Annotated in this window: 100 protein-coding genes, 2 tRNA genes and 1 other RNA gene (2 of these 103 cut by a window edge); 69 read left to right on the forward strand and 34 right to left on the reverse strand. The window is 70.0% G+C overall.

Annotated elements, in window-relative coordinates:
• Positions 1–768 carry the 5' portion of a beta-propeller fold lactonase family protein gene (locus tag ABQ271_RS03595; RefSeq protein WP_349310163.1) on the reverse strand. The gene continues 267 nt to the left of window position 1, outside the view, so 768 of the gene's 1035 nt are visible here — the first part of the coding sequence; it begins with the start codon at positions 766–768; its stop codon lies off the left edge, out of view.
• 88 nt (positions 769–856) lie between these two features.
• Between ABQ271_RS03595 and ABQ271_RS03600 the strand changes: the two genes are divergently transcribed.
• The 4 genes from ABQ271_RS03600 to ABQ271_RS03615 are packed head-to-tail and all read left to right on the forward strand — an operon-like array spanning position 857 to position 3678.
• Positions 857–1654, forward strand: coding sequence for a sulfite exporter TauE/SafE family protein (locus ABQ271_RS03600; RefSeq protein WP_349310164.1), 798 nt, complete (start codon positions 857–859; stop codon positions 1652–1654).
• Positions 1655–1691: 37 nt separating this feature from the next.
• The gene (locus tag ABQ271_RS03605; protein WP_349310165.1) at positions 1692–2138 is read left to right on the forward strand and encodes a MaoC family dehydratase N-terminal domain-containing protein; all 447 of its coding nucleotides are present in this window, start codon (positions 1692–1694) and stop codon (positions 2136–2138) included.
• The gene (locus ABQ271_RS03610) at positions 2135–2542 is read left to right on the forward strand and encodes a MaoC/PaaZ C-terminal domain-containing protein (RefSeq protein ID WP_349310166.1); all 408 of its coding nucleotides are present in this window, start codon (positions 2135–2137) and stop codon (positions 2540–2542) included. The genes ABQ271_RS03605 and ABQ271_RS03610 overlap by 4 nt, the downstream gene beginning before the upstream one ends.
• On the forward strand, positions 2542–3678 hold the full coding sequence (locus ABQ271_RS03615) for a UDP-N-acetylmuramate dehydrogenase (protein WP_349310167.1): 1137 nt from the start codon (positions 2542–2544) through the stop codon (positions 3676–3678). The genes ABQ271_RS03610 and ABQ271_RS03615 overlap by 1 nt, the downstream gene beginning before the upstream one ends.
• 98 nt (positions 3679–3776) lie before the next feature.
• Here ABQ271_RS03615 and ABQ271_RS03620 read toward each other — a convergent pair whose 3' ends face one another.
• Positions 3777–4976, reverse strand: coding sequence for a pyridoxal phosphate-dependent aminotransferase (locus ABQ271_RS03620; protein WP_349310168.1), 1200 nt, complete (start codon positions 4974–4976; stop codon positions 3777–3779).
• Positions 4977–5024: 48 nt separating this feature from the next.
• Positions 5025–5798: a type I methionyl aminopeptidase gene (gene map, locus ABQ271_RS03625; protein WP_349310169.1), complete on the reverse strand. Its 774-nt coding sequence runs from the start codon at positions 5796–5798 to the stop codon at positions 5025–5027.
• Positions 5799–5895: 97 nt separating this feature from the next.
• Here map and pnuC point away from each other — a divergent pair, with 97 nt between their 5' ends.
• Genes pnuC through ABQ271_RS03665 form a run of 8 tightly spaced genes read left to right on the forward strand, consistent with a single transcriptional unit; the run spans position 5896 to position 15427 of the window.
• A complete protein-coding gene (pnuC, locus tag ABQ271_RS03630) occupies positions 5896–6501 on the forward strand; it encodes a nicotinamide riboside transporter PnuC (RefSeq protein WP_349310170.1) in 606 nt (201 codons plus the stop codon).
• Positions 6494–7576, forward strand: a complete 1083-nt coding sequence (locus tag ABQ271_RS03635) for an AAA family ATPase (protein WP_349310171.1) — start codon at positions 6494–6496, stop codon at positions 7574–7576. The genes pnuC and ABQ271_RS03635 overlap by 8 nt, the downstream gene beginning before the upstream one ends.
• A gap of 9 nt (positions 7577–7585) precedes the next feature.
• Complete coding sequence (locus ABQ271_RS03640; RefSeq protein WP_349310172.1) at positions 7586–9157, forward strand: AAA family ATPase; 1572 nt, start codon at positions 7586–7588, stop codon at positions 9155–9157.
• Positions 9154–9792: a potassium transporter Kef gene (locus tag ABQ271_RS03645; protein WP_349310173.1), complete on the forward strand. Its 639-nt coding sequence runs from the start codon at positions 9154–9156 to the stop codon at positions 9790–9792. The genes ABQ271_RS03640 and ABQ271_RS03645 overlap by 4 nt, the downstream gene beginning before the upstream one ends.
• Complete coding sequence (locus ABQ271_RS03650) at positions 9789–11630, forward strand: VWA domain-containing protein (protein WP_349310174.1); 1842 nt, start codon at positions 9789–9791, stop codon at positions 11628–11630. The genes ABQ271_RS03645 and ABQ271_RS03650 overlap by 4 nt, the downstream gene beginning before the upstream one ends.
• Positions 11623–12234 (forward strand): phosphohydrolase, encoded by a 612-nt coding sequence (locus tag ABQ271_RS03655; protein WP_349310175.1) that lies wholly within the window; start codon positions 11623–11625, stop codon positions 12232–12234. The genes ABQ271_RS03650 and ABQ271_RS03655 overlap by 8 nt, the downstream gene beginning before the upstream one ends.
• On the forward strand, positions 12227–13576 hold the full coding sequence (locus ABQ271_RS03660) for an AMP-binding protein (RefSeq protein ID WP_349310176.1): 1350 nt from the start codon (positions 12227–12229) through the stop codon (positions 13574–13576). The genes ABQ271_RS03655 and ABQ271_RS03660 overlap by 8 nt, the downstream gene beginning before the upstream one ends.
• A 42-nt stretch (positions 13577–13618) precedes the next feature.
• The gene (locus ABQ271_RS03665; RefSeq protein WP_349310177.1) at positions 13619–15427 is read left to right on the forward strand and encodes a DEAD/DEAH box helicase; all 1809 of its coding nucleotides are present in this window, start codon (positions 13619–13621) and stop codon (positions 15425–15427) included.
• 278 nt (positions 15428–15705) lie between these two features.
• Here ABQ271_RS03665 and ABQ271_RS03670 read toward each other — a convergent pair whose 3' ends face one another.
• On the reverse strand, positions 15706–17505 hold the full coding sequence (locus ABQ271_RS03670) for a sugar-binding domain-containing protein (RefSeq protein WP_349310178.1): 1800 nt from the start codon (positions 17503–17505) through the stop codon (positions 15706–15708).
• Between the two features lie 46 nt (positions 17506–17551).
• Positions 17552–19081, reverse strand: a complete 1530-nt coding sequence (locus ABQ271_RS03675; protein WP_349310179.1) for a PucR family transcriptional regulator — start codon at positions 19079–19081, stop codon at positions 17552–17554.
• A 96-nt stretch (positions 19082–19177) separates the two neighbouring features.
• On the opposite strand from ABQ271_RS03675, the gene gabT reads away from it, so the two are divergent.
• Genes gabT through ABQ271_RS03710 form a run of 7 tightly spaced genes read left to right on the forward strand, consistent with a single transcriptional unit; the run spans position 19178 to position 28678 of the window.
• The gene (gene gabT / locus ABQ271_RS03680; protein WP_349310180.1) at positions 19178–20536 is read left to right on the forward strand and encodes a 4-aminobutyrate--2-oxoglutarate transaminase; all 1359 of its coding nucleotides are present in this window, start codon (positions 19178–19180) and stop codon (positions 20534–20536) included.
• A 2-nt stretch (positions 20537–20538) separates the two neighbouring features.
• Positions 20539–22020: an amino acid permease gene (locus ABQ271_RS03685; protein WP_349310181.1), complete on the forward strand. Its 1482-nt coding sequence runs from the start codon at positions 20539–20541 to the stop codon at positions 22018–22020.
• Positions 22013–23371, forward strand: a complete 1359-nt coding sequence (locus ABQ271_RS03690; RefSeq protein WP_349310182.1) for an NAD(P)/FAD-dependent oxidoreductase — start codon at positions 22013–22015, stop codon at positions 23369–23371. Before ABQ271_RS03685 ends, ABQ271_RS03690 begins: the two co-directional genes overlap by 8 nt.
• Positions 23368–24252 carry a universal stress protein gene (locus tag ABQ271_RS03695; protein WP_349310183.1) on the forward strand — a complete coding sequence of 295 codons (885 nt, stop codon included), beginning with the start codon at positions 23368–23370 and terminating at the stop codon, positions 24250–24252. The genes ABQ271_RS03690 and ABQ271_RS03695 overlap by 4 nt, the downstream gene beginning before the upstream one ends.
• A 17-nt stretch (positions 24253–24269) precedes the next feature.
• Positions 24270–25835 carry an APC family permease gene (locus ABQ271_RS03700; RefSeq protein WP_349310184.1) on the forward strand — a complete coding sequence of 522 codons (1566 nt, stop codon included), beginning with the start codon at positions 24270–24272 and terminating at the stop codon, positions 25833–25835.
• A complete protein-coding gene (locus ABQ271_RS03705) occupies positions 25832–27292 on the forward strand; it encodes an NAD-dependent succinate-semialdehyde dehydrogenase (protein ID WP_349310185.1) in 1461 nt (486 codons plus the stop codon). The genes ABQ271_RS03700 and ABQ271_RS03705 overlap by 4 nt, the downstream gene beginning before the upstream one ends.
• Positions 27293–27313: 21 nt before the next feature.
• Positions 27314–28678 carry an NAD-dependent succinate-semialdehyde dehydrogenase gene (locus tag ABQ271_RS03710; protein ID WP_349310186.1) on the forward strand — a complete coding sequence of 455 codons (1365 nt, stop codon included), beginning with the start codon at positions 27314–27316 and terminating at the stop codon, positions 28676–28678.
• 53 nt (positions 28679–28731) lie between these two features.
• On the opposite strand, the gene ABQ271_RS03715 is transcribed toward ABQ271_RS03710, so the two are convergent.
• On the reverse strand, positions 28732–31524 hold the full coding sequence (locus ABQ271_RS03715) for a hypothetical protein (protein WP_349310187.1): 2793 nt from the start codon (positions 31522–31524) through the stop codon (positions 28732–28734).
• The gene (locus ABQ271_RS03720; RefSeq protein WP_349310188.1) at positions 31521–33344 is read right to left on the reverse strand and encodes an HSP90 family protein; all 1824 of its coding nucleotides are present in this window, start codon (positions 33342–33344) and stop codon (positions 31521–31523) included. Before ABQ271_RS03720 ends, ABQ271_RS03715 begins: the two co-directional genes overlap by 4 nt.
• Before the next feature lie 219 nt (positions 33345–33563).
• Between ABQ271_RS03720 and ABQ271_RS03725 the strand changes: the two genes are divergently transcribed.
• From ABQ271_RS03725 to ABQ271_RS03765, 9 genes are all read left to right on the forward strand, one after another.
• Positions 33564–33636: transfer RNA gene (locus tag ABQ271_RS03725), tRNA-Trp, on the forward strand.
• A gap of 44 nt (positions 33637–33680) precedes the next feature.
• Positions 33681–33947, forward strand: a complete 267-nt coding sequence (gene secE / locus ABQ271_RS03730; RefSeq protein WP_349310189.1) for a preprotein translocase subunit SecE — start codon at positions 33681–33683, stop codon at positions 33945–33947.
• A 108-nt stretch (positions 33948–34055) separates the two neighbouring features.
• Positions 34056–35069, forward strand: a complete 1014-nt coding sequence (gene nusG, locus ABQ271_RS03735; RefSeq protein ID WP_349310190.1) for a transcription termination/antitermination protein NusG — start codon at positions 34056–34058, stop codon at positions 35067–35069.
• A 180-nt stretch (positions 35070–35249) separates the two neighbouring features.
• Positions 35250–35681 (forward strand): 50S ribosomal protein L11, encoded by a 432-nt coding sequence (rplK, locus tag ABQ271_RS03740; RefSeq protein WP_036310030.1) that lies wholly within the window; start codon positions 35250–35252, stop codon positions 35679–35681.
• A 13-nt stretch (positions 35682–35694) separates the two neighbouring features.
• Positions 35695–36384 (forward strand): 50S ribosomal protein L1, encoded by a 690-nt coding sequence (rplA, locus tag ABQ271_RS03745; protein ID WP_036310028.1) that lies wholly within the window; start codon positions 35695–35697, stop codon positions 36382–36384.
• 72 nt (positions 36385–36456) lie between these two features.
• On the forward strand, positions 36457–37509 hold the full coding sequence (locus ABQ271_RS03750; protein ID WP_349310191.1) for a DUF561 domain-containing protein: 1053 nt from the start codon (positions 36457–36459) through the stop codon (positions 37507–37509).
• A gap of 108 nt (positions 37510–37617) precedes the next feature.
• Positions 37618–38412 carry an amino acid ABC transporter substrate-binding protein gene (locus tag ABQ271_RS03755; RefSeq protein WP_349310192.1) on the forward strand — a complete coding sequence of 265 codons (795 nt, stop codon included), beginning with the start codon at positions 37618–37620 and terminating at the stop codon, positions 38410–38412.
• A gap of 70 nt (positions 38413–38482) precedes the next feature.
• Positions 38483–39157, forward strand: a complete 675-nt coding sequence (locus tag ABQ271_RS03760; protein WP_349310193.1) for an amino acid ABC transporter permease — start codon at positions 38483–38485, stop codon at positions 39155–39157.
• The gene (locus tag ABQ271_RS03765; RefSeq protein WP_349310194.1) at positions 39144–39929 is read left to right on the forward strand and encodes an amino acid ABC transporter ATP-binding protein; all 786 of its coding nucleotides are present in this window, start codon (positions 39144–39146) and stop codon (positions 39927–39929) included. The genes ABQ271_RS03760 and ABQ271_RS03765 overlap by 14 nt, the downstream gene beginning before the upstream one ends.
• Before the next feature lie 5 nt (positions 39930–39934).
• Here ABQ271_RS03765 and ABQ271_RS03770 read toward each other — a convergent pair whose 3' ends face one another.
• Together ABQ271_RS03770 and ABQ271_RS03775 are read right to left on the reverse strand one after the other, a co-directional pair.
• Positions 39935–40213 (reverse strand): acylphosphatase, encoded by a 279-nt coding sequence (locus ABQ271_RS03770; RefSeq protein ID WP_349310195.1) that lies wholly within the window; start codon positions 40211–40213, stop codon positions 39935–39937.
• Positions 40213–41244: an NADP-dependent oxidoreductase gene (locus tag ABQ271_RS03775; protein WP_349310196.1), complete on the reverse strand. Its 1032-nt coding sequence runs from the start codon at positions 41242–41244 to the stop codon at positions 40213–40215. The genes ABQ271_RS03770 and ABQ271_RS03775 overlap by 1 nt, the downstream gene beginning before the upstream one ends.
• Before the next feature lie 254 nt (positions 41245–41498).
• On the opposite strand from ABQ271_RS03775, the gene ABQ271_RS03780 reads away from it, so the two are divergent.
• The 8 genes from ABQ271_RS03780 to ABQ271_RS03815 all read left to right on the forward strand — a co-directional run bounded on the left by ABQ271_RS03780 (position 41499) and on the right by ABQ271_RS03815 (position 51489).
• Complete coding sequence (locus tag ABQ271_RS03780; protein ID WP_349310197.1) at positions 41499–43151, forward strand: ABC transporter substrate-binding protein; 1653 nt, start codon at positions 41499–41501, stop codon at positions 43149–43151.
• Positions 43148–44224, forward strand: coding sequence for an ABC transporter permease (locus ABQ271_RS03785; RefSeq protein ID WP_349310198.1), 1077 nt, complete (start codon positions 43148–43150; stop codon positions 44222–44224). Before ABQ271_RS03780 ends, ABQ271_RS03785 begins: the two co-directional genes overlap by 4 nt.
• Before the next feature lies 1 nt (position 44225).
• On the forward strand, positions 44226–45131 hold the full coding sequence (locus ABQ271_RS03790; RefSeq protein WP_349310199.1) for an ABC transporter permease: 906 nt from the start codon (positions 44226–44228) through the stop codon (positions 45129–45131).
• A 1-nt stretch (position 45132) separates the two neighbouring features.
• Positions 45133–46173, forward strand: a complete 1041-nt coding sequence (locus tag ABQ271_RS03795; RefSeq protein ID WP_349310200.1) for an ABC transporter ATP-binding protein — start codon at positions 45133–45135, stop codon at positions 46171–46173.
• Positions 46170–47231, forward strand: coding sequence for an ABC transporter ATP-binding protein (locus ABQ271_RS03800; RefSeq protein ID WP_349310201.1), 1062 nt, complete (start codon positions 46170–46172; stop codon positions 47229–47231). Before ABQ271_RS03795 ends, ABQ271_RS03800 begins: the two co-directional genes overlap by 4 nt.
• Complete coding sequence (locus ABQ271_RS03805; RefSeq protein ID WP_349310202.1) at positions 47228–48289, forward strand: LacI family DNA-binding transcriptional regulator; 1062 nt, start codon at positions 47228–47230, stop codon at positions 48287–48289. The genes ABQ271_RS03800 and ABQ271_RS03805 overlap by 4 nt, the downstream gene beginning before the upstream one ends.
• A complete protein-coding gene (locus tag ABQ271_RS03810) occupies positions 48286–49902 on the forward strand; it encodes an FAD-dependent oxidoreductase (RefSeq protein WP_349310203.1) in 1617 nt (538 codons plus the stop codon). Before ABQ271_RS03805 ends, ABQ271_RS03810 begins: the two co-directional genes overlap by 4 nt.
• 87 nt (positions 49903–49989) lie before the next feature.
• Positions 49990–51489: a cellulase family glycosylhydrolase gene (locus ABQ271_RS03815; RefSeq protein WP_349310204.1), complete on the forward strand. Its 1500-nt coding sequence runs from the start codon at positions 49990–49992 to the stop codon at positions 51487–51489.
• 25 nt (positions 51490–51514) lie between these two features.
• On the opposite strand, the gene ABQ271_RS03820 is transcribed toward ABQ271_RS03815, so the two are convergent.
• From ABQ271_RS03820 to ABQ271_RS03830, 3 genes are all read right to left on the reverse strand, one after another.
• Complete coding sequence (locus tag ABQ271_RS03820) at positions 51515–52000, reverse strand: MarR family transcriptional regulator (protein ID WP_349310205.1); 486 nt, start codon at positions 51998–52000, stop codon at positions 51515–51517.
• A 1-nt stretch (position 52001) separates the two neighbouring features.
• Complete coding sequence (locus ABQ271_RS03825) at positions 52002–53678, reverse strand: MDR family MFS transporter (protein WP_349310206.1); 1677 nt, start codon at positions 53676–53678, stop codon at positions 52002–52004.
• Positions 53679–53813: 135 nt separating this feature from the next.
• On the reverse strand, positions 53814–54491 hold the full coding sequence (locus tag ABQ271_RS03830) for a YqaJ viral recombinase family protein (RefSeq protein WP_349310207.1): 678 nt from the start codon (positions 54489–54491) through the stop codon (positions 53814–53816).
• 502 nt (positions 54492–54993) lie between these two features.
• Between ABQ271_RS03830 and ABQ271_RS03835 the strand changes: the two genes are divergently transcribed.
• From ABQ271_RS03835 to rplL, 3 genes are all read left to right on the forward strand, one after another.
• Positions 54994–55743 carry a hypothetical protein gene (locus tag ABQ271_RS03835; protein ID WP_349310208.1) on the forward strand — a complete coding sequence of 250 codons (750 nt, stop codon included), beginning with the start codon at positions 54994–54996 and terminating at the stop codon, positions 55741–55743.
• 394 nt (positions 55744–56137) lie between these two features.
• On the forward strand, positions 56138–56626 hold the full coding sequence (gene rplJ, locus ABQ271_RS03840) for a 50S ribosomal protein L10 (RefSeq protein WP_349310209.1): 489 nt from the start codon (positions 56138–56140) through the stop codon (positions 56624–56626).
• Positions 56627–56676: 50 nt separating this feature from the next.
• Complete coding sequence (gene rplL / locus ABQ271_RS03845; RefSeq protein ID WP_248171544.1) at positions 56677–57057, forward strand: 50S ribosomal protein L7/L12; 381 nt, start codon at positions 56677–56679, stop codon at positions 57055–57057.
• Between the two features lie 70 nt (positions 57058–57127).
• On the opposite strand, the gene ABQ271_RS03850 is transcribed toward rplL, so the two are convergent.
• Complete coding sequence (locus tag ABQ271_RS03850) at positions 57128–58186, reverse strand: LacI family DNA-binding transcriptional regulator (RefSeq protein WP_349310210.1); 1059 nt, start codon at positions 58184–58186, stop codon at positions 57128–57130.
• A 265-nt stretch (positions 58187–58451) separates the two neighbouring features.
• Here ABQ271_RS03850 and ABQ271_RS03855 point away from each other — a divergent pair, with 265 nt between their 5' ends.
• The 3 genes from ABQ271_RS03855 to ABQ271_RS03865 all read left to right on the forward strand — a co-directional run bounded on the left by ABQ271_RS03855 (position 58452) and on the right by ABQ271_RS03865 (position 62196).
• Positions 58452–59777, forward strand: coding sequence for a carbohydrate ABC transporter substrate-binding protein (locus ABQ271_RS03855; RefSeq protein WP_349310211.1), 1326 nt, complete (start codon positions 58452–58454; stop codon positions 59775–59777).
• A 110-nt stretch (positions 59778–59887) separates the two neighbouring features.
• A complete protein-coding gene (locus ABQ271_RS03860; RefSeq protein ID WP_349310212.1) occupies positions 59888–61225 on the forward strand; it encodes a sugar ABC transporter permease in 1338 nt (445 codons plus the stop codon).
• The gene (locus ABQ271_RS03865; RefSeq protein WP_036309995.1) at positions 61225–62196 is read left to right on the forward strand and encodes a carbohydrate ABC transporter permease; all 972 of its coding nucleotides are present in this window, start codon (positions 61225–61227) and stop codon (positions 62194–62196) included. The genes ABQ271_RS03860 and ABQ271_RS03865 overlap by 1 nt, the downstream gene beginning before the upstream one ends.
• Before the next feature lie 70 nt (positions 62197–62266).
• Here the strand turns inward: ABQ271_RS03865 and ABQ271_RS03870 are convergent, their stop codons facing one another.
• Together ABQ271_RS03870 and ABQ271_RS03875 are read right to left on the reverse strand one after the other, a co-directional pair.
• On the reverse strand, positions 62267–62950 hold the full coding sequence (locus ABQ271_RS03870; RefSeq protein ID WP_349310213.1) for a DUF305 domain-containing protein: 684 nt from the start codon (positions 62948–62950) through the stop codon (positions 62267–62269).
• On the reverse strand, positions 62947–63657 hold the full coding sequence (locus ABQ271_RS03875; protein ID WP_349310214.1) for a DUF3105 domain-containing protein: 711 nt from the start codon (positions 63655–63657) through the stop codon (positions 62947–62949). The genes ABQ271_RS03870 and ABQ271_RS03875 overlap by 4 nt, the downstream gene beginning before the upstream one ends.
• A gap of 186 nt (positions 63658–63843) precedes the next feature.
• On the opposite strand from ABQ271_RS03875, the gene ABQ271_RS03880 reads away from it, so the two are divergent.
• Genes ABQ271_RS03880 through ABQ271_RS03890 form a run of 3 tightly spaced genes read left to right on the forward strand, consistent with a single transcriptional unit; the run spans position 63844 to position 66949 of the window.
• The gene (locus ABQ271_RS03880; RefSeq protein ID WP_349310215.1) at positions 63844–64497 is read left to right on the forward strand and encodes a phosphatase PAP2 family protein; all 654 of its coding nucleotides are present in this window, start codon (positions 63844–63846) and stop codon (positions 64495–64497) included.
• Positions 64498–64502: 5 nt separating this feature from the next.
• Complete coding sequence (locus ABQ271_RS03885) at positions 64503–66350, forward strand: helicase HerA-like domain-containing protein (RefSeq protein ID WP_349310216.1); 1848 nt, start codon at positions 64503–64505, stop codon at positions 66348–66350.
• Positions 66347–66949: a GNAT family N-acetyltransferase gene (locus ABQ271_RS03890; protein ID WP_349310217.1), complete on the forward strand. Its 603-nt coding sequence runs from the start codon at positions 66347–66349 to the stop codon at positions 66947–66949. The genes ABQ271_RS03885 and ABQ271_RS03890 overlap by 4 nt, the downstream gene beginning before the upstream one ends.
• Here the strand turns inward: ABQ271_RS03890 and ABQ271_RS03895 are convergent.
• On the reverse strand, positions 66944–68419 hold the full coding sequence (locus tag ABQ271_RS03895) for an MFS transporter (RefSeq protein ID WP_349310218.1): 1476 nt from the start codon (positions 68417–68419) through the stop codon (positions 66944–66946). The genes ABQ271_RS03890 and ABQ271_RS03895 overlap by 6 nt on opposite strands.
• Before the next feature lie 158 nt (positions 68420–68577).
• Here ABQ271_RS03895 and ABQ271_RS03900 point away from each other — a divergent pair, with 158 nt between their 5' ends.
• Positions 68578–70116 carry an SDR family oxidoreductase gene (locus ABQ271_RS03900; RefSeq protein ID WP_349310219.1) on the forward strand — a complete coding sequence of 513 codons (1539 nt, stop codon included), beginning with the start codon at positions 68578–68580 and terminating at the stop codon, positions 70114–70116.
• A gap of 9 nt (positions 70117–70125) precedes the next feature.
• Here ABQ271_RS03900 and cydC read toward each other — a convergent pair whose 3' ends face one another.
• Genes cydC through ABQ271_RS03920 form a run of 4 tightly spaced genes read right to left on the reverse strand, consistent with a single transcriptional unit; the run spans position 70126 to position 75924 of the window.
• Positions 70126–71793 (reverse strand): thiol reductant ABC exporter subunit CydC, encoded by a 1668-nt coding sequence (cydC, locus tag ABQ271_RS03905; protein WP_349310220.1) that lies wholly within the window; start codon positions 71791–71793, stop codon positions 70126–70128.
• Positions 71790–73430: a thiol reductant ABC exporter subunit CydD gene (gene cydD / locus ABQ271_RS03910; protein ID WP_349310221.1), complete on the reverse strand. Its 1641-nt coding sequence runs from the start codon at positions 73428–73430 to the stop codon at positions 71790–71792. The genes cydC and cydD overlap by 4 nt, the downstream gene beginning before the upstream one ends.
• Positions 73431–73452: 22 nt before the next feature.
• On the reverse strand, positions 73453–74487 hold the full coding sequence (gene cydB / locus ABQ271_RS03915; protein WP_349310222.1) for a cytochrome d ubiquinol oxidase subunit II: 1035 nt from the start codon (positions 74485–74487) through the stop codon (positions 73453–73455).
• A gap of 9 nt (positions 74488–74496) precedes the next feature.
• The gene (locus tag ABQ271_RS03920; protein WP_349310223.1) at positions 74497–75924 is read right to left on the reverse strand and encodes a cytochrome ubiquinol oxidase subunit I; all 1428 of its coding nucleotides are present in this window, start codon (positions 75922–75924) and stop codon (positions 74497–74499) included.
• A 144-nt stretch (positions 75925–76068) separates the two neighbouring features.
• On the opposite strand from ABQ271_RS03920, the gene ABQ271_RS03925 reads away from it, so the two are divergent.
• Positions 76069–78291 carry a serine hydrolase gene (locus ABQ271_RS03925; RefSeq protein WP_349310224.1) on the forward strand — a complete coding sequence of 741 codons (2223 nt, stop codon included), beginning with the start codon at positions 76069–76071 and terminating at the stop codon, positions 78289–78291.
• A 2-nt stretch (positions 78292–78293) separates the two neighbouring features.
• On the opposite strand, the gene ABQ271_RS03930 is transcribed toward ABQ271_RS03925, so the two are convergent.
• Positions 78294–78917: an ArsR family transcriptional regulator gene (locus ABQ271_RS03930; protein ID WP_349310225.1), complete on the reverse strand. Its 624-nt coding sequence runs from the start codon at positions 78915–78917 to the stop codon at positions 78294–78296.
• A 72-nt stretch (positions 78918–78989) separates the two neighbouring features.
• Here ABQ271_RS03930 and ABQ271_RS03935 point away from each other — a divergent pair, with 72 nt between their 5' ends.
• From ABQ271_RS03935 to ABQ271_RS03965, 7 genes are all read left to right on the forward strand, one after another.
• Positions 78990–79487 carry a DUF427 domain-containing protein gene (locus ABQ271_RS03935; protein ID WP_349310226.1) on the forward strand — a complete coding sequence of 166 codons (498 nt, stop codon included), beginning with the start codon at positions 78990–78992 and terminating at the stop codon, positions 79485–79487.
• A 72-nt stretch (positions 79488–79559) separates the two neighbouring features.
• Positions 79560–80486, forward strand: coding sequence for an iron-siderophore ABC transporter substrate-binding protein (locus tag ABQ271_RS03940; protein ID WP_349310227.1), 927 nt, complete (start codon positions 79560–79562; stop codon positions 80484–80486).
• Positions 80483–81487 (forward strand): iron chelate uptake ABC transporter family permease subunit, encoded by a 1005-nt coding sequence (locus tag ABQ271_RS03945; protein WP_349310228.1) that lies wholly within the window; start codon positions 80483–80485, stop codon positions 81485–81487. Before ABQ271_RS03940 ends, ABQ271_RS03945 begins: the two co-directional genes overlap by 4 nt.
• A complete protein-coding gene (locus ABQ271_RS03950) occupies positions 81487–82527 on the forward strand; it encodes an iron chelate uptake ABC transporter family permease subunit (RefSeq protein WP_349310229.1) in 1041 nt (346 codons plus the stop codon). The genes ABQ271_RS03945 and ABQ271_RS03950 overlap by 1 nt, the downstream gene beginning before the upstream one ends.
• Complete coding sequence (locus ABQ271_RS03955) at positions 82520–83335, forward strand: ABC transporter ATP-binding protein (protein WP_349310230.1); 816 nt, start codon at positions 82520–82522, stop codon at positions 83333–83335. The genes ABQ271_RS03950 and ABQ271_RS03955 overlap by 8 nt, the downstream gene beginning before the upstream one ends.
• On the forward strand, positions 83332–84177 hold the full coding sequence (locus ABQ271_RS03960; RefSeq protein ID WP_349310231.1) for a siderophore-interacting protein: 846 nt from the start codon (positions 83332–83334) through the stop codon (positions 84175–84177). The genes ABQ271_RS03955 and ABQ271_RS03960 overlap by 4 nt, the downstream gene beginning before the upstream one ends.
• A 15-nt stretch (positions 84178–84192) precedes the next feature.
• Complete coding sequence (locus ABQ271_RS03965; protein ID WP_349310232.1) at positions 84193–84666, forward strand: ASCH domain-containing protein; 474 nt, start codon at positions 84193–84195, stop codon at positions 84664–84666.
• Positions 84667–84730: 64 nt separating this feature from the next.
• Here ABQ271_RS03965 and ABQ271_RS03970 read toward each other — a convergent pair whose 3' ends face one another.
• Positions 84731–85771: an LLM class flavin-dependent oxidoreductase gene (locus ABQ271_RS03970; protein ID WP_349310233.1), complete on the reverse strand. Its 1041-nt coding sequence runs from the start codon at positions 85769–85771 to the stop codon at positions 84731–84733.
• Between the two features lie 76 nt (positions 85772–85847).
• Complete coding sequence (locus ABQ271_RS03975) at positions 85848–86708, reverse strand: SDR family oxidoreductase (RefSeq protein WP_349310234.1); 861 nt, start codon at positions 86706–86708, stop codon at positions 85848–85850.
• A gap of 108 nt (positions 86709–86816) precedes the next feature.
• Here ABQ271_RS03975 and ABQ271_RS03980 point away from each other — a divergent pair, with 108 nt between their 5' ends.
• A complete protein-coding gene (locus ABQ271_RS03980) occupies positions 86817–87179 on the forward strand; it encodes a helix-turn-helix domain-containing protein (RefSeq protein ID WP_036309960.1) in 363 nt (120 codons plus the stop codon).
• Between the two features lie 54 nt (positions 87180–87233).
• Positions 87234–88172 (forward strand): aldo/keto reductase, encoded by a 939-nt coding sequence (locus ABQ271_RS03985; RefSeq protein WP_349310235.1) that lies wholly within the window; start codon positions 87234–87236, stop codon positions 88170–88172.
• 21 nt (positions 88173–88193) lie between these two features.
• On the opposite strand, the gene ABQ271_RS03990 is transcribed toward ABQ271_RS03985, so the two are convergent.
• Complete coding sequence (locus ABQ271_RS03990) at positions 88194–88844, reverse strand: TetR/AcrR family transcriptional regulator C-terminal domain-containing protein (protein WP_349310236.1); 651 nt, start codon at positions 88842–88844, stop codon at positions 88194–88196.
• A gap of 77 nt (positions 88845–88921) precedes the next feature.
• On the opposite strand from ABQ271_RS03990, the gene ABQ271_RS03995 reads away from it, so the two are divergent.
• Genes ABQ271_RS03995 through ABQ271_RS04005 form a run of 3 tightly spaced genes read left to right on the forward strand, consistent with a single transcriptional unit; the run spans position 88922 to position 91813 of the window.
• Positions 88922–89929 (forward strand): SDR family NAD(P)-dependent oxidoreductase, encoded by a 1008-nt coding sequence (locus ABQ271_RS03995; RefSeq protein ID WP_349310237.1) that lies wholly within the window; start codon positions 88922–88924, stop codon positions 89927–89929.
• Positions 89930–89965: 36 nt separating this feature from the next.
• Positions 89966–90697 carry a sulfurtransferase gene (locus ABQ271_RS04000; protein WP_349310238.1) on the forward strand — a complete coding sequence of 244 codons (732 nt, stop codon included), beginning with the start codon at positions 89966–89968 and terminating at the stop codon, positions 90695–90697.
• Positions 90698–90733: 36 nt separating this feature from the next.
• On the forward strand, positions 90734–91813 hold the full coding sequence (locus tag ABQ271_RS04005; RefSeq protein WP_349310239.1) for a DNA glycosylase AlkZ-like family protein: 1080 nt from the start codon (positions 90734–90736) through the stop codon (positions 91811–91813).
• A 10-nt stretch (positions 91814–91823) separates the two neighbouring features.
• Here the strand turns inward: ABQ271_RS04005 and ABQ271_RS04010 are convergent, their stop codons facing one another.
• The 5 genes from ABQ271_RS04010 to ABQ271_RS04030 all read right to left on the reverse strand — a co-directional run bounded on the left by ABQ271_RS04010 (position 91824) and on the right by ABQ271_RS04030 (position 99410).
• Positions 91824–94817, reverse strand: coding sequence for a glycoside hydrolase family 38 C-terminal domain-containing protein (locus ABQ271_RS04010; RefSeq protein WP_349310240.1), 2994 nt, complete (start codon positions 94815–94817; stop codon positions 91824–91826).
• A gap of 53 nt (positions 94818–94870) precedes the next feature.
• Positions 94871–95758: a carbohydrate ABC transporter permease gene (locus tag ABQ271_RS04015; RefSeq protein ID WP_349310241.1), complete on the reverse strand. Its 888-nt coding sequence runs from the start codon at positions 95756–95758 to the stop codon at positions 94871–94873.
• Positions 95755–96699 (reverse strand): sugar ABC transporter permease, encoded by a 945-nt coding sequence (locus ABQ271_RS04020; RefSeq protein ID WP_349310242.1) that lies wholly within the window; start codon positions 96697–96699, stop codon positions 95755–95757. Before ABQ271_RS04020 ends, ABQ271_RS04015 begins: the two co-directional genes overlap by 4 nt.
• Positions 96700–96703: 4 nt before the next feature.
• Positions 96704–98065 (reverse strand): extracellular solute-binding protein, encoded by a 1362-nt coding sequence (locus tag ABQ271_RS04025; RefSeq protein WP_349310243.1) that lies wholly within the window; start codon positions 98063–98065, stop codon positions 96704–96706.
• A gap of 112 nt (positions 98066–98177) precedes the next feature.
• Positions 98178–99410: an ROK family transcriptional regulator gene (locus tag ABQ271_RS04030; RefSeq protein ID WP_349310244.1), complete on the reverse strand. Its 1233-nt coding sequence runs from the start codon at positions 99408–99410 to the stop codon at positions 98178–98180.
• 84 nt (positions 99411–99494) lie between these two features.
• Here ABQ271_RS04030 and ABQ271_RS04035 point away from each other — a divergent pair, with 84 nt between their 5' ends.
• A complete protein-coding gene (locus ABQ271_RS04035) occupies positions 99495–100010 on the forward strand; it encodes a GNAT family N-acetyltransferase (protein WP_349310245.1) in 516 nt (171 codons plus the stop codon).
• Between the two features lie 15 nt (positions 100011–100025).
• Here the strand turns inward: ABQ271_RS04035 and ABQ271_RS04040 are convergent, their stop codons facing one another.
• Complete coding sequence (locus ABQ271_RS04040) at positions 100026–100829, reverse strand: hypothetical protein (protein ID WP_349310246.1); 804 nt, start codon at positions 100827–100829, stop codon at positions 100026–100028.
• A gap of 145 nt (positions 100830–100974) precedes the next feature.
• On the opposite strand from ABQ271_RS04040, the gene ABQ271_RS04045 reads away from it, so the two are divergent.
• From ABQ271_RS04045 to ABQ271_RS04055, 3 genes are all read left to right on the forward strand, one after another.
• The gene (locus tag ABQ271_RS04045) at positions 100975–101421 is read left to right on the forward strand and encodes an SRPBCC family protein (RefSeq protein WP_349310247.1); all 447 of its coding nucleotides are present in this window, start codon (positions 100975–100977) and stop codon (positions 101419–101421) included.
• 73 nt (positions 101422–101494) lie between these two features.
• Positions 101495–102271: an isocitrate lyase/phosphoenolpyruvate mutase family protein gene (locus tag ABQ271_RS04050; protein ID WP_349310248.1), complete on the forward strand. Its 777-nt coding sequence runs from the start codon at positions 101495–101497 to the stop codon at positions 102269–102271.
• Positions 102272–102345: 74 nt separating this feature from the next.
• Positions 102346–102437, forward strand: a tRNA-Ser gene (locus ABQ271_RS04055).
• 62 nt (positions 102438–102499) lie between these two features.
• Here the strand turns inward: ABQ271_RS04055 and ABQ271_RS04060 are convergent.
• From ABQ271_RS04060 to ABQ271_RS04070, 3 genes are read right to left on the reverse strand one after another with little or no spacing between them, the layout of a single operon-like run.
• Entirely contained in the window at positions 102500–104743 is a 2244-nt protein-coding gene (locus ABQ271_RS04060) for a DUF3488 and transglutaminase-like domain-containing protein (protein WP_349310249.1), read from the reverse strand.
• Complete coding sequence (locus ABQ271_RS04065) at positions 104733–105980, reverse strand: DUF58 domain-containing protein (RefSeq protein WP_349310250.1); 1248 nt, start codon at positions 105978–105980, stop codon at positions 104733–104735. Before ABQ271_RS04065 ends, ABQ271_RS04060 begins: the two co-directional genes overlap by 11 nt.
• An 11-nt stretch (positions 105981–105991) precedes the next feature.
• A complete protein-coding gene (locus ABQ271_RS04070) occupies positions 105992–107023 on the reverse strand; it encodes a MoxR family ATPase (protein WP_349310251.1) in 1032 nt (343 codons plus the stop codon).
• A gap of 91 nt (positions 107024–107114) precedes the next feature.
• Here ABQ271_RS04070 and ffs point away from each other — a divergent pair.
• From ffs to ABQ271_RS04095, 5 genes are all read left to right on the forward strand, one after another.
• Positions 107115–107211, forward strand: an RNA gene (gene ffs, locus ABQ271_RS04075) — signal recognition particle sRNA small type.
• A gap of 61 nt (positions 107212–107272) precedes the next feature.
• Entirely contained in the window at positions 107273–109411 is a 2139-nt protein-coding gene (gene pta / locus ABQ271_RS04080; RefSeq protein ID WP_349310252.1) for a phosphate acetyltransferase, read from the forward strand.
• Positions 109408–110631 carry an acetate kinase gene (locus tag ABQ271_RS04085; protein ID WP_349310253.1) on the forward strand — a complete coding sequence of 408 codons (1224 nt, stop codon included), beginning with the start codon at positions 109408–109410 and terminating at the stop codon, positions 110629–110631. Before pta ends, ABQ271_RS04085 begins: the two co-directional genes overlap by 4 nt.
• Before the next feature lie 31 nt (positions 110632–110662).
• Positions 110663–111385, forward strand: coding sequence for an HAD family phosphatase (locus ABQ271_RS04090; protein WP_036313820.1), 723 nt, complete (start codon positions 110663–110665; stop codon positions 111383–111385).
• A gap of 58 nt (positions 111386–111443) precedes the next feature.
• On the forward strand, positions 111444–114041 hold the full coding sequence (locus ABQ271_RS04095) for a glycoside hydrolase family 65 protein (protein ID WP_060915583.1): 2598 nt from the start codon (positions 111444–111446) through the stop codon (positions 114039–114041).
• A 2-nt stretch (positions 114042–114043) separates the two neighbouring features.
• Here the strand turns inward: ABQ271_RS04095 and ABQ271_RS04100 are convergent, their stop codons facing one another.
• Positions 114044–115150 carry an NAD(P)-binding domain-containing protein gene (locus ABQ271_RS04100; RefSeq protein WP_349310254.1) on the reverse strand — a complete coding sequence of 369 codons (1107 nt, stop codon included), beginning with the start codon at positions 115148–115150 and terminating at the stop codon, positions 114044–114046.
• A 113-nt stretch (positions 115151–115263) separates the two neighbouring features.
• Between ABQ271_RS04100 and ABQ271_RS04105 the strand changes: the two genes are divergently transcribed.
• Positions 115264–115343: the beginning of a FadR/GntR family transcriptional regulator gene (locus ABQ271_RS04105; RefSeq protein WP_349310255.1), read on the forward strand. 610 nt of this gene lie beyond the right edge of the window; the window shows 80 of its 690 coding nt (coding positions 1–80); the start codon lies at positions 115264–115266; its stop codon lies beyond the right edge, outside the window.

Here is a 115343-nt window from a genome sequence, read left to right on the forward strand (position 1 = left end):
GGTGAGGTGGATGTCGGCGCCCCACACGTAGTGGTTCTTCCGCGGGTCCTCGTCGATCACGCTGTGACGCAGCTTCTCGGACGGGTCGTGCGCGGGGGTCGAATCGACGAGGTCGAGCGTTCCGGTCGACGGGTCGCGGTGGTAGCGCAGCACCTCACCGGTGAACTCGGTGAGGACGTACACCGTCTGCTCGTCGTCGCTGAACGCGAGGTGGCGCGGACCGCTTCCGGCGGGAGCCGCGGCGGTCGGCGCGTCGAGCGGCGACAGGGCGAGGTCGTCCCCGAGCGCGAACTGCGCGACGAGGTCGGTCTCGAGCGACACGAAGTACGCGTGCCGTCCGTCCGCGCTGGCCAGCACGGAATGGAGCCGAGGGAAGCGGACCTCGGCCGAGGGGGTCGAGACCTCGCCGCCATCGCCGACCGCGCACACGATGCCGTAGCCGCCGGAATAGGCCGCCCCAAGGAGGGCCGACCCGTCCCGCGTCAGCGACAGGTAGTTCATCGCGCCGCCGGGCAGCGACACCCGCGACTGCGGCGTCAGCACGCCGGTCTCACGATCGAGCGAGAGGGTCAGGATGCCGGCATCCGAGTTGTCGTCGTCGGCTTTGACCGAGGCGTAGACGAGGCCGCGCTCGGCATCGACGGCGAAGTTCGAGCACCCGGTGGTCCCCGGGGTGACGGAGAGGCGATCGAGTCCGGCATCCGTCACACGGAACGTGCTGATCGAGGAGTCACCGGCATTGGCCACGAGGACGAGCGAAGAGGACATGATCCGATCGTATGCCGCAGCCCGCAGGCAGTGCCTCGTCCACCCGGGAGTAGGGTCGACGCATGCGTTTCGTGTCGGATCTTCTCTCGTGACCACGTCTCCGACCATCGACCGCACCCCCCGCTATTACCTCGGCGCGCTGTCGATCGGTCTGCTCGCGGGGCTCATGTCGGGCATGTTCGGTGTCGGCGGCGGCACGGTCATCGTGCCGCTTCTGCTCACCCTTCTCGTCTTCGACCAGCGGCGCGCGGCAGGAACGTCGCTCGCGGCGATCGTGCCCACCGCCGCAGTCGGCGTCATCTCGTACGCCGCGGTCGGCGCGGTGGCCTGGATCCCCGCGCTCATCCTCGCGGCCGGCGCCGTCATCGGCGCGCAGGTCGGCACGTGGCTGCTCGCGCGACTGCCGCAGAATGCGGTCCGGTGGGGGTTCATCGCCTTCCTCGCGCTCGTGATCGTCATGCTGTTCATCGTCATCCCCTCGCGCGACGCCGAGGTGGCGCTCACCTGGGGAACCGGCATCGGATTCGCGGTCCTCGGCGTCTTCACGGGAGTCATGGCAGGTCTCCTCGGCGTCGGCGGCGGCGTCATCGTCGTGCCGGCGCTCATGTTCCTCTTCGGCACGAGCGACCTCATCGCCAAGGGCACGTCGCTGCTGATGATGATCCCGACGGCGATCTCGGGGACGATCGGCAACCTCCGTCGCCACAACGTCGACCTTGTCGCCGCAGGTGTCATCGGTGTCGCCGCCTGCACCACCACCGCCCTGGGTGCCTGGCTCGCGACTCTCGTCGACCCGTTCACCGCGAACGTCCTGTTCGCCGTCTACCTCACTTTCATCGCCGTGCAGCTCTCGATCAAGGCCGTCCGCGCGCACCGCTCCCGCTGACCGGACCCGCCCAGGGCCCGGACGGTAGGATCGTCCGGTGCCTGTGAATCCCGAGTTGCTCGGTCGTGCGTTCCCGCCGACCACCCCGTACCTCGTCGGCCGCGAGAAGGTCCGCGAGTTCGCGCGCGCCGTCTTCGCGACCGACCCGCAGCACGACGACCCCGCCGCGGCCCAGGCTTTCGGCTACGCCGACGTCGTCGCGCCGCCGACGTTCGCGATGGTGGTCCAGGACATCACGCTGCAGCAGCTGTTGAGCGAGCCGGACTCCGGCATCGTGCTCGAGCGGGTCGTCCACGCCGAGCAGCGCTTCCGCTACACGCGGCCCATCGTCGCCGGCGACGAGCTGTCGGCCGTCTTGACGGTCACCGGCATCCGCTCCTTCGGCAAGGGCGCGATGGTGACGAGTGAGGCCGAGATCACGGATGCCGGTGGCGACCACGTCGTCACGGCGACATCCGTCCTGCTGGTGGGAGGCGACGAATGATCCCTCTCGAGATCGGCGCCGTCGTCGCCGAGCGCACTGTGCACCTGACGCGCGCGTCGCTCGTCCGTTACGCGGGAGCGTCGGGCGACTTCAACCCCATCCACTACAACGACGCCGTCGCCGAGCGCGTCGGACTCCCCGGCGTCCTCGCCCACGGCATGCTCACGATGGGCCTCGCGGTCGAGACGATCGTCGAGTGGCTCGGCGACTCGGGCCGCATCCTCGAATACGGCGTGCGCTTCACGCGCCCCGTCGTGGTCGACAGCGAGTCGGGCGCGGACGTCACCGTGGTCGCGAAGGTCGGCGCCGTCGACGACGACACCGTCCGCATCGATCTGACCGTCAGCCACGAGGGCACGACGGTCCTCGGCAAGGCGCAGGTGCGCGTGCGCGCGGCATCCTGATGCCCGAGATCACTCCCGTCCCGCTCTCGCAGCTGACAACCCTCCGCGTCGGGGGGACCCCGCAGCGGACCGTCGAGGCACGGACGACCGACGAGCTCGTCGACGCGCTCCGCGACGTCTGGTCGACGGGGGAGCGGTGGCTGGTGCTCGGCGGCGGCTCGAACCTGCTCTTCGGCGACGACGAGTTCGACGGCACCGTCATCCTGGTCCGGACGACCGGCATCGAGCGGCTCCCGTCGCCGACCCCCGGGCACGTGCGCCTCAAGGTGCAGGCCGGCCACTCCTGGGACGACCTCGTCGCGCAGACGGTCGCCGCGGGCCTCAGCGGGATCGAGGCGATGGCGGGCATTCCCGGCACCACCGGTGCCGCGCCCATCCAGAACGTCGGCGCCTACGGTCAGGAGATCGTCGAGACGCTCGTCGAGGTCGAGCTGATCGACGAGGCGACCGGGGACGTGTCGGTGGTGCCGGCATCCGATCTCGGTCTCGGTCTTCGCACCTCGGTCTTGAAGAAGCACTACGGCTCGGTGCCCGAGCGCTCTGCGGTCATCCTGTCGGTCACGCTCGAGCTCGCCCAGGTCGGCCACGGCGCTGTCCCCGTCCGCGGGGCGCAGTTGCGCTCGGCGCTGGGACTTGACGCGGATGCCGCGGTTCCGCTCGCGTGGATCCGCGAGACCGTCCTCGAGATCCGCGCCCGCAAGGGCATGGTCCTCGACGAGGACGATCACGACACGTGGAGCGCCGGCTCGTTCTTCCAGAACCCCGTCGTCTCGGCGCAGTTCGCGGCCACGCTTCCCGCGGAGGCGCCGCGCTGGTCGATGGCGCCGGAACCCGAAGCAGACCGCGTCATTCCGCTCGACCAGTTCACCGGGTTCGTCCCGCCTCGCGTGGGGGGACCTGCGCCCGTGAAGATCAGCGCCGCCTGGCTCATCGAGCAGGCCGGCATGCGCAAGGGGTTCCGCCTCCCCGGCTCGCAGGCGTCGCTCTCGACGAAGCACGCGCTCGCGCTCACCAACCGGGGCCGCGCGACGGCCGAAGAGGTCGCCGCACTCGCCCGGCTCATCCAGCAGCGCGTGCAGTCCGAGTTCGGCGTGCTGCTGCAGCCCGAGCCGGTGCTCTTCGACGTCGAGCTCTGAGGCGCGCGTTCGACGCCGAAGTCCCGATACGGCCGGAAATAGCGCGCCCATTCCCGGCCGTACCGGGACCTCGGCGATCGTCGCCGGGGTCCGGCGCGTCAGGCGAAGAGGCGCTGCAGGCGCTGGACGCCCTCGAGCAACTGGTCCTCGCCGAGCGCGTACGACAAGCGCAGGTAGCCCGACGGGCCGAACGCCTCGCCCGGGACGACCGCGACCTCGGCGCGCTCGAGGATGAAATCGGCGAGCTCGAGCGACGTGTCGATGCGGACGCCGTCCCACTCCCGGCCGAGGAGACCGGTGACGTCGGGGTAGACGTAGAACGCACCGTGCGGGTTCGGGACCGTCATGCCGGGGATCTTCGCGAGTTCCGCGACGATGAGCCCGCGGCGGCGGTCGAACGCCTGCCGCATGCTCTCCGCCTCGTCCTGCGGACCCGTGAGAGCGGCGAGGGCAGCGCGCTGCGCGATGTTGTTGACGTTCGAGCTGAGGTGCGACTGCAGGTTGGCGGCGATCTTGATGGCGTCGGCAGGCCCCACCATCCAGCCCACGCGCCATCCGGTCATCGCATAGGTCTTCGCGACGCCGTTGACGAGGATCGTCTGCCCGGCGAGGTCGGGCACCGCTTCGACGATCGACTGCGCCCGGGCGCCTTCGTAGACCAGGTTCTGGTAGATCTCGTCGCTGATCACCCAGATGCCGTGGGTGAGGGCCCATTCGCCGATGGCCTTCGTCTCGTCGGGCGTGTAGACCGCGCCGGTCGGGTTGGACGGCGAGACGAAGACGAGCACCGTGGTCTTGTCGGTGCGAGCGGCCTCGAGCTGGTCGACGGTGACCTTGTACTCCTGGTCGGCCCCGGCGAACACCTCGACGGGCACACCGTCGGCGAGGGCGATCGCCTCGGGGTACGTGGTCCAGTACGGCGCGGGAAGCAGGACCTCGTCGCCCGGGTTCACGACCGCCTGGAACGCCTGGTAGACGGACTGCTTGCCGCCGTTGGTGACGATGACCTGCGACGGCGCGACCTCGAGCCCCGAGTCGCGGAGGGTCTTGCCGGCGATCGCTTCACGCAGCACCGGCAGACCGGCAGCGGGCGTGTAGCGGAAGTTCGCGGGGTCGCGGAGGGCCTCGGCAGCGGCATCCACGACGAACTGCGGCGTCGCGAAGTCGGGCTCTCCGGCGGCGTAGGAGATGACCGGTCGGCCGGCGGCCTGCAGGGCCTTGGCCTTGGCATCGACCTTGAGGGTCGCGGACTCGGCGATGGCGGTCAATTTGCGGGAGAGCGGGGCGCGTTCGGTCACCCTCCGAGCGTAGCGTCGGGGACCGCCCCGGCGCGGGGTGTGTCGCGGTCAGCGCGTGGGTCGCGTGAGGATCTCGTTGCCGGACTCGAGGATCGCCACGGTGTGCTCGGTGTGCGCCGTGCGGCATCCCGTCGCGCTCCGGAGGGTCCAGCCGTCTTCATCGACCTTCAGCTCGTCGGTGTCGACCATCACCCAGGGCTCGATCGCGAGCATGAGGCCCGGACGCAGGCGGTAGCCGCGGCCGCCGCGGCCGATGTTCGATACATGGGGGTCCTGGTGCATCGTCGTGCCGATGCCGTGCCCGCCGAACTCCGTGTTCACGGGGTAGCCCGCCCCGGTGAGCACGTCGCCGATGGCAGCGGAGATGTCGCCGATACGGGCACCGGGCTGGGCGGCCTCGATGCCGGCGGCGAGGGCTTGCTGGGTCGCCGTGATGAGCGGGTCGTTCTCGGCGTGCGCGCCGCCGCCCACCGTGAAGCTGATCGCAGCGTCGGCGGCGACGCCGCTCGTCTTGATCGCGAGGTCGAGCGTCAACAGGTCGCCCGCGACGACGCGCTGGTCGCGCGGCCGGCCGTGGAGGACGGCGTCGTTGACGGCGGTGCAGATGTAGTGACCGAACGGGCCCCGGCCGAACGACGGTGCGTAGTCGACGTAGCAGGATTCGGCGCCCGCGCCGAGGATCATGTCCTTCGCCCACGCGTCGATCTCGAGGAGGTTGGTCCCCGGCTTCACCCGCTCCTTGATGCCGTGCAGGATGTCGCCGACAAGTCCACCCGTCACGCGGGCGCGGTCGATCTGGTCAGGGGTGAGGATCTCGATCACGAGGCAGTCCGTTCGGTCGGCAGGCGCAACCAGCAATCATACGTCCGCGGGCGCCCGCATGGTCGGGACCGCCCCGCGACGCACCTAGGCTCGTCGTGTGCTCGAGTGGATCCTGGCCGAATGGATGCAGATCGTCGGATTCGCGACGGGGGCCGCGTGCGTGCTCCTCGCCGCTCGCCGGAACATCTGGACCTACCCCCTCGGCATCGCGAACAACATCGTCTTCCTGGCCGTCTTCGTGCCCGCCGGCCTGTACGCCGCCGCCGCGCTGCAGGTCGTCTACCTCGTGCTGGGCGTCCACGGCTGGGTTCGCTGGGCGCGCGGCGTCGAGCAGGACAAGGGATACGTCGCGCGGACGCCGCGTCGCGTCATCCCGTGGCTCGTCGTCGCCGGGATCGGCGGGACGGCCGTCCTCGCCTGGTTCTTGGCGACGTTCACGGACTCGCAGGTTGCGCTGGCGGATGCCGCGACCACCGCGGCGAGCCTCGTCGCCCAGTACATGCTCAACCGCAAGTGGATCGAGAACTGGTTCGTCTGGATCGGGGTCGACATCGCCTTCGTCGCCCTGTCGATCGTGACGGGGCTCTGGATCGTCGCGGCGCTCTACGTCCTGTTCATCGGGCTCTGCGTCGGCGGGTACGTCGGCTGGCGGCGCGTCGAGCGGACGTCGGCTCCTGACGAGGTCGCGGCCACGCGTGTCTGACACGCGGTTCCGGCACGGCGTCGTGGTGGGGAAGTTCTACCCCCTCCACGCCGGTCACGCCCACCTCATCCGCTCCGCCGTCCGGCAGTGCGAGCGGGTGACCGTCGAGGTTATCGCCGCCTCGGTCGAATCGATCCCGCTCGCGGAGAGGGCCGCGTGGATCCGTGAGGAGCACCCGACGGCGCGGGTCGTCGACCTCCTCGACGACACCCCCGTGGACTTCGCATCCGAGACCGCGTGGGACGCGCACACCGCGACCATCGCCGGGCTCCTGGACGCACCCGCGGACGCGGTCTTCACCTCCGATCCGTACGGCGAGGAACTCGCTCGTCGCCTCGGCGCGACCTGGGTGCAGGTCGATCCGGGGCGCCGGCACAACTCGATCTCCGGAACCCAGATCCGCGCCGACGTCGCTGCGCATTGGCACGAACTCGCCCCGGCCGCCCGAGCGTCGCTCGCGGCGCGCATCGTCGTGCTCGGTGCCGAATCCACGGGCTCCACCACCCTGGCCGAGGCGCTCGCCGCGGAGCTCGGCACGATCTGGGTGCCCGAGTACGGCCGCGAGTACTCCGAGATCCGCGTCGGCGGCCTCGACGCCCCGTGGCGCAGCGACGAGTTCGATCTGGTCGTCGACCGGCAGATCGCGATGGAGGATGCCGCCCTCCGCCGCGTCCCGACGCCGGTGCTCGTCTGCGACACCGACGTGCTCGCCACCGCGCTGTGGCACGAGCGCTACGTGGGGTCTCCGGCCCCCGGCATCCGTCGTCGGGCGGACGGCCACCGGCCGGCGCTGTACGTGCTGACCGGCGACGAGATCCCGTTCGTACAGGACGGCATGCGCGACGGCGAGCACATCCGCCACGCGATGCAGCGCCGCTTCCGCGAGGTGCTCGCCGAGCAGCCGGTGCCGTGGCTGGAGGTGCGCGGCTCGGTCGCCGAGCGGGTCGCCGCGGCGCTTCCCGCCGTCCGCGACGCGACGGCGCGCGCGACGTCGTTCGCGGCGCCTCTCGAAGGGCGTCCGCTCGCCGAGCAGGAGGCCCTGCGTGGTCGCCGGGGGAGCGACGCGTCCCGTTAGGCTGGCGCGATGGCGGACCGCTGGCACAAGCTCTCGGAATCACCCACGACGACCGCAGCGGATGCCGGGGTGGCGCCTCTCACGGCCGACGACCTCTTCCGCGCACCGGGCCGCACCGACGCCCCGGCGCTCGACGAGAAGGCCCGCCGCGCGTACTACTGGATCGTCAACCGCGCGGTCATCTCGCCGTACTACGACATCGAGTTCTCCGACGGCGACCCGTTGCGCTTCGGCGTGGGGGATGCCGGGGCGGAGATCACGCTGCCCACGCAGCCGTCCTTCTCCTCGAACATCCTCCTCCCGCTCCTGTCGTTCGTCGTCGGCGGCAAGTGCCTGCTCATCGGCGGTCCCGGTCGCGGCAAGACGACGGTCGCGGTCCTTATGGGCGTGCTCGCCGGCTCCACCGCGGAGGAGGTCCGTCGCGGGGTGCAGCAGGGCCAGCCCCAGCTCACGATCAGCGACTTGGTCGGCATCCCGTTGCCCCGCGACCTCGTGCAGGCGGGGTCGCTCGCCGAGATCGGCATCGCCTGGCGGGACTGGCTCTCCCGGCCCGTGAAGATCGTCGACGAGTACAACCGCATCCCCACCAAGACGCAGTCGGCGCTTCTCACGATGGTCGCCGAGGGGTACGTCGAGAGTCACGACCAGATGCGCCGCACCGCGCCGGCCTCGGGTGTCGAGAGCTGGTTCTTCACCGCCAACGACGACGCCGGCGGCGGGACATTCCCGGTGATCCAGGCCCTCCGGGACCGCATGGACGTGACCGTCCCGGCGGCGGGGTTCAACAGCCGGTTCTTCGATGAGCTCGTCGCCCGCGTCGAGGCGGGGGAGAAGCCCGAGGAGCACGTTCCGGAGGAACTCATCTTCGACGGCGACGAGCAGACGCGGATGCGGGCTGCGGTCAGAGCCGTGCCTGTTCCGGATGCCGTGCGTCGCCGCCTCGAGTTCTTCTTCAGCCACTTCGAGTTCGTCCAGGGCGGCGGGCGCCGGTTCGAGTACCGGACGAAGGACACCGTGACGACGGCGGGCGGACGCGTACCCGAGGTCATCGAGTCCAACTCCGGAGCCGACCTCACCGCCGACCTCGGCGCCCAGACGACGAACGGTCTGTCGGTGCGGGCGCTGCAGACGCTCATCCTCTACGCCAAGGCGATGGCGTGGTTCCGCGGCCGGGCGGCGGTCGAGATCGCCGACGTCGCCGCGATCCTGCCGTTCGTCCTCCGCGGCAAGCTCCTGCCGAACCCGACGCATCCGCGGTTCGACGTGGGTGCGGAGCGGGAGCTCGCGACCGACGTGTCGAGCTGGCTCAGCGACATGTTCGCGGAGTCCTGCCGCCAGTTCGACGCCCTCGGCCGCGGGCAGCACGACCCCGTCCGCGACCTGCTCGCCGACCTCGACCGCGGTCTCGACGGGGTCAGCGCGATCGACGCCTCGCGCCGTCTCACCGAGATCGAGGCGCGGATCCGTGCGATCGCGGCCACCGGCAAGCTGTACGGGCGCGACTTCGATGACCTCGTGACGCTCAAGTACCTGCACCAGCGCTACACGGCCTACGTCCGGTGGGCGGAGCGGCGCGCGTGATCAAGCGACCCGGGCACCTCGCCGCCGCGCCGACAGCGCCCGCGTCGCCGCCGCGGGTGGAGGGAATCGACCTCGACCTCGCGGGCCGCAACGTCGACTCGGCGGGCGGTGACCCGCGCGTGTTCGCGGCGTCGTTCGCCGCGGGAGTCGCGGAGGCTCCCGACACGGACGCCGTCGACCTCGCCGGCATCGCCGCGTGGCGGGCGGGTGCCCTCGCCTTCCGCGACGACGCCCTCCGCCGCCTCGACGGCCTGTCGCAGACGCATCCGGATGCCGCGGCCGCCGCGCTCGGGCTGGATCGAGCGGACCTCGACGCGTTCCTCGAGGCGCAGCGCGGGGATCGGTTCTGGTGGCCGGGGCGGGCGGCATCCCGCGGGTACGTCTGCGCCGTCGGCGGATTCGTCGGCCTCGGCGGCGTGTGGGTCGCACCACCCGCGGAGTCGGTCGCGCTCGCCGATCCGGGCGCCTTCGGCATCCGGACGGGTGAGGAGTGGTGGCGGCTCGACGCCGACGTGTGGGGGGCGCGGATCCGCCCGCTCGACGAGCCTCCCGAGGCGGGACCCGGGGGAGCGGCATCCGTCATCTGCTTCCCGGACTCCTACCTGGCGTGGGTCCACGTGAGGGATGCCGCGTGAATGCTGTGGCGACGACGCCGCTCGAGGGTGAGACGCGGCACGCGTGGGAGAGCGCGCTCGAACTCTGGGGCGTGCACCTGCGCGATGTGCGCCTCGCTCCCGGCGAAGGGGCGGCGAAGGGCACCGCCGCCTGGTTCTCGTTCCCGCCATCGGTGACCGTCGACCCGCAGATGCTCCGCACCTGGGGCGTGGAGCGCGAGGCCGAGAGCATGTTCGCGCACGAGATCGGTCATCACGTCCTGGCACCGGCGACCCGGATCGATGCGCTGAAGATCCGGCATCAGCTCGCTCGCACGCTCGCCGCGGCCGGCGCGGACCCGGTTTCGAGCGACGACCTCGGTCTGCTGTCGAACCTCTGGACCGATCTGCTCGTCAACGCCCGCGTCGCTCTGCTGCAGCGGCGCCGGGGTGACGCGGAGCCGGTCGGGATCGTGCGTCTCGTGCAGGCGACGCTGTCTGCGCCCGAGAGCGCGGATCGCCTCTGGTGGGTGTACCTGCGCACCTTCGAACTGATCTGGGGTCTTCCCGCCGGACGCCTCTGCCCGACCAGTCCGCCCCCGCCTGCTCCGCCGGCGGCCCGCGGGGCCGAGTCGGAGCCGCCGCTCGACAGCATCCCCGAGAAGCACCGCGAGAAGGAGCGGGCCTTGCGCGATGCGCGCCGGGAGCGCGAACGCATCGCCGCGGAACTCGCGGGCGTCATCACGACCCGACCAGAAGTGGATGCCGACCAGATCGCCGCGGTCGTGCGCGCGTTCGCGGGCGACCCGGTGCTCGGGGCACTGCGGTTCGGCGTGCTGACGGCCCCGTACCTCGTCGAGCGGCAACGATCCGCTCGCCCGCAGAGCGGCAACGGAGCGGGCTGCGCCGCCGACGACGCGCCCGCGAGCGCGGAGGAGCTCGGCCGCATCCTCTCCGACCGAAGGCTCCACGAAGTGCTCCCCGCGCATCCCAGCTCGAGCGGGCCCGGGGCGGTCGCACCCGCGACCGGCAGCGGCGAGGGTCGCGGCCAGGCTCTGGGGCTCGCGCAGACGCTCGCGCTCTACGGCGCGAGCGATCCCGACGAGGTCATCGCCGCGTGGTACCGCGCCGAGGCGGCGCCCTGGGTGCGTCCGTTGACGCAGCTGATGCCCGCGGTCCCCGCGCCCGACCTGCCCGGCCCGCTGGAGCTGTGGGAGGCGGGCGACGACCTCGCCGACCTCGATTGGCCGGCGACCCTGCAGGCCGGTGCAACGGTTCTCCCCGGGGTCACGACGCGTCGACGCTCTTTTTTGCCTGACGAACCGATACCCCGCGAGGCCAGCATCACGCTCGACGTCTTCATCGACTCGTCCGGGTCGATGCCGCGCCCGGAGCGAGGGTCGTCCGCCGTGCTCGCCGGAATGATCGTGGCGCTGTCGGTGCTGCGAGGCGGTGGTCGAGTGCGGGTCACGAGCTTCTCGGGAGCGGGCCAGGTCGCCGGCTCCGAGGACTTCCAGCGCACCGTCCCTGGTGTCGTGCGCGATCTCGCCTGCTACTTCGGCGGCGGGACGACGTTCCCGCTCGACCTTCTCGAGCGGCGCTACGCCGACCTCCGCCCGCCGCTCCCCGACGAGCGACGGCACCTCCTCGTCCTCTCGGACGACGGCCTGGTGTCGATGTTCGGAGACGGCAACGATGCGTTCGCCGGTGTGGCGGCGCGGGTCCGTCCGCTGCTGACGACCGCGACGCTCCTGCTCTCGGTGCGCTCCGACCGTGTCGACGCCCAGGCTGCCGCCGCGGGATACGACGTCCTGCACGTGAAGACGATGGATGAGGCGCCCGCCGCGTGCGCCCGACTGGCGGAGGTCCTGCATGGCTGAATCCGACGCACTGCTGTCGGCGTGGTCGGCATCCGCTCCGCCCGAGGAACTCGCCTGGCGGGCGACCGTCCCCGGTCCGCCGCTCGCCGCCGTCGCGGCACGGCTGGCGAGCGTGCCTCGGTCCTTCCTCGACCCGCGCGTCTCGATCGCCGCGCTCGCCGGTGACGTCCTCCGTTCCCGGCTCCTCGCCGTCGACCACGAGGCCGACGATCGTGTCCGGCGCGGCGCTGCCGTGGGGCTGTGGGTCCTGGCGAGCGAGGACCTCGTCGAGGCGTTCTCCCCGTCGATCGCCGCGGCGGCGGGTGCGGGACGTGCGGTCGACGCGCTGGCGCTCCGGCTCGCGCCCGTCGTCGACCCGTGGGAATGGTTGTCGGACGACGAGCGCCGGGAGGAGGCCGTCCGCACGTTCCTCCTCTGGGCGGGGATGCGGCCCGCCGGCGAGGACGTCGACACCGCCCGCAGCCTCCTCGACGCGCGAGACTCGCTCCGCCGCAACGCCGCGCTCGCGCAGGCCTACGCCGCGCACCGGCACCGCGACGAGATCGCCCGCCGCCTCGCCGAGGCCCGCGCGAAGGAGGCCGCGGCGAGGTACTCGAGTGAGTGACCCCGACGACGGTCTCGCCCTCGCCGAGTACGCCCCGGGTTCGGCGGCGGTCCTGACGGACCCAGAACGCTGGCCGACGATGGATGCCGCCGGTGCCGCACGCCTCGACCGGTGGCGCCGGCATCCCACCGCCCCCGACTGGGTGCACGCGACCGGCGACCGGCTGACGGCCGAGATGATCGAACGCACCCGGGTGCCGCTGTCGACGGAAGATTGGCTCGAGGAGCACCTCGCCACGGCGCGGAACCTGCTCGCGTACCGAGAGCTCGGCGCCCTCCCGACTCTCTCGGACTTCCCGCCGATCACACGGCAGCACCTCGTCGACGACCTCGCCTCGTTCGTCCCCCTCGACGCCGACCTCGACCGGATGCTGCACGGCACGAGCTCCGGCTCGACCGGTGCTGCACTCCTCATCCCCGACGACGTCGAGGAGGTCGCCCGCGGGTTTCATCTGATGGTGTCGCTGGTGCGGGCGCAGGGGATCGACTGGGTTCCCGACGACGAGCGGTTCGCCGTGGCATCCGTCGTCTTCCAGCGTCAAGCGTTCACGTACGTCTCGCTGGTGAGCGGGTTCGCGCACCGAGCGATGGCGCGCCTCAACCTCGACACCGGGGCGTGGCGGACACCGTCGGACCGCGCCGCCTTCCTGCGGGATGCCGACCCCCAGGTCATCTCGGGCCACCCGACGAGCCTCGCCGAGCTGTTGAGCCCCGATCTTCGTGGGGCGGTGCGTCCGCTCGCGCTCTTCTCCAGCGCCATGGCGCTGTCGGCGCCCCTCCGGGCCGACCTCGAGGACGCGTTCGGATGCCCCGTCTTCGACGTCTACGGTCTGCACGAGACGCGCCAGATCGCCGTCCGCACCGACGACGGGCCGTTCCGCGTGCTCGATCGGCGGGTGCACGTCGAGATCCTCGACCCCGCCGGCGATGCCCTCCCGGAAGGTGAGGTGGGCGAGATCACCGTGACGGCGGGGGAGAACCCGCTGCTGCCGCTCGTCCGGTACCGCACGGGAGACATCGGCCGTCTCGTCCGGCTGGCGGACGACGGCCTCGGGATCGCCGACCTCGAAGGCCGGGAGAACACGGTGTTCCTCGCCGCGGACGGCCGGCGGGTGCCGTGCGTCGACCTCACGCAACAGCTCCAATCGCACGGCGCGCGGGGGTGGAGCGTCGCTCAGGCCGCCGACGGCAGCGTCGACGCGCAGGTCGTCGGCGGGGATGCCGAGGCCGTCGAGCGCGCGCTCCGGTCGCTGCTCGATCAGCCCACCGACGTGACGCGACACGAGCGGCTCATCGACCTCGGCGAGGGCAAGCCGCGACGCTACCGCAGCGCCGCCGGCTGAGCGGACCGGGTGCTTCCCAGCCCACTCCACTACGGTGGATAGGTGAGTGACCCCCAGACCCCGACCGAATCCGCTGAAACCCCCGCCCTCCCCGGCTTCGATGAACTCGGCTTGACCGGTCCCGTCCTCGCCGCCATCAAGGACCTCGGCTACGAGACGCCCTCCGCGATCCAGGCCGCGACGATCCCCGTCCTTCTCGGCGGCCGCGATGTCGTCGGCATGGCGCAGACCGGTACCGGCAAGACCGCCGCCTTCGCCCTGCCCATCATGGAGAACCTGGACCTGAGCCAGAAGACCCCGCAGGCCCTCGTGCTCGCCCCCACCCGTGAGCTCGCGCTCCAGGTGTGCGAGGCGTTCGAGTCCTACGCCGCCCGCATGAAGGGCGTCCACGTCCTCCCCGTCTACGGCGGCCAGGGCTACGGCGTGCAGCTGTCGGCCCTCCGTCGCGGCGTGCACATCGTCGTCGGCACGCCCGGCCGCATCATGGACCACCTCGAGAAGGGCACGCTCGACCTCTCGCAGCTCAAGAACCTCGTCCTCGACGAGGCCGACGAGATGCTGAAGATGGGCTTCGCCGAAGACGTCGAGCAGATCCTCGCGAAGACGCCCGCCGAGAAGCAGGTCGCCCTGTTCTCCGCGACCATGCCGCCCTCGATCCGCCGCCTCGCGCAGCAGTACCTGCGCGACCCGGAAGAGATCACCGTCAAGACCAAGACGTCGACGAACGTCAACATCACGCAGCGGTACCTGATCGTGTCGTACCAGCAGAAGGTCGACGCACTCACCCGCATCCTCGAAGTCGAAGACTTCGACGGGATGATCATCTTCGTCCGCACGAAGAACGAGACCGAGACGCTCGCCGAGAAGCTCCGCGCCCGCGGGTTCAGCGCGGCGCCGATCAACGGCGACATCCCGCAGCCCCAGCGAGAGCGGTCGATCTCGCAGCTCAAGGACGGCAAGCTCGACATCCTGGTTGCGACCGACGTCGCCGCCCGCGGTCTCGACGTGGAGCGCATCAGCCACGTCGTGAACTTCGACATCCCCACCGACACCGAGTCGTACGTGCACCGCATCGGCCGCACGGGTCGCGCCGGCCGCAAGGGCGACGCGATCAGCTTCGTGACGCCGCGCGAGCGCTACCTGCTCGCGCACATCGAGCGCGCCACCCGTCAGGCTCCCACGCAGATGCAGCTGCCGACGACCGAGGACATCAACTCGACCCGCCTCGCGCGCTTCGACGATGCGATCACCGCGGCCCTGGGCGAGACCGACCGGATCAACGGCTTCCGCGATGTCATCGCCCACTACGTGCGCAACCACGACGTGCCCGAGCAGGACGTCGCCGCAGCCCTCGCCGTCGTCGCGCAGGGCGAGACGCCGCTGCTGCTCGACCCCGCCAGCGACCAGCTCGCGAAGGCGCTCGCCGCCGACGCGCAGCGCGGTACCCGCAGCAACGACAAGGGCAGCAGCCGCCCCGAGCGCGCCGACGGCGGGTCGCGCGAGCGCCGCAGCCGCGGCGACTTCACGACCTACCGCATCGCCGTGGGCCGTCGTCACCGCGTCGAGCCGCGCCAGATCGTCGGTGCGCTGGCGAACGAGGGCGGCCTCGGCCGCGACGACTTCGGTGCCATCACGATCCGGCCCGACTTCTCGCTCGTCGAACTGCCGACGTCGATGGATGCCTCGGTCCTCGACCGCCTCAGCGGCACCCGCATCTCGGGTCAGCTGATCGAGATCCGTCCCGACCGCGGCCGTCCCGGTGGCGAGCGCCCGCAGCGCTCGTTCGACGACCGACCGAAGCGTTCGTTCGACGACCGTCCTGAGCGCAAGCCCCGCCACGGCCGCGACTGACCTCGAGCACGAGACCCCACGTCGATAAACGCGATCCGGGCCGAGACACGGTGCACATCACCGAGTCCCGGCCCGGATTCCGTTTCTCGGGGCGCACGGCGGACCGACGTCGCCACCCCCGACCGCGGCATCCGTGGCGGGCGGATGCCGCGGCTGACCGCGGGCGGATGCCGCGGCTGACCGCGCGCGGATGCAATGGATCCTGGCCGACACGCCGCGCGACGGACCGGTCCGGCGGCGTGTCGTCGCGGATCCCTTGCATCCGACGCCGCCGGCCGTCAGCTCGTATGGGTCCCCGTGATCGCCGCGCGGATGCGATCGACCGGGATCTTCGGCGTGCGGTCGGCTGTGACGAGGCCGTTCGTCTCCTGCAGGGTGTCGGCCAACTGCGTGTAGCAGAAGCCCGCGAGAGCATCGCTCGCGTGGACGGCCGCCATGAGCCCCTCGAAACGCTCGGCGAAATCCTCCGGAGAGGTCGCCGACGAGTACCCCCACGCTCCCTCGGCCGCCGACGTGTCGAACGAGATGCCGCCGAACTCGGTGAGCATCACCGGCGCATCCGAGACGTCGCCGCTGACGATGAGGGTTCGCCCGCCGGGGCCGACCGTGTCGATGAGGTGACGGATGCCGGCATCCGTCGCGTATCGCTCCTGCACGACATCGGGGCGCCACTCGTAGTCGTGGATCGCGACGATGTCGGTGTCGACCTGCTCCCACCCGTCGTTCGAGACCACCGGTCTCGTCGGGTCGAGGGCCTTCGTCAGCGAGACGAGCGCGCGGGCGAAATGCTGCATCCGCGGGTCGGTGGCGATGTGCTGCACGCCCCAGCTCTCGTTGATCGGCACCCACGTGACGATCGACGGATGCGACATATCGCGGCGGACGACCTCGAGCCACTCGCGCGTCGTGCGCTCGATGGCGGTCTGCGTGAACGTGTAGGTGCCGGGCGCTTCTCCCCAGACCAGCAGGCCGAGCTGGTCGGCAGCCAGGAGGAAGCGCGGATCCTCGAACTTCTGATGCACGCGGGTTGCGGTGAACCCCAGCGAACGGATGAGCTCGACCTCATCGCGGAGCGCCCCCGCCGACGGCGCGGCGAGGTGCGACTCGGGCCAGTAGCCCTGATTCAGCACGGAGCGCAGGTAGTAGGGGCGGTCGTTCAGCCAGAACCGCCCGCGGGCGACGTGGGCGGTGCGGAGGCCGAGGTAGGAATGCACGACGTCGTCACCCACTCGCACCTCGGCGTCGATGAGCCGCGGGCTCTCGGGCGACCAGAGGAGTTCCTCGTAGGACTGCCCGTTCGCGAGCTCCGCGACGGGGAGGACGATGGTCGACTCGCGCGAGCCCGCGGTCACCACGGCGTGGGCGAGTCGGGCACCCTCGTAGGCCAGGTCGACCTCGACCTCCGTCCCTGCTGACGGCGCGCCCGACAGTTCGAGGTCGAGGGTCACGGTTCCCCGTCGCGGGTCGGCCGTCCAGCGGATCGCGCTGACGTGCACATCGGGCACGCTCTCGAGCCACACGGGCTGCCAGATCCCGGACGTCCGGTGGTACCAGATGGCGTGCGGGTGATCCCGCCAGTCCTGCTTGCCACGGGGCTGCGAGATGTCGGTCGGGTCATCCTCCACGCGGACCACGACGGTGCGGTCGCCCGCGGCGACGGCCGAGGTGATGTCGAGCGCGAACGGTGTGTGACCGCCCTCGTGGCGCCCCACCGACCGGCCGCCGACCCACACCTCAGAGCGGTAGTCGACCGCGCCGAAGTGCAGGATCAGGCGTCGGCCGTTCGCGTGCCCCGCGGCGTCGAGGTCGTCGTCGGTGAGGTCGCGGGAGTACCAGAGCACGCGGTGCGGCGCGGTGTCGCCGATTCCCGACGCGGTCGACTCGGGTGGGAAGGGGACGACGATCCGATCCGAGCGGATGCCGGTGCGCTCCCAGCCGAGGCGAGCCCCGGCATCCTCGTCGTCGAATGCGAACCCCCACGTTCCGGAGAGATCCGCCCACGCGGGGCGGACGAGCTGCGGTCGAGGGTAGGAGCCGTCCTGCGTGCTCGCGCGGAAGGCGACGTCATCGTCGGTCATGCGCACCAGCATGCCCGACCTGACCGCATCCGCGAACACCCCCGACTCACTCGAGGCGGAACGCCGCCCAGAGTTCGGCCCGCGCGGCGAACGACCCGAGGTCGGTGCCGAGCGCCTTCTCGGCGGCGGCGAGCCGGGTCCGCACGGTGTGCCGGTGCACGCCGAGCGCCGCCGCTGCTCGCTCATTCGAGCCGTCCGCCTCGAGCCACGCCCGCAGCGTCTCTTCGAGGCGCCCGCCCGTCTCACGGTCGTGTGCCCGGAGCGGGGCGAGGTGCGCGGCGGCGACCATCGCGGCATCCCCCGACGACAGGGCCGACAGGATGCCGCCGGTCTGCACCTCCGCGAAGTGCGAGACCCCCGGCGCCGCAGCGCGGTCGCGCGCCGCGCGGGCCTGTCCGAGGGCGTGGGCGACGTCGGCGTAGCCCGCCGGCTCAGACACGCCGAGCCGCAGGGCGAACCGGGCCGGGATCTCGTCGAGCATCGTGGCGGCGGAGGCCGGCACCACGATCACGACGTCGTCGTCGAGCGTGCCGTAGACGAGGGCGCCGTGTCGCTCGTCGGCGCGGAGCTCGAGCACGTCGAGGAGAGCGCCCGTGCGGGGGCCACCGGCATCCGCCACCGCGACGACGATCGGCGCGGGAGGCAACGGACCCCACACGTCGCGGGAGATCTGCCGGGCGAGCGACGGGTCGCCGGTGAGGAGCGAGCGCACCATCCCCGAGCGGAGCACCGTGCGGGCGCGCGAGAGCCGCTGATGCTGTTCGAGCGCGAGGCCGGCCATCGCGATGACGGCGGTCACGACGTCGCGACCCGCCTGGTCGAGCTCGCCCGCGGCGATGGCGACGACGCCGTGGAGACTGCCGCCGCGCCCGAGGGTCTGCAGCGTGAACGCATCGGTGTCGGAGCGAAGAGACGATCCGGCCCGCGCGCCGCGGCGGAGGACCGCGTCCACTTCGGCGCGCAGCACGGCAGCCGCGTCGGCGGACAGGGTGCCGGAGGGGTGTTCGCGGACGAGCTCGCCGGCCGCGTCGTACATCCCCACCCACGTGTCGAGCTGTCGGGCGAGTTCGGCGATCGTGGCGTCCAGCCCGTCGGGGCGGAGGGCTGCGAGCGCGATCGCCCGCTGCGCCGACAGCGCCCAACTGCGCCGCGCGTAGGCCTGCGCGGCGACGGCTTCGGCGTTCGCGCGGGCGACGGCGATGAACGGCGTGCTGTACGGCACCTCGAACAGCGGCAGGTGCGCGCTGCGGCACGCTGCGGCCAGGCCCGGCGGGATGCCGTCGCGCACCACCTCGGTCCCGAAACCCAGGGCCGCGACCCCGCGGTCGACGAGCCGCTTCACGTAGGTCTCGAAGGGGTACCGCGCTCCCGCGGGGAACTGCGTCCCCGTCGTGAGGAGCACGAGGTCCTCGGCGAGGAACGGGGTGGGGTCATCGAGATCGGAACTGTGCACCCAGCGCGTCGGGCGGTCGAGCGCAGCCGGCGGCAGATCCGCTTCCTCGCCGTCGAGGCGCAGCTGCAGTTCGCGCCGGCCGAGGAGCGCGCGAAGGGTGGGGCCGGCATCCCGTGTGACCACACCCGCTCCTCTCTGTTGTACGCGCTGTACAGCGCTGAGCTGAGAATAGACGCCTCGGCGAGTGACCGCACGCCCGTGCGCCCCTACGCTCGCCGCATGACTACCTCGACCGCACCCGTGACCACGCCCCTCGGCGGACCGTCCCTCCCACAGGAGCGCCGCCTCGAGACCGCGATCCCCGGACCCCGATCGCAGGAGATCCTCGCACGCAAGGCCGACGCGGTCGCTGCGGGCGTCGGGCACACCGTGCCCATCGCGGCCGTCGCTGCCGGCGGCGGCGTCGTCGTCGACGCCGACGGCAACTCGCTCATCGATCTCGGCTCCGGCATCGCCGTCACGACGGTCGGCAACGCCCACCCGAAGGTCGTCGAGGCGATCGCCGCGCAGGCTGCGCAGCTCACCCACACCTGCTTCATGATCTCGCCGTACGAGTCGTACGTCGAGGTCGCCGAGACGCTCAACCGCCTCACCCCCGGCGACCACGCCAAGAAGAGCGCCCTCTTCAACTCGGGCGCCGAAGCAGTCGAAAACGCCGTCAAGATCGCCCGCAAGTTCACGGGCAAGCAGGCCGTCGTCGCCTTCGACCACGCCTACCACGGCCGCACCAACCTCACGATGGCCCTCACGGCCAAGTCGATGCCCTACAAGAGCGGCTTCGGACCCTTCGCCGCCGAGGTCTACCGCGTGCCCGCGTCCTACCCGTTCCGCGACGGCCTTTCCGGACAGGATGCCGCGGCCCGCGCCATCTCGATGATCGAGAAGCAGGTCGGTGCCGACAACCTGGCCGCCGTCATCATCGAACCCATCCAGGGCGAGGGCGGCTTCGTCGTCCCCGCCGACGGCTTCCTCCCCGCAGTCGTCGAGTGGTGCCGTGCCAACGACGTCGTCTTCATCGCCGACGAGGTGCAGTCCGGGTTCGCCCGCACCGGAGCCATGTTCGCGAGCGAGCACTTCGGGATCGTCCCCGACCTGATCACCACCGCCAAGGGCATCGCGGGAGGCATGCCCTTGGCCGCGGTCACGGGACGCGCCGACATCATGGACGCCACGCACACCGGTGGCCTCGGCGGCACGTACGGCGGCAACCCCGTCGCCTGCGCGGCGGCGCTCGCGGCGATGGACGCGTTCGAGAACGACGGCCTCATCGAGCGAGCTCAGGAGATCGAGGCCCTGCTGACAGCGCGTCTGCGGGAGATCGCGGCATCCGACCCCCGCATCGGCGAGGTGCGCGGTCGCGGCGCGATGATCGCGGCGGAGTTCGTCGACCCGACCACCGGAGCACCGGATGCGGCGCTCACGGGCGCGGTCGCGAAGGCGTGCATAGCGGCGGGCGTCATCGTCCTGACCTGCGGCACCTACGGCAACGTGATCCGTTTCCTGCCCCCGCTGTCGATCGGGGACGACCTGCTGAGGGAAGGCCTCGACGTGCTTGCAGAGGCGCTGGGGAAGGCCTGATCATGGCGGCGTCGAAGGATTGGTCCAACCCCGTCTCGCCCGAGACCTCGGCGGGGCTCGGTGCGGTCACGAAGGCGCGCTCGAACAAGCTCCGTTCGCGTCACGTGACGATGATCACGCTCGGCGGGATCATCGGTGCGAGCCTGTTCGTCGGGTCCGGCAACGTCATCCGCACCGTCGGCCCGGCCGCCGTCCTGTCCTATCTCGTGGGCGGACTGCTCGTCTTCCTCGCCATGCGCATGCTGGGCGAGATGGCGGCATCCCGTCCTGCGATCGGGTCGTTCATGGAGTACGCCCGCGTCGGGCTCGGCGACTGGGCGGCCTACCTCGTGGGCTGGCTGTACTGGTACTTCTGGGTCGGCGTGCTCGCCTACGAGGCGGTCCTCGGCGGCGAGACGATGCAGACCTGGTTCCCCGCGGTGCCGTCTTGGGCGTGGTCGCTCATCCTGATCGCGATCTTCGTCGGAACGAACCTCATTTCGGTCCGCACCTTCGGTGAGGTCGAGTTCTGGCTGGCGAGCATCAAGGTCATCGCCATCGTGGTGTTCCTCGGTGCCGGCCTGCTGTTCGCCCTCGGCCTCTGGCCGAACGCGACGTTCTCGGTGCCCAACCTGTGGGAGCACGGCGGGTTCGCGCCCAACGGCATCGGCGTCGCGTTCACGGGCGTCGCGCTCGTGATCTTCTCCTACTTCGGAACCGAGATCGCCGTCATGGCCGCGGCGGAGTCGGTCGACCCCGGCAAGGGCATCCGGCAGGCGACGAGCACGATCATCTGGCGCATCCTGCTCTTCTTCGTCGGATCGGTCCTCGTCATCGTGGCGGTCGTCCCGTGGGACGAGCTGCCGGTGCCGACCGACGTCGCCAACGCGCCCTTCACGATCGCGCTCGCTAAATTCGGCATCCCCGGCGCCGACGTCATCATGCAGCTGGTGATCTTCACCGCCGTGCTCTCGGTGCTCAACTCCGGCCTGTACTCGGCATCTCGCATGTTCGCCGCGCTCGCCGACAAGGGCTTCGCGCCGAAGGCCGTGACCACGCGGTCCAAGACCGGCGTCCCCGTCGTCGCCCTCCTCGCCTCGACGATCGGCGGGCTCATCGCCACGCTCGTCAACTTCCTCGCGCCGGCGTCGGGCATCTTCGACTTCATCATGAACTCGGCCGGCCTCGTCGCCCTCTTCGTCTACGTCTTCATCGCCCTCACGCAGATGCGACTGCGCCAGAAGATGACGCCCGAGGAGGTCGCGAAGCTGAAGCTGAAGGTGTGGTTCCACCCCTGGCTGAACATCCTCCTCGTCGCGGCGATCGCTGCCGTGGTGGTCGTGATGCTGACCTCCGAGTCGGGACGCTCCCAGGTGTGGACAAGCCTCATCGCGACCGGCGTCCTCCTCGTGTTCTGGCCGCTCGTGCGGCGCAACCTCCGCCGTCGGCCCGACCACGCGTCCGCCGACCGGCATCCCTCCAATGAAGGAGTACTGAATGAGTGAGATCACCCGCGACGTCGTCATCATCGGAGCCGGCGCCGCCGGACTCACCGCGGCGCACGAACTGCGCAAGGCCGGTCTCTCCGTCGCGGTCCTCGAGGCGCGCGAGCGCGTCGGCGGACGCCTCTGGACCGACGTGATCGACGGCGCCGTGCTCGAGCTCGGCGGACAGTGGGTCTCGCCCGATCAGGACGCCCTCATCGACACGGTCGCCGAGCTCGGCCTCGACACCTTCAGCCGCTACCGCGAAGGCGACAGCGTCTACGTCGGGCCCGACGGCACCGCCTCGCGCTTCACGGGGGAGATGTTCCCCGTCAGCCCCGAGACCGAGCGGACGATCGACGAGATCACCCGTCGCCTCGACGCGATGGTCGCCGAGATCGACCCCGACCGCCCCTACGCGCACCCGAAGGCCGAGGAGTGGGACACCGTCACGTGGGACGCGTGGCTGCGCCAGCAGACCGACGACGACGAGGCTGTCCGCAACCTCGCCTTCGCGACCGGGTCCGCCATGCTCACGAAGCCCACGCACGCCTTCTCGCTCCTGCAGTCGCTGCTCATGGCGGCGAGTGCCGGCAGCTACTCGAACCTGGTCGACGCGGACTTCATCCTCGACAAGCGCGTCGTCGGCGGACTCCAGCAGGTGCCGGTGCTGCTCGCCGAGCGCCTCGGCGACGACGTGTTGCTGAACCGGCCGGTCCGGACGCTCGAATGGTCGGATGCCGGTGTCGCGGCGCACGCGGAGGGCGTGACCGTCCGCGCGCGGAGCGCCATCCTCGCCCTCGCCCCCGTGCTCTACAACCGGATCTCCTTCGTCCCCCCGATGCCGCGGCTGCAGCACCAGATGCACCAGCACATCTCGATGGGGTTCGTGATCAAGGTGCACGCGGTCTACGAGACGCCGTTCTGGCGCGACAAGGGACTCTCGGGCACGGCGTTCAGCCCGTACGAGATCTGCCACGAGGCATACGACAACACGAACCACGACGACCCGCGCGGCACGCTGGTCGCCTTCGTCGCGGATCAGAACGCGGATGACATGTTCCGGCTGAGCGAGGCGGAGCGGAAGGACGCCATCCTCGAATCGCTCTCGCACTACTACGGTCCCGAGGCGAAGGACACGGTCGTCTACTACGAGAGCGACTGGGGCACCGAGGAGTGGACGCGCGGCGCCTACGCCGCGAGCTTCGACATGGGCGGGCTGCACCGGTACGGGGCGGACCTGCGCACCCCCGTCGGCCCGATCCACTTCGCGTGCAGCGACATCGCGGGCGCCGGCTACCAGCACGTCGACGGTGCGATCCGAATGGGACGCCTCGCGGCGCGGAACATCCTGGAAGACGGCCGGGTATGAGCGGGCGCATCGTCGTCGGGTACACGGCGACGACGTCGGGCCGCGACGCGGTGGCGGTCGCGAGCGGTCTGGCCGCGGCATCCGGAGCGGAACTCGACATCGTGCTGGTCCTTCCGGCCGAGGGGCGGAGCGTCATCACCCCGCCCGACGCGTCGTACGACCGCTACCTCCTGGGGCAGGCGGAAACCTGGCTCGCTGAGGCCGCCGCCAAGGTCCAGACGGGCGTCGTGCATCGTGAGCACGCCCGGTACGCCGAGTCGTTCGCCGAGGGCCTCGTCGACGCCGCCGACGAGTTCGGAGCGTCTCACCTGGTCGTGGGGGCAGCCGAAGGCGGCGCTCGCGGCCGGCACCGGCTCGGGTCGACGACGAGCCAGCTGCTGCACTCCTCCGACGTTCCCGTGATCCTCGTTCCGCGCGGTGCCCGCAAGAGGGTGACGGATGCCGGAGTTCCGCGCCTCACCGTCGCCGTCGGCACGCGTGCCGGCGCCGACGTCCTCCTCGAGGAGGCCGTCGCGCTCGCCTCGGCGACCGGCGCCTCGCTGCGGCTCGTCTCCCTCGTGACGGTGGATCTTCCCGCCTCGGTCGACACGGGCGTCATCCGCCTTGCGGGAGCCGCTCACGCCGACAAGGTGCTCGCCGATGTGCTCGCCGCGATCCCCGACGGGGTCCGCGCCGATATCGTGACCGCGAAGGGCGACAGCATCGAGGATGCCGTCGCGCACCTCGACTGGCTCCCGGGCGAGCTGATCCTCGTCGGCTCGAGCCGTCTCGCACAGCCGCGGCGTCTCTTCCTCGGTTCCCTCGCTGCGAAGCTCCTCAGCGAAATCCCGGTGCCGATGGTCGTCGTGCCTCGCACCCGCACCCCCGAACAGTCCCGCTGACCCGAAGGAGCTCGACGATGAGCCAGCACGCACCCGAGACGACACCCGTGAGTGACGGCGGCCTCTCGAAGAAGGGTCTCAGCGCGGGGACGATCGGTCTGATCGGCGCCGTCGTCATCGGCATCTCCTGCATCGCGCCCGCCTATACGTTCACCGCGGCGATCGGTCCGACGGCATCGGCGGTCGGAGCGCAGATCCCGGCCGTCATCCTGGTCGGATTCATTCCGATGCTGCTGGTGGCCTTCGGCTACCGCGAACTGAACAACCGGATGCCGGATGCCGGCACGTCGTTCACGTGGGCATCTCGCGCCTTCGGCCCGTGGATCGGATGGATGGCCGGGTGGGGGCTGATCGTCGCCACGGTGCTCGTCCTCTCGAACCTCGCGGGGGTCGCGGTCGACTTCCTCTTCCTGCTCGTTTCGCAGATCACCGGCGATGAGAGCATCGCGGAGCTCGCCGGCATCCCGTGGCTGAACATCCTCGTGTGCCTGGCGTTCATCGCCGGGGCGACCTTCATCTCGTACCGCGACATGCAGACCACGCAGAAGCTGCAGTACGTCCTCGTCGGCTTCCAGGTCATCGTCCTGGTGTTCTTCGCGATCGCTGCGATCTCGACCGCGGTGAGCGGCGGCGGGTTCGACTATCAGCCGTTCGACCTCGAATGGTTCAACCCGTTCGCGATCTCGTCGTTCAGTGCGCTCGCGGCGGGACTCTCGCTGTCGATCTTCATCTTCTGGGGATGGGACGTCACCCTGACGATGAACGAGGAGACGAAGGATCCCGAGCGCACGCCCGGCCGATCGGCGACGATCACGGTGATCGCGATCGTGACGATCTACCTGCTGCTGGCGATCGCCATGCTCATGTACTCGGGCGTCGGCGAGGGCGAGTTGGGGCTGGGCAACGCCGACATCCAGGACAACGTGTTCTTCTTCCTGTCGGGCCCGGTCCTCGGCCCGCTGGCATTCCTCGTCTCGCTGGCCGTCCTCACGAGCTCGGCGTCGTCGCTGCAGTCGACGTTCGTGAGCCCGGCGCGCACTCTGCTCGCCATGGGGCACTACGGCGCGCTGCCCCGGCGGTTCGCCCGAGTGAGCCCGCGGTTCTTCACCCCCGGGTATGCCACCATCGCCTCCGCGATCGTGGCGGCCGCCTTCTACGCCGTCATGCGGGCGGTGAGCGAGAACGCCCTCTGGGACACGATCCTCACCCTCGGTCTCATGATCTGCTTCTACTACGGCATCACCGCGTTCGCCTGCGTCTGGTACTTCCGCAAGCAGTGGTTCGACTCGGTGCGGAACGTGTTCTTCACCTTCCTGTTCCCGCTGATCGGCGGTGTCATCCTGGCCGTGCTCTTCGTCACCACGCTCATCGACTCCGCGAACCCGGAGTACTCCGAGAGCGGTGCCGACATCTTCGGCGTCGGTATCGTGTTCTTCCTCGGCCTCGCCATCATCGTCCTGGGGCTCGTGCTGATGCTCATCCAGGCCCGGGTCGCCCCGGCCTTCTTCCGCGGACAGACCTTGTCCGTCGACGCACCCCCGAGCGCGCGAACGCTGCGCGCAGAAAGCGAGAACATCCGATGACCTCCCGCGAGTCAGACCTCCTCGCCCAGATCCCGAACCAGCTCTTCATCGGAGGGGAATGGGCGGATGCCGAGGGCGGCGCAACCCTCGACGTGTTCGATCCCTCGACGGGCGAAGTCATCCGCCGCATCGCGGACGCCTCCCCGGCCGACGGCATCCGCGCCCTCGACGCCGCCGTCGCCGCGCAGGAGGCGTGGGCGGCGACCGCACCGCGCGAGCGGAGCGAGATCCTCCGCCGGGCGTTCGACCTCGTCCAGGCCCGCAAGGAGGACCTCGCCCTCCTCATGACGCTCGAGATGGGAAAGCCGCTCGCCGAGTCCCGCGGCGAGGTGGCCTACGGCGGCGAGTTCCTTCGCTGGTTCAGCGAGGAGGCGGTGCGGATCTCCGGCCGGTACGGCATGAACCCCGAAGGAACGGGGCGCATGATCGTCTCGCAGCGGCCCGTCGGTCCGTCCTTCTTCATCACGCCGTGGAACTTCCCGCTCGCGATGGCGACGCGGAAGATCGCCCCCGCGCTCGCCGCGGGGTGCACCGTCGTGGTCAAGCCCGCTGAACTCACGCCGCTGACGACGCTCTTCTTCGTCCAGCTGCTCACCGAGGCGGGTGTGCCCGCCGGCGTCGTGAACGTCATCACGACCGCGTCGTCGGCCGCCGTCTCCGGGCCGATCATCTCCGACCCGCGGCTCCGGAAGCTCTCCTTCACGGGCTCGACCCCCGTCGGGCAGAAGCTCATCGCGCAGGCCGCCGAGGGTGTCCTCCGTGTCTCGATGGAGCTCGGCGGCAACGCCCCCTTCGTCGTGTTCGACGATGCCGACCTCGACAAGGCGGTCGACGGCGCGATGCTCGCGAAGTTCCGCAACATCGGCCAGGCCTGCACGGCGGCGAACCGCTTCATCGTGCACGAGTCGGTGGCCGCCGAGTTCTCCCGCCGTGTCGCCGAACGGGTCCGCGACATGAACGTCGGTCGCGGCACCGAGGACGGTGTGCAGATCGGCCCGCTCATCGACGACCGCGCGGTGGCGAAGGCCCAGCAGCTCGTCGGCGACGCCGTCGAGCGCGGTGCCCGCATCCTCGTGGGCGGCAGCGCGCTCGAGGGCCCCGGCACGTTCTACGAGCCGACGGTCGTCGAGGGCGTCGTCCCCGGCAGCGCGATCCTCCGCGAGGAGATCTTCGGCCCCGTGCTCGCGATCAGCACCTTCACCGACGAGGACGAGGCCGTGCGTCTCGCGAACGACACCGAGTACGGTCTCGTGTCCTACGTGTTCACGCAGGACCTGGCCCGCGGGCACCGCATGATCGACCGTCTCGACACCGGGATGATGGGGCTGAACGTCGGAGTCGTCTCCAACGCGGCAGCGCCCTTCGGCGGTGTGAAGCAGTCGGGCATGGGTCGCGAAGGCGGCCTCGAAGGCATCCACGAGTACCTGAACGTGAAGTACACCCTGATCCCGGCCTGACCGGAACTTCTGAGGAGCATCATGAGCGACTACGCCGTCATCGACCCCGCCACAGGCGAGACCCACGCGACCTTCCCGACCGCCACCGCCGACGAGGTCGAACACGCCCTCGCCACGGCAGACGACGCCGCGCGCGGGTGGGGTCGGACCTCGACCCCCGCCGAGCGCGCCGACCTGCTGCGCCGTGTCGCGGCGCTGCACCGCGAGCGCCGCGAGGACCTCGCGAAGATCATCGTCCGAGAGATGGGCAAGCAGATCGACGGCGCCCTCGGCGAGGTCGACTTCGCGGCCGACATCACGGAGTACTACGCCGACCACATCGACGAGATCACGGCCGACGCGCCGATCCCGATCGAGGGGGAGGGGACCGCCGTCATCCGCAAGGCGCCCCTGGGCGTTCTTCTGGGTGTCATGCCGTGGAACTTCCCGTACTACCAGGTGGCGCGCTTCGCGGCGCCGAACATCGCGATCGGCAACACGATCCTGCTGAAGCACGCGCCGCAGTGCCCCGAGTCGGCCGCCGCCATCGAGGACCTCTACCGCGACGCGGGCTTCCCCGCGGGCGTCTACACGAACGTCTACCTGACGAACGACCAGGCCGCCGAGGTCATCGCCGACTCCCGGGTCCAGGGCGCGTCGGTGACCGGATCCGAGCGTGCCGGCGCGGCCGTCGCCGAGGTCGCCGGGCGCAACCTCAAGAAGGTCGCGCTCGAGCTCGGCGGCTCCGACCCGTTCATCGTCCTGTCGGTCGACGATCTCGATGCGGTCGCGCAGGCGGCAGTCGACGCGCGTCTCGACAACACGGGCCAGTCCTGCAACGGCGCCAAGCGGTTCATCGTCATCGACGGTCTCTACGACGCGTTCGTCGAGGCCTTCACGGCGAAGATGGCGGCGGCATCGGTCGGTGACCCGTGGAGCTCCGACACCGTCCTCGGTCCGCTGTCGTCGGTCGCTGCGGCAGAGCGTCTCGAGAAGCAGATCCAGGATGCCGCCGCCCAGGGCGCGACGATCGTCACCGGCGGGACCCGCGACGGCGCGTTCTTCGCCCCGACCGTCCTCACGGGCGTCACGCCCGAGATGGACGTGTACCGGGAGGAGCTCTTCGGCCCCGCTGGCGTCGTCTACCGCGTCGCGAGCGAGGAGGAGGCGATCCGCCTCGCCAACGACACCCCGTTCGGTCTCGGATCGTACGTGTACACGACCGACCCCGATCAGGCGATCCGTGTCGCCGACCAGATCGAGGCGGGCATGGTCTACGTCAACCTCGTCCTCGCCGACGAGGCGGGTCTGCCCTTCGGCGGCATCAAGCGCAGCGGTACGGGGCGCGAGATGGGCCTGCTGGCAGCCGACGAGTTCGTCAACAAGAAGCTCGTCCGCATCGGCTGAACGACACGGTGAGGGGCGGCATCCGACCGGATGCCGCCCCTCACCGTTTCCGCTCAGACCGGGAGCGTCGCGCGTACCTCCGCGGCCTCTCCGTGGCGCCCGAGGCCCTCGTACACGTCACCCAGCTCGAGGGCCGCCTGCTGGCGGATCTGCTCGTTCTCCGTCGCGTGGTCGAGCGCGGAGCGGTAGAGCGCGACCGCATCTGCCGGGCGCTCGGCGCCGACCAGCAGACGCGCCGCCAGGAGCTCCGACCCGGCGCCCGAGCCGACGTCGCCGGCCGACGCGAACCCGTCGGCGGCCTGGAGCGCTGTCGCCACCGCCTCCTCCGTGCGGCCGAGGGCGGCGAGCAGGCGGGCACGCGTGTCGAGCACATCCGAGACGTACCAGTGCGCGTCGTTCGCGCGTCCGAGCGCGAGCGCCTCGTCGATGACGTCGAAAGCGTCCTCGTCGCCGCGCTGCATCTTCGCCTGCGCGAGCAGGTGCAAAGCCTCGGCGAGCAGTCCCACCTGCTCCTCCTGCCCTCGGATGAGGCCGATCGCGGTCTCGACTGCGACCACGGCGTCGTCGTACTCGCCGAAATTGCCGAGGTGGCGCCCCTGCTGCACGAGCGCATGCGCCTGGCCGGCGGCCTCGCCCGCCTCCTCGTGCAGATCAGCGGTGAAGCCCCACGCGCCGACGGCGTTGCCGAAGTCCCTCGCGCCTTCGTAGGCGCGCGCGAGCAGTCCGACGGTGATCGCGCGCGATCCGGCCGGAACCTCGGCGGCGGTTTCCTCCTGCAGCACCTCGTGCAGGGCGTCCACGGCTTCCAGCGGCATCCCCGCCGTGACCATGGCGCGGCCGAGGCGATACCGGGCGTCGGCCGTCGGCGCTCCCGCGGATTCGAACCGTTCGACGGCGGACCGGTAGCGTCCCACGGCGAGCGAGGCCGACTCGGCGTCCTCGTGGAGCGCCCCCGCGAGCACGAACGCCTCCCCGATGCGCAGATCGTCGGCGCCGAGGGTGAGCAGCAGTCTGACCGTCTCGTCGGCGTCGGCTGCTCCGTCGGCGTATTCCTCGGCGGCGCCGTGCAGCCGTGCCCGTGCCGCCAACGCCCGGGCGCGGCGCCCGTCGCTGATCGGCTGCGCGAGGAGGTCCGCGGCGAGAGCGCGAGCGTCGTCGGCCTGCGACGCGGATGCCGCTGCTTCGATTTCGAACAGTCGGACGCCCTCCGAGCGGATCGCATCCCCCGCCTCGGCGAACAGGCGTGCCGCCTCGCGGGCGTCGTCCCGTGCCTCGGCGAACGACCCCTCGTACATCCGCGCGACGGCGAGCGTCGCGATCAGGTCGGCGCGCACCTCGGCGGGGAGGGACCCTGCCGCCGCGACCTCCGCGCGGAGGACGTCACCGGTGGTCGCGATGTCCTTGCCGAAGAGGATGAGGCCGAGCCTCTCCTCGAGCTCCGCCTGCTCCGCGTGTCCCGCGGCGCGGAGCGCGGCGAGGCGTTCGGGCAGGAACGCTTCGGCCTCGTCGATGCGCTCGATCGCGACGAGGGCGCCCAGCAGGTGCGAAGAGAGCGTCACGCGCTCGTCGGGTGCAGCATCCGTCAGCAGTTCCCGGATCGGCTCGATCGCGGCCACCGAACCCGCGTGGGCGAGCGCGACTGCGCGCTGGAGGCGTTCCTCCCGCGTCACGGCGGGGGTCGGGGCGACGACGGTCGAGAAGTCGTGCGACCGGATCGGCACGTCGTACCGTTCGGCGCCCGTCTCGCGCAGACGCCCGAGGTTTCGGGTGTGGGCGTCGGTTCCGTTGCGGCGGTCGAACGCGCTAGCGATCGATTCCGCGGCGCTCCAAGCCGCCGCGGCGAGCTCGTCGACCCGCCAGGGTCCGTCGTGGGCGCCGAAGACGGGGATCAGAGCTTCCGCGTCGGACCCGCGGACGGTCAGCTCGGGGTGTCCCGCTGCCGCGACGGAGTCGAGGGCGAGGGCGAACGCGCCGAGCGCCGTCGCGTGGGCGTCGGCGTTGAGGCCGTCGTGCACGAGCCACGGCAGGTGTCGCTCGACGAGCGCCAGCGCGCGCGCCTCGTTGCCGGTCACGACGCAGAACACCACGTTCTTGGCGACGATCGCCAGGTTGTCGGGGTTGTCCTTCGCGAGGCGGTAGCTCCGCTGGTGCGCGGTGCGGGCCTCGTCCAGCATGCCGGCGCGAAGGTAGGGCAGCAGGATCCGGGACAGGGCGTGCTCGGGCTCTTCGCCGCAGGAGAAGCCGTTCTCGATCATCTCGTCGACGAGGCGGATGGCGTCGTCCTCGCGCCCGGTCTCGATGAAGAACCCGGCGAACTGGCTGCGCACGCACGCGTCGCAGTGGCTGTACTCGTCACGCGGAGTAGCCTCGAGCGTGCGCTGCAGATCCGACGCCTCCTCGAGGCGGCCGGCGGACCAGGCGTCCTCGAAGCGAGCCATCAGCACCCCGCTGGGACCGACGCCCGCCTGCCGGTAGTGCGCCTCCATGTCGTCGAGCACGGCAGCGATCTGCTCGGAGGGGAATTCCGGTGACCCGCCGAGGGCGCTCGCCATCCACTTGTACTGCCAGAGGACGTCGCCGGCGCGTTCGATTTCGGCCGGGAAGCGCTCCGGGTCGGCGTCGTAGTGCGCGAGGCACCAGGCGAAGGACGTCAGCATGAGGTCGGTGTCGCCGCCCATGTTCGCGCTCGAGGTCTGCCGGAGGCGCGCCTCGTACTCGAGTCGCTCGTCGCCGCTCTCCTGCGCGAGCGCGACCGCCTGCGCGACGAGAGCCTGCTCCTGCGGGCCCCAGGGCGTGTTGTCTATCTCGTCGAAGAGAGTTCGGATGCGGGTCGCGTAGCCGGTCATGATGCTCCTTCTGCGGGGGGAGGGGTCTCGGTGTCGCTGTCGATTGCCCGGTCGACGAGTTCGGACAGCGCCGTCGACATGAGGGCGCGGTCATTCGGGCCGAGGGGATGGTGACCGGCGAGGAGCGACTGCACGTACAGCAGCTGCACACTGAGGTCGAACACGCGGCCGGGCGGTGTCGCCGCCAGCTTGCGGATCATCGGATTGGTCCAGTTCAGACACAGCCGCGCAGCGAGTTCCTCGGTCCCGCGCCCCGAGACGACGCTCGCGGCGCGATCGAGGACACCGCCCCAGAGGGCTCCGCCGGCGCTGCGCGCCCGACCCCGGTCGAGGGCGCGGAGCACCTCGGGGTCAGCGACGAACAGTCCCGGCAGTTCGGATCGCTCGAACGTGCGGACGGCGACGTCCACGTCCTCGAGAGCGGCCTTCGCGCGGCTTTCGAGCGACGTCGCCGCGGCGCGGTCGTCGAGGGGCGCGAGGTCGAGGCGATCGATCTCGCCGACCACGTCGACCCGCTCCACCTCGACGCCGGGGAACAGCTCCGGGATCCGGCGGACGAGGTCGGCGTCGTAGAGGTAGCCGCCGTTGACGAGGATGCCGCCGGCCGAGGCCATGCTCGCCACCTGACGGAACTCGTCCACCGTCTCGGCGTAGCGCACGAGCGGGAACCGGCGCGCCACCTCTTCGATGCGCAGACGCCCCGCCGTCGTGTCGACCGAGAGCCACCGCACGATGAAGCGGGCGAGCTCGTCGTCGTGGCGGACGAGGGATTTCAGGGCGACCTCGTGGATCGACACGAACTGCGACAGCCGCAGCGGATCCTGCAGCGCGAGGTCGAGGATCCAGCGCCGGATCGCCTCGCCGAGCTCCTGCCGCGTCTGTTCCAGCGCGTCGTCGTCGACGAGCGACTCGCGGCTCGCCGTCGGATGCAGCGACCCCGAGTCCACGACCGCGCGGGCGAAGAACGCCCAGGAGGGGAGGAGTTCGTCGGCGCGCTCGGTCAGCAGCATCCGTCGCAGATAGACACGTGTGCTCTGCCGAGCCCCCGGGGGAGGCGCGAACGGGAGCACGAACGCGACACCGCGCGTCTGGGTGCCGGGCACGGTGAGGGGGATGACGTCGAGGGGTTCCGCGCCGATGAGTTCGCGACCGTAGGCGAGCTGGCGTTCCAGATCTCCTTCGAGGAAGGGGGCCGGCTCGGTGACCGTCGTCTCGCCGCCGCCGGGCAGGTCGACGACGACCGTGTGCGGCAGGTAGCGGCCGAACGTCTCGGCGAGCTCCATGATCGTGCTCGTGCCGAGCAGAGTGCGCGTGTCGGAGCGCGGCGTGAGGTGGACGCTCGTGCCGATGGGGATGTCGTGCGGGTATGCAGCGACGGTGAAGGTTCCGTCGGAGTGGCCGGTCCATTCCACGGGTGCCGAGCCGGCGGCGCTCCGCGAGCGGATGACGATCGTGTCGCACACCATGAAGCACGACAGCATCCCGATGCCGAACTGTCCGAGGAAGTCTCCGCGCGGCAGATCGAAGATGTCGCGCTTGGAGCTGCGTCCCACCGTGGCCAGCAGATCGGCGACCTCGGTGTCGGTGAGCCCGACGCCGTCGTCACGCATGACGAACTCGGCGGAGCCATCGCTGACCGGGGTGATCCGGATGCGGCCGCCGCCGCCGTCCATCGCGCGTCGAGCGGCGATCGCATCGACGGCGTTCTGCAGAAGTTCGCGCAAGAACACGCGCGGGCTCGAGTAGATGTGTCGGCTCAGCAGGTCGATGACTCCGCGGAGGTCGACCTGGAACTGTTGGGCGGCAGTACTGTCGGTCACCGCGCTCCTCGGGATCGTCGTTCATCCGATGCCGCGCGCCCTCGTCGTAGCGAACGGGCACGGCCGGACAAGCCTAGCGACGCGAATCCAGACGGGGCAGGGATGACGCGCGTTCGCCACCCTCCGAGGCATGCCGTATGCTTGTCCACGCAGTTGTCTGCATTCTTTTGCCGTGCCCATGGGTCGGTGAGGATGTGGATTCCCGGGTCGGAAGACCTTAGGGCGGTAGCTCAATTGGCAGAGCAGCGGTCTCCAAAACCGCAGGTTGCAGGTTCGATTCCTGTCCGCCCTGCGTGTCAGCGTCAGCTGACTCGAACCGAGCAACAGGTGGGTTGAATGGTCCAGGATGAGCCGAACGGCGAGGTCGTCGCTGCGGGCAGCGGCGCCACCCGTGAGAAGAAGCTCAACTTCTTCCAGCGGATCGCCCTCTTCATCCGCCAGGTGATCGCAGAACTCCGCAAGGTCGTCACGCCGACCCGGCAGGAGCTGGTCAAGTTCACGCTCGTCGTCCTGGGATTCGTCGTCGTCGTGATGGCCATCGTGTACGGGCTCGACCTGTTCTTCACCTGGATCGTCAACATCGTCTTCGACGTGCCGAGCTGACGACCGGACGACCACCCGTCGCGATGACGGACGGCATCCCGGATCACCGGAACTGCCCGCCGCGTCGCCGCTGAACATCGAAGCCGAACCTGCAGGGAAGTGAATCACGTGACCGAAAGATATGTGGACGACGCCGACTGGTCGACCGCCGCGGAGCAGTCCAGCGAGGACGACGAGGCCCAGGAGGGCAACATCCTGGCTGATCAGGAGCGTTCCGCAGAGTCCGCCGAGCACGCTGCGCTGCACATCGAAGAGGACGAGCCCGTCGAGGACGAGCCGACCGGAGAGGATGCCGTCGTGATCGAGGACCCCGAAGCAGACCGCATCGTGAACGACGCGCTCGAGATCGACCAGGCCGACGAGGCCGAGGCCGCCGCCGAGGTGCTCACCGAGTCGCTCGCCGACGAAGAGGCCGAGCGCGCCGCTGCCGCCGCCGACGAGGTCGCTCCCTACGACGGTCCCGAGCTCGGTGACGATGACGACGAAGACGAGACCCCCGAAGACCCGTACGAGGCGTTCCGTCAGGAGCTGCGCTCGCTCGAGGGCAAGTGGTACGTCATCCACTCCTACGCCGGCTTCGAGCGCAAGGTGAAGGCCAACATCGAGCAGCGCAAGTCGACGCTCGAGGTCGAGGACGACATCTACCAGGTCGAGGTCCCCATGGAGGACGTCGTCGAGATCAAGAACGGCCAGCGCAAGATGGTCAACCGCGTACGGATCCCCGGCTACGTGCTGGTCCGCATGGAGCTCAACGAGGACACCTGGTCGGTCGTTCGCCACACGCCCGGTGTCACCGGCTTCGTCGGCAACGCCCACAACCCGACCCCGCTGCGTTTCGAAGAGGCCTTCACCATGCTGAAGCCCCTCGTCGAGGTCAAGGAGGTCGCACCCGCCAAGGGTGGCGCCGCCACGAAGGGCTCCGCGACGCAGGCACGCTCGATCGTCACCGAGGTCGACTTCGAGATCGGCGAGACGATCACGATCAAGGAAGGCTCGTTCGCCGGTCTCCCCGGATCGATCTCCGAGATCAAGCCCGAGAGCGGCAAGCTCACGGTCCTCGTCTCGCTGTTCGAGCGTGAGACCCCGGTCGAGCTCAGCTTCGACCAGGTCACCAAGCAGTAAGCACAGGATTTGCGAAGGCCCCGCTCCGGCGGGGCCTTCGTCATGCCGTGGGATGCCGCATGCGGTAGACTCATGTGGTTTGTGCGCCGTTTCGTCGTGCGCGCGAACACCACCACGACCCGGAACCGCCGGGACCGTGGGAGAACGGGGCATCCGTCCCGCTCGTGAAAGGAAGAGGAAATGGCACCGAAGAAGAAGGTGACCGGCCTGATCAAGCTTCAGATCAACGCCGGTGCAGCCAACCCGGCGCCGCCGATCGGGCCCGCGCTCGGTCAGCATGGCGTCAACATCATGGAGTTCTGCAAGGCGTACAACGCCGCGACCGAGTCGCAGCGCGGCAACGTCATCCCCGTGGAGATCACCGTCTACGAGGACCGCAGCTTCACCTTCGTCCTGAAGACCCCGCCCGCCGCGGAGCTCATCAAGAAGGCCGCCGGCGTCGCGAAGGGTTCTGCGACCCCGCACACCACCAAGGTCGCGAAGCTCACCAAGGATCAGGTTCGCCAGATCGCCGAGACGAAGATGCCCGACCTGAACGCCAACGACATCGAGGCCGCCTCGCTGATCATCGCCGGCACCGCCCGTTCCATGGGCATCACGGTCGAGAGCTGAGGGGAACAGAACAATGGCTAAGTCCAAGGCTTACGAAGCAGCAGCGGCGAAGATCGACCGCTCCACGTTCTACTCCTCCGAGCAGGCTGTCGCCCTCGCCAAGGAGACCGGTTCGGCGAAGTTCGACTCGACCGTCGAGGTCGCGCTGAAGCTCGCCGTCGACCCGCGCAAGGCAGACCAGATGGTCCGTGGCACGGTCATCCTGCCCCACGGCACCGGCAAGACCGCCCGCGTCATCGTGTTCGCGACCGGTCCCGCCGCTGAAGCTGCTCTCGCCGCTGGTGCGGACGAGGTCGGTGGCGCCGAGCTCATCGAGAAGGTCGCCGGTGGCTACACCGCGTTCGACTCGGCTGTCTCGACCCCCGAGCTCATGGGCCAGGTCGGGCGCCTCGGAAAGGTCCTCGGACCCCGCGGCCTCATGCCGAACCCGAAGACCGGCACCGTGACCCCCAACCCGGCCAAGGCCGTCGAGGAGATCAAGGGCGGAAAGATCGAGTTCCGCGTCGACAAGCACGCCAACGTGCACTTCGTCGTCGGCAAGGCGTCCTTCTCGGAGGACCAGCTGAACGAGAACTTCAACGCCGCTCTCGAAGAGATCGTGCGCCTGAAGCCCTCGAGCGCGAAGGGCCGTTACATCCAGAAGGGCGCCATCTCGACCACGTTCGGTCCTGGCATCCCGCTGGACGTCAACGCTCTCGTCTGAGTCGTTTCGACAGCAAGGGGGCTCCACCTTCGGGTGGGGCCCCTTCGTCGTTCCCCTTGGTAGCGTCATCGCGTGACCCGCGACCTCCAGACGCTGTTCGGCATCGACGCTCCTCTTGTGCTGGGACCGTTCGGCGGGATGTCCTCCGTCGCCCTGACCGCCAGCGTCAGCGGGGCCGGCGGCCTCGGCTCCTTCGGGCTGTACGGGTACTCGGGAGCGCGGATCCGCGAGACGGCTGCGGCCCTTCGGGCGGCGACGACTCGCCCGTTCGCGCTCAACCTCTGGCTGCCGACCGGCGACGAGGTCCAGCCCGGCGACGTGGACCTCGCTGCGGCACGCGCCGCGGTCGCGCCCCTGCTCGAGGCCGCGGGTGTCGATGTACCGTCACCGCTCCCGGAGGCGTTCCTGCCATCGCTCGAGGAACAGCTGGATGCGGTGTGGGATGCCGCGCCCGCCGTCCTCAGCGTCGTGTTCGGTGTGCCTCCCGTCGAGGTCGTCGCCGACGCGCATCGGCGCGGCATCCGGGTCGTGGGGACTGCCACCTCGGTCGCGGAGGCCGTCGCGCTGGCGGGAGGGGGAGTGGACGCGATCGTCGCGAGCGGCGCAGAGGCGGCCGGGCATCGCGTGAGCTTCCTGCGCCGTGCGGAGGACTCGCTCGTGGGGACGTTCGCGCTCGTGCCGCAGGTGGTCGACGCCGTCGACGTCCCGGTCATCGCCGCGGGCGGCGTCGCCGATCGGCGGGGTGTCGCGGCGGCGTTCGCGCTCGGAGCCGCAGGAGTCCAGGTCGGGAGCGCCTTCCTCCGCACCCGCCAGTCGGCGGCCTCCGATGCCCACCGTGCCGCCCTGCGGGCCGCGGCCGACACCGACACGGTCCTCACCCGGGCGATGAGCGGGCGGCTGGCCCGCGGCATCCCGAATCGAGCGGTCCGGACGATCGAGGCGGCGGGTGCCATGGCGCCGTTCCCGGCCCAGAACTGGCTGACGGCGAGCTTCCGTTCGGCAGCGGCGGAGGACGGCGATCTCGCGTCGTTGTGGGCAGGACAGGCAGCGGGGCTGTCGCGCTCCGACGATGCGGACGAGGTCTTCGCGGAGTTGGCCGCCGGGGTTCCCGCGGCATCCGACTGACACAGACCGTCACCGGCGGGAATCATTCGCGCGGATGCGTGTTGTATGGAGGGGCCCGCGTGGCCACAGCCTTCGCGCGCCCCCGTTGCCCCCTCACCAAGGAGATCCATGTCCCGTCGTACCGTTGCCCTCGGAGCCCTCGCCCTCAGCGCCGTTCTGGCGTTGACCGCCTGCTCCTCGAGCTCGAACGGGGCGGCCGCCGGCGGCGATGACCTCGGCCTCGCGAAGGGCGGCACCCTCACGGTCGCCACCGAAGGCACCTACCGGCCGTTCACGTACCACGACGAGAGCGGCAAGCTGGTCGGCTACGACGTCGAGATCATCGAAGCCGTCGCCAAGAAGCTCGACCTGAACATCGAGTTCCAGGAGACCCAGTGGGACGGCATCTTCGCCGGACTCGACGCGGGACGCGTCGACGTCATCGCGAACCAGGTCTCCATCAACCCCCAGCGCGAAGAGAAGTACCTCTTCAGCGAGCCGTACACGGTGTCGCCGAGCGTCGTCGTCGTGAAGGACAGCGACGACTCGATCTCGAGCTTCGCCGACCTCAAGGGCAAGAAGACCGCCCAGTCGCTCACGAGCAACTTCTTCACGCTCGCCGAAGAGGCCGGCGCGGACGTCACCCCGATCGAGGGCTGGGCGCAGGCCGTCGAGCTGCTGCGTCAGGACCGCGTCGAGGCGACCGTCAACGACAAGCTGACGTTCCTCGACTACGAGAAGACCGACGGCCCCACCGGCCTGAAGATCGCCGCCGAGACCGATCCCGCCAAGACCGCCGTCGTCACGACGAAGGACAAGAAGGCGCTCATCGAGAAGATCGACGGTGCGCTGGACGACCTGCGCGAAGATGGAACCCTCGCGAAGATCAGCGAGAAGTACTTCGGAGCCGACGTCACCGAGTGACACCAGTCCCGACGGGCTCGGCGCGGCGCGGTGACGCGACCGCCGAGCCCGTTGCCCGTTCTGCGAAAGGATGCCGGTGGACACCGATACATGGCAGCTGATCCTGACCTCGTTCTGGCCGATGTTCATCGCCGGGGTCACGGTCACGATCCCGCTCGCGCTCATCTCGTTCGCGATCGGGTTGATCCTTGCGATCACCGCCGCCCTCATGCGGATCTCCGGCAACCGGATCCTGTCGGGGATCGCGCGTGTCTACATCTCCGCCATCCGCGGCACGCCGCTGCTCGTCCAGATCTTCGTGATCTTCTACGGTCTGCCGCAGATCAACGTGCGGATCGATGCGTACCTCGCGGCGGTCATCGCCCTGTCGCTGAACGTGGGCGGATACGCCGCCGAGGTCGTCCGGGCGGCGATCCTGTCGGTGCCGAAGGGGCAGTGGGAAGCCGGCTTCACCGTCGGGCTCTCGCGGGCGACGGCGCTTCGGCGCATCATCCTCCCGCAGGCGGCCCGCGTCTCGGTGCCGCCGCTGTCGAACACGTTCATCTCGCTCGTGAAGGACACGTCGCTGGTCGCCCAGATCACCGTCGCGGAGCTTTTCCTCGCGGCGCAGCGCATTGCCGCGTTCAGTTCGGAGTTCCTCGTCGTCTACATCGAGGCGGCCTTCATCTACTGGCTCTTCTGCCTCGTCCTGTCCTTCGGGCAGGACCGCATCGAACGGAGGCTCGACCGCCGTGTCGCACACTGACGCACCCCTTCTCACCGTCACCGGGCTCCGCAAGTCGTTCGGCGACAACGTCGTCCTCGACGGCGTCGACTTCTCCGTCAGGCCCGGGCAGGTCGTCTGCCTGATCGGGCCGAGCGGGTCGGGCAAGACGACGGTCCTCCGCTGCCTCAACGGACTGGAGACCCCCGACGCCGGCGTCGTCGCGTTCTCCGACGGGCAGCGTCACGACTTCGCCGATCCGCTCAAGGGCAGGGCAGCCACGCTCGACCGCGCGGCACTCCGCGACCGGTCCGCCATGGTGTTCCAGCAGAACAACCTGTTCCCCCACCTCACCGTGCTCGAGAACGTGATCGAAGGTCCCGTGCACGCTCACGGGGTATCGAAGGATGCCGCGGTCGCCGAGGCAGAGCGGCTGCTGGCTCGCGTGGGCCTCTCCGAGAAGCGCGACGCCTACCCGCACGAACTCTCGGGCGGTCAGCAGCAGCGCGTGGGCATCGTCCGCGCGCTCGCCCTGACGCCCGATCTTCTGCTGTTCGACGAGCCGACGAGCGCCCTCGACCCCGAGCTGGTCGGGGAGGTGCTGCTCGTCCTCAAGGAGCTCGCCGACGAGGGGTGGACGATGGTCATCGTGACGCACGAGCTCGGGTTCGCGCGACAGGTCGCCGACGAGGTCGTCTTCTTCGACGGCGGCGTGATCGTCGAGCGGGGTCACCCGGCGACGATGTTCACCGCGCCGGAGAACGAGCGCACGCGCCGGTTCCTCGACCGGATCCTGCGGCCGCTCGAGGACTGACCGGGCTACGCGTCGCGGCGGATCTCGAATCCGCTCTCGTCCGGAGTCGTCGGCATCTCGGTCATCGACACCCCGTCGACGACACCGCCACGTGGCCCTTTCGCCGCCCAGTCGAGCACGGTCTCGACCGCGGCGGCATCCCCCTGCACCTCCGCCTCGACGGTTCCGTTCGTGACGTTGCGGACCCAGCCTGTGGCTCCCGCTCCCCGAGCAATGTGCTGCATCGAGTAGCGGAAGCCGACGCCCTGGACGACGCCGCGGATGACGAGACGGATGCGGCGCATCACGCCTCCGCCACCTGGAGGACGACCTTGCCCCGGACATGGCCCCGCTCGACCTCACGGTGCGCGTCGGCGGCATGGGCGAGGTCGAACACCCGGTCGATGTAGACCTGGATCGCCCCGGAGTCGAGCAGTCGGCTGATCGTCGCCAGAACCGACCCGTCGGGGACCACCTTGTACGTCGTCGCGCGGACGCCCGCCGACGCAGCGGCATCCGCGTACCCGTCCCACCCCCCGGTGGGGACCATGACGTACAGCCCGCCGGGCCGAAGGACGCCGAGGGAGCGACTGCCGGTGTCGTCGTGGACGTTGCCGACGAGGTCGATGACGACGTCCATCTCGCCGACGACGTCCTCGAACCGGGTGGTCGCGTAGTCGACCGCGACGGATGCCCCGAGTTCGCGGAGCCAGCCGAGGTTGCCCTCCGAGCCGGTCGCGGTGACGTGGGCACCGAAGTAGGCGGCGAGCTGGACGGCGAAGTGGCCGACGCCGCCGGAGCCGGCATGGATGAGGACGCGCTGCCCCTCGTGGGCGTGCGCCGTTTCGACGACCAGACCCCACGCGGTGAGCGCTGCGAGCGGGACGCCTGCGGCCTCGACGTGCGACAGTGCCGCGGGTTTGCGAGCCACCGACAGGCTCGGGACGACGACGTACTCGGCGTACGTGCCGCCCGACCGGGGGAACGGCACCATGCCGAAGACCTGGTCGCCCGGCTGCAGCGGGTGCGCTTCGAAAGGACTCGTCACGACGACGCCGCTGAAATCGAAGCCGAGTGTCGACGGGTAGGCGGGTATCTGCCCCGTGACGCCGCGGCCGGAGCGGGTCTTGGCGTCGATCGGGTTCGTGCCGGCGGCCACGACGCGGATCAGCAGCTCGCTGAGCGCCGGAGCGGGCACCGGTACGTCGGCTTCCCGCAGCACGTCCGCGCCGCCGGGGGCGTCGTAGACGACGGCGCGCATGGTCGAGGGAGGGGCGGTCACCTCGACGACCTCGTTCGCGGTGGGGGCTGCGGAACGCAGCGGCCGGAATCGCATCGGCTGCTCCTTCTCACCTGCGCTCGACGACGGGCGCGGGGGTGCTCGGTGGATGACCAGTCAACAGCGTCATTGTCTCGACGGTGTTACGTCGGCATCACCGGAGCGAGAAGCCCGTCGGCGGTGTCCGCGGATTGGGCGTTGACGTCCGACGGGCGTATCCCTACAGTGGTGCGCATACGTAGAACCACTTCTCCGCAACGCTGCGGATCGTTTGCTCATACGAATGCTCACCCCGTCGAAGGAGACAGGACATGCGCCCCCAGAGAACCCTCGTCGTTGCCGCCGTCGCGGCATCCGCTCTGCTCGCCTTCAGCGGGTGCACCGCGGGCACGACGACCACGCAGACCGGCAGCACCCGGGCCAACACGATCATCTTCGGCAAGTCCGACGGCGGCACGACGTACGTCCGCAACTACAACGTGCTCGGCCCCGCGACGGAGAAGGCTCCGAACGCCGAGCTCATCTACGAGCCCCTCGCCCGCATCGACTACTCCAACGGCGCGATCGTCGAGCCGTGGTTGGCGAAGTCGATGACGTTCGATGCCGCGGGAACCACGCTGACGGTCGACATCCGCGACGACGTCACCTTCTCCGACGGCGAGCGGATGACCGCTGACGATGTCGCGTACTCGCTGTCGCTGCCGCTCGAGAAGCCCGAGCTGAATCTTGCGGGCGTGACCTATACCGCAGTCGACAAGGTCGACGACGACACGGTCGACGTAACCTTCGACAGCCCGTCGTTCGCCGCACTGAACCAGTTCGCCTCCAGCTCTCTGCCCATGGTTCCCGAGCACATCTGGAAAGAGCAGGACCTCTCCACGTGGACCAACCCCGACCCGGTGGGCACCGGTCCGTTCACCCTCGATGCGTTCGCCGCCCAGCAGGTCACGCTCAAGGCTCGTGACGACTACTGGGGCGGCGACCTGCCGATGACGTACATGAAGATCCTCGCGACGAGCGGCGAGACGGTGAAGGCCCAGTTGCTCCGCGGCGATGTCGACTGGGCGCCGGCGGGATGGCCGAACGCCGAGGACGAGTTCGTGGCCAAGGACCCGGAGAAGAACCTCTATCAGCTGTACGCCACCGGCGGCGCCTACTCGATGATGTACAACACCGCACAGGCTCCCTTCGACGACGTGAACCTGCGCCGGGCGTTCGCACTGTCGATCCCGCGATCCGACATCACCGCGACGCTCAACCGGCCGGGAACCGAGGCGGGACCGACGGGCCTGGTCGACCAGATCTACAGCGACTGGATCGCTCCCGAGTACCGCGGGAAGGTGCAGGAGGTCGACGCGGATGCCGCAACCGCCGCGCTCGCCGCGAGCGGGTACGACGTCGTCGACGGTGCGCTCGTCAAAGACGGGAAGAGCTACACGCCCCGCATCTCCTTCAACCAGGACTTCGGCTGGAACGCATATGCCGACATCATGATCAACAGCTGGAAGAAGGTCCTGGGCGTGACGGTCGCCCCCGCAGGTGCCCCCGGCGCCACCCTCTACGACCAGCAGAAGACCGGTGACTTCGACCTCACGATCGCGACGACCGGTGGCGCCGGCGTCTACGGCGTCTACGGGTTCCTCGACAGCCGCTACGTCGAGCCGCTCGGCACCGCCGCCGCGACGAACATCGGGCGGTGGGACGACCCGGAGACCGACGCCATCCTCACGAAGATGACCGAAGCGTCCGACGAGGACACGGTGAAGGACCTCGGCATGCAGATGCAGAAGATCGTCGTCGACGAGGTGCCCTTCAGCCCCCTCTACAACTCCTACTGGTTCGTCGACGTCAACGCCACGAACTGGACGGGGTGGCCGACGCCCGACGACTTCGACGCGGTGCCGTTCCCGAGCCTCGGCCCCGACACGATCCGCACGCTCCTGTCGCTGAAGCCCGCATCATGAGCCTCGCCCCCGGCGCCGTCACCTCCGCCACGGTCAGCGTGGCGCAGGCGACGGCCAAGAAGAAGACCCGCAAGGGACGGGCAAGGTTCCTCCTCAGGCGGCTCGGCTTCTACCTGGCGGCCGCGTGGGCGGCGATCACGTTGAACTTCGTGATCCCGCGGCTCATGCCGGGCGACCCCTCGGCGGCCATCATCGACCAGCTCGAGCGGGTGAGCGGTCAGGCGCTCGCTCCCGCCACCCTGCAGTCGATCCAGGGACTGTTCGGCAACCCCCAGGAGAACCTGTTCCAGCAGTACCTCGCCTACCTGGGCCAGCTCGCGCGCTTCGATCTCGGCGTCTCGATCGTGAACTTCCCCGTCCCGGTCTCGGACCTCGTGGCCACCGGCCTGCCGTGGACGCTCCTGCTCGTGGGGACCACGACGATCGCGGCGTTCCTCATCGGAACGGCTCTGGGGGTCGCTGCCGGGTGGCGAGCGGGGTCCCGCTTCGACACGATCGTCACGCCTCTCGTGACATTCGTGTCGTCGGTGCCCTACTTCTGGATCGCGCTGCTGGCGGTGTGGTTCTTCGGCTTCATCCTGGGGTGGTTCCCCCTCAGCGGCGGATACGACCCCAACCTCCCCGTCGGAGTCAACATCCCGTTCATCCTGAGCACGCTGCACTTCGGGGCGCTCCCCGCGGCCACGATCGTCTTCTCGGCCTTCGGCGGGTGGATGCTCGGCATGCGGAACATGACGGTGACGACCGTCGGCGAGGACTACGTCCTGCTCGCGCAGGCGAAGGGCCTGTCGCCTGCGCGTGTCCGGTGGCGTTACGCGGCGCGCAATGCCATGCTCCCGCAGTTCACCGGCTTCGCGATGGCGCTCGGCGGTGTGGTCGGCGGTGCCCTCCTCACCGAGATCGTCTTCAGCTACCCGGGAATCGGCTACCTCCTCTTCTCCGCGCTTCAGAAGCGCGACTACCCGGTCATGCAGGGGGTCTTCCTGCTCGTCACGCTCGCCGTGCTCCTGGCGAACCTCATCGCCGACTCGGTCTACGCGACGCTCGATCCGCGGGTGCGGGAGGAGTCCTGACATGAAGTACCGCGTCTTCGGCAACGGCAAGGTCACCTTCGGGGTGGTCGTGCTCGCCTTCTTCGTCTTCCTCGCCGTCTTCGGCGGCGCCCTGCTCGATCTGGCCGGGCTCGATGCGCGCGCGAACGACATCTCCGCCATCTCGCAGCCGCCGACGGCGGAGCACCTGCTCGGAACCACTCAGTTCGGTCAGGACGTCCTCGCCCAGGTGGTCGAAGGCGCCCGCGGATCCATGTTCGTCGGATTCCTCTCCGCCGTGATCGGCACACTCCTCGCGATCGTCGTCGGCGTGCCGTCGGGGTACTTCCGCGGTGTCGCCGGGCAGTCGCTCAACTTCCTCACGAACCTGTTCCTCGTCATGCCGGTGCTGCCGCTCATCTTCGTCGTCGCCGGGTACCTCCAGGGGACGGGGCTCGTGATGATCGCCGTCATCATCGGCGTCTTCGGGTGGGCGGGCGGCGCCCGCACCCTGCGCGCGCAGGCGATGAGCGTCGCCAGTCGCGACTTCGTGCAGGCGATGCGGATGCTGGGGGAGTCGCACACCCGGCTGATCTTCACCGAGGTGCTGCCGCACCTCTACGGCTGGATCGCGTCCATGTTCCTCGGCGGCCTGATCGGCGGCGTGATGGCGGAGGCCGGTCTCGCCTTCCTGGGCGTCTCGGACTCCTCGGCCGTCAGCTGGGGCACCATGATCCAGGCCGCTCAGCAGCAGAGCGCCGTGCTCCGCGGGCTCTGGTGGTGGCTCGTGCCGCCCGGGCTCTGCATCGCGCTCGTCGGAACGGCGGCCGCGCTCATCAACTTCGGTGTCGACGAGCTCGCGAACCCGAAGCTGCGTGCCGCGTCGCGCGCCGTTGCCAAGCGAACCGCGCGGGTGCGCCGTGCCGCCCTCGTCAGCGAAGGAGTCTGAGATGAGCCTCACCGATGTCCGTGCCCCCGGCATCCGTCCCGTCGATGGCGCGGGGGACGTCCTGCTGGAGGTCGACGACCTGACGGTCGAGTACGCCTCCGAGGGGGCTCCCACCCGCGCGTGCTCCGAGATCTCGTTCACCCTCGGGCGCGGCGAGATCCTCGGGGTCGTCGGCGAGTCGGGCTCCGGCAAATCGACGCTCATCACGGCGCTCACCCGCCTGCAGCGGCCGCCTGCCGTCACGACGGCCGGCAGCATCCGCTTCCACCCGCGCGACGGGGCACCTCCCATCGACTTGGTCACCCTCTCGCCGCGCGAGCTGCGCGCCCTGCGGTGGACGCGGATGTCGATCGTGCTGCAGAGCGCGATGGATGCGCTCAACCCCGTCATGCGCCTCGGTGCGCAGTTCGTCGACGTGCTCCGCACGCACGACCGACGGATGTCGCGCGCCGCCGCGTGGGATGAGGCCCGCCGCCTTCTCGGACTCGTGGGGATCTCCGCCGACCGGGTGCGCAGCTTCCCCCACGAGCTGTCCGGCGGGATGCGGCAACGCGCGACCATCGCGCTCGCCCTCGCGTGCCGTCCCGAGCTCATCGTGATGGACGAGCCGACGACGGCCGTCGACGTCGTCATGCAACGGCAGATCCTGGCGCAGGTGCTCCGCCTGCGCCGCGAGTTCGACTTCGCCGTCGTCTTCGTCACCCACGACCTCTCGCTGCTGCTGGAACTCGCCGACAGGATCGCGGTCATGTACGGCGGGCGGATCGTGGAACTCGCACCCGCGCAGGACGTCTACCACTCGCCGCGCCACCCTTACACGACGGGCCTCCGGGATTCATTCCCGCCCCTGCATGCGACCGCGACGCGGCTCGAGGGCATCCCGGGCACCCCGCCCGACCTGCGGGCGCTGCCCCCCGGGTGCGCCTTCGCCGAGCGGTGCCCCGCAGTGATGGACCGCTGCCGCACCGAACTGCCCGTCCTCCGTCCCGTCGGCGACACCGTCGTCGCCTGCCATCTTCACGACGAGGAGGTCCCCTCATGAACGAGCCGGTCCTCGAGGCGATCGACGTCTCGAAGCACTTCACGGTCGCCGGATCCGTGGGGTCCTCCCAGGTGGTCCGCGCCGTCGAGGGAGCCAACATCCGGTTGCGTCCGGGGCGCATCACGGCGGTCGTGGGCGAGAGCGGCAGCGGCAAGACGACGCTCGCCCGCATGCTGGCGCGCTTCTACGAGCCCACGTCGGGCGAGATCGCCCTCGACGGCACGCCGGTCCGATCGGGCGGCGACGTCGAGAAGGCCTACCGCAAGGACGTGCAGCTGATCTTCCAAGACCCGTTCGGCTCGCTGAACCCGCTCCACCGGGTACGCCACAACCTGGATCGTGCCCTGCGTCTGCATCACCGTTCCGGGTCGAAGGCTGAGCACGAAGAGCGGATGCTGGCTCTCCTCGAGCGTGTGAGCCTGAGCCCGGCGCGCGACTACATCGACAAGTTCCCGCACGAGCTCTCGGGCGGCCAGCGGCAGCGCGTCGTCATCGCTCGGGCACTGGCCGTCGAGCCGCGCGTCCTGCTCGGCGACGAACCGATCTCGATGCTCGACGTGTCGATCCGTCTCGAGATGCTGAACCTCCTCGACCGGCTGTGCCGCGAGGACGGACTGGCGATGCTCTACATCACGCACGACATCGCCAGCGCCCGGTACCTCTGCGACGACATCGTCGTCATGTACGCAGGGCAGATGGTCGAGGCCGGACCGAAGGATGAGGTCATCTCGAACCCGCAGCATCCGTACACGAAGCTGCTCGTCGAGTCGTCCCCGGATCCGCACCGCGGGGTCGTGACGAACCGGGACGAGATCTTCGGAACCGCCGACGACCTCGGCGAGCCGCCGAGTCTCATCGACCCGCCCGCCGGCTGCCGCTTCCATCCCCGCTGCCCCTTCGCGATGGAGCAGTGCCGTACCGAGGCGCCGCCGCGCATGCAGCGCGAGGACGGCCACTGGGCGGACTGCTGGCTGCACGCTGCCGGTCGCGCCGACCTCCTCGACACCCCGTCGATGACCTCGCTCATCTCCCGCCGTACCGCAGAGGACCCCTCATGACAGACCTCCCCGACCGTCCCGCACGCAGCCGTCCGGCGCGGCAGTCCGACGTCGCGCGCCTCGCGGGCGTCTCGCAGTCCGCTGTCTCGCGTGTCATCAGCGGCGACGTCTCGGCGGCCCGCATCCCCGAGGAGACCCGCCAGCGGGTCCGCGAGGCGATCGCGACCCTCGGATACGTTCCGAACCCCGTCGCACGGAACCTCCGCGGCAAGCGCACGCAGCTGCTGGGCGTGCACACGTTCGAGGCGCTCTTCCCGAACGCGCGGGAGTCGTTCTACTTCGAGTTCCTGCTCGGCATCGAAGAACGCGCCGAGGAGAGCCGCCACGACCTCGTCCTGTTCAGCTCGACCGGCGACGGCGCCGGCGGACGGCGCATCTACCGCGACGAGACCAACCGGCTCACCATCGCGGACGGCAGCATCCTCCTCGGCATGGCGTCCGACCGGGACGAGCTCGCCCGCCTCTGGCGCGACGGCTACCCGTTCGTCCACATCGGTCGGCGCGAAGTGCCCGGGGCGCCCTTCCCGTGCATCGTGCCCGACTATTGGGCCGCGGCATCCGCGATCGTGGAACGACTGCACGGCCTCGGACATCGCCGACTCGTCTACGTCCGCGATTCGATCGGCGGCGAACCCTACGACGACCGCCGGTCCGGGTACCGCGAAGCCGTCGAGCGGCTGCAGATCGTCGATGACTCTCCCGGTTACACGGCGGAGCAGGCGGGTCTCTCCGACGACGTCGTCGACGCGCTCGCCGCGGGGCGTGCCACCGCCGCTGTGGTCGAATCCGAGCGCATCGCCGCGACGCTGCGCCGCCGCCTCTCCGAGCGCGGGGTCTCCATCCCGGCAGACGTCTCGGTCGCCGTCCTCGAGGACACCGCGGCGTCGGAGGTGACCTGGAGCGATCTCCGCATCCCGCGCAAGGAGATCGGCCGCATCGCCGTGGACCGCCTCATCGCGATGATCTCGGACCCCGACGCGCCTCGTGAGAGCGTGCTCGTCGCCTGCACGCACGTGGCCGGTGCGACCGTCGCCGAGGTTCGGGGAGACGCCGCGTGAACGCCAGCCCCGACCTGCTCATCATCGGCGGCGGCACGAGCGGTGTCGCCGCCGCCCTCACGGCGCTCCGCCTCGGCCTCCGCGTCGTGATGACCGAGGAGACCGACTGGCTCGGCGGCCAGCTGACGGCGCAAGCCGTGCCCCCGGACGAGAACTCCTGGATCGAGACGGCCGACGCGCCGCCCGGCTACGCCGAGTTCCGCGGCCGTGTCCGTGACTATTACCGGCGCAACTATCCCCTGACCGCCGCAGCCGCGTCGAACCCCCGCCTCGATCCCGGCATCGGCATCGTCAGCCGCATGTGCCACGAGCCCCGAGTCGCCGCCGCGGTCATCGACGAGATGGTCGCGCCCTGGCTCACCTCCGGTCGACTCGAGGTTCTGCGCGAGCATCGTCCCGTCCACGTGGAGGTCGAGGGAGACCGTATCCGATCGGTCACCGTGCGCGGACCGCGCGGAGACCGCGAACTGAGCGCTCCGTTCGTCGTCGACGCGACGGAGCTCGGTGAGATCGTCGGGTGGGAAGACATCGAACACACCATCGGCGCCGAAGGCCAGCGCGACACCGGGGAGCTCCACGCCCCGGCCGAGGCGAACCCGCTCGACCAGCAGGCCGTGTCGTGGTGCTTCGCGCTCGAACACCGGCCGGGCGAAGATCACACGGGCGACAAACCGGCCCGGTACGACCACTGGCGCTCGCACGTCGACCCGTTCTGGCCCGGGCCGCAGCTGTCGTGGGTCGACGTCGAGCCCATCGGACTCCGGGTGCGCACCCGTCCGATCTTCCAGGTGCAGCCGACGCCGGACGCCCCGTTCGACCTGTGGCGCTTCCGCCGAGTCGTCGCCGCAGAGAACTTCCGCGAGGGCACGATCGACTCCGACGTGTCGCTGGTCAACTGGCCGCAGATCGACTACTGGGAGGCGCCGATCCTCGGTGTGACGGCGGATGCCGCGGCTCAGGCGCTCCGAGCGAGCAAAGAGCTCTCGGCATCCTTCCTCTACTGGATGCAGACCGAGGCGCCCCGGGAAGACGGCGGCCACGGGTACCCGGGACTGCGCCTCCGGGGCGACGTCACGGGCACCGACGACGGATATGCCAAATCGGTCTACGTCCGGGAGTCCCGACGCGCGTTGACCGAGTTCCGCGTGCTCGAGCAGCATGTCGGCGTCGAGGCGCGCGGAGCGGGCGTGGGCAGCGAACTCTTCCGCGACAGCGTCGGCCTCGGGCACTACCGCATCGATCTGCACCCGAGCACAGCAGGGCGCACCTACGTGGACATCGAGTCCTACCCGTTCCAGATCCCGCTCGGAGCGCTCCTGCCGGTCCGAATCGACAACCTCTTGCCGGCGGGCAAGAACATCGGCACGACGCACATCACCAACGGCTGCTACCGGCTGCACCCCGTCGAGTGGAGCATCGGCGAAGCGGTGGGAGCCCTCGCGGCGTTCGCCTCCGAGCGGCGGATCCCGCCGCGTGCCGTGCGTGCGGATGCGACGCTCCTCGAGGACTACCAGCGTCTGCTCGGCACCACCCTCGGGATCAGCCTCCGCTGGCCGGAGGAGGTGCGTACGCACCATTGGGTGCCCGAGCCTCCGAAGGCTCGGGTGTCCTGAGCCGCACAGACGCGGCGCGACCTCCCGGCAACGGTGCCGGGATGCCGGCGGCGACGAGGCCGTCGACGGATCGGAAAGGGAACCACCATGACACGATCTCCGTTGCTCATCCGCCGCGCGCGGGCCACGGCCGGCGCCATCGCCGCAGCGCTGCTCCTCGCGCTCGGCGCGCCTGCCGTCGCTTCCGCGACCGCACCGCCCCCGGGAGGCGGGGGAGAGGCATCCGCCGCAGCCGCGCCGCTTCCCGCGCTGCAGGTGCAGGGCAATCAGGTGCTCGACGCGACGGGGGCACCCGCGGACCTCCGCGGCGTCTCGGTGCTCGCGCCCGAGCAGAACGACCTCTGCGAGTACTGCAACATCAAGCCGACGTCGGAGCTCATCGACATCGCGAAGGCGTGGAACACGCGTGCGCTGCGACTGCCCGCGACCGAGATCGGCGCGACGACGGACCTCGCCGCGTACGACGCCGAGTACATCGCTCCGTACGTCGCCCAGGCCACCGACCTCGGGATGTACGTGATCGTCGATCTGCACCTCGTGCGCAACTACGGGGATGCCGCCGGGGCCGTCCCGCGCTCGACGGTCGAACGCTTCTGGGACTACATCGCGCCCCGGTACGGTGCGAACCCGAACGTGATCTTCGAGGTCTTCAACGAGCCGATCAACCCGGCGAACTGGAACACGTGGAAGGACTACATCCAGCCCGTCGTGGATGGCATCCGCGAAACCGCTCCCGACACGCTGCTGCTCATGGGGTCGCCGCAGTGGAGCACGATGCTGAACGGCGCCCTGACCAATCCGATCGACGACGACAACACGGCGTACGTCTACCACCTGTACCCGAACCAGGGCGCGCCGACGGCGGCGCTCCTCGACGGCAAGTTCGGCGACGCCGCCGAGCAACTTCCGGTCGTGATCACGGAGTTCGGCTGGAATCCGCCCGGCGAGTTCTCCGACTCGATCACCGCGGGCACGACGACGAACTGGGGCGTTCCGTTCCGCGCATACATGGACGCGCGACCGTGGATCAACTGGCAGGCCTGGATCCTCGACAACTTCTGGAAGCCGCAGATGTTCGACTACGACTGGAACGTCCTCGGCGGCGAGCACCAGGGGCAGTTCATCAAGGATTGGCTCGCGGGGGAGCCGAGCGTCTCACCGTGCGCGACGCACGAGGCGGTCGGCGCGGGCGTGACGGTCTCGTCCACCTACAGCGCGGCCTACGACGGGGGCAACCTCGTGGACGGCGACTGCTCCGACGCCGGCCGCTGGCTGTCGGCCGTCGGCGACGCGACGCCGACGGCGAGCGTGACCCTCGCGGCACCGGTCGACGTGACCTCCGTCGGGGTCTACAGCGGCTTCGGCGCCGGCACCGGCACGGTTCTCGTGGACTTCACCCTCGAGGTGCACACGGATGCCGGGTGGCAGCAGGCGGCATCCATCACCGGCAACACGCAGGCGGCCCGCGAGGTGCCGGTCGGGGTAGCGGGAGTCGACCAGGTGAGGCTGGTCGTCACGAACCCGTCGGCCTCGACGACCGAACCGAAGATCGCGCGCGTGTACGAACTCGCCGTCCACTCCGGCTGAGCGGGGGAAGCGCCCCGGCGGCGACCTATGTGGTGAGGTCGCCGTCGGGTCGTGACCCGGCGACGAGGGCGTGCAGCAGGTGCGCGAGGTTCTCGATGTCCTCGACGCGCCAGTCGCTGAGTGCGTCAAGGAGGGCGCCCTCCTGCGGGCCGCGGGCGTCCGCGAGACGTTCGCGGCCGTGCTCGGTCGCGGTCAGCAGGCTCGAACGGCCGTCGTGCGGATCGGGTGTCCGCTCGATGAGACCCATGTCGGTGAGCTCGCGGACGGTGCGGCTCAGCTGCCCCTTGTCGAGGATGAGCATCTCCGCCAGCGCGGACTGCGTGACCGGCTCGTGCCGCACGATCGTCGTGAACACCTTGTAGGCGCCGGGCAGCATGCCGGGACTCACCCGGTTGGCGTTCTCGGTGATCCGCCGCCGGAAGAGTGCGATCAGGTCGCTGAACTCGCCCTCGAGGGCGCGCACCGCAGCGGTGCGCGCCTCTCGATCGGACTGTGTCGACATCTCAGCCATGTTATCGGCGCGCCGGCGCCTCAGCCTCGACGTCGGACGTGCCGGAGGTGACGACCGGCACGGTTCCGGTGGCGGTCAGGGAATCCATGCCTGCGGGAACCGACACGGTGGCGAGGTCCGCCTCCGACGCGTTGCGACGCTCGGTGGTCGTCATCGTGCTCAGCGAACGGTTCGGCAGGAAGATGACCGCGATGATGCTGAGGATGCCGAAGGGCACCGCGATGAGGAATGCGGACGAGATGCCCTGCGCGTAGATGTCCTCGACGATCACGCGGAGCGGCTCGGGCATCGCCGACACCTTCGGCAGGGTGCCCGAGGTCAGCTGCTTCGCCCACGAGGCGCCTTCTGCGCCGAGTGAGCCGAGGACGGTCCCGATGCGTGCCTGCGCGTCGCCGAACAGGTCCGCGACTCGCGTGCCGAGGGCGGCGCCCATGAGCGAGACGCCGACGGTGCCGCCGAGGCTCCGGAAGAACGTGACACCCGAGCTGGCGACGCCGATCTCGCTCGGCTTGGCGCTGTTCTGGACCGCCAGCACGAGGTTCTGCATCGTCATCCCGACGCCTGCTCCGAGCAGGAACATGTAGACCGAGACGAGGAAGAAGTCGGTGTCGTAGTGGATCGTCGACAGGAGTGCTGCGCCCGCGGTGAGCAGCAGGCTTCCGACGACGAGGTACGGCTTCCAGTGCCCGTAGCGGGTGATGAGAGCGCCGACGCCGACGGACGAGAGCAGCAGGCCCGCGATCATCGGGATCGTCATCAGGCCGGCTTCGGTCGGGGTCGCGCCTCGCGCCATCTGCATGTACTGACCGAGGAAGACGGAAGCCCCGAACATGGCGATACCGGTGGCGATCGAGGCGATCACCGCGAGGGTGAACGTGCGGTCCCGGAAGAGGGTCAGCGGCACGAGGGGCTCCGCGGTGCGGAACTCGACGACGACGAAGAGCAGAGCGGCGAGGATCGCGCCGCCCACCATGAGCATGGTCTCCGTGCCCCACCAGTCGAAGCTGCGACCGGCGTTGGTGACCCAGATCAGCAGGAGCGACACCGCGGTCGAGAGGAGCACGATGCCGAGGTAGTCGATCTTCGCGCGACGTGTCGACGGGGCGGATGCCGGGATCGTCCGCTGCACCATGACCAGGGCGAGCACGGCGACGGGGAGCGAGACGAAGAAGTTCCAGCGCCATCCGAATCCGTCGGTGATGACACCACCGAGGAGCGGGCCGCCGACGGTGGCGACGGCCATGACGGCGCCGAACAGGCCCATGTAGCGCCCGCGCTCGCGGGGGCTGATGATGTCGGCCATGAGCACCTGGCTCAGTGCGGCGAGACCGCCGGCGCCGATGCCCTGCACGGCACGGAAGGCGATGAGGGTGGTCGTGTCCTGTGCGAAGCCGGCGGCGGCGGTGGCGAGGACGAAGATCACGAGGGCGATCTGGTACAGCGTCTTGCGACCCATCAGATCGGACAGCTTGCCCCAGATCGGGGTGGAGATCGCGGTGGTGAGGAGGGTGGCGGTGACGACCCAGGTGTACGCGCCCTGGTCGCCCTTCAGGTCGTGGATGATCACCGGGAGCGAGGTCGACACGACGGTCGAGGCGATCATCGACACGAACATGCCGAGGAGGAGGCCCGAGAGGGGGGCCAGCACCCGATTTCGGGTCGGAGCGGTGGTGGTCATGTACTTCTCCAGATGGTTGACGCACGTCAAATATTGAGTGAGGTCAACTATATGCAGATGTTTGATGCGTGTCAACTATCGGTGCTTCCGGCACGCGGGTGAACCCGGGCGCGACCCGGGGCGACGATGCGCGATTCAGTCGGCGAGAGCGAGCGCGCGGAAGATGTCGCGCTCGCGCAGCTGCTCGCGACGGCTGACCGGCGCGGCTTCTTCGCGCCGCGGAGGCGGGTTGCCGGTCGTCCGGTGGTAGAGCTCGTCGATCAGCGAGGTCGCGAGGCGGACCAGCGAGCCGATCTCGGTTTCGTCGCGGTCGATCCAGGCGCAGCGTGGTTCGTCGCGGAGCGGAACGAAGTCCTGGTGCTCTTCCCAGACGACGAGCGTCCGTTCGGCGCCGAGGACGTGCTGCTGCCACCACACCTGGCGCATGTAGGTCCGGGGGATCGACTTCCAGGTCTTGTTGGTCGTCTTGATCTCGGCGAGGATCACTCGGCCCGCGGCATCCACCATGATCCCGTCGGGGGTCGCGAGGTGACGCTTCTCGACCTCGGCATGGAACAGGGCCGACGACGGAAGGATGCCGTGGGTCGCCGCAACCCACGCGGCGATCTCGGGCTCGCGACGCCGGCCGTGGTCGGTGTAGGCGTTGCCGCTGAAGCCCGACCCGTTGAGCTTGGCTTCGGCCGCCCGGGCGATGGCCCGCTCGCTCGTGAGCGACGCGACATCCGTGGCGGTGATCCCCCGCGACCGCGCCCGCATCCACGCGACCCGGTCGCGGGAGTCCGCGACGATCCGGGCAGCGAGTTCGGGGGTCACCCGACGATCCTAAGTCGCCCCTCCCGCACGCCCGCCCCGACCCGCCGCGCGGCCACACCCCCGGTCTAAGCGCCCTGTCTCTCTTCCGGTCGTGATCATGTCCTCTCGTCGAGATCACCCGCTGCGCACGTGCGCGGGATGTGATCTCGACGAGAGGACATGATGTGGGCGGGCAGACGATTCCTCCCCAGCGTCGTCAACGGACCGCGAGGGCACGGGGTGTCGGCATCCCCTCATCAGAGCGGATGCCACCGGTGACCCTCGTGGCATGGAACGCCACATTTCGTACCCGCAGGCAGCTGCGCTCGTTGACTCGCGTTCGACTCTGCTGGACGCGGGGTGGACGTCTCGAGGCATCACGGAAGCGGTCGCGCACGGACATTTGATCCGGATCCAGCGCAACCGCTATGTCGCGGCCGTGGATACGTCGGACCTCTGGCCCGAGAGTCATCATCGTGTCGAAGTCGCCGCCGCTGTCGCAGAGATGCGAGGAGGTTCAGGCGTGGTCTCCTACGAGTCCGCCGCGGTCCTGTGGGACTTGCCGCTCTATCAGCGCCGGCCGGACGCGGTCCACATCAGCATGCCGGGCGATGCGCGAATGTCGAGTCGGTTGCGGGTGAGACGTCACGCCGACCGGCTGGTGGAGGCAGACATCGACGAGCTGCACGGCGTCCCCTGCACGAGCCTCGAACGCACGATCTGGGACGTCGCGCGTTCGCTTCCTCCTGAGGCGGCCGTCGCCGCGGTGGATGCTGCGCTCCGACAGATCGCGCTGAGTCCGAGACGCGGCGCGGCGCATGCTGAGCAGACGCGCCAGCGGGTGCTCGACCGATGCGCCACGGCTCGGGGCGTCCGTGGCATCCGGCAGGCCGCTCGTGTCGTCGCGTTCGCGGATCACCGAGCGGAGCTGCCGGGCGAGAGCGTCAGTCGGTTCAGGCTGCGTCAGCTCGGATTCGAGCGGGTTGATCTGCAGGTGCCCGTGCCGGGATCGGACGGCCGCGAGTTCCGCATCGATCTGGAGCTCGAGGATGTCGGCGTGTTCGTCGAGTTCGACGGCTCCGCGAAGTATCGCGACGAGGCGATGCGAAGCGGGCGCTCGCTCGATGACGTCCTTCTCGCTGAGAAGCATCGCGAAGACTGGATCAGAGGCGTCACCGGCAAGCGGCTCGTGCGCGTCGCCTCGGAGCACATCTCATCTCCCGCCGCGCTCCGTGCACGTCTCAGCGCCTTTGGCATCCCGATGCCTCGCTGACGATGCTCGTTACGCCGCGCGCAATCGCATGACGGCTGTCCACATCATGGCCTCTCGCCGACATCACACGTCCCGCGCGCCGAAAGCATGTGCATTCGGCGAGAGCACATGATGTGGACAAGCAGCCCCGGCGACCCCGCGGATGCCGGGATTTGGCGCGCCGGGCGGCGGCACGTACACTGGGGCACAAGCCAAAGACCGTCGGTTATCGGCGTGCGTCCGCGCACACGATCGAAGCTCTGCATCGCAGGGGCCCACGCAGGTGTACGACAGACTTCCGGGAAACCGGGCCCAAAGCTCCGTGCGCTTGCGCCGGAGCTTTTTTCATGCAGCCCGACCGTCGAGGTCGATGTCCCGCTGCCGCGGGACGTCTCGTACACATCAAGGAGTGACCATGGCGCAGAAGGATGCATCGGTCGCCGAGCTCACGAAGCACTTCGAGGACTCGAACGCCGTCTTGCTGACCGAGTACCGCGGTCTGACGGTTGCCCAGCTCAAGCAGCTGCGCAACGACATCCGTCAGGACGCGCAGTACGCCGTGGTGAAGAACACGCTGACCAAGATCGCCGCGAACAACGCGGGGATCACGGCTCTGGACGAGGACCTCAAGGGTCCCTCGGCCGTTGCTTTCGTGCACGGTGACTTCGTCGCCACTGCCAAGGCTCTTCGTGACTTCGCCAAGGCCAACCCGCTTCTGGTGATCAAGGGCGGCATCTTCGAGGGCAACGCCCTCACTGCCGACGAGGTCAACAAGTACGCCTCGCTCGAGAGCCGTGAGGTTCTGCTGGCGAAGGCTGCGGGCATGATGAAGGCGACGATGGGCAAGGCTGCCGCCACCATCGACGCGCTTCGCGAAAAGCTGGAGACCGCTGACGCCGCGTAAGCGACGAGCGAGCTCTTTTACACAAACCCCATCTATCTAGGAGATACATCATGGCGAAGCTTTCCACCGAGGAGCTGCTCGAGCAGTTCGCCGGCCTCACCCTCGTCGAGCTCAGCGAGTTCGTGAAGGCGTTCGAGGAGAAGTTCGACGTCACCGCTGCTGCCCCCGTCGCCGTTGCCGGTGCCGGCGGTGGCGCTGCTGCTGAAGAGGTTGAGGAGAAGGACTCCTTCGACGTCATCCTCGAGGCTGCCGGCGACAAGAAGATCCAGGTCATCAAGGTCGTCCGCGAGCTCACCTCGCTCGGCCTCGGCGAGGCCAAGGCCGTCGTCGACGGTGCTCCCAAGGCCGTGCTCGAGGGCGCGAACAAGGAAGCTGCCGACAAGGCCAAGGAGGCCCTCGAGGCCGCCGGCGCGACGGTCACCGTCAAGTAAGGCGAATCCCTTCACTGGAAGGCTCCGGATGCCGCGGCATCCGGAGCCTTCCGGCGTTAACGGCGGCGGCTCACACGTCGGAGGCGACGCGGGAGAGCCCGAAGTCCCGCACCGCCGCGGGGGTCGAACCCGAGGGCGCGGCGGTGGAGTTGCGGACCACGAGCCGCGGTCGGATCGAGACGGTGATCGGTTCCAGCGTCGGGTCCTCGAGGTGGCGTGTCAGCAGTTCGACGGCTGTCGCGCCCTGCTCTCGGGGAACCTGTCGGAGGGTCGTGAGCGCGAACATCTCGGCGTTCACGTGATCGTCGATGCCGACGACGCTGAGATCCGACGGGACGAGGATGCCGAGGCGACGCGCGGCGATGATGGCACCGATCGCGACCTCGTCGCACGCCCCGACGATCGCCGTGGGGCGGTTCGACGGGTCGCTGAGCAGATCGACGGCGGCCTCGTACCCCGCGGGCATAGACAGTTCGGCGGGCGTGCGCGTGATGTGCGGGGCGAGGCCCGACTCGCGCATCTCGCGCGCGTACCCCTCATAGCGCGCTGACTCCACGTGGGGCCAGTGCGACGCCGACGTGCCGCCGAGGAAGGCGATGCGGCGGTGTCCGAGCGAGACGAGATGGGATGTCGCCAGTGCTGACGCGTGGCTGTCGTCGAGGGCGACGAGACTCGTCCGGTCCTCGGTCCCGATGACGCTGACGACGGGGCGTCCGAGCGACAGCAAGGCTTCGAGTTCGCTGGCGGCGGGTTCGAGGCCGACGGCGATGACACCGTCGAAACGTTTACGCGCCAGGAACTCCGTGAACACCCGTTCGCGGCCCGCGCTCCCGGGTGTCGCGTCGTACAGCGTCAAGTCGAGCCCGCGGTCGAGGAGCGCGGTCTGAATGCCCTCCAGCACCTCGGCGAAGAACCATCGGTTCACGTGGGGGAGTACCACTCCCACGTTGCGGGTGCGGCCGGTGGCGAGGCTGACGGCGCTCGTCGAGGGGACGTATCCGAGACGCTGGGCGGCTTCGTGCACGCGCTGGCGGGTGTCGGAGGAGACCTGGGGGCTTCCGGTCAGGGCACGGCTCGCCGTGGCTTTGGAGACGCCCGCTTCGCGCGCAACGTCGGCGATGGTGCTCATCGGTCCTCCTCGACCTGTTCTCGCCGTCCCCATCGGTCGAGGACTGAGCGTAGTCGCTCGAGCGGCCGAAGGGAACCGGTTCCATCGTTGAAAAATGGTACCGCTCCCATGCGAATCCTAACCCACACACCAATGGTTGTAGAACCTTGATATTTCGCAGTTGTGCGGAGGGTCGATCGGACAGTAGGTTGTCCTGGAATCGGTTCCCCAAGGATGCGGCCAAGGCTCCTCTGGGTGGACGATGATCCCGAAAGAGGAGAAGTACATGGCATTGTCACAGCGATACCGCCTTCTTGCCCCCGTCGCGCTTCTCGGCGCCGCAGCATTGATGCTGGCAGGGTGTGCGGAAGGTGGCACCGGAAACGGCGGCGGAGAGGCCAAGAAGACCGTCCGCATCTCCGGAGGCATCACGGGCGGCGAGGCAGACGCCCTCAATGGATCCTTCGATCAGTTCACGAAGGACACCGGCATCGAGGTCGAGTACGTCGGCGACAAGGGGTTCGAGGGCAACATCGTCACCAAGGTGACCGGTGGCGACGCCCCCGACATCGCGGTCGTCCCGCAGCCGGGTCTGCTGAAGACCCTCGTCGACACGGGCAAGGTCCTCAAGGCCCCCGAGGCCGTCGAGACCGCGGTCGACGAGAACTGGTCGCCGGACTGGAAGAAGTACGGCACGTTCGACGACACCTTCTACGCGGCACCCATGCTCGCGAACCTGAAGGGTTACGTCTGGTACTCGCCGAAGCAGTTCGCCGAGTGGGGCGTCGAAGCCCCCAAGACGTGGGACGACATGATCGCCCTGACCGACAAGATCGTCCAGACCACGGGCAAGCCCGCATGGTGCGCCGGTTTCGCCTCCGAGGCGGCGTCCGGGTGGCCCGGAACGGACTGGGTCGAGGACCTCGTCCTTCGCCAGTCCGGTGCCGACGTCTACGACAAGTGGGTCGCCGGTGACGTGAAGTTCACCGACCCCGAGATCAAGAAGGCGTTCGACGCGGTCGGCGACATCCTCCTGAACCCCGACTACGTCAACGCCGGTTACGGCGACGTGAAGAGCATCAACGCGACGGCGTTCGGTGACGTGGCGGCGGCTGTGGCGAGCGGCGACTGCGCCCTGACCCACCAGGCGTCGTTCCTGTCGGCGAACTTCCTCGACGTGAAGACCGCGGACGGCAAGACCCCCGAGGTCGCGCCCGACGGCGACGTCTACGCGTTCATCATGCCCGGCTACACCGAGGGCGAGCTCCAGATCGAGGGTGGCGGCGAGTTCGTCGCCGGCTTCTCGGACGACGAGTCGACCCAGAAGGTGCTCGCCTACATGGCATCGCCCGAGTTCGCTGACGCCCGCGTCAAGCTCGGCGGCGTCATCTCGGCCAACAAGAAGGCCGACCCCAGCCTCGCCTCGAGCGAGTTCCTTCAGGAAGCGATGACGACGCTGCAGGATGACTCCACGGTCCTCCGCTTCGACGCATCCGACCTGATGCCCGCCACGGTGGGTCAGGGCTCGTTCTGGAAGGGCATGGTCGACTGGATCGACGGCAAGGACACCGCCACGGTGCTCTCCGACATCCAGGCCGGTTACGAGAACTGATCGTCGCCTGACGATCGGCTGAGCCGAGCGGGGTCGGGCTGACACAGCCCGACCCCGCTTCTCCCGTCCGTACCGCTTGGGTACGCCGCTGTACCCAGAAGGGAACCCGCATGTCCCAGACGACCGTCGACAGGCCTGTCGACACCGAACTCGCCGTCACCACCCATGCTCAAGATCCCAAGGGACGATCGATCACGAAGATCGTCGTCGCCGTGGGCTTCATCCTCATCGCCGTCGTCGCGCTGCTGCTCGTCTTCACCGTCTCGAGCGAAGAGTCCGCGCGCGTCACCATCGGCTTCTCGCTCAACAGCTTCTTCCTGTGGCTGGGCGCGATGAACCCCCTCATCCAGATCCCCGTCATCCTCGTGGTGTTCGCCCTCGTGGTGGGGATCATCCTGGTGCTCATCGAGTTCGCCCCCCGCCCCGGGCGCGGATACTTCATCATGCGGCTCGTCGCCTGCCTGGTGATCCCGGTGCTCGCCTTCATGCTGCTGCGCCCGTACGCCAATGCTGTCGTCTACGTCGTGGCCATCGCGCTTCTCGTCGGAGCGCTGCTCTTCTTCGCGGACTTCCGCTCCCGTCAGGGCGCGGGATACCTGTTCCAGCTCATCCTCTTCATGGCCCCGGCGAGCATCATGCTCATCCTCGGCCTGGTCTACCCGGCGATCGCGACGATCTTCAAGTCGTTCTTCAACAAGGCGGGCGACGAGTTCGTCGGCATGGAGAACTACATCTGGGTCTTCACGAACCCCACCGGTACGGCCTCGATCATCAACACGATCCTGTGGGCACTTCTGGCGCCCACCATCTCGGTCGTCATCGGTCTCGCGTACGCGGTCTTCATCGACCGAGCCCGCGGGGAGAAGCTCCTGAAGGTCCTCGTGTTCATGCCCGTCGCGATCTCGTTCGTCGGCGCCGGCATCATCTGGAAGTTCATGTACGACGCGCGTCAGGGCGACCAGATCGGTCTCCTCAATGCGATCCTCACGGCGTTCGGCGGTGACCCGGTGCAGTGGCTCGCCATCAAGCCGATCCTCAACACGCTGATGCTCCTCGTCGTCTTCATCTGGACCCAGACCGGTTTCGCCATGGTGATCCTGTCCGCGGCGATCAAGGCGGTTCCGACCGAGCAGATGGAGGCCGCCGAGCTCGACGGCACGAACGCGTGGCAGCGCTTCCGCAATGTCACGGTGCCCGGCATCCGTTCATCGCTGATCGTGGTGCTGACCACAGTGACGATCGCCTCGCTGAAGGTCTACGACATCGTCGCCGTCATGACCGGTGGTCGCGATGAGACGACCGTCCTCGGATTCGAGATGGTCAACCAGCAGCAGCGGTTCCAGAGCTTCGGGCACTCGTCCGCACTCGCCGTCGTGCTGTTCCTGTTCGTCTTGCCGCTGATCGTCTACAACGCCCGATCGATGGCCAAGCAGAAGGAAATCCGCTGATGACCGTTGCAGCACCGGCACGGCCGGTCGACACCCGCACCGCGCGCCAGGTCGCTCGCGACACCCGACGCAACGAAGCGATCGCCCACAAGAAGCTGACGTCGAAGGGCGCGACCATCGCGGCCGTCATCATCGCCATCTTCTGGACGATCCCGACGTTCGGCTTGTTCGTCACCTCCCTCCGACCCGGCGCGGAGACGCAGTCGAGTGGATGGTGGACCGCGTTCACCGATCCGAAGTTCACCCTCGACAACTACATGCAGGCGCTCAACGCCGGCGGTACCTCGACGACGCTGGCTTCGGCCTTCGTCAACTCGCTGGCGATCACGATCCCCGCGACGGTCTTCCCGATCGTCATGGCGGCTCTTGCGGCCTACGCCTTCGCGTGGATCGACTTCAAGGGCCGCAGTGCGCTGTTCGTGTTCGTGTTCGCGCTGCAGATCGTGCCGCTGCAGATGGCGCTCGTGCCGCTGCTCAGCCTGTTCTCGGATGGTCTGAGCATCAACGACGTGCCGATCTTCCCCGGCTTCGGACTGAACGAAGTGGACTACAGCTTCGCTCGAGTGTGGATCGCGCACGCGATCTTCGCGCTGCCGCTGGCGACGTTCATGCTGCACAACTTCATCGCCGAGATCCCGGGCGAGATCATCGAAGCGGCGCGCGTCGACGGGGCCGGACACGGCCAGGTGTTCTTCCGGATCATCCTGCCGCTGGCCGCTCCCGCGATCGCCTCGTTCGGCATCTTCCAGTTCCTCTGGGTCTGGAACGACCTGCTCGTGGCGACGATCTTCGCGTCGCCGGGTGCCCTGCCGATCACGCAGGCGCTCAACTCGCTGTCCGGTACGTGGGGCAACAAGTGGTTCCTGCAGTCCGCGGGAACGTTCATCTCGATCCTCGTCCCGCTGATCGTGTTCTTCGCGCTGCAGCGCTTCTTCGTCCGCGGCCTCCTGGCCGGGGCGACGAAGGGCTGATCGCCAAGAACGACAGAAGAGAGGGGGATGCCGGTGGCCACCGGCATCCCCCTCTTCTCGTTCGTGCGTGTCAGCTGCAGCCGAGCCGCTGCTGCATCGAGGTCATCGCCTGGATCTCGAAGGTCTGACCCTTCTTCATGTTCTCGGCCACCGTCTTCACGCGCTCGTCGGTGCCGAGCTCGAGGACGGCGTCGGCCATGGGGATCGCCCCCTCGTGGTGACGGATCATGAGCGAGAGGAACTGGCAGTCCGCCGCGGTGCCGGTCGCAGCGCGCAGCTCAGTCAACTCCTCCTCGGAGGCCATGCCCATCGCCTCGCGGATCTGCTCATCCGTCTGCGGCTGGCCGGCAGTGCCCCCGTGGGCGTGACCGGAGTCGGATGCCGCCATCCATGCCATCGGGCTGTCCGAGTACGGCGGCAGCCCCCACTTGAGGAGCCAGTCGTACATTTCGCCGCGCTGCGACGACTGTCCCGTTGCGATGTCGTAGGAGAGGGCGCGGAGCTGGTCGTCGTCTGTCTCGGCGTAGATCGTCATCGCCATGTCGACCGCCTGCGCGTGGTGCACCTGCATGTCCCGGGCGAAGCCGGCGTCAGCAGAGCCTTCGCCGGGCGTCGACCCGGCGATCCCGAACGTCGAGAAGCGGCCGATCGAGAAGGCGACCGCGGCGACGGCGAGCCCGACGAGCAGCACGACCCACCACGGGGGAAGGGTGCGCTCGGTGCCCGGCTCGTCGCCGACGGTCTCAGTGGTCACTTCTTGCCGGGGGCGTCCAGGGCACCCGAGCATGCAGCCAGGGGCTCGGGGCCGTTCTGATTGCGCCAGTAGGCCTTGATGAACTGACCGATGCGCGGGTCGTCCACGGAATCGACCTTGAGCTGCGCGTTCCAGGCGGTCACGGCGATCGGGGTGTCCATGTCCTCGTACGGGGAGAGCACGGTGTAGTCGGAGGGCAGCTGACGGTCGAGTGCGTCGACCCCCGCCGAGTCGACCTTCGCGGGGTCGTAGGTGATCCAGATGGCACCGTGCTCGAGGGCGTGAACGGCGTTCTCGTTCGGGACGGGCTGGGTGTAGACGCCGCAGTTGAGCCAGACGGCGTTGTGGTCGCCGCCGGCCGGTGGGGTCTGCTCGTAGTCGACGACGCCCTCGACGTGATTCGCGGTGTGCTCGAAAGTCTGCACACCCGAGATGCCGGAACCGTCGCCGTTGCCGCGCGCGATCGAGACAGGGCGGGGCGTCAGGATGACCGAGGCGACGACGAGCCCGATGACGAGGACGGCGGCGGTCGAGCCGACGATCCACCAGGTGGCTTTCGTGCGCCGGCGCTTGGCCAACTGGCGCTGGTACTCGGCGAGCTTCTTCTGCTTCTGCTGCTCGCGCTGCTGCTTGACGGTGAGGTTCAGCTGAGCCTGCGTCGCGGGGTTACCGCTCGTCCGCTTTCCGGCATCATCGTTCGGGGTCATGGGTGGCCTCGTCGGTCGGGTGGGGAGGGCGCGGGCGCGCTCCGTCGATTCTATTCGGCCGCATCTTGAGGCGGTCTGGATGCCGCCCGGGGAGAGGTTGTTCATAGGCAGTCGTGATGAGAGACGGTCGCGGGCGCACCGCGCAAGGGGGATGTCGTCGGGGGACGCGTCGGACAGGATGAACCCATGACGGTGCCCTCCCATGAACACGAGATCGGCATCGGGCTGCGGTTGGCGGTCATCGGCGCGATCCTCCTCATCGTCGCCGTCGCGACGGGGATCGCCGTGGAGTCGACGGACTCGGAGCTCATCGACCTCGACGCGTGGTGGAACACCTACGTGACGACGTTCCTGCCCGGCATCCGTCCCGTCTCGCTGTTCATGAACGTCGCGGGTGCGGGCGTCGTCGGCACGTACATCGTGCCGCTCGCCGGTGCGGCTCTCCTGGCTCTGGCCCGCCGGCCATGGGGGGCGGTCTTCTTCCTCGCCGCATCCATCGCCGGTGCACTCGTCGTGCAGCTGCTCAAGGGCCTCTTCGGACGCGTGCGGCCGGAGGAGATCCTGGTCATCTCGGACCATGGGTCCTTCCCGTCCGGGCATACGGCCAACGCCGCGGTGATGGCGACCGTCGCGGTCATCCTCTTCCCTCGCCTGTGGGTGGCCGTCGTCGGGCTCGCGTGGACGCTGCTCATGGCGTTCAGCCGCACGCAGGTGCACGCTCACTGGCTCACCGACACGCTCGGTGCACTGGTCCTCGGCATCGCGACGACACTGCTGGTCGCAGCCGCGATGACGATCCCCGTCGTCCGGGAACGCGAGCGACGCCGCTCGCTAGGCTGAGCGGCATGAGCGCCGACGAAGCCGCTGCCGAACTCGCCCGCCTCGAAGCAGAGGCCGCCGCCGCCGAGGCCGAGCTGAAGCTCGCGCGGGCGCAGGCGGCCCTCGCCGCTGCCCGCGCCGAAGCCGCGAAGGCGCAGGGGGATGCCGCTGCCACCCAGGCCCCGACGACAGATCCCCCGCCCGCCGAGCCCAGCGCGGCGGCAGACGCGGCCGACGACACGGCCGGCCCGCTCGACGCCACCGAGGTCGCCCGCATCGTCGCGGGCTACACGTTCGACGAAGCGACGCTCGACCTTGGCGCGCTCGTCAACGGCGATGCGGTCCGCGACGCGCAGATCCGCATCCCGCTCGCCATGACGAACCGGCACGGGCTCGTCGCCGGCGCCACCGGTACGGGCAAGACACGCACGCTGCAGGGGCTCGCGGAGCAGCTCGCGGCGAAGGGCGTCCCCGTCTTCGCCGCCGACATCAAGGGCGACCTGACAGGCGTCGCGACGGCGGGGGAGTCGACCCCGAAGCTCCTGGCCCGCACCGAGGCGATCGGGCAGGCGTGGGAGCCGGCGGCATCCGTCACGGAGTACTTCGCCCTCGGCGGGATCGGAACGGGCGTGCCGGTGCGCGCCACGGTCACCGGGTTCGGCCCGTTGCTGCTGAGCCGCGTCCTCGGGCTCAACGAGACGCAGGAGTCCAGCCTCGGGCTCGTCTTCCACTACGCCGACGCGCACGCGCTGCCGCTCGTCGATCTGGCGGACCTCCGCGCCGTCCTCACGTATCTGACGAGCGACGGCGGCAAGGCCGAGCTGAAGACCCTCGGCGGGCTCTCGTCCGCGACGGCGGGCGTCATCCTCCGCGAACTCATCACCTTCGCCGACGGGGGCGCCGACGTCTTCTTCGGCGAGCCCGAGTTCGACGTCCGCGATTTCCTCCGAACGGCGCCCGACGGACGCGGGATCATCTCGCTGCTCGAGGTTCCCGGCATCGCCGACAAGCCCGAACTGTTCTCGACGTTCCTCATGTACCTGCTGGCGGAGCTGTTCGAGATCCTCCCCGAGGTGGGGGATGCCGACAAGCCGAAGCTCGTGTTCTTCTTCGACGAGGCGCACCTCCTCTTCCGCGACGCGTCGAAGGCGTTCACCAGCGCGATCGTGCAGACCGTCCGCCTCATCCGATCGAAGGGCGTCGGCGTCTTCTTCGTGACGCAGACGCCGAAGGACGTCCCCGCCGACGTGCTCGGTCAGCTCGGCTCGCGCATCCAGCACGCGCTGCGGGCGTTCACCCCGGATGACGCGAAGGCGCTCCGTGCGACGGCGAGCACGTATCCGACGTCGGGGTACGACCTCGAGCGCGTGCTGCAGGAACTCGGCACGGGCGAGGCGATCGTGACCGTCATGAACGAGAAGGGCGCGCCGACCCCGGTCGCCTGGACGCGGTTGCGCGCGCCGCAGGGGCTCATGTCCCCGACGGCGGCGACCGCCGTGCAGGCCGCGGTCGCCGCCTCACCCCTCCTCGCCACCTACGGGACCCCTGTGGACCGCGAGTCCGCGCGAGAGATCCTCGGCGCGAAGATGGCCGCGGCCGATGCGGCCGTGGATGCGGCAAAGGCCGCCGCCGACAAGGCGAAAGCCGACGCCGAGTACGCGAAGCAGAAGGCGGCATCCGACAAGGCGCAGCAGAAGGCCGAGCGCGACGCGCAGCGCGAATACGAGCGGATCCTCCGGACGACGGGCGGACAGACTCGCACGCGCCGGCGACCCCAGGCATCCCCCCTCGAGGAGATCCTCGGATCCAAGACCACGCAGACGATCATCGGAAGCGTCATCCGTGGCGTTTTCGGGAATGGACGACGCCGATGACCGCTTCCCGCATCCGTCCGTTCCGCCCCGGCGACGAACCCGCGCTCGCCGAGATCTGCTTGCGCACTGCGGATGCCGGGGGCGACGGGACCGGCATCTTCGAGGACGACGCCATCTGGGCCCACATCTGGGTGCTGCCCTACGCCGAACGTCACCCTGATCTCGCCTTCGTCGTGGAGGAGGAGGACGGCACGGTGTCGGGATACGTCGTCGGGACCCCCGACACCGACGCGTTCGAGCAGTGGTTCCGGGACGAATGGTGGCCGCGGCACGCCCACAAGTGGCCGAAGCCTGAGAAGGAGATCACCCGTCAGGACGGGACGCTCCTCTACGCCTACGGGCGCGGTGAGAAGCCCGAGCCGTTCGCGGCCGAGTTCCCCGCGCACCTGCACATCGACCTGCTTCCGCAGGCTCAGGGCAAGGGCGCGGGGCGGCGCCTCATCGAGACCCTCTTCGCCGCGCTCCGCGAGCGGGGCGTGCGCGGTCTCCACCTCGTCGCCTCGGCGGAGAACACCGGCGCGATGGCGTTCTACACGCGTCTCGGTTTCGCGCCGCTGCCGTCCTCGCCGGGGTCTCGCGCCTACGGCATCCCGCTATGACCGGTGGACGGGGATGGGCATCGTCGACGTGTCGATGAGCGGGTCCTCGTCCTGGCGGGCGACCACCTCGAGGGCTTCCTCCCGCGTCTCGACCGTCGGAACCGATCCGAGCAGCGGCCGCTTCGCGGTCTCCTTCATCGACAGCAGGGCGATGCCGCCGAGCGCGGCGAAGAACATGATGTAGAACGCCGGCATGAAGGTGTTGCCGGTGAGTTTGATGAGCGCCTGACTGAACAGCGGCGTCGTGCCGCCGAACAGGGACACCGAGACGTTGTAGGCGATCGCCATGGCCCCGAAGCGGGATGCCGTCGGGAACAGCGCGGGCAGGGTCGACGCCGACACGGCGACATAGAACGCGACAGGGATCGCGACCATCGCCAGCGCCACGAACACAGCCCACTCCTCACCGATCTGCATGATGGCGAACGCGGGGATCATCAGGACGATCGTCGATCCCGCGGCGATCATGTACACGGGGCGACGGCCGATGCGGTCGCTCAGGCGGCCGATGAACGGCAGGCAGACCGACATGACGAGGAGCACGGGGACGGTCGCGACCGCGGCGCCGAGGTTCGAGACACCGACCTCCTCCTCGAGGTACGTCGGCATGTAGCTCGTGAGCGCGTACCCCGCGGTGTTCGTCGCGGCGACGATCGCGATGCCGATGAGCACTTCGCGCCAGTGGTGACGGAGGATGCCGCCGATGCCGTGGCGGGCGAGCGGGTCGTCGCGGTCCGCGTCGAGATTGGACTCGGCCTCCTCGTCCGCCGCGTTCTCGTAGGCGGGGGTCTCGGGGATCTTGAGGCGGAACCAGATCGCAACGATGCCGAGCGGGATGGCGACGAGGAACGGGATGCGCCAGCCGAAGTCGACCATGGCGGTGTCGCCCCAGATCGACTCGGTGATGATCGTGGTCAGAGCGACGACCGAGGCGCCGGCGGCGAAGCCGACGTACGAGCCGAGATCGAGCCACGACGACCAGAAGCCGCGCCGCTTGTCGGGCGAGAACTCCGCGACGTAGGTGGTGGCGCCGGCGTACTCGCCGCCGGTCGAGAAGCCCTGGACCATTTTGAGGAGGTAGAGCGGCGCGATCGCCCACAGGCCGATCTGCTGGCTCGTGGGAAGGACGCCGATGAGTGCCGTGGCGAGAGCCATCATCGCCATCGTGAAGAACAGCACCTTCTGGCGCCCGATGCGGTCGCCGAGGGGCCCGAGCACGAGTCCGCCGATCGGGCGGACGAGGAACGAGATCGCGAAGCCGAAGAGAGCGGCCAGCAGATTCCACGGTTCGGGGAGATCCGCGGTGAACACGGCCGAGATCGTGACGGCGAGGTAGCCGTAGATCCCGAAGTCGAACCACTCCATGAAGTTGCCGACCACGGTGCCGCCGATGGCGGTGCGGACACGCTTGGTGTCGACCACGATGACGTCGTCGACATCGAGGCGGGGCGGTGGCGAAGAGCGGGTCACAGCGTCGGAGGACGGGGGTACCGGGGGACGGGATGACCTGGCCATCTCTCCACGGTACGAAGCGGCGCGCAACATCGCACCTCGGCGGTGTGTCTCTTGACAAACCCGGGATGCTGCGCAGTGGTCGCCGCCTTCCGGGGGCGGTCTATGGTGACGGAATGAGCGAGCTCTCCGCCCCCACCGGCCGTGAACCGGCCCTCGTCGCGCGACCCCGTCCCGACGGGTCGGCGCCCCGAGCGCTCGTCCTCGGCGCCACGGGATACCTCGGTGGACGCCTCGTTCCCCGCCTCCTGTCGGCGGGCTACCGGGTGCGTGTGCTCGTGCGGACTCCAGCGCGCGTCGCGGCGTTCGTCTGGGGGAGCGAGGTCGAGGTCGTCGAGGGCGCTGCCGAAGACGCGGATGCCGTGGCCCAGGCGGTCGAGGACGTCGACATGCTCTACTACCTCGTCCACTCGATGGGCGGCGGCGCCGACTTCGAGTCGAAGGACCTCCGCGCCGCCGAGACGGTCGCCGATGCGGCGGCCGCGGCATCCGTCGGTCGGATCGTGTACCTCGGTGGACTGCACCCGGCCGGCGTGGCACTGAGCCCGCACCTGCGATCGCGGGTCGAGGTCGGCGAGGTGCTGCTGCAGAGCGGCGCGCCCACTCTCGTGCTGCAGGCAGGGGTCGTGATCGGGTCGGGCTCCGCGTCGTTCGAGATGGTCCGCCACCTCACCGACGTGCTGCCGTACATGCCCGCGCCGAAGTGGGTGCGCAACCGCATCCAGCCGATCGCCGTCCGCGACGTCCTTCACTACCTGCTCGCCGCGGCGCAAGTCGACCCGGAGGTCAACCGGGCCGTCGACATCGGCGGACCCGACGTGCTGCGGTACGGCCAGATGATGAACGGGTACGCCGTGGAGGCGGGACTCCGGCAGCGCGCGATCGCGCCGCTTCCCGTCCTGACTCCCGGACTCGCGTCGCACTGGGTGAACCTCGTGACCCCCGTGCCGCGGTCGATCGCACGGCCGCTCATCGCGTCGCTGCAGAACGAGTGCATCATGGACGACCACGACGTCGACGACCTGCTGCCTCGGCCCGAAGGCGGGCTCACGTCGTACCGCGAGTCGGTGCGCCTGGCGCTTCGCAAGGTCGAAGCCGACGCCGTCGAGACGAGCTGGCAGGACGCCGAGGTCTCGTCGGTGCCGAGCGACCCGCTGCCGAGCGACCCCGAGTGGGCGGGCCGCCTCGTCTTCACCGACACGCAGACCGCGACGACGTCGGCGACCCCCGAACAGCTGTGGCGCGTCATCGTCGGCATCGGCGGCGAGAACGGCTGGTACTCGTCGCCGTTCCTCTGGGCCGTCCGCGGCTGGATGGACCGTCTCGTGGGCGGTGTCGGCCTGCAGCGAGGCCGCCGGAGTCGCGGCAAGGTCGCCGCGGGCGACGCGATCGACTTCTGGCGCGTCGAGGCGGTCGAAGAGGGCCACCTCCTCCGCCTGCGCGCGGAGATGAAGGTGCCCGGGCTCGCGTGGCTGGAGCTGCGGGCGAGTCCCGAGGGCTCAGGATCGCGCTACGACCAGCGCGCCGTGTTCTTCCCGACCGGTCTCGCCGGGCGCCTCTACTGGTTCGCGGTGCTCCCGTTCCACGGCTTCATCTTCCAGGGCATGGCGAACCGCATCGCCGCCGCGGCGGAACGCGAGGCGCCCACCGCCTGACACGTCTCGTCAGGCGGCATCCGTGATGCGGCCGTTCGCGACGCGCGCCGTGCGATCGACGAGGGATGCCGGGAGCTCCGCGTGCGAGATGAGCACGACGGCGTGCGAGGCGTCGACGGCGCCGAGCAGGTCGGTGAGGAGCGCGTCGGCCGCGGCCGGGTCGACCCCGGCGGTCGGCTCGTCGAGGATCAGGACGGTGAAGCCGCGCAGGAGCGCACGCGCGAGCGAGATGCGCTGCGCCTGACCACCGGAGACGAGCGAGCCGCGCTCGCCGACGCGCGCGTCGAGCCCGCCCCGGGCCCGCAGCCAGCCGCCCAGCCCGACCCGTTCCAGAACCCGCTCGAGGTCGTCGTCGGTCGCGGTGTCGCGTGCGAAGAGCAGGTTCTGGCGGATGTCCTCGTCGAAGAGCATCGGATGCTGCTCGCACAGCCCGACCGTCAGTCTGAGGTCGTCGGGGGCGATCGTCTCGACGGGGCGACCCCCGATCGTGTACTCGCCGTTCACTGCGAGGAACCGGACGAGGGCGTGGGCGAGGGTGGATTTGCCCGCCCCGCTCGCACCGACGACGTGCAGGCGCTCGCCGGGACGGAGGTCCAGGTCGACGCCGGTGAGAGCGGGATGCGTGGCACCCGGCCAGGTGACGTCGACTCCGCGCAGTCGCAGACCGTCGCCGAGCGCGGGTGCCTCGCCGGTCGGCGTGCCCGTGGGCGGGATCTCGGCCGGGACCGTCGCGGGCACCACCGAGGCCACACGGGATGCCGCGGCGCGCACCTGCCGCCACGCGGACGCCGCGAGCGGCACCGCAGCGAAGACCTCGAACACGGCCATCGGGACGAGGACGGCGACTCCGAGCGCGGGACCGGTGATCGAGCCGGCGGCGGCGGCCGGTGCGGCGACGAGGACGGCGGCGACGGTCGCGACTCCGGCGGCGAGTGAGACGAGTGCTGCCGTCCCCGCCTGCGCGCCCGCGCGGCGGAGCACCGCGCGGCGGAGAGCGGCATCCGCCTCGCAGACTGCGGCACGTGATGCGGTCTCCGCGCCGAAAGCCACCAGCACGTCGAGGCGCGACAGGTGGTCGAGCACGGCGTCGCGGAGCCGTGCCCGCAGCGGAGCGATCGAGCGTTCCGCGCGCGCGCCCGCTACCCATCCCCAGGCGAGCGCGGCGATGCCGGCGACGATCAGGCACCCGAGCAGGGTGAGCGCGGCCGGCCACCACACGAGCGCGACGAGGACGACCGCTCCGATCGCGACGGTGGCGGAGGATGCGAGGGGGAGGATGACTCGGAGGGGCAGATTCTGGAGCTCGTCGATGTCGTCGACGAGCGCGGCCGAGGCGGCGCCACGCGACGACGACGCCAGCCCGGCGGGAGCGTGCGGGAGCAGACGGCGCACCAGGTCGGTGCGGGTCGCCGCGAGCTGACGGAGGACCGCGTCGTGACTCGCGAGACGCTCGGTGTAGCGGAACACGGCACGCGAGAGCGCGAACGCGCGGACTCCGACGACGGCCGCTGCGACGTACATCACGAGGGGCTGCTCTGAGGCGCGGACGATGAGCCACGCGCTGACGGCGAGGAGCGCCACCGCCGACGCCTCGGATAGGAACCCGGACGCGAGAGCCCGCCAGAACCGGCGCGGCGGAGGGACGGAGGCGCGGAGGACGTCGGCGGTCGTCGTCATGCCCTCACCTCCGCGCCGCTCAGGCGGACGACCCGGTCGGCGATCGCTCGGGCGCTCTCGCGGTGGGAGACCAGGAGGATCAGGGCCCCGGCATCCGCCACGGATCGGAGCGACTGCCAGAGGTGGTCTTCCGCGGCGGCGTCGAGGGCCGCCGAGGGCTCATCGAGCGCGAGGACGGGCGCGTGCCCGCGCAGGTGACGCGCGAGGGCGCGGGCGACGGCGACGCGCTGCGCCTGGCCGCCCGACAGGCCGGCTCCCTGGACTCCCAGCATCCGCTCGGGGTCGACGTCGTCGAGACCCACGAGGTCGAGCACTCGCGCGACGATCTCGGCGGGCATGTCGCCGTCGCCGAGGGAGATGTTCGCAGTGATCGTGCCCGACGCGAGCCCCGGGCGCTGCCCCGCCCACGCCAGCCACGTGGACGGCGGGCGGGAGGTGGCATCCGCTCCGTCGAACTCGATGCGGCCGGTCGCGGGCGCGGCGCCGAGGAGCGCCTGCAGCAGGCTCGACTTGCCGGCGCCGCTCGGGCCTTCGATGAGCACGATCTCGCCCGAGCGGGCCTCGAGGTCGACCGGGGGAAGCTCGCGCACGCGGACGCCGTCGAGCCGCAGCCGGTGATCCGCCCCCGAAGCGGCCGTCGCCGTCGGCGGGGGCGGGACGGATGCCGCGGCTGCCTCGTCGAGCACGGCGAAGACGTCGCGCGTGGCGGCGACCCCTTCGCTCGACGCGTGGAACTGCACACCGACCTGGCGGATCGGGAGGAACGCCTCGGGGGCGAGGAGCAGGACGAACAGACCGACGCTCAGGGTGAGCGAGCCGTCGATCAGGCGGAACCCGATCGCGACGGCGACGATCGCGACCGAGATCGAGGCGAGGAACTCCAGCGCGAATCCGGAGAGGAAGGAGACGCGCAGCACCGTCATCGTCTCGCGACGGTAGTCGTCGGTCACCCGCTCGATCGAGTCGGCGGCGCGACGCTGCCGGCCGAAGACCGTGAGGGTCGACAGCCCCGCAACCGTCTCTGAGAACCGGGTCGCGAGTCGGGTGAGGGTCTCCCACTGGCGGCGCTGCACCGAGCGGGTCGCCAGACCGATGAGGATCATGAAGATCGGGATGAGGGGCAGGGTGAGGGCAACGGTGAGCCCGGAGATCGCGTCGGCCTGCCACATGACCGCGATGAGGAGGGGCGTTGCGATCACGGTCTGCACCAGCTGGGGAAGGTACCGACCGACGTAGGGCTCGAGTGCGTCGAGTCCGCGGCCCGCGACGAGGGCGAGGTGCGACGTGCTGCGGGTCGCCATCCACCCCGGGCCGAGCCGTGCGATGCCGTCGAGCACCGCCGCGCGCAGCTGCGACTCGACGCGGGCCGAGGCGCGCGCCGCGACCCGTTCGCGCAGGAGCGACAGCAGGGACCGGGCGACCACGACGGCGGTCAGCGCGACGAGCGTGCCGGTGAGATCGGCGCCCGCGATGGCGTCGACGATCGCGCGCGTCGTGAAGAACGCGAAGCCCACGATCGCCGCCGTCTGCGCGATCGAGAGGACCGCGATGACGACGAAGAACGATCGGGATGCCGCCGCGTACCGCCACAGGCGAGGGTCCACCGGCGGCTGCCGGGGTTCGACCTCAGGAGCCATGGATCGATCCTCCCCCGCTCGCTCAGTGAGCGGGCGCGGCATCCGCCTTCTCGATCTGGACGCGGGTGATGCGCTTGCGGAAGACCCAGTAGGTCCAGGCCTGGTAGGCGAGGATCCCCGGCACGAAGATGACCGCCGCCCAGGTCATGACGCCGAGCGTGTAGTCGGTGCTCGAGGCGTTCTCGATCGTGAGGGAGAACGCGGGGTCGGTCGACGACGGCATCACGTACGGGAAGAGGGCGAACCAGAGCATCAGGACCGCGGTGACGATCGTGACCGCGCCGAGCGCGAACGCCCAGCCGTCGCGACGGCGGAGGTTGGCGACCGCCGACCCGAGAAGAGCCAGCGCGGCGAGGGCGCCGCATCCGATCACCACCGCCAGCAGCGGGGCGTCGCGGTCCATCGCGATGACGGTCGTCCAGACGACCGTGCCGGCCGCGAACGCGATCGCCGGGAACGCGACCCGCTGGGCCAGGCGGTGCGCGTCGTCCTTCACCCGGCCGTCGGCCTTCAGCCCGACGAAGTACAGGCCGTGCAGGAAGAAGAGGAGGAGCGTCGTGACACCGACGCAGAGGGCGTAGGGGTTCAGGAGCGTCAGGAGCGAGCCGGTGACGTTCTTGTCGGCGTCGATCGGGACGCCCTGCACGATGTTGCCGAAGGCGACACCCCAGAGGAGGGCCGGGATGACCGACCCGATCACGATCATCCGGTCGAACCCGCGCTTCCACGCGAGCCCCTCGCGCTGGTGGCGGTACTCGAACGAGACGCCGCGGAGGATCAGGGCGAGGAGGATCAGCAGCAATGGCAGGTAGAAGCCGCTGAACAGGGTCGCGTACCACTCGGGGAACGCGGCGAACAGGCAGGCGCCGGCCACGATGACCCAGGTCTCGTTGAGGTCCCACACGGGGCCGATGGTGTTGATGACCTGGCGGCGCGACACTTCATCTCGGCCGAGGAACGGCAGGCTCATCCCGACGCCGAAGTCGAACCCGTCGAGCACGAAGTAGCCGACGAAGAACACACCGACGATGAAGAACCAGAGGTAGGCGAGATCCATGGCGTGCTCCTAGTAGACCGTCGAGGGGGTCTGATCGACCGGCAGAGCCCGCGGGTCGGGGTCGTCGGGACCGGGCAGGGGGTCGGGACCCTGCTGCGCGGCTTTCAGGATGAGGCGGAACTCGACCACCGCGAGCGCCGCGTAGATCGCGGTGAAGGCGACCAGAGAGATCAGTACGGTCCAGCCGGGGACGTTCGGGGAGACGCCGTCCTCGGTGTGCATCAAGCCGAACACGATCCAGGGCTGGCGGCCCATCTCGGTGAAGATCCAGCCCACGAGGCTGCCGAAGAGGGGGAGCGGGGCGGACCAGATGGCGACGCGCCACATCCATCCGGCGACGGGTCGCGTGGCCTTCCTACGCGTGACCCAGAGACCGGCGACCGAGATGAGCGTCGCGATGCCGCCGAAGCCCATCATCCAGCGGAACGACCAGTAGGTGACCCAGATCTCGGGCATGTAGTCGACGCCCGCGCCGTACTTTTGCGTGTAGAGATCCTGCAGGTTGTTGAGACCTTCGACGCAGCCGTCGAGCGTGTGCGTGGAGAGGAACGAGAGCAGGTAGGGCACGCGCAGCGACCAGACCTCCGCCGTCCCGTCGGGGGTGCCGATGGAGAAGATCGAGAAGGATGCGTCCGCTCCGCACGCCGTCTTCCAGAGGGCCTCGGCAGCCGCCATCTTCATCGGCTGGGTCTGCACCATGACGAGCCCGAGCTGGTCGCCGCTGATGGCCGTGCCGACGAAGGAGATGATCATGAACCACATCCCGTATCGGAGCACCGGGCGCATGGTGTCGAGGTGCTGCCCGCGGCGCAGGTGGTAGGCGGCAACGGCGATGATGACGGCCGCGGTGAACATGAACGCCGCGAAGATCGTGTGCGGGAAGGCGGCGAGCGCGACCGGATTGGTGAGGAGCGCGAAGAAGTCCGTCAGCTCCGCTCGTCCGGTCTCGGGGTTCAGCTCGTACCCGACCGGGTTCTGCATGAACGCGTTCGCGGTGAGGATGAAGTAGGCCGACAGGATCGACCCGAACGCCGTCGCCCAGATGGTGAGCAGGTGGATGCGGCGGGGCAGCTTGTCCCACCCGAAGATCCACAGCCCGATGAACGTCGCCTCGAAGAAGAAGGCCATCAGGCCTTCGAAGGCGAGCGGTGCGCCGAAGACGTCGCCGACGAAGCGGGAGTAGTCCGACCAGTTCATGCCGAACTGGAACTCCTGCACGATGCCGGTGACGACGCCCATCGCGAAGTTGATGAGGAAGATCTTGCCGAACAGGCGCGTGATGTGCAGCCATTTCACGTCGCCGGTGCGGTGCCAGATCGTCTGGAAGATCGCCACCGTGAGTGCCATGCCGAGCGTCAACGGCACGAACAGGTAGTGGTAGAGCGTCGTCAGGCCGAACTGCAGGCGAGACAGGATGAGCGGGTCCAGAAAGTCCACGGGCTTGGTCCTTCCACGGGTATGTTCCGACGGTACGACTCGCCGCTGATCACGGGATCGGATCGGGCCGTGCAAAACAATCGGATGCCGCCGAGCCCGTGTCCGCGATGGTGGGAGCGGTCTCCGCCGCCTACGGTTGGCCACATGACTCGCGGCCACTCCACCCGCGTTCCCGCGACGGCGCGGCGGACGACAGCTCTCACCGCGGTCTGGCTGAGCGCTGTCCTGGTGCTCACGTCGACCCCGGCGGAGGCCGCGCAGACGCCCACGCCGACTCCCACACCGACGGCGTCTGCCACTCCGAGCCCCACTCCGACGCGGAGTCCCACGCCGACGCCGTCTGCCACGCCGACGCCGAAGCCGTCTCCCACGCTGACCCCCTCTCCGTCTCCCTCACCCACGCCGACTCCCACACCCACGCCGACTCCCACACCCACGCCGACTCCCACTCCCACACCCGCGCCGACCCCCGTCCCGACTCCGGATGCCGGTGCTCGCCTCGCGGCGCCGCCCGCGCCGCGGATGCCGTCGGCCACACGGATCAGCGCCCCCACTGCCGCGGATCAGACCATCGCGGCCAGTCGCGCCCTCTTCCCGAACGGGAGCGCGGAGGTCGTCATCTCGGCCGCGAAACGCCACGACGCGCAGATCGCCGCCTACCTCGCAGGCGCCCGCAGAGTGCCCCTGCTCTACGTGGCGCCGGACGCGATCCCCGCTTCCATCACGACCGAACTCGCGCGTCTGAAACCGAGGCGCATCCTCGTCGTCGGGTCGACCGCGTCGGTGGACGCCGCGGTCGCGCGCGTCCTCGCGAAGACGGCTCCCGTCGAGCGGATCTCCGGCGGGGACACCTACGCGCTGTCGCGAGCAGTCCTGCGTTTCCAGGGCCCTGTCGACCGGGTGTACGTCGCTGACGGTCGCACCATGGACACCGCTCCCATCGCTGCGGCCGCGGCGGCAGCGACCGGGGCGGGCTTCATGGCCGTGGACGGCCGCGGCACCGCATCGGTCGCGACGATGGACGCCCTGCGCGCAGTGAAGGCGAAGGGCGTCGTCCTGATGAACGTGCCTTCAATGATGGGATCGGCGTTCGTCGACAAGATCCGATCCGCCGGCATCAGCGTCAGGCGCATGGCAGGCAGCACCAGCGAGGCCGTCGCGATCGCCACCGCGGCCGACTACCCCGACACGACGACCCGGGCCGTCGTCGTCTCGGGCGCCGGCATCCCCCATCACGAGTCCGGCACGGGGGCCGCGGTCGCCGGTGCGCTGCGGCAGCCGTTCCTCTACGCGCGCGCCGAATGCGTCTCGGACGCGGCAGCGGCCTTGCTCGACAGGCGCCGCGACACCGTCCTCGCGGTAGGGCCGGCGAGCCGCCTGCACGCGACGGTGCTCTCCGGCGACGGGTGCACGGCCGTCCGAGGCGCCGCGGCCGTGACGCTCCGAGACAAGATCGCCGCCACCATGAAGCGGCATCCCTCCTCGTCCTATGCCGTCACCGTCCGTCAGATCGGCGGACTGGAGGTCGTCTCGGGCCTCACCGGCGCGACGCGTCGCGAGCCGGCCAGCATGATGAAGCTCTTCGTCACCTGGGCGGCGCTCACGAGAGTCGACAAGAAGCAGGCGTCGCTGACGACCAAGCTCTCGTCAGGGCTGACCGTCCAGGAGTGCCTCCGCGAGCTCATCTGGATGTCGGACAACTACTGCCACACCGACCTCGTGCACTGGATCGGCATCTCGAACCTGAACAAGCAGATCGCCGCGGCGGGCTACTCGCAGACGTCGTACGGTCGCGTTCTGAAGGGTCAGGACGTCCTCTACGGAGGTAACCGCACCACGTCGAACGACCTCAGCCTGCTGCTCTATCGCCTCGAGAAGGGCCAGCTCCTGAGCAAGGCGAGCACGGGGGTGATGCTCACTCTCATGCACACGCAGCTCTTCCGCTCCCGCATCCCGAACGGCATCCCCGCATCCGCCTACCAGGCGTCCAAGCCGGGGTCGCTGTGGGTGAAGGGCGGGCTCCTGCAGGCCGACTCGGCGATCGTCCGAGGCCCGAAGGGAACCTTCGTGCTCACGGTCATCGGGGACGCCGGTTCGTCGAAGGCCGGCATCCGCGACATCGCGCGCACCGTGTACACGCACGTCAACGGGACGTTCACGACCGCGGCGAACCACTCCGACCTTCACGTGCGGACGACGAAGAACGCGACGTGGCGAAAGAGCGCGGGCGGCGCGGTGGGTGGAACCATCCCGAAGGGCACGCCGTTGCAGGTCTCGGACTCGAAACGGCACTGGTACAAGCTGCACTACCGGGGCGGCTACGCATGGATCTGGTACTCCTCGGTGCGGAGCAACCTCGCGTATTGACGTCAGGCGTCGGGTCGGCGGCGCAGCAGCTGGATGACGCACTGCTGCGTGTCGCACGACGAGCGCATGCCGTCGACGGCGAGCGGTCCGCCGGCCTCGCTCAGGGCGCCCTGCATGAGTCCGAGGTGGACGTCGCAGAGGGTTTCGCGGTGGTCGGCCTGATCTGCCGCGTGCGCGCAGGGCGTGAGGTCGATCGTGAGGTCGTCCTCGTCGATCTCGGGGTCGAAGCCGCCGTCGAGGAGTTGCTCGACGAGCGCGTCCAGCTGGTGCTGTTCCACGCCCGTGAGGGTTCCTGCGGTCTCGGGCATGACGCGCCGCATGAGGTCGCCGCGTTCGACGGCCGCCTGCACCTTGCGCCGGTGTTCCGGACTCGACACGCTCACGCCGTCGACCGCGCGGTAGAGCACGCGGGGCCGGCCGCGGACCGTGCGCTTCTCGATCTCGGTCGCGACGAAGCCGCGGTCGATGAGGCGCTGCAGGTGCTCGCGGACGGTGTTCGGATGCAGTGACGTCGCCGCCACGAGCTCGCCGACGGTCTGCTGCGGAGTGGTCTGCAGCAGGTGGAGGATCTCCACGCGCGAAGAGGTGGAGATCGCGTTGTAGGCCGTCGGGCGCCGGGCCGTCATGCGTCCATTATCGCGGGATGCCGGGTGTCCCGGCGCGGCCCCTGCATGGGATTCCGCCCCTAATCTGGAGGCATGCGGCATCCCACCCCCGACCCGGTCGGACCGGGACAGGAGAGTGTCTGGGACTACCCCCGGCCTCCCCGCGTCGAACCCGTTCCCGGCACCGTCACGATCACGCTCGGCGGCGAGCGCATCGTCGCCACGACCGGCGCCCTGCGAGTGCTGGAGACGAGTCATCCGCCCGTCTACTACCTGCCGATCGCCGACTTCGTCCCTGGTGCCCTGACCCGCGGGGAGGGGGCGTCCTTCTGCGAATTCAAGGGCGGCGCGCGCTACCTCGACGTGCACGGCGGCGGCCAGACGCGACCGGCGGCCGCGTGGAACTACCCGACGCCCGAGCCCGGGTACGAGGAACTCGCGGATCGGGTCGCGGTGTACGCGCAGCAGATGGACGCGTGCACGGTGGCGGGGGAGACGGTAGTCCCGCAGCCGGGCCGCTTCTACGGCGGGTGGATCACGTCGCAGGTCGTCGGACCGTTCAAGGGGATCCCGGGCTCGATGGGCTGGTGAGTGCGGGCGGCACGAGGGAGGGTCAGTGCTTAGGGTAGCCTTACCTCGCACCTAGGAAAGGTTCTCTCCCGCATGTCCCCTCGCACCCGCCTGGTCCTCGCCTCTGCGTCCGGACTCCTCGCTCTCGCCCTGGCCGGCTGTACCGTCGCCGCCACCCCCGCGCCCGCCGCCGGCTCCGGCTCCGTCGAGACCCGGTCCGTCACCCACGCCCGGGGGACGGCGAAGGTTCCCGAGTCGCCTGCCCGCGTCGTGACGCTCGAACCCCTCGAGCTCGACACCGCGGTCGCGGTCGGCATCACCCCCGTCGGGGCGGCTGTCGCCGGCAACGTGACGAAGCTGCCCGCCTACCTCGGCGTCACGGACGTGACACCCGTCGGAACCGTCCCCGAGCCCGACCTCGAGGCGATCGCGGCGCTCAAGCCCGACCTGATCCTCGGCACCGAGTCACGGCACTCCGACCTCTTCGACCAGCTCGACGCCATCGCCCCCACCGTGTTCATCGCCTCGCAGGCCGACCCGTGGCGCGACAACGCGAAGCTCATCGGTGAGGCCCTCGGGCGGGAGGACGAGGTCGAGGACCTCCTCTCGGACGTCGACGACGACTGCGCCCGCATCCGCGACGAATTCGATGTCGACGGCCAGACCGCGCAGCTCATCCGCCCGCGCGACGAGACGACCCTGAGCCTCTACGGACCGGTGTCGTTCGCCGGCAGCCTCCTCGAGTGCGTCGGATTCACCATCCCCGACCAGCAGTGGGAGGACGGCCTGCAGGCTGATCTCTCGCCCGAGAACATCGCGTCGGCGACGGCCGATCACGTCTTCGTCACCGCGACCGACGTCTCCGACCGTTCCGAGATCCCCGCGGCGATCAGCGGGAACGCGGACGCGTTCCCCGACGTGACCCTCGTCGACACCAGCACGTGGGTGTCCGGTGTCGGCCCGAAGGGCGCCGAAGCCGTGCTGGGCGACATCGAGCGGTACCTCTCCGCGAGCCGGTGAGCGTCGCCGCCGGCCCGGGTCGCCGCATCCTCGGTGTCGGCGTCGTCCTGGCGACCCTCGTCGCTGTTGTCGTCGCCTCGCTCGCGCTCGGTGCGAACCCCCTGTCGCCGAACGCGGTGGTCGACGCGCTGGCGGGTCACGGCACCCGCGAGACCGCCTTCGTCGTGTGGGACCTCCGGGTGCCGCGGACGCTCGTCGGCCTCGTAGCGGGTGCCGCGCTGGGGGCGGCGGGGGCGCTGATGCAGGCCTTCACCCGCAACCCGCTCGCCGACCCCGGGCTCCTCGGCGTGGGAGCGGGCGCGGCGTTCGCTGTGGCGATCGGTGTGTCGCTGTTCGGGCTCTCGGGTGCCGGCGAGGTGGTGTGGCCCGCGTTCGTCGGCGCTCTCCTCGTGACCCTCGCGGTGTACGCGATCGGTGCGAGCGGCACCGGGGGAGCGGTGCGGCTCATCCTCGCCGGCGTGGCGCTCGGGGCCGTCCTGTCCGGCGTGACGACGGCGATCACTCTGACCGACCCCGAGGCCTTCGACAGGATGCGGGGATGGAACGCCGGCTCGCTCCTCGGCGCCGGACTCGGTGACCTGGCCGCGATCGCCCCGTTCGCCGCCGCGGGCGTCCTCGTCGCCCTCGTTCTGTCTCCGGGACTGAACGCCCTCGCCCTCGGCGACGACGTCGCCCGCTCGCAGGGCGCCAATGTCGCGCGCATCCGGATCGGCGTCGTCGTCGCCGTCACCCTGCTCGCCGGTGCGGCGACGGCGCTGGCCGGGCCGATCTCGTTCGTCGGGCTGATGGTTCCGCACGTCGTGCGGTGGCTCGTCGGCACGGATCAACGCGCCATCCTGCCGATGTCGCTGGTGGCGGGACCGATCGTCGTCCTCACCGCCGACATCCTCGGTCGCTTGCTGATCGCTCCCGCCGAGGTGCCCGTGGGGATCGTCGTCGCGTTCGTCGGCGCACCGATCCTGGTGGCGCTCGCCCGTCGGCGGACGGCGAGGGCGCTGTGATGGCGGTGACCGTCGCGCCGGGCCGTGCCGTGAGGCCTGCGAGGCCGGTGGCCGCCGGTCCGGGGCGTGCCCTCGTCGTGGGGGTCGCGGCATCCGTCGTGTTGGTCGTCCTCGCCGTCCTCGGCCTGGTCCTCGGCGACTTCCCCATCGAGCTGCAGCGGATCCCCGGGATCCTCGCGGGCGGCGGCGAACGGATCGAACGCACGGTCGTCGTCGACTGGCGACTGACCCGGGTGATCGCGGCCGTCGGGGTGGGTGCCCTCCTCGGGATCGCGGGCGCGCTGTTCCAGACCGTGACGCGCAATCCGCTTGCGAGCCCCGACATCCTGGGCCTGTCGAGCGGCGCGTTCAGCGGCATGCTGCTGACGCTGGTCCTCGTGTCCGCGAGCTGGCAGGCGCTCGTCGCCGGTTCGCTGGTGGGTGGACTCGTGACCGCCCTCGTGATCCAGCTGCTGGCCTCGCGGGACGGTCTGCAGGGATTCCGGATCATCGTCGTCGGCATCGGGGTGTCGGCGATGCTCGCCTCGCTGAACACGTGGCTGCTGCTGCAGGTCGAGCTGGAGACCGCCATGTTCGCGTCGGCGTGGGGGGCGGGTTCGCTCAACGGCGTCGCCGACGGACCGGTCGCGGGCGCACTCGTCGCTGCTGTTCCGATCGCCGCGGTCGCGTTCTGCCTGGTCCCGCGGATGCGGCAGCTCGAACTCGGCGACGACCTGGCGGCCGCGACGGGAGCCCGGCCGCGCGCCGTTCGGGCGCTCGCTCTGCTCGCCGGGGTCGGCCTCGTGTCGGCCGCGACCACAGTGGCCGGGCCGGTCGCCTTCGTCGCGTTGGCGGCCCCGCAGGTCGCGCGTCGACTCGCGCGCACCCCGTCGCTGCCGCTCGGGTTGTCGGCTCTCCTCGGCGCGGTGATCCTGCTCGCCTCCGATCTCGTCGCGCAGCACGCGCTGCCGGCGCCCCTGCCCGTCGGCGTCGTGACCGTCTCGGTCGGCGGCGTCTACCTTCTGTCCGTCATCGTCATGGAGATCCGCCGCCGTGCCTGAGCGTCATCCCGCCTCCCTCGCCGTCGAGAACGCGTCGTTCGCCTACGCCGACACCCGTATCGTCGAGCAGCTGTCCCTGCAGATCGAACCGGGGTCGTTCACGGTCATCATCGGCCCCAACGCGTGCGGCAAGTCCACTCTGCTGCGAGGACTCGCCCGGTTGCTGCCACCCGAGGAGGGGCGCGTCGTCCTCGACGGTCGGTCGATCGCCGACATCCCCGCGAAGGCGCTCGCGCGTCGGCTCGGCCTCCTGCCGCAGACGGCTGTCGCCCCCGAGGGCATCACGGTCCGCGACCTCGTTGCGAGAGGGCGTTACCCGCATCGGGGGATGCTGCGACCCTGGTCGGCCGCGGACGAGTCCGCCGTCGTCGACGCCCTCGCCGCGACCGGGACGTCGGATCTCACGGACCGGCCGGTGGATGCGCTCTCGGGCGGACAGCGTCAGCGCGTCTGGATCGCGATGGTGTTGGCGCAGCAGACCGAGGTCCTGCTCCTCGACGAGCCGACGACGTACCTGGATGTCGCTCATCAAGTGGAACTGCTCGAACTCCTCGCGGCGCTCCACGAGCAGGGGCGGACGATCGTCGCCGTCCTGCACGACCTGAACCAAGCCGCGCGCTATGCCACGACCGTCGTCGCGATGCGCGACGGGCAAGTCATCGCCGAGGGGACGCCGGCCGAGGTCGTCACGAGCGAGAACGTCTCGGCCGTGTTCGGCCTCGCCAACACCGTCATCCCCGACCCCGTCACCGGAGGGCCGCTCGTCGTGCCTCTCCGCGCCCCGCACGTCGCGGAGGCCCGACGATGACCGCGGTTCTGGAGCGTCCCTGGGCGTACAGCGCGTTCGAGGTGGAGGTCGCCGCGTCGGAGCGGCTGAGCACGAGGTTCGTGCGGATCACCCTGCGAGGCGACGCGCTCCGGAACTTCGCGCCGTGGGGGCTCGACCAGCGCATCAAGCTCGTCCTCCCGTTGCCCGGCGGCGGGCTCGCCGATTTCGGATTGCTCGAGGAACCCACACCGCATCCGTCCGACTGGTACAGCCGGTGGAAGGAGCTCGACGAGGGGGAGCGGAACGTCCTGCGCACCTACACGCCCGCCGCGATCCGGCCCGAGGCGGGTGAGATCGACGTCGACGTCTACGTGCACACTCCCGCCGGGCCCGCCTCCGTGTGGGCGACATCGGCGCGTCCGGGCGACCGGCTCGTCGTGACCGGGCCCGATCGTCGCATGGGGTGGACGGGATACGGTCTGCACTGGCATCCCGGGTTGGCGCGGCGGGTGCTGCTGGTTGCGGACGAGACCGCGTACCCGGCGGCGCGGAACATCGTGTCAGCGCTGGACGACGGTGTCGTCGCCGACGTGGTGGTGGATGCCGCCACCCCCGACGACGACCTCCTGTCACCGTATGTCGGTGCTCCGCATCGAGCCGTCCGGGTCGATCGCGAGCGCTCGGGGGCACTCGAGCGCGCCGTCATCCAGTGGGCGACGGCGACGGCGGAGCTGCCCCGAGAGGAGGTCTACGTCTGGCTCGCCGGCGAGTCCGGCACCGTCACGTCGCTCCGTCGCCTGCTGACCGGTCGGCTGGGTCTCCCGAAGGAGCGGGTCGCGTTCCTCGGCTACTGGCGCGAAGGCGGTCCGCTCGTCGGCTGAGGATAGGGTCGCGGGATGAGTTCGCGTGCGTCTGTGTCCGAGTTCTGGCGGGAGTGCCGTGAGATCGTCGGCGGGCTTCCCGAAGCCGAGCCGGAGGCGTGGGGTTTCGGGGCGACTCCGCCGCAGGCCGACGACCTGCTTTCACTGGTGCTCGCCGGCACCAAGACCGCCACGGCGTCGTCGCTGCGCGACTACGAGGCCGACGGCGACCCGGTGCCGGCGGCCGGCGACCTCAGCATCGTGCTCGACGGAAGCGGAGCCCCTCGCGCGCTGATCCGGACCATCACCGTCGACATCGTCCCGTTCCGCGAGGTGACGGCCGACCATGCCGTCGCGGAGGGGGAGGGTGACCTCTCGCTCGAGGGGTGGCGCGCCGCGCACGAACGGTTCTGGCGCACCCACTCGAGCGACCCGCGGGGGTTCGAGCCCGACATGCCCGTCGTCTGCGAACGCTTCGAGCTGCTGCATCCAGCGGCCGGGAGGCACTGAGGGCCTCGTCCTCGCACCGGCGCTGCGACCGCGCACGCCTCGCGCGGTGCAGCCCGGGTTCGGGTCAGACGGTCGCGACCGCGTGCGACGGCACCCAGCCCAGCGACGGGGCGACGTAGGTCGCGAACGACTCGACGAGGCGCAGGTTGAACTCGACACCCAACTGGCTCGGGATGGTGAGCATGAGCGTGTCGGCTTCGCGCACCGCGGCGTCGTGCTGCAACTGCTCGACCAGTTCGTCGGGCGTGCCGGCGTAGGTCTTGCCGAAGGTCGACCTCATCCCGTCGATGACGCCGATCTGGTCGCCATCCGAGCGTCCGCCGAAGTACATGGCGTCCTCGGCCGTCGTGATCGGGAAGATGCTGCGGCTCACCGACACCCGCGGCGTACCGGTGTGCCCGGCCTCACGCCACGACGTGCGGAACGCATCGATCTGCTCGGCCTGCAGGATGTCGAAGGGCCGTCCGTCGGCTGAAGTGAGGAGCGTCGACGACATGAGGTTGACACCCATGCGACCGGCCCATTCGGCCGAATCGCGGTTGCCCGCACCCCACCAGACGCGCGAGCGGAGCCCGGGGGAGTGCGGTTCGATCCGCTGCATCCCCTGACCTCCGCCGAACGGGCTGTGCGGGTCGCTTTCGGCGAGGCCTTCGCCGTCGATCGCGCGGAGGAAGAGGTCGAAGTGTTCGCGGGCGAGGTCCGCGCCGCGGGGGTCTTCCGAGCCGGTGTACCCGAAGGTCTCGTAGCCGCGGACAACGCTCTCGGGTGACCCACGGCTGACGCCGAGGGCGAGTCGGCCGTCACTGATGAGGTCGAGGGCCGCGGCCTCTTCGGCGAGGTAGAGGGGGTTCTCGTACCGCATGTCGATGACGCCGGTCCCGACCTCGATGTGCGAGGTCCGCGCCGCGATCGCGGCGAGCAGCGGCATGGGCGACGCCTGCTGTCGGGCGAAGTGGTGCACGCGGAAATAGGCGCCGTTGACGCCCAGCTCGTCCATGCCCTGGGCCAGGTCGATCGCCTGCTTCAGCGAGTCGCCGGCGGTGAGTTCGCGACCCCCGCCGAGGGGGCCGTAATGACCGAAGGACAGCGTTCCGAAGCTCTGCATACCCGTCCCAACGCCGAAGCCGCGGCATCCATTCCGATGAATATGGATGCCGCGGCTCGACACGCGTCGACCGAGGTCAGCTCGCGGGAGTGAGGGCGCGGAACGCCTCGACCCACGACGTGGTGGGGCGTCCGATGAGGTTCGTCAGGTCCTGCTCGCTGACATCCAGGGCGCCGCGCGAGATGTCCGTGTCGAGCGCGACGACGAACCCGACCGTCGCCTCGTCGAGACCGAAGGAAGCGAGGCGGGTGGACAGCTCTTCTGTCGTGGCCGGGGCGTAGACGACCTCGCGGCCGAGCACCTCGCTCATCGCGGCGGCGATGTCGGCGTAGGTTGCGCGCGGGCCGGCGAGCTCATAGGTGCGACCGACGTGACCGTCCTCGAGGAGGACGACCGCGGCCGCCTCGGCGAAGTCGACTCGCGCCGCGGCAGACACGGCGGCGTCACCGACCGCAGCCGAGAACACGCCGGTCTGCGCGGCGCCGGCCAGATCGCCGGCGTAGTTCTCCATGTACCAGTTGTTGCGCAACAGGACAGCGGGAACGCCGCTGGCGGCGATGGCTTCTTCGGTCGCCTTGTGCTCGGGTGCGAGGACGAGCTCGACCGTGTCGGCATGGGAGACGCTCGTGTAGGCGAGCTTGCTCACACCCGCGCGCGCGGCCGCGGCGATGACGTTGAGGTGACCGGGGACGCGGTTGCCCGGCTCGGACCCCGAGATCAGCAGCACGCTGTCGACGCCGTCGAGGGCGGCATCGATCGACTCGGGCACGGTGTAGTCGAGCGGCACGACGCGGACTCCCTTGTCGGCGAGGTCGGCGGCCTTCGCCACCGTGCGAGCACCCGCGACGATGCTGTCGGGGGAGGCCCCGCGAGCGATGAGCGCGTCGACGACGAGGTGTCCGAGTTGTCCGCTGGCGGCGGTGACGAGGATGGTCATGGCGAGTCCTTTCGATGATCGAGCGAGATGCGCGACATCGGGGAGAACCCGCGTTGCGGCCTTAAACATTCCAGCTGGAGGGTACCCACTTTCAGGTAAGCTGCTCACATGTCGGTCAGTTACGCGCAGTTGCAGCAGGAGTCGCCGGGGATCTTCACGGAGGCCTGCCCCTCGCGGACCGTTCTGGATCACATCATGAGCAAGTGGGGCGTGCTCGTCCTCCTCTCCCTCACCGACGGCACGCGTCGATGGGGCGAATTGCGGCGCAGCGTCGACGGCATCAGCGAGAAGATGCTGGCGACCACTCTCCGCACCCTCGCCGCCGACGGCATCGTCGAGCGGACGTCGTACCCCGAGGTCCCGCCGCGGGTCGAGTACTCCCTGACGCCCCGAGGCATCGAGCTGATGGAGCGTGTCATGCCCCTCATGAGCTGGATCCAGGCCAACGCGGAGGACATCGTCACACGCTGACATACGCCCGCTGACCCGCCCTCGGGCATCCGTCACCGTGTCAGGATCGAGACCATGACTGTTCTCGGCACGAGCGACCTGACCGTGTTCCCCCTCTCCTTCGGCGGCAACGTCTTCGGCTGGACCGCGGATCGCGACACCTCCTTCGCCGTCCTCGACGCCTTCGCCGCTGCCGGCGGCGACTTCGTTGACACGGCGGATGTCTACAGCGCCTGGGTGCCGGGCAACTCCGGCGGCGAGAGCGAGACCATCCTCGGCGAGTGGATCGCGTCGCGCCGCCCGTCCGGCGTCGTGATCGCCACGAAGGTCTCGAAGCACCCCGCGTTCCCCGGTCTGTCTGCGGGCACCGTGCGGGCCGGCGCCGAGGCCTCGCTGAAGCGTCTCGGCGTCGACACGATCGACGTCTACTACGCGCACGCCGAAGACGACGAGACTCCGCTCGAAGAGACGGTGGCCGCGTTCGGCGCGCTCGTCTCCGATGGCCTCATCCGCTATCCGGCGATCTCGAACTTCTCCGCCGAGAACACCCGTGAGTGGGTGCGCCTGGCCCGCGAACAGGGCGTCGCGGAGCCGATCGTCACCCAGCCTCGATACAACCTCGTCGACCGCGCCATCGAGCGGGACGTGAAGCCCACCGCCGAGGAGCTCGGCCTCACGGTCGTCCCGTACTCTGCGCTCGCGAGCGGGTTCCTCACCGGCAAGTACCGCTCCACCGATGCGTCGGGTCAGTCCTCTCCGCGTGCCGGGTCGGCTGCCGCCTATGCGACACCGGAGGGACTCGCCGTCCTCACGGCGCTCGACGACGTGGCGGCGGCGCACGATGTTGCCCCTGCATCCGTCGCCCTCGCCTGGCTGCGCGCGAAGGGCACCGTCCCCATTGCGTCGGCGTCGCGGGTCGACCAGGTGGGCGCTCTCATCGCCGGCGCGACGCTCGACCTCGCCGCCGACGAGGTCGCCGCTCTCGACGCGGCATCCGCTCCGTTCGTCGGCTGATCACGACGCGCGTGGGCGCGGTCAGAGCAGACGTTCCATTCCTGCGATGAACGCGTCCACGTTGAAGCGCAACTGCGCCTCGCCGTGGTTGTCGAAGGCGGCGTCGACGAGCTCGCGGAGCACGGGGTAGCCACCGGCCGACGAGCCGAGCGCGTCGCGGAGGTGGGCGACCTGGGGGTCCTGCGCGGAGTACCCCGACGCAACCACTTCGCGCGCGAAGCCCTGGCAGATGCTCATCAACAGATGCATGCCGCGGCTCGTGGTTTCGAGATCGAAGCCCGCTTCGCGCAGGCGGGAAGCGACTTCCTCGGCAGGCTCGACGATCGCGAGGTCATCCGGCGTCGCGAACGGAAGGTGACCGACCCAGGTGCCGATGTCCATCAGGCTCGAGGTCACTGCGCGGGCGTAGCCCCGGCACGCGTCCTGCCAGGTCGTGCCGAGGTCGGACTCCGACGACGCGAAGCGGCGGCGGAAGGCATCGACCGCGAGCATCTCGAGAAGGCTCTCGCGGTCCGTCACGTGATGGTTGAGTGCCTTCCGGTCGACGCCGAGCGCATCGGCGACCTGTTGCATCGTGAGGGTTGCCGGGTCGAGGTCTCGCGCAGCCGTCAGGATGCGGTCGCGATCGAGCCCCGCGCGTGTGCCGCGACCGCGGCGGGACGTTCCGGTCATGAGATTTCCTTCCCGATGGCGCGGCTGAGAGTATCATTTCCCGGGCGGGAATAACTCGCTTCGACGAAGGGAACACCATGACAGACACGGTCCTCACCGCCGCCACCAGCATCGGCGACTGGCTCGACAGCGAGATCGGCGGCCCGCTGATCCGCGGGCTTGTCGCCGCCGGCGGCGGATCCGCTGAGTCCCTCGCGCCCGTGCGGGCGCTTCCGCTCCAGCAACTCGTCGTGCTCAGCCAGGGCGCCATGCCGCAGGCCGCCGTGGACGATCTTGTCCGGCAGGCCAACGGTGGTGTCCTCCCCGAGGCCGAGGTGACCGGCTGGGTCGAGCCGACGTCCGCCGGCCGCTTCGCCGGTAAGACCGTGATCGTCACCGGCGCGGCATCCGGCATCGGTCGCGCGACCGCGGGCCGGATCGCCCGTGAGGGCGGCCGCGTGATCGCCACCGACATCTCGGCGGATCGTCTGGCCGAGTTCGCCGCATCGATGTCGGATGCCGACATCGTCACCGTGGCCGGTGACGTCACGAGACAGGATTCGGTCGACGCCATCGTCGCTGCCGCGGGGTCGCGGATCGACGCGCTCGCGAACGTGGCGGGCATCAACGACGATTTCTCGCCGCTCGGCGAGACGTCCGACGCCATGTGGGATCGCGTCATCGCCGTCAACCTCACCGGTCCCTTCAAGCTGACCCGCGCCGTCCTGCCCGCCATGCTCGCGTCCGGTGCCGGATCGATCGTCAACGTCGCGAGCGAAGCAGCCCTTCGCGGCAGCGCTTCGGGCAACGCCTACACGACCAGCAAGCACGCCATCGTGGGGCTGACCAAGAGCGCGGCTGTCATGTACGGGCCGAAGGGGCTTCGCGTCAACGCCGTCGCACCCGGCGGGGTGGCCAGCGGCATCCCATTCCCTCCGAATGTCTCCGAGTACGGTCAGCAGCGTCTGGGTTCGTTCCACAGCACGATCCCCAGCGTCGCGACGCCGGAGCAGCTCGCCGCGTCGATCACGTTCCTGCTCTCCGATGACGGCGTCAACATCAACGGTGCGGTGCTCGCCAGTGACGGCGGCTGGTCGGCGCAGTAGTCCGAACGGATGCCGCCCCCCGCCTACGCTGGTGGGGTGGCATCCGTCCTGAACATCTCCGCCTACCTCTTCACGCACATCGCGGACCCGGCGTCGCTGCGTCCCGTGCTGCAGGAGCGCGCGGACGCGCGCGGCCTGCGCGGCACGATCCTCGTCGCCGAAGAGGGGATCAACCTGTTCCTCGCGGGACCGGCGGAGGACGTACGCGGGTTCGTCGACGCGCTGCGCGAAGACGAGCGCTTCGCTGCGCTGACGACGAAGGAGAGCTGGTCGGTCGACCAGCCGTTCCAGAAGATGCTCGTCAAGCACAAGCGCGAGATCATCCGCATGGACCGCCCGACGATCCGTCCCGAAGCCGGCCGCGCTCCGGCCGTCGACCCGCTGACACTCCGCCGCTGGCTCGAGAGCGGCGTCGACGACGACGGCCGCGAGGTCGTCCTGCTCGATACGCGGAACGCGTTCGAGGTCGATCACGGTACGTTCGCGGGTGCGCTCGACTGGCGCATCGAGAAGTTCACCGAGTTCCCGGATGCCGCAGCCGCGCACCGCGACGAGCTCGTCGGCAAGACCGTCGTCAGCTTCTGCACCGGCGGCATCCGTTGCGAGAAGGCGGCGCTCGTCCTCCGCGAGGCCGGGATCGACGCGCGGCAGCTCGACGGCGGTATCCTCGGGTACTTCGAGCACGCCGGGGGAGACGGTTTCGAGGGGGACTGCTTCGTCTTCGACGAGCGACGGACCGTCGACGCGAAGCTCCAGCCCACGAGCTGATCCGCGCGCGTCGGAGGCGAGCGCTAGCCTCGTGCCATGCACCGGCTCACGAGGGACGAGGCGCGCCGCATCGCGGTGCGCGCGCAGCTGCTCGACGCGGATCGCCCCGGCGACGTGGTCGAGGTCGCCGAGCAGATCGGCGCGATCAAGATCGATCCGACGGCGGTCATCGCTCCCAGCGAGCAGTCCGTCTGCTGGGCGCGGATCGGCTGGGCGTACGAACCCGGTCAGCTCTCGAAGGCCGTCGAGGTCGACCGGCTGCTCTTCGAATACGACGGGCACTTCCGCCCGGCATCCCTCCTTCCCGCCTTGCGGGCGATCATGCCCAGCCGACGGCTCGGCGGCGCGACGCGGCAGTACCTCGACGCCAACGCGGCGTTCCGCGCCGACATCCTGACGCGCCTCGATCGGGACGGGCCGTTGCAGGCGTCCGAGATCGCCGACACCAGCGCCGTCCAGGCGAAGAACGAGAGCGGCTGGTACGGCGCCAATCAGGTGCCGCGCATGCTCGAACTCATGTCGTACCTCGGCGACGTCGCGATCAGCGGTCGCGTCGGGCGTCAGCGGGTGTGGGACCTTCCCGAGCGCGTGTACGCGGGGACGGATGCCTCGATGAACCCGGCCGACGCCGAAGAAGTTCTCGCGGGTCGGCGTCTGCAGGCGTACGGCATCGCGCGGCAGAGGTCACCGTGGGCGGGCGTCGGCACCGCGGGGGAGGAGGCCGAGGTCGAGGGGAGTTCCTGGCGCTGGCGGGTCGACCCCGAGGCGATCGCGGCGCTCGACGACGATCCCGGCGGCCGTGCGGCGATCCTGAACCCCTACGACCGGATGCTGTTCGACCGACCGCGTCTGACCGAACTGTTCGACTTCACCTTCGTGCTCGAGCAGTTCAAGCCGAAGCACCAGCGGGTCTACGGCTACTTCGCGCATCCGATCCTGGTGGGCGACCGCTTCGTCGCTCTGCTCGACGCCGCGCTCGACAAGAAGAAGGAGAACCTCGTTGTGGCTGCGGTCCACGAGCTGGCGCCGATCGACGACGACGAGCGCGAGATGATCCACGCCGAGATCCGGGACCTCGGCGACTGGCTCGGGGTCCCGGTTCGCGGCCTGGAGTGATGCCGGCTGGTCAGCGCGCCAGTCGAAGGGTGACGAGCTGGAACGGGGCGAGGTCCAGACGCACGGTGCTCGTCGTCTCGCGCAGAACAGTCGGCTCGATCGGCCGCTCGAGCAGGTCGGTCTGCGTGACCGCTGTCACCGCGAACCCCGCCTCGATCTGCGCCGTCCGCGCCGAGCCGAGCGCCTCGTAGAGCCGCACGACCACGTCGCCCGATCCGTCGTCGGCGAGCTTGAGCGCCTCGACGATCACTCCGGGGTCGCTCACCGTGAGAAGGGGGGCGACCTCGTCGGCGCCGTTCACGGTGACCGGCGGCAGGTTGAGACGGAGCCCCTCGCCGATCGCGGCGGCGACCGAGGCTGAGGGCAGGACCGACAAGCGGAACTCGTGGGCGCCCTGGTCCGCTTCGGGATCGGGGAACAGCGGCGCCCGCACGAGCGTGACGCGCGCGACGGTCCGTGCTCCGCCGTCGGAGCCGGGAGCCCGCTGCACGTCGTGGCCGTACATCGAGTCGTTGGCGACGGCGACGCCGTAGTCGCCCTCGACGACGCGGATCCACCGGTGCGCGACGGTCTCGAACTTCGCGGCATCCCATGTCGTGTTCGCGTGGACCGACCGTGAGAGGTGACCGAACTGGATCTCCGATTCGGTGCGTTCGGCGCGCACACGCAGGGGGAATGCGATCTTCAGCATCTTCTGCCGCTCTCGCCAGTCGAGGTGCATCTCGACCTCGAGCGCGCCCGAGAACGGGTCGACACGGTACCGCTGCTCGACGTGAGACGACCCGAATCGACGGCGCACGACGAGGTCCGCGCCGTCGGCGACGACCTCGGTGACATCGGTGAGGGTCGTGCCGAGCGCGCCATCCTCGGCGTCGATGTTCCAGGCATCCCACTCGCGGGGAGTGTCGCGGAACAGCTGCAGCACGCCGCCCGGGAAGGCCGGGTCGATCAGTTCGCGGCCGGTGGTGAGGTCGACGGCGCCGACGACGAGGCCGCGCGCATCGATCGCCCACTGGAACCGCTCGTGGCGGAAAGTCCAGCCGTCGCCGTCCCGCTCGGGGGCGACCGGGAGAACGGATGCCGCGGCCGACACCCCGAGCGCGGGGGCACCGGCCAGCGCGACCGGCGCCGCGTTCGCCGTCAGGGCGCGGTCGCCCTCGCCGGTGAGCGAGCGGACCGCGGTGTCGATGATCTCCTGCAGCTCGTCCGCGACGCGCGCGTACGTGGCTTCGGCTTCCTGGTGCACCCAGGCGATGGAGGTTCCCGGAAGGATGTCGTGGAACTGGTGCAGCAGCACCGTCTGCCAGAGCGATCGCAGCCGCCCCGCCGGGTAGGTCGCGCCCGTGCGGACGGTGTCCAGCGTGGCCCAGAGTTCGGCGGCGCGGAGCAGGTGCTCGCTCCGGCGGTTGCCGCGCTTCGTGCGCGCCTGCGCGCTGTACGTGCCGCGGTGGTACTCGAGGTAGAGCTCGCCCGACCACACCGGCGGTTCGGCGTACTCGGCCTCTGCCTCGGAGAAGAACTGCGCCGGTGAGCCGAGGCGCACACGCGGTGATCCCTCGAGGTCGGCGGTGCGGCGGGCCGCAGCGATCATCTCGCGCGTGGGTCCGCCACCGCCGTCGCCCCAGCCGAAGGGGACGAGGGAGTGCGAGGCATCCGCCTTCTCGGCGAACTGCCGCTCGGCGAGGGCGAGCTCGGCCGCGGACAGCTCGGAGTTGTACGTGTCGACAGGCGGGAAGTGGGTGAAGACCCGGGTGCCGTCGATGCCCTCCCAGAGGAAGGTGTGGTGTGGCATCCGGTTCGTCTCGTTCCACGAGATCTTCTGCGTCAAAAACCAGCGCGAACCGGCCGCCGTGATGATCTGGGGGAGCGCGGCGGAGTATCCGAACGAGTCCGGCAGCCACACCTCGAGCGGCTCGACACCGAACTCCTCGAGGAAGAACCGCTTGCCCTCGACGAACTGACGGGCGAGGGCTTCGGATCCCGGCATGTTCGTGTCGGACTCGACCCACATGCCGCCGACCGGGGCGAAGCGTCCCGCGGCGACGGCATCCTTCATCCGTTCGAACAGCTCGGGGTAGTGCTCCTTCATCCACGCGTACTGCTGCGCGGATGAGGCCGCGAAGACGAAGTCGTCCTCGGTGCGCATGAGGTCGAGGACGTTCGAGAACGTGCGGGCGACCTTCCGCACCGTCTCGCGGATCGGCCACAGCCAGGCCGAGTCGATGTGCGCGTGTCCGACCGCGGTCAGCTGGTGCGACGAGGCGGATGCCGGGGCCGCGAGCGCGGCGCGGAGCTCATCGCGTCCCGCCGGGGCCGTGCCGGCGACGTCGTCGGGGTCGACGGCGTCGACCGCGCGCCCGAGTGCGGCCAGCACCCGCGCGTGACGGGTGCGGTTCGGTTCGAGCTGGTCGACGAGCCCGCGGAGGGTCCAGATGTCCTGCTGCAGCTCCCACACCGTCTCGTCCAACAGGCCGAGCTCCAGCCGGCGCAGCCGGTAGATCGGCTCGTCGCCGGCGGTCTGGAGGTCGCCGAGCGGGGTGGCGGCGAAGGTGAACGTCCCGGCGACGCTCGGATTTCCCGCCGCCTCGATCCAGAGGTCGATCTCGTCGCCGTCGACGGGGACCGACGCGTTCCGCGGTTCGATCGCCTTCACGATGGACCCGTCGGGACGGAACACGAGGGCCTCCGCTTGGAAGCCCGGACCGGACCCGTCGAAGCCGAGGTCGACGACGATCTCCGGGCGGGTGCCGGCGAGGTCTCGCCAGGATGCCGGAACGCTCCCCGTGACGTGGAACCACACGGTGCCCCACGGGCGCCCCCACGCCGTTCCCTCGGCGACCGGCGTGTAGGTCTGGCCGACGGCATCCGCGAACGGGACGGGTTCGCCCGGAACCTCCCACGCCGAGATCTGCAGGGGGGTCGTCTCGCGGTACAGGGCAGGGGCCAAGCGGTCGCCGGCGAGCCGGTCGATGCGCTGCAGGGCCAGGCGGTCGTTGCGGTGCATGAGGGGGCCTCCGAGACGGTGCGGCGGTGGGGTGGGTGAGTGGGCTGTGCGGGTCAGCCTTTGACGGCGCCGGAGAGGGCGAACGTGCCTCCGAGGCCGCGGGTGACGATCAGATAGAGACCGAGGACGGGAACCGAGTAGAGCAGGGAGTAGGCGGCCAGGCGCCCGTAGGCGACGGTGCCGTACTGCCCGAAGAAGGAGTAGATCGAAACGGCGGCCGGTTGCCAATCGGGCGTGAGCAGCAGGACGAACGGGACGAAGAAGTTCCCCCACGCCTGCAGGAACACGAAGACGAAGACGACGCTCAGGGCCGGGCGCATGAGCGGGACGACGATCGTCACGAGCGCCCGCATCGCGCTCGCCCCGTCGACCCAGGCGGCTTCTTCGAGGCTGATCGGCACGGAGTCCATGAAGTTCTTCGTCATCCAGAGCGCCATCGGCAGCGCACTCGCGGCGAGGAACAGGGCCACCGCCCACGGCTGGTTGATGAGGCGCAGCTGCACGAACAGGCTGTAGACCGGCACCATGATCGCCGTGATCGGCAAGCAGCTGGCGAAGAGCACGGAGTAGAGGAACGGCGCGTTGAAGCGGGATCGGTAGCGGGAGAGCGGGTAGGCGGCGAGAACGGATGCCACGACGGTCACCGCCGCCGCAGCCGTCGACAGCAGCACGCTGTTCACGAGGGGGCGGAGTGTCAGCTCGGGGGTCAGGACGTCGGCGAAGTTGTCGAGGGTCGGCTTCGTCGGCCAGGCGACCTGATACGTCGCGGCCGAATCGATCGAGGCGAGCACGACCCAGGCGAGCGGGGCGGCGAACAGCAGGCCGATCACGATCAGGACGAGGTTCGCCCAGAAGCGGGTGGCGCTTCGCCGCGGAGATGCTGCGCTCGGTGGCCGCACCGGTCGGCGCACGCGGGTGGTGGTGATCTCGGTGGCGCTCATGAGACGCCGCCTCGGCGCCGGAGTGACAGCACGTAGGCGAGGGAGAAGACGGCGCCCAGCGCGAGCATGACGATGGCGATCGCGTTGCCGTAGCCGATGTCGCCGAACGAGAACGCTTCCGCGTAAGCGAACACCGGCAGCGTCGTGGAGAGGTCGCCGGGGCCGCCCTTCGTCATCACCCAGATGAGCGTGAACACGGACAGGGTCTGCAGGGTCGTCAGGAGCAGATTGGTGAAGACGGTGCCCGAGATCATCGGGAGCGTGATGAAACGCAGCCGCTGCCATGTGCCGGCACCATCGATCATCGCCGACTCGGTCACTTCGGGCGGGACGTCGTCGAGCGCCGCCCGGTAGATCATCATCGAGAACGCGGTTCCCCGCCAGGTGTTCGCGAGGACGATCGCGAGGAGTGGCAGCGCGTAGAGCCAGTTCGGCCCCTGCACCCCGAAGAGCGACAGCGCACCGTTGAGCGTGCCGTCGGCCGAGAAGAAGGCGTAGCTGACGAACGCGGCGACGATCTCCGGCAGCACCCACGCGATGACGACGATCACGCCGACGGTGCCGGCGACGGCGCGGCTGCCCGCACGGAAGAGGACGGCGAGGAGCAGGCCGAGGATGTTCTGGCCGATGATCGCGGACCCGACGACGAAGACGACGGTCAGGAGGATCGACAGCGGCAGGACGGGGTCGTCGAACAGTCGGGTGAAGTTGTCGAAGCCGATGAACTCGGGCTTGGCCGCGCTCACTCCGGTGAGGCCCCGGTCGGTCAGCGAACCCGCGACGGCCCAGGCGATGGGGCCGGCGAGGAAGACGACGAGGAGGCCGACCGCGGGGAGCATCGGCAGCGCCCGCGTCGATGTGACCCGTCCGCCACGCCGTGCGCGGGCGCGGCGAGGTGCCGGTGCGGCCGGATCAGGATGCGGCGCCAGGGTCGTCGTCATGCGGTCACTCGGTGACGACTCCGTCGTCGCCGACGATCTTGCGGACCGCGTCGTCGTAGGCGGCTGCTGCTTCGGCGGGCGACTGCTGCCCGGTGATCACGGCTTCCGTGGCCTGCTGCGCGGCGACCGACACCTGCGGATAGTCGCTGTTGGCGGGGCGGAAGTGCGTGACCGAGACGGCATCCGTCACGGCTTTAACGAAGGGGTTGGACTCGAGGTAGGTCGGGTCTTCGGCGACGTCGGTCCGGACGGCGATCTGGGCGTTGTTGACGGCGTACCAGAGGGCGTTCTTCTTGTTGAGGGCCGTGGTCATGAAGTCGAATGCGAGGTCGGGCGCGTCCGTCTGCGCGGAGGCGGCGAGCGTCCACCCGCCGGACATGCTGACGCCACCGGGCTCCTGGCCGTCCTGCGTCGGGAAGAGCGCGACGCCCATCTTGTCGGTGTACTCGGGCCAGGCGAACTGCCCGCCCTCGGCCCAGAACGACGGCGTGTACGAGCCTTCCACCGTCGCGCCGAGCTTGTCCTTCGGGAACCAGTCGCCGAAGACCGCCTGCCACACGTTCGGGTCGAGCGCCTTGTCGGGACTCACCGCGTAGCCCTCGTCGTAGAGCTTCTCGAGGAAGCCCAGCGAGTCGACGAACCCCTGCGAGCCGACCACCCACTTGCCGGACTCGTCGTCGTAGAGTCCCTTGCCGTCGCCGGTGCCGTAGAGGAGCTCGTAGAAGCTCTGCATGACCGAGCCTTCGGCCGTGCCGGTGCCGGCATACATGTTGAAGGGGACGACGTCGGGCTGGCTCCCCTTGATCGCCGCCGCGGCGACCAGGACATCGTCCCAGCTCTCGGGCTGCCAGGGAACGGCGATACCGGCCTTCGCGAGAACGTCCTTGTTGTACCAGATGACGCGGGTGTCGGTGCCGAGGGGCAACGCGTACACGCTGCCGTCCTCCCCCTGGCCGGCGGTGCGGCCGGCCTCGTCGAACACCTTCCAGTCGTCCCACGCGCCGAGCTTGTCGTCGAGGTTCAGGAGGTACCCCGCCTCGACGTCGCTGCGGACGGAGAAGGTGTCCTCGTAGAACACGTCGGGGGCGGTGTCGGGCGAGGCGAGCGAGAGCTGAAGGCGGGTCTTGTAGTCGTCGTCGGACGCGCTGATCGGCTGAAGCTCGACGGTGATCCCCTTGTGGGATGCCTCGAACTCCTTCTTCGCCGTCTTCATCAGGGTGTCCATCGCGGTGAACGACTCGGTCTTCGCATAAGCGACCGTGATGGTGTCGCCTTCGTCGCCTCCGCCGTCGGCGGAGCATCCGCCGAGAAGGAGCGCGGCAGTCGCTGCTGCGGCGATGGACGTGACGGTGGTGCGGATCTTCACGGGGCCCCCTTGCTCCAGATCTTGACGCCCGCACGCATCGTCCGGACCACATAAGTCAAACTGCTGGAAATAGCAGAGTCAAGACGCCCCGCGGACCGTGATCGGAATGGGATCACGTCGAGGGGACCAGCAGTGAGGTCGTCCGGGGGGTGAGTGCCTCGTCCAGGATCAGGCACGCCGCGCCGATGGCGCCGACGTCCGATCCCAGTGCGGTTCCGGACACCGTCACCGGGTGCACGCCTCGCGCGGCGCGCAGCTCGTCGAGCCGTGCCGGGACTGTGCTCATGAGCAGGTCCCCGAGCCGGTCCCACAGGGGACCGCCCATCACGATCCGGTCGACATCGAGCAGGTTCGACACGACGGCGAGGGCGCGCGACACCTGCTCGCTGCACCTGCGCAAGAGAGCCACGGCCGCATCGTCGCCATCGTCGGACAGGCGCACGAGACGAGTCAGCGCGGCATCCACCTCGGTCGGGTCGTCGCCGTGACGTTCCGCCGGGAGCACGCCGAGCCGTTCCGCCTCTTCGATGAGCGGGAGCGGTGCGCAGGTGACGGCGATGCAGCCGCGCAGCCCGCAGCCGCAAGGCGCGCCGTCGGGGTCGACGACGATGTGTCCGATCTCGCCCGCGTTGCCGGATCCGCCGCGGACCACTTCGTCGCCGATCACGAGGCCGATGCCGAGGCCCGTCCCGAGGTAGAGGAAGGCGAAGTTCTGGGCCCCGCCGGGTGGCGCGATCCACTTCTCGGCCACCGCCGCTGCGGTCACGTCCTTCTCGAGCATGACCGTCAGACCCGTGGCATCCGCGATCGCATCCCGCATCGACACGCGGTGCCACCCTGCCAGGTTCGGCGGGTCCAGCACGATGCCGCGTTCCACGTCGACCGGGCCGGGGGCAGCGACGCCGAGACCCACGATGCGGGTGCGGTCGATCCCCGAGCCTGCCAGCACCATCTCGATGTCCTGGAAGAGCACGGCCATGGTGTCGCAGGGATCTTGTGCCACTGGCGTCGCACGAGCGTGGCGGGCGATGACCTCGCCGTCGATCGACAGTACGACGACGGTGATGAGACCCGGGTCGAGGTGCACGCCGACGGCGTAGCGGCTGCTACCCACCAGGCGCAGCGTGGTGCGCGGTTTTCCGCGTCCGGAGCTGGTGCGCCCCGCCTCCTCGACGATCCCGGCATCCAACAGGCGCTGCACGATGTTCGAGACGGTCTGCGCGGACAGGCCCGTCGCGTCGGCGAGCTCGACGCGGCTGTGGCCGTGCGATCGGCGGATCTGATCCAGCACGACCGCCTCGTTGTAACCACCGACGCTGGGTTGGTTGGCTCCGCGTCTGGCCATGGGTGAACCTGCTTTGCTCCGGGGGGCGGTGGATCGAGCGTAGCGTGCCGCCTCACGAGCAGCGATCCCCGCTACATTCGTGGCATGCCCGCTGCTTCCTCCCTCCCTCGCGCGCTCGACGACGGCGCGGTGCTCCGTGTCGCGGCCCCCGGCGACGAGGCCGGAATCCTCGCCGCGATCCACGCCCTCGCGGTGTACGAACGCGAACCGGATGCCGTCCGCACGACGACGGCCGACCTCACCCGGTCGCTGTTCGGAGAGGATCCGAAGGCGTTCGCGCACGTCATCGAGCGGGGCGGTGAGATCCGTGCGATCGCCGTGTGGTTCCTGACCTTCTCGACCTGGACGGGTCGTCACGGAATCTGGCTCGAGGACCTCTTCGTCGACGAGACCGACCGGGGTCGCGGGTACGGGACCGCACTCCTCGCCTCGCTCGCTGCGGTCGCACTCGAGCGCGGCTATCCACGTCTGGAATGGACGGTCCTGGATTGGAACGCGCCGGCGGTCGGCTTCTACCGCTCGATCGGAGCGGAACCCCTGGATGAGTGGACGACGCAGCGGATGACCGGTGACGCCCTGACCGCACTCGCCGGTCGCTGAGGACGTCTTCGCCCGTCAGGAGAGCGGTGAGATCGTCACGGGCTCGCCGAGTCCGGAGAGCTGCTGCGTGAGAGTGGCGGTGCGGCCGAGGAACCCGGTGGTGGATTCGGTGGCCACGGGACGGCCTTCTGCGGTGATCCAGAGGGTGTAGGAATCCACCGGGATGTCATACCAGGAGTACGCCGCAGCGCTGTCGAGCCGGTACGCCTCCACCGAGCCGTCCGCCGTCTCGACCTTCTCGGGTGTCGGCGAGACCTTCCAGGTGTCGGCGGCTCCGATCAGATCGCCCATGAAGCCCGGGTCGGAGAACACCCGGTACACCTCCGCCGTCGAGCCGGCGGACTGCTCACCGGGATCGGCCGCGTCGACGTCCGCGATGACGGGGCCGTCACCTTCGTCGAGCATCATGACGCCGTCGACGAAGCTGATGGATGCCGGTCCCGCTCCCGTCTCGATGTCGCCACGGAACTCGAAGGTCGGGTCGTAGTGGTAGACGACCGTGCCGGCGAGCTCGTCGCCGGCGATCTTGATCGTCCCGGTGTCGTAGCGCACCAGGACCGCTTGGATGCAGGGGCCCAGGTCACCGCCGGCGACCGTCGCCGCCGTGAGGTCGAGGGTCTCGCACTCGACCGGCTTCTCGAAGACCGGCGCCGCGGTCGTGGGCGAGGGTGTCGGCGTGGCCGCCGCCGACGCGGCCGGGGCGGACGGGGCGCTCGACGCAGACCCGCTCGGCGCGGGGGTCGTTCCGCCCGTGCAGCCGGTGACGGCGAGGGCGAAGCCCACGGCAACGGCAGACAGGGGGATGACGGATGTGCGCACGGCGGGGCTCCTTGCGTCGGGTGGCGGAGTCGCGCACGAGCCTACCGGGGCCACCTACCGAATCGGATGCCGCCCGCGCAAGCCCCTGGGGCGCTGAGGCGATGCGACCCGATCATGGGCAGCACATCGCGACGAGAGGAGAACCGTGGCCAGCATCATCGAAACAGTCGATGTCAGCGTGCCGGTGTCGACCGCGTACAACCAGTGGACTCAGTTCGAGTCCTTCCCGCACTTCCTGAGCTACGTCGAGTCGATCACGCAGATCGACGACACGACGAACCATTGGAAGGTGAAGATCGGAAGCGTGGAGCGCGAGTTCACCGCGCACATCACGGAGCAGCATCCGGATGAGCGCGTGGCGTGGAAGAGCGTCGACGAGGATCACGCCGGCGTCGTGACCTTCCACCGCCTGAGCGACACCGAGACCCGGGTCACCGTGCAGCTCGACTGGAAGCCCGAAGGCTTCGTCGAGACCGTCGGCGCCGCGATCGGCATCGACGATCATGCGGTCAAGAAGGACCTGCAGAAGTTCAAGGAGTTCATCGAATCCCGCGGCGCTGAAACCGGTGCCTGGAGAGGCGACGTGGGGTAAGCGGACGGCTCGTCCGACCGCGTCAGGCGGCCCGGTGGTGTATTCCACCGGGCCGTCGTGGCACGGTGGGGGGATGAGTACCTTCTCCCTCGAAGACCGCGCTCGCCGCCTTCGCGAGCTCCACGCCGCCCCCGAGATCCTCCGTGTCGTCAACGTCTGGGACGTCGTCTCGGCGAAGGCCGTCCTCGCCGTGCCCGAGACCCGCGCGCTCGCGACCGCGGGGCACTCCATCGCGGCATCCTTCGGATACGACGACGGGACCATCCCGCTCGAGACGACACTCGACATGGTCGGACGCATCGTCGCCGCCGCGGGGGACGTCCCGGTGTCCGCGGACCTCGACGATGGGTACGCCGACACCGGCGACACCATCCGGCGGGCGATCGCGGTCGGGATCGTCGGCGCGAACATGGAGGACCGGCTGCGACCGTTCGACGAGTCCGTCGCGCGCGTCGCCGCCGCTGTGGCCGCCGCTGAGGCGGAAGGCGTGCCGTTCGCTCTCAACGCCCGCACCGACGCCATCGCCCGCGGCGGCGACCGTCCCCTCGACGAGTCGATCGCCGACGCGATCGCGCGCGGCCGCGCCTTCCTCGATGCCGGCGCCGACGTGGTCTTCGTGCCGGGCGTGCTCGACGCGGAGACCACCGCGCGACTGGTCGAAGGGATCGGCCGCGTCAGCGTCATCGGGCTCCCGGGTGCCCTGCGCGCCGCGGAGTACGAGAAGCTCGGCGTCGCGCGCATCTCCTACGGCCCGCTCACGCAGCGCGTCGCCCTGACCGCGTATCAGGATCTGGCAGCCGACCTGTACCGCGACGGCGTCATCCCCGAGAGCACGCGCGCCCTTAACTGACCACGCGCTGACGGATGCCGCCGGTCGCCGCCGCGCGCGGGGCGGACGGAGCCTGCGTGGTAGGCTCTCCCGTTGGAAGCGTGTCCGAGCGGCCGAAGGAGCATGGCTGGAATCCATGTAGGCGGGGTAACTCGTCTCGCAGGTTCAAATCCTGTCGCTTCCGCCAGAACGAAGCCCCGCACCTCGAGGTGCGGGGCTTCGTCGTTCCCCCCTCGAGGGCGCGAACCCTCAGCGCGAGAGAGGCATCGCCTCGGCGAACGTCGAACCCGGGCGGATGATCAGCGACCGGGGGATCAGGCGCCCGACGAGGCGTCGGGGTGCTGAGGCGGCGGCGAAGAGAGCCGCGCGGATGGCCGCGGCATCCGCCGCGAGTTCTGCTCCGTCTGCGTCGCCGAACGAACCCGGCAACGCATAGCTGGAGCGTTCGACAGCGCTGACGAGTCGCTCCACCGCGTCGGGCGGGGCACCGTGAGCGTCCCGGAGGCGCTCCCCGAAGGCGCGCGGCGACTCCGAGGCCGGGACGGGGATGCCGAGGTCGATGGCGGCGTTCTGCACGAGGCGCCAGGCTGCCGCCGCGCTGCCCCGTCGCGCCAGGGACATCCGCCGTCGCGAGAACACGAGCCCCACGAGGGCCGGGAGAGCGAGCACGAGGAGGACGGCAGCCACGATCCCGACGAGCGGCAGAGCGCTCACGATGGAGAAGGTCGTGGTCGTTGCGCCGCCGGCGGTCGGGTCATCCTCGGGGCGCGGCGCCGCCGACGCCGTCGACGTCGGCTGCGGGGTCGCCGTCGGGGTCGGCTCGGGCTCGGGCTCGTTCGATCCGTTGCTCTCGGACGCGAAACGCTGCGCGGTGCCGAGGCTCTTGGTCGGTTCGAAAGCCACCCAGCCGATGCCGTCGAAGAAGACTTCCGGCCACGCGTGCAGTTGCGCCGTCGTCGCCTGGTAGACGCGCTCGTCATCGACGACGTCGCCCGTGGGAAGCCCGGGCAGGAAACCCACGACGACGCGGGACGGCATGTCGAGCGTCCGCGCCATGATCGCGAAAGCCGAGGCGAAATGCACGCAGTATCCCGACCGCACCTCGAGGAACCGGGAGACGGCTTCGACCCCCGACCCGTCGAAACCCTCTTCCACCGGCGCGTCGAGCGAGTAGTCGAAGTCGGGCCCGCGGAACCAGGACTGGAGCGCCAACAGCCGGTCGTAATCGTTCGACGCGTCGGCCGTCACCTCGGCTGCGAGGGCGGCGATCGCCGGCGGTGCGTCCGCCGGCAGCTCGCGGGCCTCGTCCGGGCCGCCGCGCGCCTCGGCTGCCCGCGCCTGTTCCAGGGTGGGACGCGGGGTGCGGCTGACGACCTCGAACTTCTGGCCCCGCGCCGCGGACGACGGGGAGACGACGGTGCCGTTCGCCGCGGAGATCCGCCAGGCTCCCGTCACGCCGTCGAACGTGACGGCGTCGGCGGGAACGGGAAGTTGCGCCGACGACAGGTCGAGGACCTCGACGGTACGCGTGTCCTCGACGATCTCGATGCCGGCGGCGGCGTCGTCTTCGGGCGCCCACTCCTCGAGCGGCACGGACCTGTTGCGGTCGGGCTGCCAGGAATCGCCGTTGAGCTCGGTCAGGGTCGCGACCCGCAGGTAGGCGGGAGCAGCGGCGGCGCTCCACTGCCGGACCACCGGCACCTCGGCGGGGCGTCGGAGGTCGTCACCGAGGTTGAGGGACGCGTCGATCGCCGTGCCGCCGCCGAACCCCCCGCTCGGTGCGGCCGGGGTCGGCAGCGCGGGCGCGGCGATGACGGCGACGACGATGGCGGATGCCGCGATCACGGCCGCGACCGCGCCGACCCCGCCCCGCGGCGCGTTCGCGGAGCGGGCACGATGACGCGCCCGGGTCTCCGTGCGCAGGAGCCAGAGGACCGACAGCGCGAGCAGGGTGAACGCCCAGAGGTCCATCTCCTGCGGCACGGCCAGGGTCGGGATCAGCCAGACGGCGATCAAGGCGACTCCGGCGAGGAGCGGCATCCGCGCGGTCAGGACCACGTGGTCGAGGGCGATGACCAGCAGCCCCACGGCGCCGACGATGAGGAAGGTGAGCGAAGCGGACGCCTCGAGCGGGGCGACGCCCACCGCGATGTCGGAGCTGGCGATCTCGATGAGCCGCGGTACTCGGGCGAACGCCTCTCCCGAGGGGATGATCAGGAACCATGCGACGTCGGAGAAGAAGACCGCCGTCATCGCGGCCGTCCAGAGGGCCACCAGGGCGGGGGTGACGACGATCGCGCTCAGCCCGATACGCCGAAGGAGGTAACTTGCGCCGAGCAGGATGCCCGCGAGCACGAACGCGAGCGCAGCCCACGCGCCGCCCGCGATCACCGTGAACAGGGGGATGAGTGCGGCGACGACGCCGAGGAGGAGGGCGATGGTCGAGGGGCCGTCGTGACGGGGACGCACCGCTTCTGCGCGGTCAGCGGGCATGACCGCGAACCCCATCGCCGCCGCCGGCTCCCGACCAGAGGTCCCTGAGTTCGTCCTCGGGCTCGAGCCGGTGCACGCGCCAGCCGGACTCGCGCGCCACCCGCAGCGCATCACCGGCCCCGGCGAGGGCGAACAGGACCGGCATGCTGCTGTGGCCGACGATGGGGGCGAGGGACGCGGCATCCACCGGGTACACCTCGCCGGTCACCACCACGACCGGTCCGAGAGTCGAGCCGGCGAACAGGGGCGCGAGCTCGGTGAGCGCGCCGTCCCGGCGGGCGGTCAGCGTTGCGAAGCCCGTCGCCATCGCCTCGACCGCAGCGACGTCACCACCCTCGATGCTCTCGACGAGCTCGCTCCCGTCGACGTCGATCACAGCGACGCTGTAGCCCTCGCCCACGAATCGCGCCACCGCCGACACCACTGTCGAGACGGCGGCTTCGAAGTCCGGGTCCTCGCCGGGGGAGCGGAGGGCGTCGCCGGACCATCGTGCGACGCTCCGGTCGAAGACGACCACGGCCTCGGGGTTCGACTCGCGCTCCTCCTGCCGCACCATGAGCTCCCCGCGGTGGGCACTGGCGCGCCAATGGATGCGGCGCATCGAGTCGCCGGGGGCGTACACGCGGGGGATGAGGTTGTCGGCACCCTGGCCGAGCTTGTCGGTGGTGGACTGCATCGTGCCGCCGGCGGCTCCGGGAAGATCGTCGAGGCCCTCCAGTGACATGAGCGCGGGAGCGATGGTCAACGGCACCGTGTCACCGAGCTGCTGCAAGCGGCGGGTCAGCCCGAACGGGTCGGTGGTCTCGACGACGAGCGGGCCGATGGGACGAACGCCCCGACGCCGGGCCTGCACGCGGTACGCGAGGTCGACCCGGTGGCTTCCCGCGACGAGCCCCGAGCGCAGCGCCGGGTACACCCCGCTCGGTTCCCCCTCGACGCCGCGTGGCAGGCGGTCCTGCCAGGTCCCGAGCACCGTCGGCAGGACGGAACGCGAATCCACCCGGACGCGGACGTCGACGTCGCCGCCCACAGCCGCGACAGCTGGCGCGAACGACCGCTGGATGCCGTCGGCCCGGTGTCCGAGCCAGAGCGAAGCGAACGACAGCGCCACCGCCGCGAGCAGCAGCACACCGACGAACACGAGCGCCGGGATGGAGAACGTCGGCGCGAGCACGAGCGAAGCGAGTCCGAGCAGGACCGCCCCCGTGCCGCGAGGAGTGAGGGGCCACCGCGTCATGACAGAACCGCTCAGCGCGCAGCGACCGGAACGCGCACCGAGCTGACGACCTGCTCGAGTGCCGCCGCGACGAGGTCGACGCCGCCGCGCCCGCGCGCCACCGCGCCGCCGCGGGCGGCGATCAGCCGGTGGGCGAAGACGGGTTCGATCAGGCTCACGAGATCGTCGGGGATGACGTACTCGCGACCTTCGAGGGCGGCCCACACCTTCGCCGCACGGACGAGCTGGAGCGTCGCGCGCGGGCTCGCCCCCAGCCGCAGGTCTGCGTGCTCGCGGGTCGCTCGAGACAGGGCGACCGCGTACTCCTCGACCGCGGGGGAGACGTGCACAGTCCGGGCCCACGTGATGAGAGCGGCGACGCGCTCGGCGGTGATGACCGGGCGGATCGCGTCGAGCGGGTTCGCGCTGTCGCGCTGACGGAGCATGAGCGCCTCGTTCGCGGCATCCGGGTAGCCCATCGAGATCCGCATCATGAAGCGGTCCCGCTGCGCTTCGGGGAGGGCGTACGTCCCCTCCATCTCGAGCGGGTTCTGGGTCGCGACGACGAGGAAGGGGTCGGGAAGGCCGCGGCTCGTGCCGTCGACGGTGACCTGCCGTTCCTCCATCGCTTCGAGGAGCGCGGACTGCGTCTTGGGCGACGAGCGATTGATCTCGTCGGCGATGACGATGTGCGCGAAGATCGCGCCCGGCTTGAAGTCGAACCGGCCCTCGGACTGGTCGTAGACGCTCACACCGGTCACGTCGCTCGGCAGGAGGTCAGGGGTGAACTGGATGCGTCGCACCGTCGCCTGGATCGAGGATCCCAGTGCGCGGGCGAGCATCGTCTTGCCGACGCCGGGGACGTCCTCGATGAGAAGGTGCCCCTCCGCGAGGAGGCAGACGAGCGCGGCGCGGACGGCGTGCGGCTTGCCGTCGATGACCTTCGACACCGACGCGACGAGGGCCTCCGTCGTCTCGGCGAACACCCCCGCATCCACCCGATTCGTCGCCTGGGTCGCGGTGTCGCCACCCGGCGCCGTCATGGTCGTCTGGTCGTCGGTCATCCGTCCCCCTCACGCGGTCGGCGCAGCAGCGCGCCCGGACCGATGCTAACCCGGCTGTCGCGGGCGGGCGCCCGACGTCGGGTAGACTTGCAGCAGCTCTCCGCGAGACGGCACCCAGGCCAACTCCCCCAGGACGGAAACGTAGCAAGGGTAACCGGGCTCTGCCGGGTTCGCGGAGAGTCTTTCTTTTCGCCTGACGGCGTCCCCCGCTCCCAGCCGTGTCATCGGCCGCGAGCCTAGGCTGGGATCGTGGCTCAGAGCATCTACATCACGTCGGCAGAAGGTCATTCCGGCAAGTCGACCATCGCGCTCGGTGTCCTCGACACCCTCAGTCGTCGATCCCCGCGCGTCGGCGTGTTCCGCGCGATCGCGCGCTCGACCGAGGAGCGCGACTACGTTCTCGAGATGCTGCTCGACCACGACGGCGTCGACCTCGGCTACGACGAGTGCATCGGCGCCACCTACGACGAGGTGCGCGCCGACCCCGAAGCCGCCCTCGGCCGGATCGTGGAGCGCTACAAGTCCGTCGAGGCGCAGTGCGACGCCGTCGTCATCATCGGCAGCGACTACACGGACGTCGGCAGCCCCGCCGAGCTCGGCTACAACGCCCGCATCGCGGCGAACCTCGGCGCGCCCGTCCTCGTCGTGCTGTCGGGTCAGCCCGCCGACGGGGAGCGCTCGCCGGATGCCGGGGGTCTCTCGCCCGAGCAGGTGGGAAACCTCGCCACCCTCGCGCTGTCCGAACTCAAGCACGAACGCGCCGGCATCTTCGCGGTGGTCGTGAACCGCGCCGACCCGGAGCGCCTCGACGACATCGTCGCGGCTGTCCGGGCCGTCCCGGCGGCGGCCGGCGACATCGGCGTCTGGGCGATCCCCGAGGATGCCTACCTCGTCGCCCCCTCGGTGGGAGACGTCGCGCGCTCGCTCGGGGCGACGCTCGTGAAGGGTGACAAAGCTCTCCTCGACCGCGAGGTGCTCCACGTGGTCGTGGCGGGCATGTCGCTGAACAACGTCCTCCCGCGCCTCGAAGAAGCAGCCATCCTCGCCGTCGCGGCGGACCGCACCGAGGTGCTGCTGGCAGCCCTCCTCGCCAACGCATCGGGGACTTTCCCGTCGCTCTCGGGCATCGTGCTCTACGGTCCGTTCGAGCTCCCGGAGCACGTCGAGCGCCTCATCGACGGCCTCGACTCGAACCTCCCGATCCTCGCGACCGACCAGGGCACGTATGAGACGGTCCGCGGCATCATGAGCGCCCGGGGACGTCTCGCCGCCGACTCGCAGCGCCGCTACGACACCGCCCTGTCGCTGTTCGAGCAGCACGTCGACACCGAGGATCTGCTCCGACGCATCGGCCTCGCGAGCTCGAGCGTCGTCACGCCCCTCATGTTCCAGTACGGGCTCATCGAACGCGCCCGCAGCGAGCGTCGCCGGATCGTCCTCCCCGAAGGCGGCGACGACCGCATCCTCCGAGCTGCCGCGACGGCGCTGGCCCGCGGGATCGCCGACATCACGATCCTCGGGGAGCCCATCGAGGTGCGCGCGCGTGCCCTCGAGCTCGGCCTCGACATCCAGGCCGCCGAGGTGCTGAGCCCGTTCGATGCCGTCCACGTCGACAAGTTCGCCCGCGAGTACGAGCGGCTCCGCGCCCACAAGGGGATCACGTTCCGCCAGGCCGCCGACACGGTCACCGACGTCTCGTACTTCGGCACGTTGATGGTGCACCTGGGGCTCGCCGACGGCATGGTCTCGGGCGCCGCGCACACGACGGCGCACACCATCCGACCCGCGTTCGAGATCATCAAGACCAAGCCCGGCGTCGACGTGGTCTCGAGCGTCTTCCTGATGGCGCTCGCCGATCGCGTCCTCGTGTACGGGGACTGCGCCGTGATCCCCGACCCGACCGCGGTGCAGCTGGCCGACATCGCCGTCTCCTCGGCGGCGACGGCCGACCAGTTCGGGATCTCGCCGCGCGTTGCGATGCTGTCCTACTCGACAGGTGAGTCCGGCTCGGGCGCCGACGTCGAGAAGGTCCGCGAGGCGACGGCCCTGGTGCGCGAACGCGCGCCGAAGCTGCTCGTCGAGGGACCGATCCAGTACGACGCGGCCACCGACGCTGCGGTCGCGGCGACGAAGATGCCCGGATCGGATGTCGCGGGCCGGGCGACCGTGTTCGTCTTCCCCGACCTCAACACCGGCAACAACACCTACAAGGCCGTGCAGCGCTCCGCCGGCGCCGTCGCGATGGGGCCGGTCCTCCAGGGCCTCAACAAGCCCATCAACGATCTGTCTCGCGGCGCGCTCGTCGAAGACATCGTCAACACGATCGCGATCACCGCGATCCAGGCACAGAACGCGACGGATGCCGTCGCCCCGGAGACTCGCGCATGACCCCCGTCCTCGTCATCAACAGCGGTTCCTCGTCGTTCAAGTACCAGCTCGTCGACGTCGAGAACGAGCGCGCTCTCGCTTCCGGGCTCGTCGAGCGGATCGGTGAGGAGACCGGCATCGCCACGCACACCGTCTTCCTCGGCGGCGAGGCGACCTCCGTCGCCGCAACGAAGGCGACGTCGCGCATCGAGCGGCCGATCCCCGATCACACCACCGGCTTCGCCGTCATGCTCGAGGCTTTCGCCGCTCACGGCCCGTCGCTTGAGAACGCTCGCCCGGTCGCCGTGGGGCACCGCGTCGTCCAGGGCGGCGCGCGCTTCTTCGAGCCGACGCTCGTCACGCCCCTCGTTGAGATCAACATCGACGAGCTGTCGGCGCTCGCGCCGCTCCACAACCCAGGAGCGCTCCAGGGCATCCGCGCCGCGCGCGCCGCATTCGCCGACGTCCCGCACGTCGCCGTCTTCGACACCGCCTTCCACCAGACCATGCCGGCGGAGGCATACACCTACGCGATCGACCGCGAGATGGCCGAGAAGCACCGCATCCGCAAGTACGGGTTCCACGGCACGAGCCACAAGTTCGTGAGCGAAGCCGCCGCCGCCTTCCTCGGCCGTCCCGTGACGGAGCTGTCGCAGATCGTCCTCCACCTGGGCAACGGCGCCTCGGCGACCGCGATCCGCGGCGGGGAATCCGTCGACACCTCGATGGGGCTCACACCGCTCGAGGGCCTCGTCATGGGGACGCGCTCGGGCGACATCGACCCGTCCGTCCTGGGCGTGCTCGCCCGCCGCGAGGACATGACGCCGGGCGAGCTCGACTCCTTCCTCAACAAGAAGAGCGGTCTGCTCGGACTCGCCGGTGCGTCCGACATGCGCGACATCGACACTCGCCGCCGCGACGGGGATGCCGCAGCCCAGCTCGCCTTCGACGTCTACATCCACCGCCTCCGCGCCTACATCGGCGCCTACCTCGCGCAGCTCGGCGGCGCCGATGTCATCTCGTTCACGGCGGGCGTGGGGGAGAACTCCGCGGTGGTCCGCGCCGCAGCGCTCGAGACCTTCGGATTCGCGGGCGTCCGCCTGGATGCCGAGCGAAACGCGTCGGGTGGACGCGGCATCCGCGTCATCTCCACCGACGACTCGCCGGTCACCGTCCTCGTGGTCCCGACCGATGAGGAACTCGAGATCGCGCGCCAAGCCCACGCGGTCGCCGCGGCGTGAGCGAGGCGACGGATACGCTGGTGCGGTGACGATGGCCGACCTCCCCGACCTCACCCGATTCGACGGCGTCCTCTTCGACCTCGACGGCGTGCTGACCCCGACCGCAGAAGTCCACATGCACGCGTGGCAGAGCATGTTCACCGAACTGTTCACCGCCTGGGGGGTCGAGCCGGCGTACGCCGAAGGAGACTACTTCGAGCACCTCGACGGCAAGAAGCGCTACGACGGCGTCGCGAGCCTGCTGCGCTCCCGCGACATCGAAGTGCCGTGGGGCGACCCTTCGGATGACCCGTCCGAGGACACCGTGTGCGGCATCGGCAACCGCAAGAACGTCGTCTTCGAGCGCGTGCTGCGCGCCGACGGCATCGCCGCCTATCCCGGCTCGCTCGCGCTGGTCGAGAAGCTCCAGGCCGCCGGCATCCCGATCGCGGTCGTCTCCAGCTCCAAGAACGCCCGCGAGGTCCTGACCGCCGCCGGCATCATCGACCGTTTCCCGGTCATCATGGACGGCGTCGTCGCCGAGGCCGAGAACCTCGAATCCAAGCCCGCCCCCGACGTCTTCGCCCGTGCGGCCGAGATGCTCGGCGTCGATCCTGCCCGGAGCGCCGCCGTCGAGGACGCGCACTCCGGCGTGCGTTCCGCCGCGGCGGCCGGGTACGGTCTCGTCGTGGGTGTCGACCGCGGCGCCGGTGCCGACGCGCTCCGCGCAGCGGGTGCCGACGTCGTCGTCGACGACCTCGCCGTGTTCGTCTGACCCGCGCCGTCCCCCCGGCATCCCCCACTCCCGTCCTGTCACCCGAAGAAGGACCAGCATGATCGATCGTCAGCGTTTCCCTGTTGACCCGTGGCGTCTCGTCGAAACCTCGTTCTCGCTCGACGACCCGGGCGTCACCGAGACCCTGTTCGCCGAGGGGAACGGCTACCTCGGCCTCCGCGGCAACCACCCCGAGGGCAGGCACGCCCTCGAGCACGGGACCTTCCTCAACGGCTTCCACGAGGTGTTCCCCATCCGTCACGCGGAGCGCGCGTTCGGGTTCGCCGAGGTCGGGCAGACGATCATCAACGCCCCCGACAGCAAGGTCATGCGCGTCTACGTCGACGATGAGCCGCTCTCGCTCGACATCGCCGAGCTCCGCGAGTACGAGCGTGCTCTCGACATGCGGCGGGGCGTGCTCACCCGACACATCCGGTGGATGACGCCGAGCGGCAAGGACGTCGTCATCGAGTACGAGCGGCTGGTGTCGTTCGAGGAGCGTCACGTCGCCGTCATGCGGATCTCGGTGACCGTCCTGAACGCCGACGCGCCCGTGACGGTCAGCTGCCAGCTCATCAACCGTCAGGACGGCCAGGACGTCTACGGTGGTGCGGGACTCGGGAAGCAGGCCGCCGCAGGGTTCGACCCGCGCAAGGCCGAAGGCTTCCAGGACCGGGTCCTGCAGCCCGAGGAGTACTGGCAGGACGGCGACCGTTCCGCACTGTCGTACAAGGTGACCGCGTCGGGGATGACCGTCGCGGTCGTCGCCGATCACCTCGTGGAGACCGAGAACGAATACTCGTCTCGCTCGCTCGTCGAGCCCGACATCGCCAAGAACGTCTTCCGCGTGCAGGCCCGCCAGGGTGTGCCCGTGACCATCACGAAAGCCGTCGCGTATCACACGTCTCGGGGGGTCCCCGCTCGCGAACTGGTCGAGCGCGGCCGTCGCACCCTCGACCGCGTCGAGCACGAAGGCATCCAGAACCTCTTCGATCGCCAGGAGGCCTGGGTCGCAGACTTCTGGGACCGTTCCGACGTCGTCATCGAGGGTCAGGACGACCTCCAGCAGGCGACCCGCTGGTGTCTGTACCAGCTCGCTCAGGCCGCGGCGCGGGCCGACTCGCTGGGCGTTCCGGCGAAGGGCGTGACCGGCTCGGGCTACAGCGGGCACTACTTCTGGGACACCGAGGTCTACGTCCTCCCCTTCCTCGCGTACACGACGCCGCTCTGGGCGCGAAACGCCCTCCGGATGCGGTATCTCATGCTCCCCGCAGCCCGCAAACGCGCCGGCCAGCTGAACGAGGCGGGCGCGCTCTTCCCGTGGCGGACCATCAACGGCGAGGAAGCCTCGGCCTATTACGCCGCCGGCACCGCGCAGTACCACATCAACGCCGACATCGCCTTCGCGCTCGGCAAGTACGTCCGTGCCACCGGAGACACCGACTTCCTCTACCGGGAGGGCGTCGACATCCTCGTGGAGACGGCGCGGCTGTGGGCGACGCTCGGCTTCTGGCGGTTCACCGAGACGGGGGAGCCGGAGAGCTTCCACATCCACGGCGTCACCGGTCCGGACGAGTACACGACGGTCGTCAACGACAACCTGTTCACGAACGTCATGGCCCGCTACAACCTGCGCTACGCCGCGCGCGTCGTGCGGGAGATGTCGATCGACCAGCCCGACGCCTATCGGGCGATGGTGGAGCGGCTCGACCTCGACGAGGCGGAGCCCGTCGCCTGGCAGAGCGCCGGCGAGGCCATGCACATCCCGTACAGCGAGGCCCTCGGCATCCACCCGCAGGACGCTGTCTTCCTCGAGCGCGAGGTGTGGGACCTCGAGAACACACCCGAAGAGCAGCGGCCGCTGCTGCTGCACTTCCACCCGCTCGTCATCTACCGGTACCAGGTGTTGAAGCAGGCCGATGTCGTGCTGGCGCTCTACCTGCAGGGCAACCAGTTCACCCCGGCCGAGAAGCTCGCCGACTTCGAGTACTACGACGCGTTGACCACGGGGGATTCGACCCTGTCTGCCGTCGTGCAGGCGATCCTCGCCGCGGAGGTCGGGTACCAGGACCTCGCCCTCGACTACTTCCGCGAGTCCGCGTTCGTCGACCTGGGCGACCTGCACAGCAATGCGTCCGACGGTGTGCACGTCGCGTCGGCGGGTGGCGTGTGGACGGCGCTCGTCGCCGGCTTCGGCGGCATGCGCGACCACCGCGGTGCGCTGAGCTTCGACCCGCGGCTTCCCGCGGCCTGGCCCTCCCTGTCGTACACGCTGCACTGGCACGGCACGCGCCTGAAGATCACCGTTCGGCGCGACGAGATGACCGTGACGGCCGGTGAGGGGGCGGACGTCTCCTTCACCGTCCGCGGCGCCGGCTACACGGTCGCCGCAGGCGAGGCGGTCACCGTGCCGCTGCAGGGTCAGGGCCCCGTGATCGCAGGCCGCCCGACGCTGAAGCAGATCGGCGAGCAGCTCCGCGAGGACGGCACGCTCCTGTCCGCCTCGGTCCCCGACGCGACCGCCGCCACGTCCGTTCCCGTGCACACCGGCACGATCCCCGTCGTGACGGTCGACTCGGGAACGACGGATGCCGCACCCGAGCCAGACGTGCGCACCCAGCAGATCCCGACGATCGACGCGACCGCGAAGGTCTGAGCTCAGACCGTCGCCGCGGTGCGGTCCCGCACGATCGCGCGGACCGCGTCGCGGCCGGCACGGTTCGCGCCGATCGTCGACTGCGACGGTCCGTAGCCGATCAGGAACAGTCGGGGCTCGTCGGTCGCGCGGGTGTCTCGGACGCGCACCCCACCGGCGGCGGTGCGGAGCCCCAGCGGGGCGAGGTGGGCGATGTCGGCGCGGAAGCCCGTGGCCCACAGGATGACGTCCGCGGGCTCGAGGGTGCCGTCCGGCATCCGCACCCCGTCGGCTTCGATGGCGGTGAACATCGGATGCCACACGAGAGCGCCGCGGTCGTTCGCGGCCTGAGCCCACGGCGACCAGTGCGCGCCGGTGACCGAGACGACGCTGCCCGGCGGGAGCCCCTGGCGCACGCGCTCCTCGACCCCGGCGATCGCCTCGATCCGCGCGGCGGTGTCGAACGCCTTCGCGCCCCACTGCGGTTCGGCGCGGGCGACCCACAACGTGTCGGTCACCTGCGAGATCTCGTCGAGCAGTTGGATCGCGGACACACCGGCCCCCACGATCACGACCCGCTGTCCGCGGAACTCCTCCGCCGAGCGGTAGTCGTGCACGTGCAGCTGGCGTCCTGCGAACGACGCCTGGCCCGGGTAGGTCGGCCAGAAGGGCTTCCGCCACGTGCCGGTCGCGTTGATGACGTAGCGCGCCGACCATGTGACGGGGCGCCCGGCATCCTCCGCCGCGACACGGAGTCGCCCATGCGGGTCGTCGTCCTCGCGCCGCACGGCGCGGACGCGGACGGGCCGGTGCACACGCAGGTCGAAACGTGCTTCGTACTCGGCGAAGTAGTCCGGCAGCACCTCGCGGCTGGGAGAGAGCGGGTCTGCGGGAGGCACCGCGTAACCGGGGAGTTCATGGATGCCGTTGACCGTCCCCATCCGCAGCGTCGCCCAACGGTGCTGCCAGGCCCCGCCCGACCGTGCCTCCGCGTCCAGGACGACGAACGTCGGGGCGTCGTCTGCCGACGAACCGAGCGGGACGAACCCGCGTCTGCGGAGGTGGTACGCGGCGCTCAACCCGGCCTGGCCGGCGCCGATCACGACGACGTCGACAGGGATGGCGGGCATGACCCGTGCAACATCGCCTCGCGGTGGCCTGTTCCCGCGGCCCGGCCGAGCGTGCCGCGACTGCCCGTTAGGCTGACCGGATGGCGCGTGATGTGGCGGACCCGGGGAGCAGCATGAGCTCGTCCTCCGTGGGTGCCCGCGCCGCCGACGGCGTGTTCGAGGGGCTCCGCGAGGACATCGTCGCGGGCCGCCT

Source organism: Microbacterium sp. MM2322, from assembly GCF_964186585.1.
Lineage (GTDB): Bacteria > Actinomycetota > Actinomycetes > Actinomycetales > Microbacteriaceae > Microbacterium.

Bases quoted from the DNA above. Each gene is read 5' to 3' on its own strand.
- ABQ271_RS03610 (WP_349310166.1), top strand. From the start codon at position 2,135: ATGATCCCTCTCGAGATCGGCGCCGTCGTCGCCGAGCGCACTGTGCAC.
- ABQ271_RS03615 (WP_349310167.1), top strand. From the start codon at position 2,542: ATGCCCGAGATCACTCCCGTCCCGCTCTCGCAGCTGACAACCCTCCGC.
- ABQ271_RS03640 (WP_349310172.1), top strand. From the start codon at position 7,586: ATGGCGGACCGCTGGCACAAGCTCTCGGAATCACCCACGACGACCGCA.
- ABQ271_RS03655 (WP_349310175.1), top strand. From the start codon at position 11,623: ATGGCTGAATCCGACGCACTGCTGTCGGCGTGGTCGGCATCCGCTCCG.
- ABQ271_RS03670 (WP_349310178.1), bottom strand. From the start codon at position 17,505: ATGACCGACGATGACGTCGCCTTCCGCGCGAGCACGCAGGACGGCTCC.
- gabT (WP_349310180.1), top strand. From the start codon at position 19,178: ATGACTACCTCGACCGCACCCGTGACCACGCCCCTCGGCGGACCGTCC.
- ABQ271_RS03685 (WP_349310181.1), top strand. From the start codon at position 20,539: ATGGCGGCGTCGAAGGATTGGTCCAACCCCGTCTCGCCCGAGACCTCG.
- ABQ271_RS03690 (WP_349310182.1), top strand. From the start codon at position 22,013: ATGAGTGAGATCACCCGCGACGTCGTCATCATCGGAGCCGGCGCCGCC.
- ABQ271_RS03695 (WP_349310183.1), top strand. From the start codon at position 23,368: ATGAGCGGGCGCATCGTCGTCGGGTACACGGCGACGACGTCGGGCCGC.
- ABQ271_RS03700 (WP_349310184.1), top strand. From the start codon at position 24,270: ATGAGCCAGCACGCACCCGAGACGACACCCGTGAGTGACGGCGGCCTC.
- ABQ271_RS03705 (WP_349310185.1), top strand. From the start codon at position 25,832: ATGACCTCCCGCGAGTCAGACCTCCTCGCCCAGATCCCGAACCAGCTC.
- ABQ271_RS03710 (WP_349310186.1), top strand. From the start codon at position 27,314: ATGAGCGACTACGCCGTCATCGACCCCGCCACAGGCGAGACCCACGCG.
- ABQ271_RS03715 (WP_349310187.1), bottom strand. From the start codon at position 31,524: ATGACCGGCTACGCGACCCGCATCCGAACTCTCTTCGACGAGATAGAC.
- secE (WP_349310189.1), top strand. From the start codon at position 33,681: ATGGTCCAGGATGAGCCGAACGGCGAGGTCGTCGCTGCGGGCAGCGGC.
- rplK (WP_036310030.1), top strand. From the start codon at position 35,250: ATGGCACCGAAGAAGAAGGTGACCGGCCTGATCAAGCTTCAGATCAAC.
- rplA (WP_036310028.1), top strand. From the start codon at position 35,695: ATGGCTAAGTCCAAGGCTTACGAAGCAGCAGCGGCGAAGATCGACCGC.
- ABQ271_RS03755 (WP_349310192.1), top strand. From the start codon at position 37,618: ATGTCCCGTCGTACCGTTGCCCTCGGAGCCCTCGCCCTCAGCGCCGTT.
- ABQ271_RS03760 (WP_349310193.1), top strand. From the start codon at position 38,483: ATGCCGGTGGACACCGATACATGGCAGCTGATCCTGACCTCGTTCTGG.
- ABQ271_RS03770 (WP_349310195.1), bottom strand. From the start codon at position 40,213: ATGCGCCGCATCCGTCTCGTCATCCGCGGCGTCGTCCAGGGCGTCGGC.
- ABQ271_RS03775 (WP_349310196.1), bottom strand. From the start codon at position 41,244: ATGCGATTCCGGCCGCTGCGTTCCGCAGCCCCCACCGCGAACGAGGTC.
- ABQ271_RS03780 (WP_349310197.1), top strand. From the start codon at position 41,499: ATGCGCCCCCAGAGAACCCTCGTCGTTGCCGCCGTCGCGGCATCCGCT.
- ABQ271_RS03785 (WP_349310198.1), top strand. From the start codon at position 43,148: ATGAGCCTCGCCCCCGGCGCCGTCACCTCCGCCACGGTCAGCGTGGCG.
- ABQ271_RS03790 (WP_349310199.1), top strand. From the start codon at position 44,226: ATGAAGTACCGCGTCTTCGGCAACGGCAAGGTCACCTTCGGGGTGGTC.
- ABQ271_RS03795 (WP_349310200.1), top strand. From the start codon at position 45,133: ATGAGCCTCACCGATGTCCGTGCCCCCGGCATCCGTCCCGTCGATGGC.
- ABQ271_RS03800 (WP_349310201.1), top strand. From the start codon at position 46,170: ATGAACGAGCCGGTCCTCGAGGCGATCGACGTCTCGAAGCACTTCACG.
- ABQ271_RS03805 (WP_349310202.1), top strand. From the start codon at position 47,228: ATGACAGACCTCCCCGACCGTCCCGCACGCAGCCGTCCGGCGCGGCAG.
- ABQ271_RS03815 (WP_349310204.1), top strand. From the start codon at position 49,990: ATGACACGATCTCCGTTGCTCATCCGCCGCGCGCGGGCCACGGCCGGC.
- ABQ271_RS03820 (WP_349310205.1), bottom strand. From the start codon at position 52,000: ATGGCTGAGATGTCGACACAGTCCGATCGAGAGGCGCGCACCGCTGCG.
- ABQ271_RS03825 (WP_349310206.1), bottom strand. From the start codon at position 53,678: ATGACCACCACCGCTCCGACCCGAAATCGGGTGCTGGCCCCCCTCTCG.
- rplJ (WP_349310209.1), top strand. From the start codon at position 56,138: ATGGCGCAGAAGGATGCATCGGTCGCCGAGCTCACGAAGCACTTCGAG.
- rplL (WP_248171544.1), top strand. From the start codon at position 56,677: ATGGCGAAGCTTTCCACCGAGGAGCTGCTCGAGCAGTTCGCCGGCCTC.
- ABQ271_RS03850 (WP_349310210.1), bottom strand. From the start codon at position 58,186: ATGAGCACCATCGCCGACGTTGCGCGCGAAGCGGGCGTCTCCAAAGCC.
- ABQ271_RS03855 (WP_349310211.1), top strand. From the start codon at position 58,452: ATGGCATTGTCACAGCGATACCGCCTTCTTGCCCCCGTCGCGCTTCTC.
- ABQ271_RS03860 (WP_349310212.1), top strand. From the start codon at position 59,888: ATGTCCCAGACGACCGTCGACAGGCCTGTCGACACCGAACTCGCCGTC.
- ABQ271_RS03865 (WP_036309995.1), top strand. From the start codon at position 61,225: ATGACCGTTGCAGCACCGGCACGGCCGGTCGACACCCGCACCGCGCGC.
- ABQ271_RS03875 (WP_349310214.1), bottom strand. From the start codon at position 63,657: ATGACCCCGAACGATGATGCCGGAAAGCGGACGAGCGGTAACCCCGCG.
- ABQ271_RS03880 (WP_349310215.1), top strand. From the start codon at position 63,844: ATGACGGTGCCCTCCCATGAACACGAGATCGGCATCGGGCTGCGGTTG.
- ABQ271_RS03885 (WP_349310216.1), top strand. From the start codon at position 64,503: ATGAGCGCCGACGAAGCCGCTGCCGAACTCGCCCGCCTCGAAGCAGAG.
- ABQ271_RS03890 (WP_349310217.1), top strand. From the start codon at position 66,347: ATGACCGCTTCCCGCATCCGTCCGTTCCGCCCCGGCGACGAACCCGCG.
- ABQ271_RS03900 (WP_349310219.1), top strand. From the start codon at position 68,578: ATGAGCGAGCTCTCCGCCCCCACCGGCCGTGAACCGGCCCTCGTCGCG.
- cydC (WP_349310220.1), bottom strand. From the start codon at position 71,793: ATGACGACGACCGCCGACGTCCTCCGCGCCTCCGTCCCTCCGCCGCGC.
- cydD (WP_349310221.1), bottom strand. From the start codon at position 73,430: ATGGCTCCTGAGGTCGAACCCCGGCAGCCGCCGGTGGACCCTCGCCTG.
- cydB (WP_349310222.1), bottom strand. From the start codon at position 74,487: ATGGATCTCGCCTACCTCTGGTTCTTCATCGTCGGTGTGTTCTTCGTC.
- ABQ271_RS03925 (WP_349310224.1), top strand. From the start codon at position 76,069: ATGACTCGCGGCCACTCCACCCGCGTTCCCGCGACGGCGCGGCGGACG.
- ABQ271_RS03930 (WP_349310225.1), bottom strand. From the start codon at position 78,917: ATGACGGCCCGGCGCCCGACGGCCTACAACGCGATCTCCACCTCTTCG.
- ABQ271_RS03935 (WP_349310226.1), top strand. From the start codon at position 78,990: ATGCGGCATCCCACCCCCGACCCGGTCGGACCGGGACAGGAGAGTGTC.
- ABQ271_RS03940 (WP_349310227.1), top strand. From the start codon at position 79,560: ATGTCCCCTCGCACCCGCCTGGTCCTCGCCTCTGCGTCCGGACTCCTC.
- ABQ271_RS03950 (WP_349310229.1), top strand. From the start codon at position 81,487: ATGGCGGTGACCGTCGCGCCGGGCCGTGCCGTGAGGCCTGCGAGGCCG.
- ABQ271_RS03960 (WP_349310231.1), top strand. From the start codon at position 83,332: ATGACCGCGGTTCTGGAGCGTCCCTGGGCGTACAGCGCGTTCGAGGTG.
- ABQ271_RS03965 (WP_349310232.1), top strand. From the start codon at position 84,193: ATGAGTTCGCGTGCGTCTGTGTCCGAGTTCTGGCGGGAGTGCCGTGAG.
- ABQ271_RS03970 (WP_349310233.1), bottom strand. From the start codon at position 85,771: ATGCAGAGCTTCGGAACGCTGTCCTTCGGTCATTACGGCCCCCTCGGC.
- ABQ271_RS03975 (WP_349310234.1), bottom strand. From the start codon at position 86,708: ATGACCATCCTCGTCACCGCCGCCAGCGGACAACTCGGACACCTCGTC.
- ABQ271_RS03980 (WP_036309960.1), top strand. From the start codon at position 86,817: ATGTCGGTCAGTTACGCGCAGTTGCAGCAGGAGTCGCCGGGGATCTTC.
- ABQ271_RS03985 (WP_349310235.1), top strand. From the start codon at position 87,234: ATGACTGTTCTCGGCACGAGCGACCTGACCGTGTTCCCCCTCTCCTTC.
- ABQ271_RS03990 (WP_349310236.1), bottom strand. From the start codon at position 88,844: ATGACCGGAACGTCCCGCCGCGGTCGCGGCACACGCGCGGGGCTCGAT.
- ABQ271_RS03995 (WP_349310237.1), top strand. From the start codon at position 88,922: ATGACAGACACGGTCCTCACCGCCGCCACCAGCATCGGCGACTGGCTC.
- ABQ271_RS04005 (WP_349310239.1), top strand. From the start codon at position 90,734: ATGCACCGGCTCACGAGGGACGAGGCGCGCCGCATCGCGGTGCGCGCG.
- ABQ271_RS04010 (WP_349310240.1), bottom strand. From the start codon at position 94,817: ATGCACCGCAACGACCGCCTGGCCCTGCAGCGCATCGACCGGCTCGCC.
- ABQ271_RS04015 (WP_349310241.1), bottom strand. From the start codon at position 95,758: ATGAGCGCCACCGAGATCACCACCACCCGCGTGCGCCGACCGGTGCGG.
- ABQ271_RS04020 (WP_349310242.1), bottom strand. From the start codon at position 96,699: ATGACGACGACCCTGGCGCCGCATCCTGATCCGGCCGCACCGGCACCT.
- ABQ271_RS04030 (WP_349310244.1), bottom strand. From the start codon at position 99,410: ATGGCCAGACGCGGAGCCAACCAACCCAGCGTCGGTGGTTACAACGAG.
- ABQ271_RS04035 (WP_349310245.1), top strand. From the start codon at position 99,495: ATGCCCGCTGCTTCCTCCCTCCCTCGCGCGCTCGACGACGGCGCGGTG.
- ABQ271_RS04050 (WP_349310248.1), top strand. From the start codon at position 101,495: ATGAGTACCTTCTCCCTCGAAGACCGCGCTCGCCGCCTTCGCGAGCTC.
- ABQ271_RS04060 (WP_349310249.1), bottom strand. From the start codon at position 104,743: ATGCCCGCTGACCGCGCAGAAGCGGTGCGTCCCCGTCACGACGGCCCC.
- ABQ271_RS04065 (WP_349310250.1), bottom strand. From the start codon at position 105,980: ATGACGCGGTGGCCCCTCACTCCTCGCGGCACGGGGGCGGTCCTGCTC.
- ABQ271_RS04070 (WP_349310251.1), bottom strand. From the start codon at position 107,023: ATGACCGACGACCAGACGACCATGACGGCGCCGGGTGGCGACACCGCG.
- ABQ271_RS04085 (WP_349310253.1), top strand. From the start codon at position 109,408: ATGACCCCCGTCCTCGTCATCAACAGCGGTTCCTCGTCGTTCAAGTAC.
- ABQ271_RS04090 (WP_036313820.1), top strand. From the start codon at position 110,663: ATGGCCGACCTCCCCGACCTCACCCGATTCGACGGCGTCCTCTTCGAC.
- ABQ271_RS04095 (WP_060915583.1), top strand. From the start codon at position 111,444: ATGATCGATCGTCAGCGTTTCCCTGTTGACCCGTGGCGTCTCGTCGAA.
- ABQ271_RS04100 (WP_349310254.1), bottom strand. From the start codon at position 115,150: ATGCCCGCCATCCCTGTCGACGTCGTCGTGATCGGCGCCGGCCAGGCC.